General features: G+C 71.8%; 102 protein-coding genes, 1 tRNA gene and 2 pseudogenes (1 of these 105 only partly in view). 60 read left to right on the plus strand and 45 right to left on the minus strand.

The features are described from left to right. A partial coding sequence (locus tag ABZ484_RS07145) for a hypothetical protein (RefSeq protein WP_358864872.1) occupies window positions 1-296 on the minus strand: 296 nt, incomplete at its 3' end. A 1378-nt stretch (window positions 297-1674) separates the two neighbouring features. Here ABZ484_RS07145 and ABZ484_RS07150 point away from each other — a divergent pair. Continuing rightward, a complete protein-coding gene (locus ABZ484_RS07150) occupies window positions 1675-4869 on the plus strand; it encodes a HAMP domain-containing protein (RefSeq protein ID WP_358864981.1) in 3195 nt (1064 codons plus the stop codon). 63 nt (window positions 4870-4932) lie between these two features. After that, window positions 4933-7350 carry a SpoIIE family protein phosphatase gene (locus ABZ484_RS07155; protein ID WP_358864873.1) on the plus strand — a complete coding sequence of 806 codons (2418 nt, stop codon included), beginning with the start codon at window positions 4933-4935 and terminating at the stop codon, window positions 7348-7350. A 224-nt stretch (window positions 7351-7574) separates the two neighbouring features. Here ABZ484_RS07155 and ABZ484_RS07160 read toward each other — a convergent pair whose 3' ends face one another. Next, window positions 7575-7901: a hypothetical protein gene (locus ABZ484_RS07160; RefSeq protein ID WP_358864874.1), complete on the minus strand. Its 327-nt coding sequence runs from the start codon at window positions 7899-7901 to the stop codon at window positions 7575-7577. A 711-nt stretch (window positions 7902-8612) separates the two neighbouring features. On the opposite strand from ABZ484_RS07160, the gene ABZ484_RS07165 reads away from it, so the two are divergent. Genes ABZ484_RS07165 through ABZ484_RS07175 form a run of 3 tightly spaced genes read left to right on the plus strand, consistent with a single transcriptional unit; the run spans window position 8613 to window position 9952 of the window. Beyond that, window positions 8613-8894, plus strand: coding sequence for a transposase (locus ABZ484_RS07165; RefSeq protein ID WP_358864875.1), 282 nt, complete (start codon window positions 8613-8615; stop codon window positions 8892-8894). A 56-nt stretch (window positions 8895-8950) separates the two neighbouring features. Next, a complete protein-coding gene (locus ABZ484_RS07170; RefSeq protein WP_358864876.1) occupies window positions 8951-9670 on the plus strand; it encodes an IS3 family transposase in 720 nt (239 codons plus the stop codon). Window positions 9671-9718: 48 nt separating this feature from the next. Next, complete coding sequence (locus ABZ484_RS07175) at window positions 9719-9952, plus strand: hypothetical protein (RefSeq protein WP_358864877.1); 234 nt, start codon at window positions 9719-9721, stop codon at window positions 9950-9952. Between the two features lie 39 nt (window positions 9953-9991). Here ABZ484_RS07175 and ABZ484_RS07180 read toward each other — a convergent pair whose 3' ends face one another. From ABZ484_RS07180 to ABZ484_RS07195, 4 genes are all read right to left on the minus strand, one after another. Next, on the minus strand, window positions 9992-10342 hold the full coding sequence (locus tag ABZ484_RS07180) for a helix-turn-helix domain-containing protein (protein WP_358864878.1): 351 nt from the start codon (window positions 10340-10342) through the stop codon (window positions 9992-9994). Between the two features lie 185 nt (window positions 10343-10527). Then, on the minus strand, window positions 10528-11664 hold the full coding sequence (locus ABZ484_RS07185) for a BN159_2729 family protein (RefSeq protein ID WP_358864879.1): 1137 nt from the start codon (window positions 11662-11664) through the stop codon (window positions 10528-10530). Beyond that, window positions 11661-12257 (minus strand): sigma-70 family RNA polymerase sigma factor, encoded by a 597-nt coding sequence (locus ABZ484_RS07190; protein WP_358864880.1) that lies wholly within the window; start codon window positions 12255-12257, stop codon window positions 11661-11663. Before ABZ484_RS07190 ends, ABZ484_RS07185 begins: the two co-directional genes overlap by 4 nt. A 205-nt stretch (window positions 12258-12462) precedes the next feature. After that, window positions 12463-12702: a helix-turn-helix transcriptional regulator gene (locus tag ABZ484_RS07195; protein ID WP_358864881.1), complete on the minus strand. Its 240-nt coding sequence runs from the start codon at window positions 12700-12702 to the stop codon at window positions 12463-12465. A 235-nt stretch (window positions 12703-12937) separates the two neighbouring features. On the opposite strand from ABZ484_RS07195, the gene ABZ484_RS07200 reads away from it, so the two are divergent. The 5 genes from ABZ484_RS07200 to ABZ484_RS07220 all read left to right on the plus strand — a co-directional run bounded on the left by ABZ484_RS07200 (window position 12938) and on the right by ABZ484_RS07220 (window position 17749). Continuing rightward, window positions 12938-13432: a transcriptional regulator gene (locus ABZ484_RS07200; RefSeq protein ID WP_358864882.1), complete on the plus strand. Its 495-nt coding sequence runs from the start codon at window positions 12938-12940 to the stop codon at window positions 13430-13432. Between the two features lie 444 nt (window positions 13433-13876). Beyond that, window positions 13877-14116, plus strand: coding sequence for a hypothetical protein (locus ABZ484_RS07205; protein ID WP_358864883.1), 240 nt, complete (start codon window positions 13877-13879; stop codon window positions 14114-14116). 560 nt (window positions 14117-14676) lie between these two features. Further along, complete coding sequence (locus tag ABZ484_RS07210; protein ID WP_358864884.1) at window positions 14677-14889, plus strand: hypothetical protein; 213 nt, start codon at window positions 14677-14679, stop codon at window positions 14887-14889. A 160-nt stretch (window positions 14890-15049) separates the two neighbouring features. Next, window positions 15050-17017, plus strand: a complete 1968-nt coding sequence (locus ABZ484_RS07215; RefSeq protein WP_358864885.1) for a hypothetical protein — start codon at window positions 15050-15052, stop codon at window positions 17015-17017. Window positions 17018-17053: 36 nt separating this feature from the next. Then, the gene (locus ABZ484_RS07220) at window positions 17054-17749 is read left to right on the plus strand and encodes a hypothetical protein (protein ID WP_358864886.1); all 696 of its coding nucleotides are present in this window, start codon (window positions 17054-17056) and stop codon (window positions 17747-17749) included. A 141-nt stretch (window positions 17750-17890) separates the two neighbouring features. Here the strand turns inward: ABZ484_RS07220 and ABZ484_RS07225 are convergent, their stop codons facing one another. Together ABZ484_RS07225 and ABZ484_RS07230 are read right to left on the minus strand one after the other, a co-directional pair. Then, window positions 17891-18811, minus strand: a complete 921-nt coding sequence (locus ABZ484_RS07225) for an aminoglycoside phosphotransferase family protein (RefSeq protein WP_358864887.1) — start codon at window positions 18809-18811, stop codon at window positions 17891-17893. A gap of 214 nt (window positions 18812-19025) precedes the next feature. Next, window positions 19026-19718, minus strand: coding sequence for a DUF899 family protein (locus ABZ484_RS07230; RefSeq protein WP_358864888.1), 693 nt, complete (start codon window positions 19716-19718; stop codon window positions 19026-19028). A 186-nt stretch (window positions 19719-19904) separates the two neighbouring features. Here ABZ484_RS07230 and ABZ484_RS07235 point away from each other — a divergent pair, with 186 nt between their 5' ends. From ABZ484_RS07235 to ABZ484_RS07245, 3 genes are all read left to right on the plus strand, one after another. Next, on the plus strand, window positions 19905-20492 hold the full coding sequence (locus ABZ484_RS07235) for a TetR/AcrR family transcriptional regulator (protein ID WP_358864889.1): 588 nt from the start codon (window positions 19905-19907) through the stop codon (window positions 20490-20492). A 14-nt stretch (window positions 20493-20506) separates the two neighbouring features. After that, on the plus strand, window positions 20507-20872 hold the full coding sequence (locus tag ABZ484_RS07240; protein WP_358864890.1) for a DoxX family protein: 366 nt from the start codon (window positions 20507-20509) through the stop codon (window positions 20870-20872). A 263-nt stretch (window positions 20873-21135) separates the two neighbouring features. Beyond that, window positions 21136-21729: a VOC family protein gene (locus ABZ484_RS07245; RefSeq protein ID WP_358864891.1), complete on the plus strand. Its 594-nt coding sequence runs from the start codon at window positions 21136-21138 to the stop codon at window positions 21727-21729. Between the two features lie 125 nt (window positions 21730-21854). Here ABZ484_RS07245 and ABZ484_RS07250 read toward each other — a convergent pair whose 3' ends face one another. Continuing rightward, window positions 21855-22277: a VOC family protein gene (locus ABZ484_RS07250; protein WP_358864892.1), complete on the minus strand. Its 423-nt coding sequence runs from the start codon at window positions 22275-22277 to the stop codon at window positions 21855-21857. A gap of 167 nt (window positions 22278-22444) precedes the next feature. Here ABZ484_RS07250 and ABZ484_RS07255 point away from each other — a divergent pair, with 167 nt between their 5' ends. Beyond that, on the plus strand, window positions 22445-23125 hold the full coding sequence (locus tag ABZ484_RS07255; protein WP_358864893.1) for a helix-turn-helix domain-containing protein: 681 nt from the start codon (window positions 22445-22447) through the stop codon (window positions 23123-23125). Window positions 23126-23156: 31 nt separating this feature from the next. Further along, window positions 23157-23657 (plus strand): DUF3291 domain-containing protein, encoded by a 501-nt coding sequence (locus ABZ484_RS07260; protein WP_358864894.1) that lies wholly within the window; start codon window positions 23157-23159, stop codon window positions 23655-23657. A gap of 75 nt (window positions 23658-23732) precedes the next feature. Here ABZ484_RS07260 and ABZ484_RS07265 read toward each other — a convergent pair whose 3' ends face one another. Then, on the minus strand, window positions 23733-24098 hold the full coding sequence (locus tag ABZ484_RS07265; protein WP_358864895.1) for a DUF4440 domain-containing protein: 366 nt from the start codon (window positions 24096-24098) through the stop codon (window positions 23733-23735). Between the two features lie 180 nt (window positions 24099-24278). Here ABZ484_RS07265 and ABZ484_RS07270 point away from each other — a divergent pair, with 180 nt between their 5' ends. From ABZ484_RS07270 to ABZ484_RS07280, 3 genes are all read left to right on the plus strand, one after another. After that, window positions 24279-24653: a VOC family protein gene (locus ABZ484_RS07270; RefSeq protein ID WP_358864896.1), complete on the plus strand. Its 375-nt coding sequence runs from the start codon at window positions 24279-24281 to the stop codon at window positions 24651-24653. Between the two features lie 197 nt (window positions 24654-24850). Further along, the gene (locus ABZ484_RS07275) at window positions 24851-25432 is read left to right on the plus strand and encodes a hypothetical protein (RefSeq protein WP_358864897.1); all 582 of its coding nucleotides are present in this window, start codon (window positions 24851-24853) and stop codon (window positions 25430-25432) included. 97 nt (window positions 25433-25529) lie between these two features. Further along, window positions 25530-26075, plus strand: coding sequence for an SRPBCC family protein (locus tag ABZ484_RS07280; RefSeq protein ID WP_358864898.1), 546 nt, complete (start codon window positions 25530-25532; stop codon window positions 26073-26075). A 113-nt stretch (window positions 26076-26188) separates the two neighbouring features. On the opposite strand, the gene ABZ484_RS07285 is transcribed toward ABZ484_RS07280, so the two are convergent. Then, window positions 26189-26779 carry a TetR/AcrR family transcriptional regulator gene (locus ABZ484_RS07285; RefSeq protein WP_358864899.1) on the minus strand — a complete coding sequence of 197 codons (591 nt, stop codon included), beginning with the start codon at window positions 26777-26779 and terminating at the stop codon, window positions 26189-26191. A gap of 311 nt (window positions 26780-27090) precedes the next feature. Here ABZ484_RS07285 and ABZ484_RS07290 point away from each other — a divergent pair, with 311 nt between their 5' ends. Continuing rightward, window positions 27091-28032, plus strand: a complete 942-nt coding sequence (locus ABZ484_RS07290; RefSeq protein WP_358864900.1) for a chlorophyllase — start codon at window positions 27091-27093, stop codon at window positions 28030-28032. Between the two features lie 150 nt (window positions 28033-28182). Here the strand turns inward: ABZ484_RS07290 and ABZ484_RS07295 are convergent, their stop codons facing one another. After that, entirely contained in the window at window positions 28183-28635 is a 453-nt protein-coding gene (locus ABZ484_RS07295) for a nuclear transport factor 2 family protein (RefSeq protein ID WP_358864901.1), read from the minus strand. Window positions 28636-28682: 47 nt separating this feature from the next. Further along, entirely contained in the window at window positions 28683-29603 is a 921-nt protein-coding gene (locus tag ABZ484_RS07300) for a zinc-binding dehydrogenase (protein ID WP_358864902.1), read from the minus strand. A gap of 138 nt (window positions 29604-29741) precedes the next feature. On the opposite strand from ABZ484_RS07300, the gene ABZ484_RS07305 reads away from it, so the two are divergent. Then, window positions 29742-30752, plus strand: coding sequence for a LysR family transcriptional regulator (locus ABZ484_RS07305; RefSeq protein WP_358864903.1), 1011 nt, complete (start codon window positions 29742-29744; stop codon window positions 30750-30752). 114 nt (window positions 30753-30866) lie between these two features. Here the strand turns inward: ABZ484_RS07305 and ABZ484_RS07310 are convergent, their stop codons facing one another. Then, window positions 30867-31346, minus strand: a complete 480-nt coding sequence (locus tag ABZ484_RS07310) for a carboxymuconolactone decarboxylase family protein (protein WP_358864904.1) — start codon at window positions 31344-31346, stop codon at window positions 30867-30869. Between the two features lie 197 nt (window positions 31347-31543). Between ABZ484_RS07310 and ABZ484_RS07315 the strand changes: the two genes are divergently transcribed. Next, window positions 31544-32479 carry an RNA polymerase sigma-70 factor gene (locus ABZ484_RS07315; protein ID WP_358864905.1) on the plus strand — a complete coding sequence of 312 codons (936 nt, stop codon included), beginning with the start codon at window positions 31544-31546 and terminating at the stop codon, window positions 32477-32479. 138 nt (window positions 32480-32617) lie between these two features. On the opposite strand, the gene ABZ484_RS07320 is transcribed toward ABZ484_RS07315, so the two are convergent. Further along, entirely contained in the window at window positions 32618-33829 is a 1212-nt protein-coding gene (locus tag ABZ484_RS07320) for an erythromycin esterase family protein (protein WP_358864906.1), read from the minus strand. Between the two features lie 58 nt (window positions 33830-33887). Between ABZ484_RS07320 and ABZ484_RS07325 the strand changes: the two genes are divergently transcribed. Next, window positions 33888-34673 (plus strand): TioE family transcriptional regulator, encoded by a 786-nt coding sequence (locus ABZ484_RS07325; RefSeq protein ID WP_358864907.1) that lies wholly within the window; start codon window positions 33888-33890, stop codon window positions 34671-34673. Window positions 34674-34822: 149 nt separating this feature from the next. Here ABZ484_RS07325 and ABZ484_RS07330 read toward each other — a convergent pair whose 3' ends face one another. The 3 genes from ABZ484_RS07330 to ABZ484_RS07340 form a co-directional block, all read right to left on the minus strand. After that, on the minus strand, window positions 34823-35023 hold the full coding sequence (locus tag ABZ484_RS07330; protein ID WP_358864908.1) for a cold-shock protein: 201 nt from the start codon (window positions 35021-35023) through the stop codon (window positions 34823-34825). A 393-nt stretch (window positions 35024-35416) separates the two neighbouring features. Further along, window positions 35417-36664 (minus strand): phosphodiester glycosidase family protein, encoded by a 1248-nt coding sequence (locus ABZ484_RS07335; RefSeq protein ID WP_358864909.1) that lies wholly within the window; start codon window positions 36662-36664, stop codon window positions 35417-35419. 299 nt (window positions 36665-36963) lie between these two features. After that, the gene (locus ABZ484_RS07340; RefSeq protein ID WP_358864910.1) at window positions 36964-37776 is read right to left on the minus strand and encodes a TetR/AcrR family transcriptional regulator; all 813 of its coding nucleotides are present in this window, start codon (window positions 37774-37776) and stop codon (window positions 36964-36966) included. A 322-nt stretch (window positions 37777-38098) separates the two neighbouring features. On the opposite strand from ABZ484_RS07340, the gene ABZ484_RS07345 reads away from it, so the two are divergent. From ABZ484_RS07345 to ABZ484_RS07360, 4 genes are all read left to right on the plus strand, one after another. Further along, window positions 38099-39811, plus strand: coding sequence for an MFS transporter (locus tag ABZ484_RS07345; protein WP_358864911.1), 1713 nt, complete (start codon window positions 38099-38101; stop codon window positions 39809-39811). Between the two features lie 370 nt (window positions 39812-40181). Beyond that, entirely contained in the window at window positions 40182-41120 is a 939-nt protein-coding gene (locus ABZ484_RS07350) for an ADP-ribosylglycohydrolase family protein (RefSeq protein WP_358864912.1), read from the plus strand. Between the two features lie 171 nt (window positions 41121-41291). Then, complete coding sequence (gene sigJ / locus ABZ484_RS07355; protein WP_358864913.1) at window positions 41292-42185, plus strand: RNA polymerase sigma factor SigJ; 894 nt, start codon at window positions 41292-41294, stop codon at window positions 42183-42185. Window positions 42186-42202: 17 nt separating this feature from the next. Continuing rightward, window positions 42203-42673 (plus strand): carboxymuconolactone decarboxylase family protein, encoded by a 471-nt coding sequence (locus tag ABZ484_RS07360; protein ID WP_358864914.1) that lies wholly within the window; start codon window positions 42203-42205, stop codon window positions 42671-42673. Between the two features lie 79 nt (window positions 42674-42752). Here the strand turns inward: ABZ484_RS07360 and ABZ484_RS07365 are convergent, their stop codons facing one another. Further along, a complete protein-coding gene (locus ABZ484_RS07365) occupies window positions 42753-43526 on the minus strand; it encodes a class I SAM-dependent methyltransferase (RefSeq protein WP_358864915.1) in 774 nt (257 codons plus the stop codon). Window positions 43527-43784: 258 nt separating this feature from the next. Between ABZ484_RS07365 and ABZ484_RS07370 the strand changes: the two genes are divergently transcribed. Together ABZ484_RS07370 and ABZ484_RS07375 are read left to right on the plus strand one after the other, a co-directional pair. Continuing rightward, entirely contained in the window at window positions 43785-44603 is an 819-nt protein-coding gene (locus tag ABZ484_RS07370) for an ABC transporter ATP-binding protein (RefSeq protein ID WP_358864916.1), read from the plus strand. Then, on the plus strand, window positions 44600-47086 hold the full coding sequence (locus ABZ484_RS07375; RefSeq protein WP_358864917.1) for an FtsX-like permease family protein: 2487 nt from the start codon (window positions 44600-44602) through the stop codon (window positions 47084-47086). The genes ABZ484_RS07370 and ABZ484_RS07375 overlap by 4 nt, the downstream gene beginning before the upstream one ends. Window positions 47087-47121: 35 nt before the next feature. Here the strand turns inward: ABZ484_RS07375 and ABZ484_RS07380 are convergent, their stop codons facing one another. Together ABZ484_RS07380 and ABZ484_RS07385 are read right to left on the minus strand one after the other, a co-directional pair. Next, the gene (locus ABZ484_RS07380; RefSeq protein WP_358864918.1) at window positions 47122-47649 is read right to left on the minus strand and encodes a hypothetical protein; all 528 of its coding nucleotides are present in this window, start codon (window positions 47647-47649) and stop codon (window positions 47122-47124) included. Between the two features lie 99 nt (window positions 47650-47748). After that, window positions 47749-49269, minus strand: coding sequence for a glycoside hydrolase family 71 protein (locus ABZ484_RS07385; RefSeq protein ID WP_358864919.1), 1521 nt, complete (start codon window positions 49267-49269; stop codon window positions 47749-47751). 342 nt (window positions 49270-49611) lie between these two features. On the opposite strand from ABZ484_RS07385, the gene ABZ484_RS07390 reads away from it, so the two are divergent. Further along, window positions 49612-52335, plus strand: a complete 2724-nt coding sequence (locus ABZ484_RS07390; protein ID WP_358864920.1) for a LamG-like jellyroll fold domain-containing protein — start codon at window positions 49612-49614, stop codon at window positions 52333-52335. Between the two features lie 327 nt (window positions 52336-52662). Continuing rightward, the gene (locus ABZ484_RS07395) at window positions 52663-55920 is read left to right on the plus strand and encodes a GH92 family glycosyl hydrolase (protein ID WP_358864982.1); all 3258 of its coding nucleotides are present in this window, start codon (window positions 52663-52665) and stop codon (window positions 55918-55920) included. Window positions 55921-55968: 48 nt separating this feature from the next. Here the strand turns inward: ABZ484_RS07395 and ABZ484_RS07400 are convergent, their stop codons facing one another. After that, on the minus strand, window positions 55969-56511 hold the full coding sequence (locus ABZ484_RS07400; RefSeq protein ID WP_358864921.1) for a GNAT family protein: 543 nt from the start codon (window positions 56509-56511) through the stop codon (window positions 55969-55971). Window positions 56512-56763: 252 nt separating this feature from the next. Between ABZ484_RS07400 and ABZ484_RS07405 the strand changes: the two genes are divergently transcribed. After that, window positions 56764-57519: a hypothetical protein gene (locus ABZ484_RS07405; RefSeq protein ID WP_358864922.1), complete on the plus strand. Its 756-nt coding sequence runs from the start codon at window positions 56764-56766 to the stop codon at window positions 57517-57519. A gap of 74 nt (window positions 57520-57593) precedes the next feature. Here ABZ484_RS07405 and ABZ484_RS07410 read toward each other — a convergent pair whose 3' ends face one another. After that, the gene (locus ABZ484_RS07410) at window positions 57594-58388 is read right to left on the minus strand and encodes an SGNH/GDSL hydrolase family protein (protein WP_358864923.1); all 795 of its coding nucleotides are present in this window, start codon (window positions 58386-58388) and stop codon (window positions 57594-57596) included. 631 nt (window positions 58389-59019) lie between these two features. Beyond that, window positions 59020-59727, minus strand: coding sequence for a TetR/AcrR family transcriptional regulator (locus tag ABZ484_RS07415; RefSeq protein WP_358864924.1), 708 nt, complete (start codon window positions 59725-59727; stop codon window positions 59020-59022). A gap of 154 nt (window positions 59728-59881) precedes the next feature. Here ABZ484_RS07415 and ABZ484_RS07420 point away from each other — a divergent pair, with 154 nt between their 5' ends. After that, entirely contained in the window at window positions 59882-61105 is a 1224-nt protein-coding gene (locus ABZ484_RS07420) for a saccharopine dehydrogenase C-terminal domain-containing protein (RefSeq protein ID WP_358864925.1), read from the plus strand. Between the two features lie 154 nt (window positions 61106-61259). Here the strand turns inward: ABZ484_RS07420 and ABZ484_RS07425 are convergent, their stop codons facing one another. Then, window positions 61260-62663, minus strand: a complete 1404-nt coding sequence (locus tag ABZ484_RS07425; RefSeq protein ID WP_358864926.1) for an MFS transporter — start codon at window positions 62661-62663, stop codon at window positions 61260-61262. Between the two features lie 421 nt (window positions 62664-63084). Here ABZ484_RS07425 and ABZ484_RS07430 point away from each other — a divergent pair, with 421 nt between their 5' ends. Genes ABZ484_RS07430 through ABZ484_RS07480 form a run of 11 tightly spaced genes read left to right on the plus strand, consistent with a single transcriptional unit; the run spans window position 63085 to window position 73166 of the window. Beyond that, a complete protein-coding gene (locus ABZ484_RS07430) occupies window positions 63085-64572 on the plus strand; it encodes an aldehyde dehydrogenase family protein (protein WP_358864927.1) in 1488 nt (495 codons plus the stop codon). Between the two features lie 23 nt (window positions 64573-64595). Continuing rightward, a complete protein-coding gene (locus ABZ484_RS07435) occupies window positions 64596-65549 on the plus strand; it encodes a VOC family protein (RefSeq protein ID WP_358864928.1) in 954 nt (317 codons plus the stop codon). After that, window positions 65546-66349: an aspartate dehydrogenase domain-containing protein gene (locus tag ABZ484_RS07440; RefSeq protein ID WP_358864929.1), complete on the plus strand. Its 804-nt coding sequence runs from the start codon at window positions 65546-65548 to the stop codon at window positions 66347-66349. Before ABZ484_RS07435 ends, ABZ484_RS07440 begins: the two co-directional genes overlap by 4 nt. Further along, the gene (locus ABZ484_RS07445; protein WP_358864930.1) at window positions 66346-67155 is read left to right on the plus strand and encodes an alpha/beta fold hydrolase; all 810 of its coding nucleotides are present in this window, start codon (window positions 66346-66348) and stop codon (window positions 67153-67155) included. Before ABZ484_RS07440 ends, ABZ484_RS07445 begins: the two co-directional genes overlap by 4 nt. A 5-nt stretch (window positions 67156-67160) precedes the next feature. After that, window positions 67161-67682 (plus strand): cupin domain-containing protein, encoded by a 522-nt coding sequence (locus ABZ484_RS07450; protein ID WP_358864931.1) that lies wholly within the window; start codon window positions 67161-67163, stop codon window positions 67680-67682. 1 nt (window position 67683) lies between these two features. Continuing rightward, the gene (locus ABZ484_RS07455) at window positions 67684-68442 is read left to right on the plus strand and encodes an SDR family oxidoreductase (RefSeq protein WP_358864983.1); all 759 of its coding nucleotides are present in this window, start codon (window positions 67684-67686) and stop codon (window positions 68440-68442) included. Between the two features lie 38 nt (window positions 68443-68480). Beyond that, window positions 68481-69272 carry an SDR family oxidoreductase gene (locus ABZ484_RS07460; protein ID WP_358864932.1) on the plus strand — a complete coding sequence of 264 codons (792 nt, stop codon included), beginning with the start codon at window positions 68481-68483 and terminating at the stop codon, window positions 69270-69272. A gap of 11 nt (window positions 69273-69283) precedes the next feature. Next, entirely contained in the window at window positions 69284-70918 is a 1635-nt protein-coding gene (locus ABZ484_RS07465; protein ID WP_358864933.1) for a thiamine pyrophosphate-binding protein, read from the plus strand. Window positions 70919-70931: 13 nt separating this feature from the next. Beyond that, entirely contained in the window at window positions 70932-71882 is a 951-nt protein-coding gene (locus tag ABZ484_RS07470; protein ID WP_358864934.1) for a PDR/VanB family oxidoreductase, read from the plus strand. Between the two features lie 23 nt (window positions 71883-71905). Next, window positions 71906-72133: a recombinase-like helix-turn-helix domain-containing protein gene (locus ABZ484_RS07475; RefSeq protein ID WP_358864935.1), complete on the plus strand. Its 228-nt coding sequence runs from the start codon at window positions 71906-71908 to the stop codon at window positions 72131-72133. 1 nt (window position 72134) lies between these two features. Next, complete coding sequence (locus ABZ484_RS07480; RefSeq protein WP_358864936.1) at window positions 72135-73166, plus strand: aromatic ring-hydroxylating dioxygenase subunit alpha; 1032 nt, start codon at window positions 72135-72137, stop codon at window positions 73164-73166. 186 nt (window positions 73167-73352) lie between these two features. Here ABZ484_RS07480 and ABZ484_RS07485 read toward each other — a convergent pair whose 3' ends face one another. The 3 genes from ABZ484_RS07485 to ABZ484_RS07495 all read right to left on the minus strand — a co-directional run bounded on the left by ABZ484_RS07485 (window position 73353) and on the right by ABZ484_RS07495 (window position 75883). Beyond that, a complete protein-coding gene (locus ABZ484_RS07485) occupies window positions 73353-73904 on the minus strand; it encodes a MarR family transcriptional regulator (RefSeq protein ID WP_358864937.1) in 552 nt (183 codons plus the stop codon). Window positions 73905-74171: 267 nt separating this feature from the next. Then, window positions 74172-75146, minus strand: coding sequence for an L-threonylcarbamoyladenylate synthase (locus ABZ484_RS07490; protein ID WP_358864938.1), 975 nt, complete (start codon window positions 75144-75146; stop codon window positions 74172-74174). Between the two features lie 92 nt (window positions 75147-75238). Beyond that, window positions 75239-75883 carry a carbonic anhydrase gene (locus ABZ484_RS07495; RefSeq protein ID WP_358864939.1) on the minus strand — a complete coding sequence of 215 codons (645 nt, stop codon included), beginning with the start codon at window positions 75881-75883 and terminating at the stop codon, window positions 75239-75241. A gap of 73 nt (window positions 75884-75956) precedes the next feature. Between ABZ484_RS07495 and ABZ484_RS07500 the strand changes: the two genes are divergently transcribed. Further along, window positions 75957-76679 carry an SMI1/KNR4 family protein gene (locus tag ABZ484_RS07500; protein WP_358864940.1) on the plus strand — a complete coding sequence of 241 codons (723 nt, stop codon included), beginning with the start codon at window positions 75957-75959 and terminating at the stop codon, window positions 76677-76679. An 82-nt stretch (window positions 76680-76761) separates the two neighbouring features. On the opposite strand, the gene ABZ484_RS07505 is transcribed toward ABZ484_RS07500, so the two are convergent. Next, window positions 76762-77610 carry an alpha/beta fold hydrolase gene (locus ABZ484_RS07505; RefSeq protein ID WP_358864941.1) on the minus strand — a complete coding sequence of 283 codons (849 nt, stop codon included), beginning with the start codon at window positions 77608-77610 and terminating at the stop codon, window positions 76762-76764. Window positions 77611-77665: 55 nt separating this feature from the next. On the opposite strand from ABZ484_RS07505, the gene ABZ484_RS07510 reads away from it, so the two are divergent. Continuing rightward, on the plus strand, window positions 77666-78181 hold the full coding sequence (locus tag ABZ484_RS07510; RefSeq protein WP_358864942.1) for a GNAT family N-acetyltransferase: 516 nt from the start codon (window positions 77666-77668) through the stop codon (window positions 78179-78181). A 57-nt stretch (window positions 78182-78238) separates the two neighbouring features. Here ABZ484_RS07510 and ABZ484_RS07515 read toward each other — a convergent pair whose 3' ends face one another. From ABZ484_RS07515 to ABZ484_RS07530, 4 genes are all read right to left on the minus strand, one after another. After that, window positions 78239-79114 (minus strand): PhzF family phenazine biosynthesis isomerase, encoded by an 876-nt coding sequence (locus ABZ484_RS07515; protein ID WP_358864943.1) that lies wholly within the window; start codon window positions 79112-79114, stop codon window positions 78239-78241. Window positions 79115-79189: 75 nt separating this feature from the next. Next, entirely contained in the window at window positions 79190-79987 is a 798-nt protein-coding gene (locus tag ABZ484_RS07520) for a hypothetical protein (RefSeq protein ID WP_358864944.1), read from the minus strand. Then, window positions 79974-80633, minus strand: coding sequence for an ABC transporter ATP-binding protein (locus ABZ484_RS07525; protein ID WP_358864945.1), 660 nt, complete (start codon window positions 80631-80633; stop codon window positions 79974-79976). The genes ABZ484_RS07520 and ABZ484_RS07525 overlap by 14 nt, the downstream gene beginning before the upstream one ends. Window positions 80634-80644: 11 nt before the next feature. Then, complete coding sequence (locus ABZ484_RS07530) at window positions 80645-81289, minus strand: helix-turn-helix domain-containing protein (RefSeq protein ID WP_358864946.1); 645 nt, start codon at window positions 81287-81289, stop codon at window positions 80645-80647. Between the two features lie 469 nt (window positions 81290-81758). On the opposite strand from ABZ484_RS07530, the gene ABZ484_RS07535 reads away from it, so the two are divergent. From ABZ484_RS07535 to ABZ484_RS07545, 3 genes and pseudogenes are all read left to right on the plus strand, one after another. After that, complete coding sequence (locus ABZ484_RS07535) at window positions 81759-82796, plus strand: PP2C family protein-serine/threonine phosphatase (RefSeq protein ID WP_358864984.1); 1038 nt, start codon at window positions 81759-81761, stop codon at window positions 82794-82796. A gap of 203 nt (window positions 82797-82999) precedes the next feature. Then, window positions 83000-83689 (plus strand): hypothetical protein, encoded by a 690-nt coding sequence (locus ABZ484_RS07540; RefSeq protein WP_358864947.1) that lies wholly within the window; start codon window positions 83000-83002, stop codon window positions 83687-83689. 96 nt (window positions 83690-83785) lie between these two features. Continuing rightward, window positions 83786-84024, plus strand: a pseudogene (locus ABZ484_RS07545) (hypothetical protein); the annotation flags it as partial. Between the two features lie 260 nt (window positions 84025-84284). On the opposite strand, the gene ABZ484_RS07550 reads toward ABZ484_RS07545, so the two are convergent. The 3 genes from ABZ484_RS07550 to ABZ484_RS07560 all read right to left on the minus strand — a co-directional run bounded on the left by ABZ484_RS07550 (window position 84285) and on the right by ABZ484_RS07560 (window position 87292). After that, window positions 84285-85049: a DUF2182 domain-containing protein gene (locus tag ABZ484_RS07550; protein ID WP_358864948.1), complete on the minus strand. Its 765-nt coding sequence runs from the start codon at window positions 85047-85049 to the stop codon at window positions 84285-84287. After that, window positions 85046-85660 (minus strand): DUF1326 domain-containing protein, encoded by a 615-nt coding sequence (locus ABZ484_RS07555; protein WP_358864949.1) that lies wholly within the window; start codon window positions 85658-85660, stop codon window positions 85046-85048. Before ABZ484_RS07555 ends, ABZ484_RS07550 begins: the two co-directional genes overlap by 4 nt. Before the next feature lie 264 nt (window positions 85661-85924). Next, a complete protein-coding gene (locus ABZ484_RS07560) occupies window positions 85925-87292 on the minus strand; it encodes an alkaline phosphatase PhoX (protein WP_358864950.1) in 1368 nt (455 codons plus the stop codon). Between the two features lie 260 nt (window positions 87293-87552). On the opposite strand from ABZ484_RS07560, the gene ABZ484_RS07565 reads away from it, so the two are divergent. Continuing rightward, window positions 87553-88428: a fructosamine kinase family protein gene (locus ABZ484_RS07565; protein WP_358864951.1), complete on the plus strand. Its 876-nt coding sequence runs from the start codon at window positions 87553-87555 to the stop codon at window positions 88426-88428. 124 nt (window positions 88429-88552) lie between these two features. Here the strand turns inward: ABZ484_RS07565 and ABZ484_RS07570 are convergent, their stop codons facing one another. Next, on the minus strand, window positions 88553-90946 hold the full coding sequence (locus ABZ484_RS07570) for a SpoIIE family protein phosphatase (RefSeq protein WP_358864952.1): 2394 nt from the start codon (window positions 90944-90946) through the stop codon (window positions 88553-88555). 163 nt (window positions 90947-91109) lie between these two features. On the opposite strand from ABZ484_RS07570, the gene ABZ484_RS07575 reads away from it, so the two are divergent. Continuing rightward, window positions 91110-91691 carry a sugar O-acetyltransferase gene (locus tag ABZ484_RS07575; protein WP_358864953.1) on the plus strand — a complete coding sequence of 194 codons (582 nt, stop codon included), beginning with the start codon at window positions 91110-91112 and terminating at the stop codon, window positions 91689-91691. An 11-nt stretch (window positions 91692-91702) separates the two neighbouring features. After that, window positions 91703-91888, plus strand: a pseudogene (locus tag ABZ484_RS07580) (hypothetical protein); the annotation flags it as partial. Between the two features lie 87 nt (window positions 91889-91975). Here ABZ484_RS07580 and ABZ484_RS07585 read toward each other — a convergent pair. Further along, window positions 91976-92626 (minus strand): class I SAM-dependent methyltransferase, encoded by a 651-nt coding sequence (locus ABZ484_RS07585; RefSeq protein ID WP_358864954.1) that lies wholly within the window; start codon window positions 92624-92626, stop codon window positions 91976-91978. 189 nt (window positions 92627-92815) lie between these two features. On the opposite strand from ABZ484_RS07585, the gene ABZ484_RS07590 reads away from it, so the two are divergent. Further along, on the plus strand, window positions 92816-93796 hold the full coding sequence (locus tag ABZ484_RS07590) for a zinc-binding dehydrogenase (RefSeq protein ID WP_358864955.1): 981 nt from the start codon (window positions 92816-92818) through the stop codon (window positions 93794-93796). 63 nt (window positions 93797-93859) lie between these two features. Next, window positions 93860-93933 (plus strand) — tRNA-Met (locus ABZ484_RS07595). Between the two features lie 109 nt (window positions 93934-94042). Here ABZ484_RS07595 and ABZ484_RS07600 read toward each other — a convergent pair. The 3 genes from ABZ484_RS07600 to ABZ484_RS07610 form a co-directional block, all read right to left on the minus strand. Continuing rightward, the gene (locus ABZ484_RS07600; RefSeq protein WP_358864956.1) at window positions 94043-95287 is read right to left on the minus strand and encodes a VWA-like domain-containing protein; all 1245 of its coding nucleotides are present in this window, start codon (window positions 95285-95287) and stop codon (window positions 94043-94045) included. A 317-nt stretch (window positions 95288-95604) separates the two neighbouring features. After that, window positions 95605-96852 carry an AAA family ATPase gene (locus tag ABZ484_RS07605; protein WP_358864957.1) on the minus strand — a complete coding sequence of 416 codons (1248 nt, stop codon included), beginning with the start codon at window positions 96850-96852 and terminating at the stop codon, window positions 95605-95607. A gap of 173 nt (window positions 96853-97025) precedes the next feature. Then, window positions 97026-98495: a hypothetical protein gene (locus ABZ484_RS07610; RefSeq protein ID WP_358864958.1), complete on the minus strand. Its 1470-nt coding sequence runs from the start codon at window positions 98493-98495 to the stop codon at window positions 97026-97028. 309 nt (window positions 98496-98804) lie between these two features. Between ABZ484_RS07610 and ABZ484_RS07615 the strand changes: the two genes are divergently transcribed. Then, window positions 98805-99932: a PP2C family protein-serine/threonine phosphatase gene (locus tag ABZ484_RS07615; protein WP_358864959.1), complete on the plus strand. Its 1128-nt coding sequence runs from the start codon at window positions 98805-98807 to the stop codon at window positions 99930-99932. Between the two features lie 44 nt (window positions 99933-99976). Here ABZ484_RS07615 and ABZ484_RS07620 read toward each other — a convergent pair whose 3' ends face one another. The 4 genes from ABZ484_RS07620 to ABZ484_RS07635 all read right to left on the minus strand — a co-directional run bounded on the left by ABZ484_RS07620 (window position 99977) and on the right by ABZ484_RS07635 (window position 104643). Beyond that, a complete protein-coding gene (locus ABZ484_RS07620) occupies window positions 99977-101056 on the minus strand; it encodes a hypothetical protein (protein WP_358864985.1) in 1080 nt (359 codons plus the stop codon). A 50-nt stretch (window positions 101057-101106) separates the two neighbouring features. Then, the gene (locus tag ABZ484_RS07625; RefSeq protein ID WP_358864960.1) at window positions 101107-101721 is read right to left on the minus strand and encodes an ankyrin repeat domain-containing protein; all 615 of its coding nucleotides are present in this window, start codon (window positions 101719-101721) and stop codon (window positions 101107-101109) included. A 161-nt stretch (window positions 101722-101882) separates the two neighbouring features. After that, entirely contained in the window at window positions 101883-102464 is a 582-nt protein-coding gene (locus tag ABZ484_RS07630; RefSeq protein ID WP_358864961.1) for a heme-binding protein, read from the minus strand. Window positions 102465-102819: 355 nt separating this feature from the next. Next, window positions 102820-104643: a PP2C family protein-serine/threonine phosphatase gene (locus ABZ484_RS07635; RefSeq protein ID WP_358864962.1), complete on the minus strand. Its 1824-nt coding sequence runs from the start codon at window positions 104641-104643 to the stop codon at window positions 102820-102822. A 292-nt stretch (window positions 104644-104935) separates the two neighbouring features. Between ABZ484_RS07635 and ABZ484_RS07640 the strand changes: the two genes are divergently transcribed. The 6 genes from ABZ484_RS07640 to ABZ484_RS07665 all read left to right on the plus strand — a co-directional run. After that, window positions 104936-109105 (plus strand): HAMP domain-containing protein, encoded by a 4170-nt coding sequence (locus tag ABZ484_RS07640; protein WP_358864963.1) that lies wholly within the window; start codon window positions 104936-104938, stop codon window positions 109103-109105. Next, window positions 109102-109689 carry a response regulator gene (locus tag ABZ484_RS07645; RefSeq protein ID WP_358864964.1) on the plus strand — a complete coding sequence of 196 codons (588 nt, stop codon included), beginning with the start codon at window positions 109102-109104 and terminating at the stop codon, window positions 109687-109689. The genes ABZ484_RS07640 and ABZ484_RS07645 overlap by 4 nt, the downstream gene beginning before the upstream one ends. 680 nt (window positions 109690-110369) lie before the next feature. Next, window positions 110370-111146, plus strand: coding sequence for an IclR family transcriptional regulator (locus ABZ484_RS07650; protein ID WP_358864965.1), 777 nt, complete (start codon window positions 110370-110372; stop codon window positions 111144-111146). A 475-nt stretch (window positions 111147-111621) separates the two neighbouring features. Continuing rightward, the gene (locus ABZ484_RS07655; protein WP_358864966.1) at window positions 111622-112683 is read left to right on the plus strand and encodes an aromatic ring-hydroxylating dioxygenase subunit alpha; all 1062 of its coding nucleotides are present in this window, start codon (window positions 111622-111624) and stop codon (window positions 112681-112683) included. After that, window positions 112680-112916 (plus strand): hypothetical protein, encoded by a 237-nt coding sequence (locus ABZ484_RS07660; RefSeq protein WP_358864967.1) that lies wholly within the window; start codon window positions 112680-112682, stop codon window positions 112914-112916. The genes ABZ484_RS07655 and ABZ484_RS07660 overlap by 4 nt, the downstream gene beginning before the upstream one ends. A gap of 29 nt (window positions 112917-112945) precedes the next feature. After that, window positions 112946-113229: the start of a PDR/VanB family oxidoreductase gene (locus ABZ484_RS07665; protein ID WP_358864968.1), read on the plus strand. The gene runs 685 nt beyond the window's last position; the window shows 284 of its 969 coding nt (coding positions 1-284); its start codon is at window positions 112946-112948; its stop codon lies off the right edge, out of view.

Genomic DNA, 113229 nt, shown 5'->3' on the forward strand with positions numbered 1-113229 from the left:
ATCGCGGTCGGCAGCGCCTGCTGCACCGACTGCTCCACCGCGTGGCGGATGCCGGTGTGCAGCGTGTGGTGCAGCGCGAGGGCGAGGTACGGGTGCGCCTGGTGGGCCATGCCCTGCTGGTGCAGCTGCTGCTGGACCTGCTGGATCTGCTGCAGCGTCTGCTGCATGCGCTGTGCCACCTGCTGGCTCGCCTGCTGGCAGGCGTGCTGGATCGACTGCTGGACCACCTGCGCGATCTGCTGCTGCGGGCCGCCGATCTGCTGGCCGAACTGCTGCAGGGGCTGGCTACCGGTCATGACCGACATGAATGCTCCGTTCAATGCCTGGGATGGCCGACATAAGACCTATGTCGGCTTTGTCGGAGAACTCCGACGCCCTGAAGCTAAGTTGGCCGCGCCCGCCCCGCAATCGGATGGCCGCCCCCGCGGGCGACGGACGCGCCCCCGACCTGCCAGGAGACGGGGTCCGCCCTCCCCGGACACGCCGCCGGTCGGGTGAATCCGGGCCGGCCGCGCGGCGTGGCTGCGGCCGCGTGGCGTGGGGCGGGGTTGCGCCGCTTCGCATCCGTCGCCGACCGCTCTCCGGGACGGAGAGGGTCGCCAAGGTGGCGAGCGAGGAGAGCGGTGCCGCCCGGCGGCGGTTCGACGTGGCGGATGTCGCGCCACCGGTGCCGGACGCGCGGGCGGGGGTGGTCGGCCGGGACCGGAATGCGGAGCGGCTGCCCGGGGGACGCGGCCGCCGAGGTGCTGGGGCGGAGCCCGGCGGACCTGATCGATGGTCCGCCGTTCGAGGCCGGGGCGGGCCCACTCTGGCCGAGAGGGCGTCCTCGCGCTCCGCACCGAGGGCCCGACCGGCCCGGTCACGAGCCGCCCCGGCGACGTCGAGGCACGCCTGGGCGCCGCCGTGGCACGGATGGGGGAGTCCGCCGTGGCACGGGTGGCGGAGTCCGCCATGGCACGAGTGGGGGGGGGGGAGTCCCTCGACGACTGGTGCCGGGCCGTGGTCGACGCACCGACGTCGCCGCGGCCCGCACCCGCTGCGACGTCGGTTCTGCTCATGGCCAGGACCAGGTGGCTGGACACCGGGCGGGTCGCCTGCTGGGACCTGGCGACCGTCAGCGAACGGGTCAGCGACGCCGTCCGGCACGCCACCGGACCCGCACGGTTGCGCCTGAGCGTCGACAACGTAGTGATCTGCGAGGTCTTCGACGCCGGTGGCACCGCTTCGCACCCGCGCCGTTCGAAGACCAGCGACGAGGGCGGTCGCGGCCTGTTCCTGATCGCTCGGTTCCCCCGGTGGTGGGGCGCCCGCCGCACCCGCGACGGCAAGGTCATCCGGGCCGAACAGTTCCTCACGGGGCCCGCCGGGTCCCTCACCGAGCCTGTTGAGACTTGCCGGCGAGTGCGCGGTCAGGGTCGGCACAGGCCTGCCGCCAGGCGCCCGGCGGCGGCCGGCCGGCCACGGACGCCCACGCGCGCTGTCCTGCTCCGTCCCGTCGGCGGCACACTGGAGACACGGTGCGGCCGACGCGCAGCCTCCGGGCGGGCCGAGGGCCGCCACCTGCAAGCAGCCTCCCGGCCGGCCGGCCGGTGGCGGATCAGTACGGCGGGAGCGGAGATGGCTGAGGCTTCCCGAGCGGCCGCGCGGGACGGATCCACGAGCGTGGTCTGCCAGATGGACGAGGCCGGGCTGCGCCGCCTGCTGGCCGGTCTCACCGCGGTCCGGGACGGCGACTTCCGCACCCGGATCCCCGAGGACGGCGACGGGCTGCTCGGCGAGATCGCCATCGTCTTCAACGGCATGCTGGAGCAGCTGTCACGGTTCACCACCGAGGTGACGAGGGTGGCCCGCGAGGTCGGCAGCGAGGGCCGCCTCGGCGGACAGGCCCAGGTGACGGACGTGCCGGGCTCGTGGAAGGACCTCACCGAGTCGGTGAACGCCATGGCGGGCAACCTCACCACTCAGGTGCGGAACATCGCCCAGGTGGCGACCGCCGTGGCACGGGGCGACCTCTCCCAGAAGATCACCGTGGACGCCCGCGGGGAGATCCTCGAGCTCAAGGAGACCATCAACACGATGGTCGACCAGCTGTCGGTGGTCGCCGACGAGGTCACCCGGGTGGCCCGCGAAGTGGGCACCGAGGGCGACCTCGGCGGTCAGGCCACCGTCCGCGGGGTCTCGGGCACCTGGAAGGACCTCACCGACAACGTCAACGTCATGGCGTACAACCTCACCGGCCAGGTGCGTTCCATCGCGCAGGTGGCCACCGCCGTCGCCCGGGGCGACCTCTCCCAGCGGATCGTCGTCGAGGCCCAGGGGGAGGTCGCCGCCCTCGCCGGGGTCATCAACACCATGGTCGACACCCTGTCCGCGTTCGCCGACGAGGTGACCAGAGTGGCCTGCGAGGTGGGCACCGAGGGCATCCTCGGCGGCCAGGCCCGGGTGCCGCACGTGGCGGGCACCTGGAAGGACCTCACCGACAGCGTCAATTCCATGGCGAACAACCTGACCGGCCAGGTCCGCAACATCGCCCAGGTCACCACCGCCGTCGCCGAGGGCGACCTCACCCGCAAGATCGACGTGGACGCCCGCGGCGAGATCCTGGAGCTCAAGACCACCATCAACACCATGGTCGACCAGCTGTCCTCGTTCGCCGCGGAGGTGACCCGGGTGGCCCGCGAGGTCGGCAGCGAGGGCCGCCTCGGCGGGCAGGCCGAGGTGGAGGGCGTCTCCGGCACCTGGAAACGGCTCACCGAGAACGTCAACGAGCTGGCCGGCAACCTCACCCGCCAGGTCCGCGCCATCGCCGAGGTCACCAGTGCCGTGGCCGAGGGCGACCTGACCCGCTCCATCACCGTGGACGCCTCCGGCGAAGTCGCGGAACTCAAGGACAACATCAACGCCATGGTGAAGTCGCTGCGGCAGACCACCCGGGCCAACCAGGAGCAGGACTGGCTCAAGACCAACCTGGCCCGGATCTCCCGCCAGGTACAGGGCCGCCGCGACCTCGACGACGTCGCCAGGCTCGTCATGGACGAACTGGTGCCGCTGGTCGCCGCGCAGTACGGCGCGTTCTTCCTCTCCGAAGGCACCCACGACGGGGTGCGGCTGTGCCTCATCGACTCCTACGGGCGCCCCGAGAACTCTCCTCGCCCCACGCGGTTCCGGCTCGGTGAGTCACTGGTCGGCCAGGCCGCCCGCAGCCGGCGCACCATAGCGGTGGACGACGTCCCGGCCGACTACGTCACCGTCTCGTCCGGTCTCGGCAGCGCCGCCCCCGCCAGCCTCATCGTGCTGCCCGTCACGGCGGAGGACCAGGTGCTCGGCGTCATCGAGCTGGCCTCCACCGGCCGTTTCACCCCGCTGCACCGGGACTTCCTGGACCAGCTGATGGAGATCATCGGGGTTCACGTCAACACCATCATCGCCAACGCCCGCACCGACGAGCTCCTGGGCGAGTCCCGGCGTCTCGCGGGCGAACTCCAGGCCCGTTCGGAGGAGCTCCAGGTCCGCCAGGAGGAACTCCAGCGCTCCAACGCCGAGCTGGAGGACAAGGCGGCGCTGCTGGCCAGCCAGAACCGCGACATCGAGACGAAGAACCTGGAGATCGAGCAGGCCCGGCAGGAGCTCGAGGACCGGGCCCGCGAGCTCGCCCGCGCCTCCAAGTACAAGTCGGAGTTCCTGGCCAACATGAGCCACGAGCTGCGGACCCCGCTCAACAGCCTGCTGATCCTCGCCCAGTTGCTGGCCCAGAACCCCGGCCACAACCTCACTCCGAAGCAGGTGGAGTACGCGGAGGTCATCCACTCCGCCGGATCCGATCTGCTTCAGCTGATCAACGACATCCTCGACCTGTCCAAGGTCGAGGCGGGGAAGATGGACATCAGCCCCGAGCGCTTCCGCCTGCGTCAGCTGCTGGACTACCTGGAGACGACCTTCCGCCCCCTGGCCTCCCAGAAGGGACTGGAGTTCCAGGTCGTCACGGCCACCGAAGTCACCGCCGAGCTGGTCACCGACGAGTCCAGGCTGCGCCAGGTGCTCCGCAATCTGCTCTCCAACGCGGTGAAGTTCACCGAGGCGGGCCGGGTCGAGCTGCGGATCGAACCCGCCGACACCACCGACGCCGATCTCCCCGACTCCGTCCGCCACAGCGGGCCGGCCCTGGCCTTCCGGGTCAGCGACACCGGCATCGGCATCCCGGACCAGCACCTGGACAGCATCTTCGGCGCCTTCCAGCAGGCCGACGGCACCTCCAGCCGCAAGTACGGGGGAACCGGACTGGGCCTGTACATCTGCCGCGAGATCGCCTACCTGCTGGGCGGCTTCATCCATGCCCGGAGCACCCAGGGCGAGGGCAGCTGCTTCACCCTGTACCTGCCGACCGTGCATCCCGCGGTCCAGGGCGCGCTCCACCTCACCGCGGAGCCCCCCGCCGAGGGCACGCTGGTCCCCGCACCGGACACCGGTCCGGAGCCCGCCGCAGAAGAGGCCGATCCGCTGGCTGGCCGCACCGTACTGGTCATCGACGACGACGCCCGGAACGTCTTCGCCGTCACCGGCATCCTGGAACTGCACGGCATGCGGGTCCTGCACGCCGAGAACGGCCGCGAAGGCGTGGAGACGGTGGCCGACGAGGACGTCGACCTGGTCCTGATGGACGTGATGATGCCGGAGATGGACGGCTACGCCGCCACCGCGGCGATCCGGGCCCTGCCCGGGCCCCACCGGGTGCCGATCATCGCGGTCACCGCCAAGGCCATGTCCGGTGACCGGGAGAAGTGCCTGGCCGCCGGAGCCGACGACTACGTGCCCAAGCCCGTCGACGCCCAGCAACTGGTCCACTGCATGCGCCGCTGGCTCGACCTGTGATGTGCTGGTGGTGGGTGCGCGGCGAGCGGTCGCCCGCGGTGTGCCCGGCCGAGGAGCAGTCCCATGGCGGAGCAGCAGCACGAGCCCGAGCGGCAGCGGTCCCCCTCCGGACCCGCCACGCCTCCCGCGGGGCGCGGTGAGACGGGGGTGGCCCGGCTGGCGGCCACCGTCGACCGGCTGAGCGCCGAGAACCGCGCCCTGCGGCAGGAGAGCGAGGCCCGGGTTCTCGTGGAACTGGCCCAGGGCGTCCTTGTGGAGCGGCTGAACTGCGCTCCGGCCGAAGCCGCGCGGCAGCTGCGACGGCTCGCCTCCGACGCCCGGACGGCCCTGCCCGAGCTGGCCGCCGACATCGTCGGCGAGGCCGCCTCGGACACCATCGCCTGCGCCACCGCGGAAGTCCACGCCGAGCAGACCCCGACCGGCGCCGGCCGGACGGCGGAGGAAGCCGCGGAGCCTCGGAGCCGGGGGACCGCCCTGCGGCTGCGTACGACGGAGGCCGCGGCCATCCTGGCCGGGGACGACACCGAGGCCCTCGCCCGGGCCCTCCTCGACCGCGCCCTGAGGCCACTCGGCGCCACCGCCGCCGCCGTCTGGTCGGCCGCTCCCGACGGCTCGCTCACCCTCGCGGGAGAGGCTGGGTTCGGCCCCGCCGAGGCCGCCCGCTGGCGCTATGTCCCGCCCGGGGTCGGCACCCTGGCCCAGCGGGCCGTCACCGAGGACCGAACCCTGTGGACCGCCGAGTCCGGCGGCTCGCTGCCACCGACCCTCGGCGGTGGCACCGCCGGGACACGAACCGTCGTGCCCGCACGGGACGGCGGTCGGCGCGTGGGCGTCCTGGAGATCCACTGGCCCGGCCCCACCGGTCCCGGCACCCACCCCGCACTGGCTCGGCAGCTGGACGCCCTGGCGCAACTGTGCGCCCTGTCGCTGTCCGGCCACGAAGTGGAGCCGGGCAGCCCGGCCGACGGGACGGCCGGCTGCCTCGTGGCCCTGCTCGACGGTGTGCTGGACTCCGCCGCCCTGCTGCGACCCCTGCGGGACCGCGACGGCCGGATCACCGACTTCGTCATCGAGCACACCAACGCGTGCTTCACCGACCCCGCCGGCCGTGCCCCCGGCTCGCTGACCGGGCTGCCGCTGCTGGAGGCATATCCACTGTTCGCCGCGGACGGCGGGCTGTTCGAGCGCATCAAGCGCGTGCACGACACCGGGATCCCCCACCGCGACCGGAGCACGGTGCTCACCTTCCCCGGCAGCCCCGCGCCACCGCCCATGGTCGCCGCCGTGGGCCTGGCCCGCTTCGGCGACGTGGTGCTGCTCAGCTGGCGGCTCCCGGACGGTGACGCCCGGCGGGCCGACCTGCTCCAGCACGCCCAGCGGGTCAGCGGGATCGGCGCCTTCGAGGAGAACCTGACCACCGGTGAGATCACCTGGACCGAGCAGCTGTCCACCCTGTACGGGCTGCCGCCGGGCACCGCCCCGGTGGCGCTGCACCAGCTCCCGGGACACGCGCACCCGGACGACGCCGCCGCCGTGAGGCGCTTTCTGCGCACCGTGCTGCACCAGCGGGAGGAGAGCGCGGTCACCTTCCGGCTCCGGCGCGCCGACGGTGTGGTCCGCCACCTGCGCGTCGTCGCCGAACCCGTCTGCGACGCCTCCGGGCTCCTGGTCGCGGTACGCGGCGCCTACCAGGACATCTCCCGCCTTTCCTGGACCGAGGTCGCGCTGGCCGCCACCCAGGACAGACTGGCCAGCGCCGAGGAGCAGTCCGCCGAGCGCCGCCGCCTGGCCCGGCAGCTCCAGCGGGCGATCATGCCCCCGGCGGTCCAGCCGGTCTCCAGGGCAGGCCTGCGGGTCGCCGTGCGCTACCGCCCGGCGGAGGAGGACCAGCGGGTGGGCGGAGACTGGTACGACGCCGTCGTGCTGCCCGACGACCGGGTGCTGCTCACGGTCGGTGACATCGCCGGCCACGGCATCGCCGGCGCGACGGGCATGGTCGTCCTGCGCAACGCCCTGCGCGGACTGGCCATCACCGGTGCGGGGCCGGGCCGGCTGCTCTCCTGGCTGAACACCGTCGCCTGCTGCCTCACCGAGCAGGTCACCGCGACCGTCGTCTGCGGCCTGTTCGATCCCGCCGCCCGCACCCTGTGCTGGGCCAATGCGGGACACATGCCCCCGGTCCTGGTCGGCCGGGGGAGGGCCGAAGCCCTCACACCGCCCGACGGGCTGCTGCTCGGCGCCCTCGACGAGGCCTCGTACGAGGAGACCCAGCACGAGCTGCGGCCGCAGGACATCCTGCTCATGTACACCGACGGCCTGATCGAGCGCCGCGACGGGAACATCGACCGGGGTCTCCGCACGCTGCTCACCGCCGCCCGCCGCCCGGCCGACGGCCTCGAGGACTACCTGGACCATCTGCTGGCCTGCGACATCGCCGACACCGACGACGACATCTGTCTCGTCGCCGTCCAGCCGACCTGATCGCGACGATCACCGGTTCGCGGCGGCGGGCATCATGCCGCCATGGATCCGAACCGCCGGATCATCGTCGCCCTCGACTGCGACAGCCGTTGTCACCCAGGGCAAGGAGGTCTTCCTCGACCTCAAGCTCTTGTGTGGTACGGGCATCTCCTGCGTGGCGGCACGCATGACGGGGCCGCCCGCGGTCAGGGCTCTGACGGCGGGCGGCCTCGTCTGTCATGGGGTCAGCGGCGCCAGTACAGGTCGCAGTCCCGGTGGTGGTGGCGGTTGCCGTACCGGTCCCAGTCCCAGCTGTAGTAGCGGCAGTTGTCGCGGTAGCCGTGACGCCAGTAGTCGTTGCGGTTGTTGTAGCAGTGCCTCCGCAGTTCACCGGAGCGGTGGTAGGTGTAGGCCCGATGGTTGGAGGCGTGGGCGTGCATGCCCAGGTGGACGGCGGGAGCCACCGCCTTCACCGTCGGCAGCGGGGCGGCGGCTGCCTCCATCGAGAGGGGGGCCATGACAGCGCCGGCCGCCAGGAGCGCGCCTACTGCTGCCTTAGCAATGGTCTTCACCTGATCTCCTTTCGAACATCAGGGCCGTTTTTGCCCTGGTGCGGAACGTGACGCTACATCAAATCGATCCGAATTCCGGGGCCGAGCTGAGTCACCGTCAATGCGTGAGAAGTCGGCGTAGGACATGGAAAGTTGCAGCTCAGTGGGCATTGCCGGAGGGATTTCGCGGGAATGCGCACCGGTCCTTGAGTTCTGCATCCGACCAGGTGAATTCCCGGCCTGCCAGGGGTGCTTGTAAGTGCTCGGAAAAACAGGTCCGACGGTGTTAATGCATTCTTTGAAAATGCCCCGTGTTGTGCGGAGTCGTGCCGTGAGAAAGTGCGCCGTGGCCTTGCGGGCCGGGGTGAGGGGGTGTGTCGGTGCCGCCCTGTTCGGTGTGGAGCGTCGTTCTCGGCGGATGGGGCGTGCCCGGCCGGCCGCGGTGGCGGCGGTGTCGAACCGGTCGCGTGTCGCCCTGTGCCGGGTGCGCGGACGTGCCATGGGCGGGTGGTTCCCCGTGTCTGCCCGGCGATGGGAACGGGTGCGCGCTTCTGAACGAATGTCGGAAATGGAAGGTTTGCGGTGACGCTTCCTTTTCGGCTACTGTCCAGGATCTCTGGACGATCCGTCCGGAGACTCTGAACGGCGGGGTCGGCGCAGCGTCTTCCGTCCGTTTCCCGGGACACGCGTGGACGGATGCGACCGCGCGTGTCCCCGTCCGTCCTTTCGGCAGTGTTCGTGAACGAGTGGGATCCGGTGAGCAGTTCGTATCCGGCGGCACTGCGTGTGCGTGCTGAGCAATTGGTCGGTGACGGGCATTCGGTCCAGGAGGTGGCGCGGCAGCTGGGTGTTTCCGTGCAGACGGTGTACCGGTGGCGGCGCGTGCGTGTGTCCGGATCGGAGCTGGCGCGGGCCCGTGCCCGTATCGGTGAGTTGGAGGAGGAGGTTGATCTGCTGCGGGAGGCGATCGCCGTGATGAAGCAGGTGGTGCCCCCAAAAGGCGGTACGAGGTGATTGCCGGTGTGGTGGCGCGGGGCTTTCCGGCGCGCAGGGCCGTAACGCTGCTGGATGTGTCGGAGTCCGGGTATTACGCCTGGCGGGCACGCACTCCCTCCGCGCGGGAACTGCGCCGGGCCTGGCTGACCGACGTGATCGTCGACATCCACCGGGAATCCGGGGGCGCGTTCGGGTACCGCCGGATCGGGCGGCGACTTCTGTGCCGTTACGGCATCAACGTCAGCCACGCGACCGTGGAGACGCTGATGAGGCGAGCCGGGATCTGCGGGAGGACAGGACGGCTGTACGCGCCGGACCGGCAGCCGGCGGCGCCTGCTCCGGGAGGCCACTGGATCGTCGACGTGCCGGCCTTCACCCCGCTCCAGGGTTCCTTGTACTCGGCGGTGGTCCTGGACGCCACGTCGCGCAGCCTGATCGGCTGGAGCACCGCGGAGTCAGCGGACCGGGCACTCGTCCACCGGGCTGTCATGGCGGCGATCACCCGGGTCGCCGGCACGGAAAGGGCCGAGGGGAGTGACGAGGCCGACGGGAGTGCTGGGGGCGGCCGGAACGCCCAACGCACCCCTGTGGCCTGCTCCTTCACCGATCGTGCCCGTGCGCTGGGATGCGCGCCCGCGTGCGGGGCAGCGGGAACCTGGTACGACCACGCCGTCGTCAACGCGTTCTGGGACAGCGTCCACCGCGCACTTGACGGCCCGAGGCCCTGGCCGGACGCACAAGCCCTCGAGGACCGGCTGAGCAACGTCTTCGAACGCTTCGCCCGGCCCGCGTGAGCCGCCGGCCGGCGTTTCGCAGCTCCACCCACGTCATAGGGGGATCAATTGGATACGACATCATCTCTGCCCGCCGATGGAGCCGGCCTCCACAGCGGGCAGCACGCCTCCACCACCCAGGCCCATCGGGTGCGCCTCTACGGTGTGCTGGACTCGGTGTGCCGGCCGTTGGACGCCGCTGATGTGCAGGCCGTCTTCCAGCTGGCCGAACTCGACTGTGTCACCGTGCAGGCGGTCATCGACTGGATCAACGCGGCACGGACGCTTCCGCGTCCGCTGTGACCACCTGACGGCATCCGCCGCCCGGAACGCCGCGCGCCTCTACCCGGTCTGGTCGGCGCGCAGCAGCGACTCGACGAGGACGGCCACGTGCCGACGGTCGGTCGGACTGAGTTTGTGGACGCTGGCGATGAGGATGGCCACTTCGGGGTCGGCGGCCTCGGGCGCGTCGTGCAGGTAGAGATTGACGCCGGCGGCTTCGGCGGCGGCCCGCTGCACCGGCGGGAGGGGGATGCCCAGGCCCTTGGCCAGGCCTTCCAGGGTGGTCTGCTGGGGCATCTGAGCCAGTCGCGCGGAGGTGGCCAGGTGGTGGACCGTTGAACGGGAGATGCCGCCGCGACGCGCCACATCGCTGTAGGACCAGCCGTTCTGGTCCAGCTTGTGTTTGATCATTTCCTGCAGTGTGTTGGGCACGCCGGTTCTTCCTGTGCAGAAGCAGTCACCGCCTGTCGTTGAGTCTAACGGCGCCGCCGCCGGGACGTTCTGCACCTTTTTCCCGTCCGGGACCGTGCGCTACCCTGCCGTCCGGCTGTGCCCGGTGTGGGGGCGTGGGGGGTGTCTCGTGGCGTGCTCGGTGTTCAGTGGCCGTTCGCGAGATCCTGGTCCGAGGGGGACGGGCTGGGGATAAGGGGCCCGTTGGCGGTGAGCACGGACGTCAGCGGGTAGGGCGGGCTGCCGGTGCCGTGCAGGGTGAGCAGGGGGGTGTCGTCCTCCTGGCGTTGGCCGTGGTAATGCCATGTCTGGCCGTGGCGGTCGGTGTGGGGCAGCGCGAGGTCGTAGACGCGGCCTGCCAGACAATAGGGTTCGGTGGCTTTCCGGGCCGCTTCGTCCAACAGGCGGGGCACGGCGTCCGCGGTGAGGTGGATCTCCACGCCGTCCAGGTGCCCGGTGGCGGTCTGGGCCCCTTCGGCGCGGTGGGTGGGTGCGTTCAGGGGTGCGCCGATCGCGGCCAGCCAGTACTCCCAGTCGGTCAGTGACAGGGCCTGGATGTGGACGGTGACGCGTTCGAGCTCCGCGGTGATCCGGGTGACATCGAGGCGGCCGGCGTGTTCGGCCCGCAGCCTGGCTGCCGTTCGGACGGCCGCCGACCGAGTCTGCTCGTCGTGGCCCGCCTGCTGCTCCTGTTCCGCGTGGCCCGCCTGCTGCTCCTGTTCCTCGTGGCCGGCTCGCTGCGCCTGATCCTCGTGGTTGCCTCGCTGCACCTGGTCCTCATGGCGTGCCTGCTGCCCGTGGTCGTCCTGGCCGCTCGGGGCCATGTCGCTCGGGCCCGTGCTGTGCGCTTCCTCTGTGTCGGCGGCGGTGCCGTACGCGGCTGCCTGGGCGCCGGCCGGGGCATCGGCCGGGGCGTCGCCGCGGTCGGGCATGTGCGGGCTGTTGTGGGGGGCGTAGAGGAGATGCAGCGGGTGGGACGCGTCCAGGGTGCTGGGTGGGATCTGGCTGGTGGGGGGCGTGGTGATCGCGTCCCACAGGGCGGCGGGTGTCCGCGCGGCCAGGTGCGTCGCGGTTTCGGTGGCCTGCGCTCCACCGGTGGGGGTTCGCGGCAGGGTGTGCTGATGGTCGTGCTGTTCCCGCAGGTGCCTGAGGGCTTCGGCGCCGCCGATCTCGACCAGGCGGCCCTGTGCGTTCAGGTCGGCGATGAAGGCGCGGGCGAGTTCGCCGAGCCGTGCCATCAGTTCCTGCTCGACGTCCATGTTTCTGCCGAACGCGGGGCTCATGCGGCGGCTCCCGCGTAGGCCTTGCGGAGGGAGCCGAGGGCGCGCCATTGCAGTGTCTTGACGGCGGCGTCGGTGGTGCCCAGGGTGCGGGCGGTCTCGCTCACGGACATCCCGCCGAGGAACCGCAGCCGGATGACGGCCTGTTGGCGGGGCGTGATCTCGGACAGGGCGTTGTGCAGGTCGTCGACGGCGAGCGAGGACAGGACGGTGTCCTCGGGGTTGCTCACCAAGGGCGCCCAGGCGTCTGTCAGCAGGGTGATGTGGTCGACGAAGGTGAGGTGGCGTGCCGCGGCGGTCTTGAAGTGGTCGGCGACCACATTGCGCGCGATCGTGCACAGCCACGCACGGATCGACTTACCGGTCCAGGTGAAAGTGGCGATCTTGGCCCATGCCTTCATGAAGACGTCCGCGGTGAGGTCTTCGGCCAGGGCCGAGTTGGATCTGACACGCTGGCCGATGAGCGTGGCGATCAGTCCGTAGTGCCTGCGGTACAGCTCGGCGAACGCCTCGCGATCGCCTTGCTGGGCCCGGATGATGAGTGCTTCTTCCCCCGTGGTGCCGCCGTCCGGGGCGGGGTGAACCTGAGTGGTCAACGGTGCTCCTGATCGTGGGTGTATGGGATTTCTCGGGCGGGCCGCGCCCGTGCGACGCCGCGTCCGCGAGCCGCCGGTGGTCTGGGGCGGAACGGAGCCGGTTGCCGGCACGGCCGGGTCGCCGCTACGGCCGGGGAGCCGGGGCCGGTTCGCATCCGGCCGCCGGCCGGCCGAATCGCCGATGCCGCGGGCGGTGCCCGCCCGGTCAGGGCGCGTGGTGTTGTTGTGAAAGGCTGCTGCGCCGGAGGGTCTTTATGTCGTCGTAGACGAGCGCGTCGAGCCGCACGCGGTAGGCGTCGCGCAGGGTCCACAGCGTCGTCAGGCTGGGCTGTTTCGTGCCGGCCGCCAGCCGGTGGAGTGTCGATCTGCTGATCCCGGTGCGCTGCGCCATGTCGGCGACACTCTGGTCACCGAGTTCCCCGGCCTTTGCCAGGAGCGTGGCCATGTGGAGGCGGAGCATGGTCAAAAGACCCCCTCAGCAACGTGCAGCCGTGTGGCTAACCCACACGCGTGCAACATATGCAAGTTGCCGGGCATAAGTGACGCAAGGGTATTTTGATTCGCACACAGATACGAGATTCGCAATGTGGCCTGCACAAATGCCGATCTAGGTTGTGACCTGCAAAGGTGCACGCGTGCAACTGGCGTGTGCCATCATGCCTTCGCGCTACTCTCCGGGCATGCGGAGTGTGGAAGATTCCCCCCACGAAAGCCGGAGCGACCGGCAGGCCCAGGCGCGGCGGGTCGGCGCGTATCTCACCGGCGCGGCGACAGCGGCCGGATATGACGTTCGCCGACGGCAGGGCGGACGCGCGCAACTGGCGGCCGCCACCGGTCTGAGCCTGACCACCATCAGCCGGACACTGGACGGCAAAACCCTGCCGTTGTCCTCGCAATTGACGACCTGGGCAACGGTCCTCAACCTCGATCACCGGAGGATTCTGGTGGAGAGCGGCCTCATTCCGGAACAGCGAGGGCCTCAACAGCCACGACGTGAGACCAAGGAGGCCGGCTCACGGGCGCTGTCTCCGGAGGAGGCCATGACCGCATGGGGTATCACCGACCCCATCATCCGCAGGACATTGAACGGGAGCATCGTTCACGCGATCGAACTCCAGGAGGAAATCGACGCGGCCGAGGGCCCAGGGCCTCGGCCGGCGAGCAAGCACACCTGACGCGCGGACTCGGCTGACCCCGTCTTTCGCTCAGGTCCTCTTTTCGCGGATCTCCGGATTCCGGCCGGTCGTTCCCGGCACGAAGTCACCGTCCCGGCAAGGGGCGTCCTCGCCCGGCTGACCTGGCAGGGCGAGCTGTCCGGCCCGTGCGGACCGTGCCGTACGGGCCGTAACGGGCCGGCGGCCGTCAGGCATCCGTGACCTCACCGGCCCGTGGATTCGAGCATATGCGCGCCCGCCAGGTGCACCCACTCGACTGTGCCTCTCCCGCTAAGCTCGGCGGAATCTTCTCGAAATCCGGTGGCCGCGGCGCGGTTCACGGTCGAGGGGAGAGCCGGAACAGCCGGAAGAGCCAGATAATCCTCCTGCCGTGCCAGATCCAGTGCCTTGGAAAGGCCGTGCTGGCGAGAGGGGTAGCAGGTGCTTGTCGTCCAAGGGGCCCCCGTGACCGCTGTCGTGCGCAGCAGCACCGGCGAGGCGGTGGTTCTGCTTTCCTCGGACGCGCTCCGGCGGGTGCCGGAGGCGACATTGGCCGATATGTTCAAGGCTGCCGCCGCCGTACTCAGTGCCGCGGAACTTCAGGCCGTCCACAAGGTCGTTCCCGAACTTGGGACAGGTCTGCCCGATTTCCGTGTCCGTGTCGAGGGACGCCTGCTGACGGCCTACAGGCTTGCAGTCGGCTGACGATCCGGCTTGAGCTGACGGAACGGGATCTCTCTCCCCTTTGCGCCGACTGACACTGCCGCCGTGCCGTCGGCCGGGGGAGAAAGCCGAGAAAGCCGTAGGAGAACCGGCGCGGGCGGCCTGAGAACTCGGCCTCCGTGGGGCCCCGCCGGGACGGTCGGTGCTGGTGGGAGCGGGGGACTGAACAGCAGTACGACTCTGAACGAATGTCGGAATTGCATTGTTTGCGTTTTTCCTTCCCTTTCGGCTACTGTCCGGGGCCTCCGGACAAACTGTCCGGAGACTTTGGACGGCGGACGGTTCTCCCCCCATACCGCCGTTCCCGACTCCGCGGCCGGGTTTCCGCATGACCCGGCCGCGGAGGAAGGGGATTTCGGTTGCCGTCCGCTTCCTGACGGCGTGCCGGTGGCAGACGGATCGCTGCTCACTCACTGTCAGCCGGGTTCGCCGGCAGCCGCGAAACGAGGCCCTGAGAGCGGCTCGGCGGACGCGTTCGGACCGTAACTCACCGGTTCTCGTTTTGCTCACCCACCCAATGAATGGAATGGAAGGAGATTTTCATGAACATGGATCAGCTCGAGGCCGAGACCGCGGAACTGCTGCCGGGCCGTGAGGCGCTGGGCAAGTTCTCGTTCAACTTCGCCAAGTGGTCCACCGTCACGAGGAAGGTCGCGCACGTGGACGCGCACAACGAATCGGCCGCGCTGAACCAGTGCTCGCCGTACGCGGTCGCGCAGTCCGAGGCCTCGCAGACCATCAGCGTGCAGCAGTAACGGCCCGGCCGGGCAGGGCCGGGTCCGTACAGAGGACCCCGGCCCCGCCCGGCCCACCGGTCACAGACCCACTGATCCACGCCTGCTTCTCGCCGGCGGCCCGTCCCGCAGGGCATCCGCACATGTGCCGGAACGTCAGATGCGCCCAGAAGGAAAACCGATGACGGCGTTGGAAGACAACAGCAGCCTCACTTCGCTGCCTGCCCGCGTCCCACCCCCGGGGTCGTGCCCGGAGCCGGCTGCCGCCACCAAGGCGCCGGACCCGCCCGCCGACGCCGGGCGCACCGCCGCCCCGGCAGCACCCGCCACGACCGCCGCCTGTGCCTCCCCGAGCGCCACGCCCTTGCCCCGGCCGAGCCAGGGACTGCGGTTGCTCGGCGAATACCAGGGATCGGGATTCACCGAGCGCCGATACATCGTCCGCCGCGGTGACGGGCAGGTGATCCAGCTCTCCCGGCTGCTGTACCTGGTCGTCGCCGCGGTCGACGGGGTACGCGACGCCGAGGCGATCTCCCACCGCGTCAGCGGCCGCTACGGCGCCGAGGTCAGCACCGAGAACATCGTCCACCTGGTGGAGCACAAACTCACCCCGCTCGGGATCACCCTCCCCTTCGACGGTGACCCCCAGGAGGTCTCCGCGCCCCGCTCGGACCTGCTGCTGGCGCTGCGCGGCCACAAAGTGATCTTCCACGAGACGCAGGTGGCCCGGATCGCCGCCGCGCTGGCCTGGGTGCACCATCCCCTGGTGGTGGCACTGGTGCTGGCCGGTGCCGTCGCCATGGACGTATGGCTCTTCGCCGTCCACGGCGCCATCACCCCGGTGCTCCAGGTGCTCGAACAGCCGCTGTGGATGCTCATCCTCTTCGCCCTCACCGTGGCGAGCCTGCTCTTCCACGAGTTCGGGCACGCCTCGGCCTGCCGGTACAGCGGGGCGGTGCCCGGGAAGATCGGCTGCGGCATCTTCCTGATCTGGCCGTCCATGTACACCGACGTCACCGACGTGTACCGGATCGGGAGGACCGGCCGGCTGCGCACCGGGCTGGGCGGCGTCTACTTCAACGTCGTCTTCATGCTGGCCCTCACCGCCGGCTACCTCCTCACCGGCCAGCCGTTCTTCCTGGCCGCGATCTACCTCGCGCACTTCGAGGTCCTCGAGCAGCTCTTCCCGGTGGTGCGGCTGGACGGCTACTACATCCTGGGTGACATGGCCGGCGTGCCCGACCTGTACGGCAAGGTCAAGCCGATCCTGCTGAGCATGCTGCCCGGCCGCCCGGCCGCCGCGGAGGTGGCCTGCCTCAAACGCTCGGCCAGGACCGTCGTGACGCTGTGGGTCCTGACCATGGTCCCGCTGCTGCTCGCCGAGGCGGCCTACGTCCTGTGGAACCTTCCGCGCCTGCTGACCACCGCCGTTCGCGGCCTGTACGGCCAGTGCCTGGGAACGTACACGGCCTTCACCGACGGGCACATCGCGGCCGGACTGGTCGCGGTCATCGGCACGCTGATGCTGCTGTGCCCACTGGCGGGGGGCGCCTACCTGGCGGGAAGACTGACCGCCCGCCTGTGGCGCGCTGCCGCGAGGGCGAGCCGGGGACGTCCCGTGGTGCGCCTGTCCCTGGCCGGCGCGGTCGCCGCGGCCTGCGCCGTACTGGTCACCGCCTGGGTGCAGGGCCTGACCCCCCGACCCCTGCCCGAAGCGGCGCCCGTCACCCCCGCCCTGCAACCCGGCAGGCCCACCCCGCCGGCCCCGCACCCCTCCCCGGCAGACCCCGCCCCCGGCACCGTGCCCGGGCAGGGCCGGCTCGCGGAAGGCCATCACCCCGTCGCGACCGGCCGGCCCACGCCGACAACCCCACCGCCGACCGCCTCCCGGCCGGCCCAGGTGCCCGGCACCGGCACACCGTCTCCCGCAGCGGAACCGACCGGGCCGCCCCTAACGACCGAGGCGGGCCCCACGCCCACCAGCCCCCCATCCGACCCGTCCCCGAGTCAGAGCCGGAGCGCGTCCGCATCCCCCTCCACCAGTCCCTCCTCGACCCCCACCGACTCCTCCCCGCCCTCGCAGCCTCCCCCCACCTCGCCACCACCTCCGCCCTCCGCGACCGGGCCCTCGTTCCCCATCCAGTCCTGAGCCGCGTACCACCCCACCTCTTCGCAGGAGCAGACCATGCACCACCGCAAGCCCCGTACCCCCGGCGCCGCGAAGTCGGCCGTCCGTGTCGCCGTCACCGTCACCGCCGGTCTGGTCATGACGGCCGTCACCACCTCGGCACGCGCCGGCACACCCGGCCGTATCGGCACCTCCCATGGCGTCGCCATCGCTGTCGATGCCGCGCGCAGCCACGCGGACCGGGCTCATGTGAACCAGTTCGACGAGTCCTTCACGCTCCACACCTACGGCCCTTCCGTCGCGGTGACGGCCAACAACCGGGCCACCGCCGTCTCAGCGGGATGCTCCCTCGCGCGGCCGTGTCGTTCCGTCGCGCTCTCCTACCAGATCGTCACCACGGCCGGCCGGAACGCCCGCCTGATCAACGCCACCAACCTCAGCAGGTCCGTCAACGAGCACTGCCCGGCCTGCCAGACCTTCTCCGCCGCCTATCAGTTCGTCGTGGCCACACCCCGCCGATTCAGCCTCAGCCGGCAGTCGCGCAGCGAACTCGCCGACATCGAGCGCAAGGTGGAGGCACTCAGGGCATCCCGCCTGCCGGTCGTCGAGATCGCACGGCAGGCCGAAGAACTCGCGGCCCGCATCAAAGCCGTCCTCGACCGCGAGGCGGCCCGCGCCCCACGCACCAGCGGCACCGACGACCCGCTGGCCGACTTCGCCCCGAAGGTCACGATGCACCGCTACGTCCGCTGAGCGCCCCGGCATACGGCAGGTCTCACGCCGACCGGAACCCGAGCGGACCGGGGGCGTGGCCTGCCGGACCGCGGGTCGTGGACAAACCCGATCGTGCAGAAAGCCATCGGCCCCTGCCGGAGCCTGCCGTAGGGGATCGGGTCAGCGGTGGGTCGTCGTGGTCAGGCGTCGCAGGGCGGCGCGGGCAGGTGGGCCCCAGGTGGGCTTGCCGCCGGGCCGGCCATGAAGGCCGGCATGTCCGATGAGGAGGCCGCCGAGGGCCCGCAGCACCGCCCAGCCACGGGCGCGGCGCAGGGTCGCGGTGTCCGGGGTCGGCCGGTAGACGTCGTGGAAGCGGTCGGCGGCGCCGTCCGGCAACAGTATCCAAGGGGCAGCGAGATCACAGGCCGGATCGCCCGCGCAGAGGTCGCCGAAGTCGATCACACCGCAGAAAGTGCCGTCGCCGGTCAGGACGTTGGCCGGGTGCAGGTCGCCGTGGAGCCACAGCGCCGGGCCCGCCCACTCGGGGGCGGCAACGGCGTCGTCCCACACCGCGCGGACGGCGTCCGGGTCGGGGATCAGCCCCAGTTCGGTGGCCGAGGCGAGCTGCTCGGCGAACTGCCCGGCGAGGCCGGTCAGTGGCCCTCCCCGGCCGTAGCCGCCCGCGGGCGCCGAAGCGGGGGCGGGCCGGTGAAGGGCCGTCAGAAACGCGGCCAAGGCGTCGGCCGCCTGTGCGCCGCGCGTGACGGGGACGCGGTCGGCGGGCGCTCCCGGCACCCAGGTGGTGACCGTCCAGGGCCGCGGAAACCGCTCGGAGGGCTCGCCGAGGCGCTGCGGTACGGGGACCGGCAAGGGAAGGTGCGCGGCCAGCGACGGCACCCAGGCGTGCTCTTTGCGCAGCAGTTGGTCCGCGGACCGTGTCGCCCAGGGCAGTCGGACGGCGAGGTCGTCGCCGAGCCGCCACAGCTGGTTGTCCCAGCCCCGCGCGCCGAGCCGGATGGGGCGGTCGGCCAGGTCGGGGTGCTGGTCGTGCAGCAGATCCCGGATCAGCTCCGCCGTGATCTCGGTCCCGGTGTGCATCATGCCGCCACGGTAGCCGGACGGCCGCACCCTGGTCCGGGGATCCCGACGCCCGGGTACGGCATGGGCCGGTGACCTGCTCGTCCTGCCCGAGCGGACTTGACCCGGACCGGACCGACCCGCGCCGCCCGGCCCGGGACGCAGGCGCGATGCTCGCGGCGCCGCGCACCGGCGACGGCACCGAGTGCGCGGCCGACCCGTCGTGGTGCGGGGTCCCTCAGTCGCCGGAGCCCGGGCCGTACAGCGCGGCGATGTCCTTGGACGTGGCCCACCGGCTGTAGGTGGGCGACTGGGGCCAGCCCTCGGGCACGTCCTGCCATTCCTCCTGCCGCCCGTAGGGCAGGAGGTCGATCAGCGCGAAGCTGTGACTGAGCTGCTCGGTGCCCCGGCCGTTGGTGTGCCAGGTGCGATAGACGGTGTCGCCGTCGCGCAGGAACACGTTGACCGCGAATCCTCCGTCCGGCGGTGCGCCGACGTCGGCGCCGAAGGAGCTGTGGGCGGTCGAGTACCACGTCATCCGGTTGCCGACCCGGTGCTTGTAGGCGAGCGCCTCCTCGATCGGGCCCTGGGTGACGACGACGAAGCGCGCATCGTAGTTGTCCAGGAACTCCAGGCGCGTGTACTGCGAGGTGAACCCCGTGCAGCCCGGGCACTGCCATTCCTGGCCGGCGAACCACATGTGGTTGTAGACGATCAGTTGCCTCTTGCCTTCGAAGATGTCCACCAGCCGGACGGGGCCGTCCTCGCCCTCGAGGGTGTAGTCGGGCATCTCGACCATCGGCAGGCGACGGCGCTCGGCGGCGATGGCGTCGAGTTCCCGTGTCGCCGCCTTCTCCCGGGCGCGCAGCGCCTGAAGCCGGCTTTCCCACGTCGCGGCGTCGACGACGGGGGGCAGGGCGTGGCTGGTCATGGTTTCCCTCACAGAGCTCGTGCGCGGCTTGTGCTTGCACAGAGACAGACCCCGCCGGGCCCCGAAACTCATCGGCGCCGGCCGCTGACGCGCCTGGAGCTCGGCTGCGGCCCCGATTGACGCGGATCAGCCCGGCCCACTATGTTCTCTGAACATGTTCAGTGAACGCGTTCAGCAAGGGTCTGCATGACTTCGCGCAGAGAGCAGCGGGAAGCGACTCGCGAGCGGGTCCTCGGCGTGGCGGAACGCCTGTTCGCCACCCGGGGGTTCGAGTCCACCACCGTCCGGGAGATCGCCGCGGCCGCCGGCGTGAGCGTGGGCACCGTGATGGCGGTCGGCGACAAGGCGGCAATCCTGGTCGAACTGTTCGATCGACGTATCTCCGCCCTGCACCGGGCTCGAGAGGAATCGGGCGAACCGCGCCCGACGCCTCCTTCCCCCGGCCGTCTCGTCGAGGAGATCCTCGCCCTGTTCGGGCCGTTCGTCGATCTCTTCACCAGCGACCTCGAACTCGCCCGCCACTACGCGGCGACCCTCGTCACCGGCAGACACCGGGCGGGCGTCTTCGACGAGCTTGCCGCGGTGCTGCGGCAAGAGATCGGCGACGTTCTCGTCCGTGCCGGATTCGCACCCGAGGCCGCCGCGCGGGGCGCGAGCGCGATCCATCTCGCCTACCTCGGCACCCTCTTCGTCGGTGCCGGCACCGGCGGGGCCGATGTGAGCGGGCCCATGGAGGACTTCGTCCGCGTCGTGGAGTTCATCACCGAGAGGTAAGGAAGTGAGCAGCGATGACTGTGAACCCGGGCCCGTGGTGGCCGCAGGCCGTCCTCGCCGGCGTCCTCGCCGTGGACGCCGTGATGTCCATCCGCCCGCCGGCCTTCATCCGTGCCTGTCTGAACGGGGTCGAGTTCCCCGAGGACTGGTGGTGGACGCTCGTCGTGATCAAGTTCCTCGCCGCCGCGGGCCTGATCACCGGTATCTACGTGGCCGGCATCGGCGTGGCCGCCAACGCGGGCGTCGTCTGCTACTTCCTCGCGGCGGCCTTCGCGCACATCCGGGCACGCTTCCTCAAGTCCGAGTTCTGGCTCAACTGCCTCGGCTTCCTCGCACTCTCGGCGTTCGCCCTCACGGTGTCCTACGCCCCCGGACTGTGAGCGCCGGCATGGTGCCGCCCGGTGCGGGCGGTCGTCCACTCGTGTCCCGGCGATGAGCGGAGCATGCTTCTCCTCCACGGAGGTCCCCGAGGGCGACTTCCACGGCGCTGCCCCCCGCACCCGAGGTCGTCGCGTCCCGGACTCGGTGGTCTTGGTCGGCAAGGTGTCCGGGATGCGTGCTGCCGGCCTGGGCCCTCAGCGCCGACACCGAGGGCGGCGGCCACAATGAGCGGGCGACGGGTTCGACGGCTTGGGGGAACGGAATGCTGACTGGGGTCGTGATCGACGCGCTGGATGTCGCGCGCATGGACCGCTTCTGGTCGGACGCGACGCGGGGCCGGACGGGCGGCCTGCGCCTGCGGTTCGTGCCGACCACGCAGCCGAAGACGGCGCACAAGAACCGAGTCCACCTCGACCTGGCCGGAGGGCCGGACTGGGAGGCCGAGGTCGCGCGCCTGCTCACACTCGGTGCGACGCGGATCGACATCGGCCAGGGGGATGTCCCGTGGGACGTGCTGGCCGACCCGGAAGGCAACGAGTTCTGCGTACTGCGTCCCGGTCACCCCGGCGTGCTCGCCGACTCCGGCCTCGTCGCCGTCTGCCTCGACGTCTCCAACGAGGATCGCTACGCACAGTGGGCCTTCTGGCAGTCCGAGGCCGACTGGCACGAGGTCGAGTCCCACGACTGGGGTGTCCGGCTGCGCCGGAGGCCCTCCAGTACGGTCTCGCTGGTGATGGGGCCGCCCGCGGCGCCGAAGGAGGCGAGGAACAGGCTGCGGCTGGAGGTCACCCAACGCGACTGGGAACCCGGCGAGTTCCTCGACGCCGCCGGGAACGAGTTCCACGTGACAGGGTGATCCTGGTGAGGGCCGTGAGCGGGCCGGCGTGCGGGGGCGTGAGGCCGTGCCGCTCGATCGGCTCGGCGAACCGGTCGCATCTGGTGTCGGCCCAGTGGCTGCCGACCCGCTGACCGACCCCCTCCCTACTCGGTGCCGGGCCGCGACTCCCGGATGCGGACGAGGTTGCCCGCCGGATCGCGGAACGCGCAGTCGCGCACGCCGTACGGCTGGAGCGTCGGCTCCTGGACCACCTCGGCGTCGGAGGCCTGCACCTTGTCGAAGGTGGCGTCGAGGTCCTGGGTGGCGAGCAGGATCCACCCGTAGGTCCCCTTGGCCATCATCTCCAGGATGGTGGTGCGCTCCGCCTCGGTGATCCCCGGGTCGGCGGCCGCGGGCGCCAGGAGGATGGAGGTCTCCGGCTGAGAGGCGGGGCCGACCGTGATCCAGCGCGTCTTGCCGTGCCCGACGTCGCTGCGGACCTCGAAGCCGAGGATGTCGCGGTAGAAGGCCAGGGCGGCGTCCGGGTCGTCGTGCGGCAGGGCACTCGTATGAATCGTCAGGTCCATGGGCGCCACGGTAGCCGCAAACCCCTGGCGGGACGTCTCGATTCCAGACCCCTTCGACCGGGAGACGGGACGGTGGCCTCACGCGAGTTCCGGGCGGCGCCCCGACAGCACGGCACAGGGGAACCCGCCCTTCTATCTCCAACCTGTGTTGTTCCTAGAATGGCCGGGTGGAAGACATCGACGCGATCGCGGCGTTGCAGGATCCGGTGCGGCGCCGCCTGTACGAGTACGTGGCGGCACAGGGCCGCGAGGTCGGCCGCAACGAGGCCGCCGAGGCGGCCGGGGTGACACGCACGCTCGCCGCGCACCATCTGGACAGGCTGACCGAGGCCGGGCTGCTGGAGAGCGGCAGCCGCCGCCTGACGGGGCGCTCCGGGCCGGGGGCGGGCCGCCCCGCCAAGGTGTACACGCGGGCGCGGGCCGAGCGGGCGGTCTCGCTGCCCGCCCGCGACTACCGCACCGCCGCCGAACTGCTCGCCGAGGCAGCCGAGGAGGCCGGGCTGGACGCCGGGCTCTGCACGGCCGCACGCCGGCGGGGCGAGGCCCTGCGTGGCTCGGCGGCGGCCTGCGGCAGCCTCGAAGAGGCCATGGAGTTGCTGGCCGCCCGCGGCTACGAACCGCACCTGGAAGGCGTCGAGGGGACGACCGGGGCGGCGGCGCGCGTCGTCCGCATGCGCAACTGCCCCTTCCACGCCGTCGCAGAGCGCTTCCCGCCGCTCGTCTGCGGCATGAACCTCGCGCTGCTGGAGGGGCTGTTCGGCACGGACGGTCCGCTCCACGCCCGTATGGACGCCCGACCGGGGGAGTGCTGCGTGGTGGTCGAGGACTCTAAAAACAATATTGATTGACATAGAAACTCCGGCCTGCTGGGATGACGCCATGACCGCATCCACGGCTGTCGCCCACCTCGCCGAGCTCAACATCGCCACGCTCCGCCACCCCCTCGACGACCCGCGTATGGCGCCGTTCGTCGAGATGCTCGATCCGGTCAACGCCGCCGCCGACGACGCGCCCGGCTTCGTGTGGCGCCTCGTGGAGGACGGGGCGGCCGACGCCACCGGCCTTCGCCCGGCCGGGCAGGACGTCATCGTCAACCTGTCGGTCTGGGAGACCCAGGAGGCCCTGTGGGACTTCACCTACCGCAGCGGGCACCTGGAGGTGATGCGCCGGCGCCGCGAATGGTTCGAGCGGCACGTCGAGTCCCACCTGGTGCTCTGGTGGGTCCCCGCCGGTCATCTCCCGACCGTCGGCGAGGCCCTGGAGCGGCTGGCGGACCTGCGGGCGCACGGGCCGTCCCCGCGCGCGTTCACCTTCGCCTCCTCCTACACGGCCGCCGAGGCCGCCGAGCACCTTCAGGCCGATGCCGCCGGCGCGGCCTGACCGGGCAGCCGCAGCGCCCGGCCGGAGCCGGCCCGATACGACCTCGACTGGGCTCAACTGCTCGACGTGCCCTGCTCAGCTGGTCAACGTGCCCTGGTGGAAGTACATCCGCCAGCCCGTCTCCGTCAGACGCCACACAGAGCTCCGCCAAGCCCGACGACCCTGGTTGTCGGCCAAGTAGGTCAGGTGGACGATGCCCGGAGCGAGGACGACCCCCGACATCTCGCTGACCTCGACCGGAGATTCGGGGGACACCGAGCCGCCGCTGGTCACCGTGAGGATGGACTCCGCGTCCCAACGGCGCCCGGAGGCGCCGATCTCGGTGAACTCCGGATCCAGGAGTTCCCGCACACGGCCGGGGGAAGCACGCACCTCGGGGTCGAGAAGCCGCATCTCCCCGTCGATGGCCGCCCGAACGGCTCGCTCGCTCTCATCCGTCATGCGGAAACTCTACGGGCCCCCCTTTACGGACCCGTCCTCTGAGCAGGGAGCTTCCCCGTCCCCGCTCACCAACACCTCGCGGTGGTGCGGTGTGCCGCCGTGCATGCCCGCCGCGCAGGCGGGTACGACCGTCCGTACGGGCGTGTCGCGGACGCGGCCGGAGAGCGAGGAGTGTCGGAAGTGATTCGAAAGCTGCAAGCGGTCGCGCTGGACTGTGCCGATCCGCTACTGCTGGCGCAGTTCTACGCGGATCTGCTCGGCGGCCGAGTGGTCCAGGACCCGGAGGATCCCGACTGGATCGAGGTGCACGGGTTCGAGGGGACGCCGCTGGCCTGCCAGCGGGTGGACGGCTACCAGCCGCCCGAATGGCCCGGTCAGCAGCGTCCGCAGCAGCTCCACCTGGACTTCGACGTGGACGACCTCGACGGGGAGGAGAAGCGGGCCCTCGCGCTCGGCGCGACGGTGCTGGAGCGGACGGACCAGCTCCGTCCGGAGGCCAACTGGCGGGTCTACGCGGACCCGGCCGGCCATCCGTTCTGCCTCTGCTTCCACTGATTCCACCGAGTTCACCGAGCCCGCCGGCGCTGAGGTGCGATTCGGCTGCTGGGGTGGTGGCCTCGTCCGTCAGGGGCGGGTCTCGTCGCGCGTCGACGACGGAGCGATGACGATGAGCTGAAGGATCCCTCGTCCAGGAGGAAGACCTGATGCTGTCCCTTCGTCGTGTACGCCCCCGGCGCCTGCGACCTCTCGCTGTGGCCTCGACCCTGCTGACCTGCTCTTTCGCGGCCGGCGCGCTGACCGGGTGCGGCGGCGGTGGTGGCAACGGCTCGACGGGCAACGGAACTCCGAGCACGCCGAACACGACGTCGTTCACCGGGGCGCCGCCGTCGGCGCTGGCCTCCTCCGCCTCCTCCGCCATCTCCTCCGCCCGTGCTTCGGCCTCGGCGGCCGCCTCCTCGGCCTCGGCGCGGGCTTCCGAGTTCGAGGCGTCGGTGTCGGCCGAGAGCGCCCGTAGGGAGGCGACGGCCGAGAAGAAGCTCAAGGGCGTCAAGGGGCGGGGAAACGCGCTCTCCGAGGTAGGCATGTCCGGAATGCCCAAGGCCCAGACGGGGGGAGTGCTCGCCGTCCTGGTCAACATCACGAACAAGACGGACCGCAAGGCGTCCTACGCCGTGCAGATCGACTTCGAGGACAGCAAGCACCACGTCGTCGAGACCAGGTACACCGGCGCCGAGAACCTAGAACCGGGTCAGAAGCAACAGCCCATCGTCTTCAGCCGCCGGCCGTCCGAGCCGAAACTGACACCTCGTCTGGCCAAGGCCCAGCGGTACTGAGTGATCCACGCCGCGCCGCCGCACGAGGACCCGAACGGTTGACCCCCGCGGTCACGGAATTCACGGAACTCACGGAACTCACGGAACGCGGCCACCAGTGCACCAAGCACCCCTGGGCGTCGCCGCGCCCGGGCCGGCGATGGGAGGATCGCTGCGCCACCGCGCCGTACCGAGGGGGTCCTGGGTGCCGTCCGTCGAGCTGAAGCACATGTTCCAGATCGCCGCGCCGCCGCAAGAGGTCTTCACGCACCTGGCCGAACCGACGCACTACATCGGCCTGTCGCCGCTCCTCGTCGACGTCCGCGACGTGCGCCGCGGCGGCGGGACCGTGCACTACACGGCCGTGGAGCGCTTCCGGCTTCTGGGCGTCCTGCGGCACGACAACATCATCGACGTGACGCTCGTCCCCGTCCCGGACGGCCTCCCGCGCTGCGCCGAGATCTTCGGCGAGGTCCGCAGCCCGGGACGGGTCCGCATGAGCTACCGCTTTGTCATCGACCGCCACGAGGCCGGCAGCGTCGTCACCGACACCTTGCACCTGCGCACGCCCCCGGGTCTGCTGCGCTTCGCCGCCTCGAAGGCGGGAGCGGTCCAGCAGGCCCGCGCCCGTGTACTGGCCGCCCGCCTGGGACGGTCGGCCTGACCGCTTCACGGGTGAACCGGACGCTTGGGGCCATCAGTTGACGGCAGTTGACGGCCTCTCAGGACCGGCCCGAGCGCCCGGTGCACGCGGGGTGGTCGGCACGCGTCGGGTGGTCAGCGTGGTCGGCGTAGCCCTGCGACGAGGAGTGCGACCACTCGGCGCGCGTCGTAGCGGGGGTCGCTGTCGGCGCCGACGCAGAGGTTTCCGATGCCGCGCATGAGGTGGTAGGCGTCGATTCCGGAACGGATCTCGCCGGAGGCGGCAGCGGCGTCGAGGAGCTGGGCGCACACCGGCAGGAGGCGGTCGAGGAAGTAGGCGTGCAGCGTCTCGAAGCCGGTGTTGTCGGTCTGGAGTGCGGCCGCGAGGCCGTGCTTGGTGGTGAGGAAGTCGATGAAGAGGCCGACCCATCGTTCGAGGGCGGCGTGCGGGGTGGGGCTGGTCGCCAGCAAGGTCGGCCCGGCCTCGGCGCAGGCGTCGACCTGGTGGCGGTAGACGGCGATGACGAGGTCGGCCCGGGTGGGGAAGTGGCGGTAGATCGTGCCCATGCCGACCCCGGCCTTGGCCGCGATGTCACGTACCGGCGCCTCCACTCCCGAGGTGGCGAAGACCGCGGCGGCCGCGTCCAGCAGGGTCTGCTGGTTGCGCCGGGCGTCCTTGCGCCTGGGTACGGACGCGCTCTTCGGGCTCTGGGCGCTGTCGTCCACGGCGACGTTCCTTCCGTGCGGCTTGCGAAGCGGAACAGCGTTCCGTATTGTTTGCGGAGCGAGGTTCCGTTTAGTTCATGATGGCAGACCGAAGAGCCGGCGACCAAGCCGTCCACCGCCGTCATGTTCCACCGGGAAGCCCCGCGGAAGCCCGCAAGCCGCGCGGTCGCCGGCCCTCGACGTCGCTGGGGCCGCGACGCGTCCGCGTACGAGCGACGTTCCTCGCTCACCTCTCGGCCCGGCCGTCGACGCCACCGACCACCGGACCCTGCGAACCACGAGTGCGACGAAACCCAACGGAAGGCACGTCCATGCCCGACTCGAACACCGCGCAGACCCCGAAGAACCCTGGCACCCCCGCCATGGTGATCTCCGCCAAGCCGGTCGTCCTGCCCGCCCCGGGCCGCGGCGAGGACCTCCAGGTCCGGGTGTCCGCCCCCGCGATCGGCGACGATCTGCCCGTCATCGTCTTCTCGCACGGCTTCGGCTGGTCGATGAACGGCTACGCGCCGCTGGCGGACTTCTGGGCGGCCCACGGCTTCGTGGTCCTGCAACCCACCCACCTCGACTCCAGGACGCTCGGCCTGCCCGCCGACGACCCCCGTACGCCGAGGATCTGGCGCATCCGTGTCGAGGACCTCGAGCGCGTGCTGGACGGACTCGACGTTCTGGAAGCCGCCGTGCCGGGCCTTCGCGGGCGGCTCGACCGCGACCGCACAGCGGTGGCCGGCCACTCCTGGGGTGCCCAGACGGCGAGCATGCTGCTGGGCGCGCGTGTCCTCGGCCCCGACGGCCTTCCCGGAAAGGACATGTCCGACCCCCGTGCGAAGGCGGGCGTGCTCCTCGCCCTGACCGGCCTGGGCGACGACCTGACCCCGTTCGCCGCGCAGAACTTCCCCTTCATGAAGCCGTCGTTCTCCGCCATGACCACACCGGCCCTGATCGTCGCCGGGGACAACGACCAGTCCCCTCTGTCCACGCGTGGGCCGGACTGGTTCACCGACCCCTACACCTACAGCCCGGGGAGCAAGAGCCTGCTCACGCTGTTCGGGGCGGAGCACTCCCTCGGAGGCATTCCCGGGTACGAGGTCGCCGAGACGACGGACGAGAGTCCCGCGCGCGTCGCTCTGATCCAGCAGCTCACCACGGCCTTTCTGCGCAGCGCCCTCCACCCCGAGGACACCGGCTGGAAGGCGGCGGTCACCGCACTGGAGGAAGACCCCCACCCACTGGGAGAGGTGCAGAGCAAGTGAGCGGGCTCCGGTCGCATGCCGCACGGCCGGAGGACGCGGGGCCGGGTGGCCGGAGGGCAGCCGGGTGGCCGGTCACGATTTCGTGCCCGGCCGCGATGCCGGCGTCGCCGGGGACGTGACCGGCCGTCGCGTCCTGGACGCCGGTGCGGCTCACTCGGCACCGGCGGGCCGGCGGGTGTCCAGGTCCGGGAAGAGGGTCGCGGCCACGTGCCGGGTGTCGGCGTATTCGACGACGGAGGTGATCCGGCCACCACGGACGGTGTAGATGCCGACGCAGCGGTTGTCGTACCGGCCGCCGTGGACGGTCGTGGCCCGGGCGGTCCATTCGGCGACCACACGGTCGCCTTCGGCGATCGTGCCGACCAGCTCGATCTTCAAGGTGCCGGGGACGAAGGCCGGTCCCATGCCGCCGAGGAAGTCGTCCACGATCGCGTCACGGCCGCGCCACACCCCGGAGACGGGGAGGTCGCCCGGGTAGTGCCAGGTCGCGTCCGCGGCGAAGCTGTCGCGGATGACGTCGGCGTCGCCGTCGCGGACGGCCTCGACGTAGCGGATGACGACGGTCCTGGGGTCGGTGCTGGTCATGGGGTCGGTGCCGGTCATGGTCGTGCTCCTTCGGTGGTTGTCGGTCGCCGGTCGTTCGGATGCGGTCAGGGCAGGGTGAGGACGGCCTTGCCGCGGATACGGCGCTCGCGCAGGTCGGTGAGGGTGGTCGCCGTGTCGGCCCAGCCCGCGACCCGGCCGATCTCGGGGTGCAGGCGGCCTTCGGCGGTCAGCCGGACGAGCGCCGCCAGATCCTGGTCGAGGCGGGTGTCGGCGTCGAGGTAGTGGAAGTGGCGGATGACGGCCGACTCCGGGCCGCTGAAGAAGTCGAAGAAGTCCAGCGTCGCGGGCCTGCGGCCGGCCTGCCCGAACCAGATGAGCGTGCCGCGCTTGGCGAGTCGTGCCAGAGCGAGGGGGAGGGCCGGGCCACCCGTCGACTCCAGCACGATGTCGTACGGGCCGCGGGCGTCGGCGACGTCGTGGACGATGTCGGCGGCGCCGAGCTCGGCGAGCCGGGCGCCGCGTTCAGGGTTCCGGGTCACGGCGGTGACCGCGGCCCCGGCGGCGGCCGCGAGCTCGGTGACGTAGTGGCCCACACCGCCGGACGCACCGGTCAGCAGCACACGCCGCCCCAGCACCGGCCCCGCGGTCCGCAGCAGCCGCAACGCGGTGAGCCCCGCCAGCGGCAGCGCCGCGCCCGCGAGCGGGCAGACGGAGTCCGGCAGCACCGTGAGCGCGTCGGTCGGCACCGCCACGTACTCCGCCCAGCCGCCCGCCATGGGGTGGCCGACGACCCGTGTGATCCCGGCCGGTCCGCTGCCGTCGGCGGCCGGCTGCACCACCAGCCCCGCGACGTCCTTGCCGGGGCGCTCGCCGGGGACGGGCTTCTCCAGCCTGAAGGTCTCACCCCGGTTGACCGAGAACGCCTCGACCCTCACCAGCGCCTCGTCGGGGCGCGGTGCCGGCTCGGGTACGTCGGCGAACACGACCGGCTCGGCGGGATCCCCGGTCGGTATGAGGGCCTTCATCGTTGTCATCTCCTCGGTGGGCCGCGTGGGTCACGCCCGGTGGGGCGCCCGGGACCATCCGACCGGGCGGAGTGCCGGCTCGGCCAACAACGAAGCCGCCCGGCCGACAACGCGCGGTTGTCGCATAGGGTCAGGGGCATGGATCTCGACCTCGCCCTGGTCCGCGCGTTCGTCACGACCGCCGGGACACTGCATTTCGGGCGGGCCGCCGAGGAGCTGAACACCAGCCAGCAGGCACTGTCCAAGCGCATCGCGCGACTGGAGGAGCTGCTGGCCGTCCGCCTGTTCGAGCGCGAGGGCGGCACCCGGCTGACCGAAGCGGGCGAGCGGTTCCTGCCGGCCGCGCGCGAGGCGATCACGGCGGGCGAGCGCGCGATCGCGGCGGCCACCGGCGCCGTACCGGTCGTACGCATCGACACATGGGGACACCTGTACGCGCCGATGCGCACCGTCGCCCAGGCGGTGCGGTCGTTCGGCCCGGTGCGGCTGGAGCCCGGCCCCGGACGCGACTGGCCCTCGGTCGCGCAGGCACTGCTGCGCGGCGACACCGACCTGGGCTTCGGCCGGGTGCATCCACTGCCGGGCGGACACGACGCGGAACTCACCCAGCGGCTCGTGCGGCTCGAACCCGTTGACGCGGTGGTCGGCCCGTCCCACCCGCTGGCCGACGCCCCCGCACTGCGCCCCGCCGACCTGCGCGACAGCATCCTGTGGTGCCCGGCCGAACTGGCCCGCCTGGACTTCCTCCGCCGCTTCGCCGACACCTTCCGGATCACGCGGCGACAGGACGGCCCCAACCTCGGCCTGGACCACCTCGTCCAGCACATCCGCGCCGACGCCGCGTGCTTCACCCTCTTCCCCGCCGACGCGCCGCTGCCCGACCACGCCGGCCTGCGTTCCATCCCGCTCGTCGAGCCGACCCCGCTGTACGCGTGGTCGCTGGCCTGGCGCGAGTCCCACCGCCACCCGCTGCTCGACACCCTGCTGCGCGGCTTCACCGAAGCAGGCCGCACGCGACGCTGGCTGGACTACACACCGCGGCGCGACTGGCTTCCGGACACGGACCACGCGAGACTGGCGGATCGCTCCGGGACGGGACTCGGCGTGGTGGACAACGACCGGCCGGACGACTCGAGTTCCCGGCCCTGACATGGCCGGAGCCGGGCGCACACCCTCACAGCGCGCCCGCACGACGACCGCCTCGGGCCGGCAGGCCCGGCCCGGGACCGGACGATCCCGTGCCGGGCGGGCATCGTCCGGCGGTCAGCTCGACAGGCCGTCGAACATGCCGGGCTCGTACGAACCCCCCGGCTGGTGCACGATCACGTTCATCCGGGTGGCCGCGTTGATCAGGGAGACCAGGCAGACCAGCGCACCGACCTGGTCGACGTCGTAGTGCTTGCGCACCTCGGCCCAGGTCTCGTCGGACACGCCGTGCTCGCCGAGCCGGGTGCCCTCCTCGGTGAGCGCCAGCGCGGCCCGCTCGGCCTCGGTGAACACGGTGCTGTGGCGCCAGGTGGCGACCAGGTTGAGCCGCAGCGCGGATTCACCGGCGGCCGACGCCTCCTTGGTGTGGATGTCGACGCAGAAACCGCAGCCGTTGATCTGGCCCACCCGCAGTTGAACCAGCTCCCGCAGGGTCTTCGGCAGCGTCGACTGCTCAAGGACCGACGAGACGTTGTAGAACCGCTTGGCGATCTTCGCGGCGGTCGGGCTGTCGAACAGGTTGAAACGAGGTTCCATGACTGCTTCCTCACTCGGGCACGGTGCGCGCCGCGCGGATCGTCCGCACGGCGTCATGACGGGCATTCAGATGCCGCCGCCCCGATCCCTGTGACACCGGGACCATGTGACGAGCGCCACGCGCACGGGTGTCACAAAGCCCCGGGTCCCGGCGTCTTGTGTACGTCAAGGGCGACGGCGAACAGGAGGAGCCGGCGATGGCCGAGCGCGGCGAACGAACCAGCGGCACGACCGAGCCGCTCCCTTCAGGTGCCCGCATCGACGGAGCCACCGAGGCGTTCGTCGCCCACCGCGGCCTGCTGTTCACCGTCGCCTACGAGATGCTCGGCTCGGCCGCCGACGCGGAGGACGTGCTGCAGGAGACCTGGATGCGATGGGCGGGCGTCGCCCTCGACACCGTGCAGGACCAGCGCGCCTACCTGGTCCGGATCACCACCCGCCAGGCGCTGAGCAGGCTGCGTACGCTGCGCCGGCGCAAGGAGTCCTACGTCGGCCCCTGGTTGCCCGAGCCGCTGCTCACCACGCCCGACGTGGCCGAGGACATCGAACTGGCCGACAGCGTCTCGATGGCGATGCTGCTGGTGCTGGAGACGCTCACTCCGACCGAGCGGGCGGTGTTCGTCCTGCGCGAGGTGTTCGATCTGGAGTACGACGAGATCGCGGAAGCCGTCGACAAGAGCCAGGCCGCGGTCCGCCAGATCGCGCACCGCGCCCGAGCACACGTGGCGGCGCGCAGGCCGCGCGAGGTCGTCTCCCCGGCCGCGACCCGAGAAGCGCTCGAGGCGTTCCAGCAGGCGGTCGAGACAGGCGATCTTCAGAGCCTGCTCGACATCCTCGCGCCGAACGTCGTCCTCCTGGGCGACGGCGGCGGAGTCGTACAGGCCGTGCCCGCCCCCGTCGTGGGGGCGCGCCGCGTGGCCGAACTCGCCGCCGGGCTGGGCCGGTTCGGCGCCACGGCGTCGCTGCGGTCGGCGCAGGTCAATGGACACCCGGCGCTGATTCTCCGGCTCGACGGCGAGATCGACACCGTCGTGGCGGTGCGCGTCGACGACGGCCTCATCACCGGGCTCTACGCCGTGCGCAATCCCGTGAAGCTGTCACGCGTCGAACAGGCGACCACCCTGTGCCGCTAGGGGGTGTCTCGTCGGTGTTCCTGAGCGCGTTGTGCATCTGGTCGTAGCCCGTGTCGGCCCCCAGGGACGCGAACGCTCGCGGCCTCGTCGTCGAGTTCGTCGGCGAGAGCATCGCCGTGGCTTTCCGAGGAGCCGAAGTCAGGGGCGCTGGATCCGCGGGACGTCCTTGACGAAGACGATCCCGTCGGTGTCCGCCAGGCGTGCCGGGTCCAGCGGGGCGTAGCCGAACCAGGGGGATACGCGGGGTGCGGGTGGTGCGTCGCCGAGGGCGGTGGCCAGGCGGCGGGTGTCGATGACGCAGCGGTCCTCCGGGAGCGCGTACAGGAGTCCTTCGAGGGTGCCCGGGGGCGGCGTGTCCACTCCTTGATGCCGGATCGTGCCGAGGGCCGTCGCCACGAAGGCGTACTCCTCGCCCAGCTGGGCGCTCACCAGCGCACCGGCGCTCCACCACTCCACCGGCCCCTCCCACATCCGCATCGTGCTCTTCTCCCGCTGGAGATGGGAGTTGTGCGCGTGGACGAGCACCGGGCCCCGAGCGGCGAGATCGAGGAGGTTGTGGGCCATCATCACGTCCCGCAGCGCGCACAGCCGGGTCATGCGGGCCGGTGAGGTGTCGGCCATCCAGAAGTGGTAGCGCAGCAGGCCGGTCGCGGTGCGCCCGTACAGGCGCGCCCGGTCCCACTCCTCCCGGGAGGACACCGCGAGCAGGTGCGGCGTCTGCGCCTCGAGCAGAGCCACGAGATCGTCGGCAAGCAGCCGCAACTCCCTGGCCTCGGCCGACTGCCCCACGGAACGGGCCGGGTCCGTCATGGCGGCGGGATCGGTCCACCGGCCGTCACCGCCGAGCAGGCCATCGAGCGTTTCCCACGTGCAGGGGAGCAGGCCGGCCTCCACCCGGGCCGCGAGGTAGCCGTGGAGCGCGGTGAGGCTCTGCCGGGGGCTCGCTGCACCGGTGATCTCCAGCGGGCCGTCGAAACCGGCGAAGCGCAGCCGCTCGGACCCGGGCCGGCCCTCGTTGTGGGCGCGCATCCAGCGCACGAGATCACGGTTGGCCGCACAGATCCCCCAGCCGTGACTGAACCCCCGCTCCATGACCTCGTCGAGATCTCCCCGGCCCGAGGTGACGTAGTCGTCCACGACCAGGCCCATCATGCAGTCGCTCTCGATCGCGATGGTCCGGTACCCCTCCTGTTCGACAAGTCGCCGGAACAGTTCGTTGCGTACTTCGAGCAGCGTGTCCTCGCCGTGGGTGGGCTCGCCCAGGGCGAGCAGCCGGGGCCGGGCCGGAAGCAGCCTCATGACGGCGGCAGCCTCGACGGCATGGGCGGTGTCCTTGATGTCGGTCGCCATGCCTTCAACGGTATTGTTGAAGCCTCGGTTGAAACTTTCCCGCGCTATCGTCGGGAACGTGGGACGAAACCTTCAAAGCGATGAGCGGCTCAGGCCGGTTGACCTGGCGCGCGGGCACGGCCTTTCCACGCAGGCGGTCAGGAACTACGAGGAGGCCGGCATCCTTCCGGCCGCCCGTCGTACCGCCCACGGCTACCGCACCTATACGCGGCTGCACGCGCGGGCACTGCGCGCGTTTCTCGCCCTGGTGCCCGGCCACGGTCACCCGACGGCGAGCTCGATCATGCGGGCGGTGAACCAAGGCGCGGACGATGAGGCGTTCCGTCTCATCGACGAGAGCCACGCACAGCTCCTGGACGACCGCCGGACCCTTGCGGCCGTGGAGTGCGCCCTACGCGGTCTGGAGCGCACGGCGGCGTCACAGCCGGAGACCGCGTCCCACTCCGGTACCGCGTCCCACTCCGGCATCGCGTCCCGCTCCGGCACCGCGTCCCGGCCCGACGGCACGTTCATCGGGCCGCTGTCGGAGCGGCTCGGCATCCGGCCCGCGACGCTGCGTACATGGGAGCGCGCCGGGCTGGTGCGTCCGCGCCGCGACCCGCGCACCGGGTACCGCGTCTACGACGAGGCCGACGTACGGGACGTTCGGCTGGCTCATCAGCTCAGGCGCGGCGGCTACCTGCTGGAGCAGATCGCGCCGCTGATCGCCCAGGTACGGGCGGCCGGCGGACTGGAACCCCTGGAGGCCGCACTGGGCGACTGGCGCGGCCGGCTGTCCGCCCGGGGGCGGGCGATGCTGACCGGGGCCGCCGAGCTGGACGCGTACCTCCGCGAGCGCGGATGAGATACCGGCCGTCGGCCGAGAAACGTGCCGAGGGCGGGCCGGTGGGGAACATGCCGAGGGCCCGGGGGGAACATGCCGAGGGCCGGCGCCTCACGGCACCGGCCCTCGGGTTCAGCAGCAGGGGTGCGGCAGGTCTCGCCCGCCGGACCTCAGATGGCGCGAACGCGCGCGGCCTGCGGGCCCTTGGGACCCTGCACGACATCGAACTCCACGTGCTGGTTCTCCTCCAGGCTACGGAAGCCGTGGCCTTCGATCTCGGAGTAGTGCACGAAGACGTCCGGTCCGTCGGCCTGGGCGATGAAGCCGAAGCCCTTCTCGGCGTTGAACCACTTGACGGTTCCCTGAGTCATTTCTTGCTCCTTGCAGGGGCTGCTTACGGGACCCGCACCGTGCGGCGTCCCGGGCCGGCCTGGACGCGACTTCTCCAGTTCCCTGAAGGAAGGCGGCGCCCGCGACGTCGTTCTTCGCGAGCGTGCGGTGAAACACAGACACAAAAACTACGACCGCTCTGTACAACGGACCTCTCGCCGGAATCATTCCCGCCGCCGAAGAGCCTGGTCAGCGAACTGACCGCGCCCCCGCAACGCTCCGCGGCTCCCGGACTACTCGCTGTCGACGGCCGTCGGCATGCTGAGCCTCGCAGCGGGCGAGCTGGAGGGGCGTGGAACGTGCGGATGAGCATCAGCGTGCCCGTATGCCCCCGCCGACTCGTAGGAACCCCCTGCGGACTCGTACCCGGTGCGTCAGTCGCGGGAGAAGAGGCCGATGCCCTCGGGGATCGGGCGTTCGGCACCGCCCGTCGGGTGGTTGCGGACCACGGGGGCGCCGGAGACCGGGTCGCGGGTCACCAGGGTGGAGGAGCCGCCGCCGTCCAGGTTGACACCGTCGTCGGCGCCCACGTCGTGCAGCACCCCGGCGAGCTCGGCCACGGTCAGGCCGGCACCGCTCTCCGCGCTGCCGTCGAGCACCAGCAGGTACAGCGTCCGCCCGTGGTCACCGATGGCCGCCCCGGTCCTGGTGGCCACGGCCTTGGTGTCCAGGCCGGGCAGCGGCTCACCGTCACGCAGCACCGGGTAGCCGCCCACCGCGAATCTCAGTCGCTTGCCGCTGGTGGTCCGCAGCCTGTCGAAGACCCGGACCCGCTCTCCCACCCGGAGCGAACGCAGCTGCGCCGCCCCGGCCTCCCGGCCGACCAGGACCACCGAGCCGGGGTCGACGGCACCGGCTCCGACGGTGTCGGACTCGGACACCACCCGGCCGTTCTTCACCGTCACCTCGTAGGCGTCGGTGGTGCAGGCGGCGGCGCGCACGGTGTCGGTGCCGCACACGGCGCGCCGGCGCGAGACGTCACCCCAGAGGGAGTTGAACGCTCCGATGCCGCCTTCGGGGATGGCGTACTGGTTGAGCCCGGCGAGCTCGAACCGCTCGCCGTGCCGGCCCCGGACCGTGCCGTCGAGGCTCAGCTCGTCCAGCCGGGCCTTGCGGTCGTAGCCGACGCCGATGACATCGCGGGTGGAGGTGCCGGGCGGCAGGGCGGGCCCGAAGCGCTGTCCGTTCGGCACGGCCGCCTTGAGCGGCACACCGTCCGCGATGGCCGGGCCCACCGCGGAACCGGTCGCCTGCACTCCTGGGTGCTGCGTCTCGTCGATGTTGAAGAAGTCGGCGTTGATGCCGGCCACCGCCCCCTGGTCCGCGGCCAGTTGGGAGAGTCTGGCGCGTGCCGCGACCTTGCCGGGGGTGAGCAGACCGGCCGATACCCGCCGGTCGCTCAGATCGGCGGTGACCACGTGGCCGGTCACCGTGCCGTGCGAGGCCGTCAGGGAAAAGGCCCGGTAGGTGATTCCCGGCGCGATCTGCACGTCGTCCGCCAGCCGGACCCGCTCCACCGCGTTCGCCGTGCCGGTCCCCGCGCCCAGAACCGTCGCGCTCATCGCGAGCGCCGTCACCGCCGCGGCGGTCGCCGCACGCGACCGCAGTGCCATGGATGTCATGTGAGCTCCCGTCAAATGGGCCCCCGTCCGGGGCACCCAAGAAGACTGTCCACGCCATGACAATCGGAACCGGGGAACAACGTGAGGCGCCGCGCCGACGGTGCGGCGAATGTCCGGGAGTCGGTGAGTGATGTTCACAGGGGGTCGCTGACGGCCAGTCAAGTTCCCGGCTCGCCCCGCACCCCCACCCGTCCCGCTCCTCCGCCCGGCCCGCACCTCCGCCCGTCCCGCACCTCCGCCCGTCCCGGCCTGGCAGCGTTCGCGCCGGCGAGGCGCGAGCGTGCCGGACGTGTCGGGGATCAGGTGGTGTCCGCTGCTCGGCCGCCGTCCGAAGGCTCACCCTTCTCGGCATCGGGCAGGTAGCTCGCCAGACCGCGCAGGATGATCTCCAGGCCGATGTCGAACCTCTCGTCGGCGGAGTCCGTCACCATCATTCCGGCCAGGGCGCGCAGGTGGGGGAAGTCCTGCGCGGGCAGGGACGCGAAGTAGTCCTGCATCTCCTCTGCCATCTCCCGCCAGTCGGGGCGGGCCAGGGAGGAGTCCGCACCACCCTGCTCGGCGGCCCGGTCCTGCCACATGCCCTCCTCCAGGACGAACCCGTCGATGTAGGTGGAGATGAGGTCACCGGCCTCCGCCGCGATCCGGTCGGGCAGCCCGGCGGTACGGAAGATGGCGAGCAACGACTCGACGTGCGGCAGCAGTTCGGCGGTGAACGGGACGTGGGCCATCGAGATCCTGGCCATGTCCCGGTGGGACAGCAGGCGCCGGCGTCCTGCGCGGGCGAAGTCGCGTACCTGCTCCTGCCAACGGTCCGGGTCGGGTCGGGGCAGTTCCACGCCGTCGAAGAGCCGGGTGTACATCAGCTCCAGGAGGTCGTCCTTGGAGCTGACATGGGCGTAGAGGGCGGAGACCGTGACCCCCAGTTCGGCCGCCACCTGGCGCATCGACAGGCCGTCGAGCCCTTGCCGGTCCAGCACGGTGAAGGCGGCCTCGACGATCCGCTCACGCGACAGCGGTGTTCGCGCGACGGCGGCGCGGGTGCGAGCGGGGCGCTCACGCTCCCAGGGGGAAGGCGGGGGAGGTGCGGGGGTGCTGTCGGCCGGGTCGGTCATGACCACAGTCTAGGCATGGGCAGAACAGTGTTCTCCTTCGGCGAGCGTCGTTCATACCGGCCGTAAGCAGGCGGGAATCGCGATCGACGCGATATATCTTGTCTCGGTCGCGAAGTTGCGCTATATCTTGGTTAACGCCGTTCTCTCAGTGAGCGCTGTTCTGCTACGGTGAACAGTGTTCGTGAACGGTGTTCGCCCGTCCGCGATGCTCGGCCCGGCCCCCGTCTCTCCGGGCCGGATCAGCGGCCCGGACCGTCACACCCATCCGTCCCACCGCGCTTCCGGATCACCATCGGACGCGGTCCTTTGACAAGGAGTTCCGATGTCCACCACCGGCGTCGCGCCAGACGAGGCGCTCACCGATTCGCCGGCGCCCTACCGGTGGCGCTGGGCCGCCCTCTTCGTGATCCTCGCGGCCGAGGTGATGGACCTCCTCGACGCCGTCGTCACGAACATCGCCGGCCCCTCCATGCGGGCCGACCTCGGTGGCGGTGCCTCCACCCTCCAGTGGCTGGCCGCCGCGTACACCCTGTCGATGGCCGTCGGGCTCGTCACCGGAGGGCGGCTCGGCGACATCCACGGCCGCCGCCGGATGTTCCTGGTGGGGGCGGCCGGCTTCACCCTGGGTTCGCTGCTGTGCGCGGTGTCCGTGGCGCCCGAGATGCTGATCGCCGCACGCGTCGTGCAGGGACTGTTCGGCGCGGTGATGCTGCCGCAGGGCCTGGGCATGATCAAGGAGATGTTCCCGCCGAAGGAGTCGCAGAAGGCCTTCGGCATGTTCGGCCCGGTCATGGGACTGTCCGCCGTGTGCGGGCCGATCCTGGCGGGCTGGCTCGTGGACGCCGACTACTTCGGCACCGGCTGGCGGATGATCTTCCTGATCAACCTGCCGCTGGGCGCCGCGGCGTTCCTCGGCGCCGTGCGCTACCTGCCCAGGGGGCGCGCGAGCGACAAGCCGCGCCTGGACATCCCCGGCATGCTCCTTGTCTCGCTGGCCGCGCTGCTCATCATCTTCCCCCTGGTCCAGGGACGTGAGTACGACTGGCCCGCGTGGACGTTCGCGATGATGGCCGCCTCGGTGGTCGTCTTCGCCGCCTTCGCCAGGTACGAATCGCGCCGCAGCAGGACCGGACGGGACCCGCTGGTCGTCCCCAGCCTCTTCCGCAAGCGCGGGTTCAGCGGCGGTATGACCCTCGGGCTGGTCTTCTTCTCGACCATGCAGGGCTTCATGCTGGTCTTCAACCTCTACACCCAGATCGGGCTGGGCTACTCGCCGCTCAAGGCGGGACTGGTGATGGTGCCGTGGTCGGGCGGCATGATCGTCGGCTTCGGGATCGCCCAGGGTGTCGCCCGGTTCGGACGTACCGTCCTCCAGGTGGGCGCGCTGGTCATGGCGCTCGGCGTGTTCGGCGTGTGGCTCACCCTCGACATGGTGGGCAGCGGCGTCGGCCCCTGGCAGCTCCTGCCGTCCCTGCTGGTCACCGGCATCGGGATGGGCCTGCTCATGGCGCCGTTCTTCGACATCGTGCTCGCCAGCGTCGAGCAGCACGAGACCGGTTCGGCATCCGGCACGATGACCGCGATGCAGCAGCTCGGCGGCGCCTTCGGCGTGGCCGTCCTCGGCACCGTGTTCTTCGGCCTGCTGGGCGGAGGGATCGCCACCGCCGTCGACCACCGCTCGGACGACCTGCGGCAGCAACTGGCCGCCGCGCACGTCGCGCCCGCCGCGCAGGACCGCGTCGTGGCGGACCTGCGTGCGTGCGCCTCGGACCGGGCCGTCGCCAAGGACCCCGCCGCGACCCCCGCCTCCTGCGCGCAGCTGGAGAAGGACACCCGGTCCGCCGTGACCTCCCCTGAGGCCGGGGCGCGCGTGCCCGCCGCACTGGAGGCCACCTCGCAGTCGGCCTTCCGCAGCGGCTTCGGCTCGGTCATGAAGACGGTGCTGTGGATCGTCGACGGCATGCTCGCCCTGACGTTCCTGCTCGCGTTCCTCCTGCCGCGCCACGCACGGCCCGAGGGATCAGCCGGGCACTGAACCCCGGCGGCGCCGCCAACGCCGAACGGGACGGCGTCACAAGGACGCTCGCGCGGATCACGGGAAGTGCCGTGATCCGCGCAAGCAGACCTGCCACCTCCCACGCCCGGACACCGGCGGGTACGAGGCAGGGACGCCACACCTGCCGCCGGGTTCGACCCGCGGCGATCGGCGCCGGAACGAGCGCCTGGCCGCACCAGTCTGCCGCCGTCGACGTCCACGCCACCGAAGGCGGCTATCGGCGTCTCTCGCACTCCGGCGGCGGCGCACGGACCACGCTTTTTCCCGCGCCCTGCACCATGCCGGCCACTGCTGCCAGCGAGGCCGCGGAGGATCAGCAGATGACCTTCGACGAGGACGGACTGGGCGGATGATGCGTAGGGAGCGAGCCGTCGCGACGGTTGTCGGCTCAGCGGTGGGCGACGCGCTGGGAGCCCCGTTCGAGTTCGGGCCTCCCGGTGCGTTCTCTGCCCGGTTCCCGGAACCAGGTGGCGGCGGCGAGATGTGCGGGGGCGGCGGCTGGGAACCGGGGGAAGCCACGGACGACACCCAGATGGCCGTTCTGGTCGCGGAGTCGCTGTTGGAACGGGGCGGGCTGGACCTGCCGGACGTCTTCGCCCGCTTCCAACGGTGGGCGGGGGCCGAACCCAAGGACATCGGCCTGCAGACCGAGGACGTGCTGACCAACGGCATGCCATGGGATCTGGCCGCCGGCCTTCACTTCCAGGTCAACCTGCGAGCAGCGGGCAACGGTTCGCTGATGAGGGCGTCGACGTCCGCGGTCCACTTCGCACGCGCCGGCCAGTCCGCCACGATGGATGCCGCCCGGCGCATCGCTGCCCTCACCCACGGGGACCGCGCCGCCTGGGAAGGCACCGCCGTCCTCCACGAGCTCGTTCGCGTCACGCTGGAAGGTGCCGATCCCCTCGGTGCCCTCCCCGCCGTCCTGCATCTCGTCCATCCCGACCACCGTCAGCGGTACGCCACGGTCCTTGCCGCCGACTGGCACCCCGACCAGGCGACCGAGTTCAACGGCGCGGTCTGGCCCTGCCTGGGATCGGCGGTCTGGGCGCTGCGCAGCACAACCAGCTTCGAGGACGCCGTTCGCGCGGCGATCGACCTCGGCGGTGATACCGACACCGTCGCCGCGGTCGCCGGAGCTCTCGCGGGGGCGTATCACGGACTGGACGCGATACCCGCCCGGTGGACCGAGCCCTTGCACGTCCCCCTGCCAGGCTTCGGCGGACGGGTGCTGCGCCTGGACGACCTGATCGATCTCGCCCACCGCCTCGAAGCCGCCGCCGACTGACCGGTCATCGGTCGAGCCGCGGGGCCATCCCTCCGTGGTTCAGGGTGGTGCGGACGTGGCCGTGCGACAGTTGATCGAACTCCCGCGCCACGGCGGCGTGTCGATCGGGAGACGTACGTCACAAATCGGGTGGTGCTGTCACACTCCAGGAGCGTGTCTCGTCCTCCCAGCATGAACGAACCGAACGCTGCCGACGAGGTGGCGGCCATCTTCGAGGAGCTGCGGCCCCGCCTGGTCGGGGTGGCCTACAGCATCCTCGGAACCCTCTCCGAGGCCGAGGACGCGGTGCAGGAAGCCTGGATCCGCCTCCACGGTTCGCGAGTGGCCGCCATCGAGGACCTCACCGGCTGGCTGATCACCACCACCTCCCGGATCGCCCTGGACGGTCTGCGCTCGGCCCGGGCCCGCCGCGAAGCCTACGTGGGGCCGTGGCTGCCCGAGCCGGTCGAGACCGCACCGGACCCGGCCGACTCCGTCAGCCTCGCCGACTCCTTGTCCTGGGCGCTGATGGTGGTGCTGGAGACCCTCTCCCCGGCCGAACGGGCGGCGTTCGTCCTCCACGATGTCTTCGGGCTGTCCTTCACCGAGGTCGGCGCCGCCCTGGGCCGCAGCCCGGCCGGGTGCCGCAAGCTCGCCAGCCGCGCCCGCGCCCACGTCGAGCAGCGCAAACCACGCTTCGACGTCGACCCGCAGGCACACCAGGAGATCGTCGGGGCCTTCGCGGAGGCCGCCCGCACCGGAGACATGGCCGGCCTGACGCGGCTCCTCGATCCGGAAGCGGTGCTCACCACCGATGGCGGCGGGGTGGTCCGGGCCGTACTCGAACCACTGCGCGGAGCCGACGACATCGCCCGGTTCTTCGCCCGCGGCGCCCGCTTCGCACCCGACCGCGAATTCCGCGTCACCCGTGTGAACGGCGGCGCGGCGCTGCTGATGATCGACGACGGCCGCCTCAGCGCCGTCGTCGCGCTCAGCATCAGCGAGGGCCGCGTCACCAGGATCGACGCGGTCCGCAACCCCCACAAGTTCCACGGCCTGCGCCCGCTGGGCGAGACCGGGACATGAAAGGAAACACGCGACACATGGAACCCCGCTTCAACTTCAGCGACACCGAGTTCGGCCGGACGTTCTACCGCAAGTTCGGCGCCGCCGCGCTGGCGGTGAACGAGTCGCCCCTGGCCAAGAACATCCAGGAACTGGTGAAGATCCGCGCGAGCCAGATCAACGGCTGCGCGGCCTGCACCGACATGCACACCAAGGACGCCCTGGCAGCGGGTGAGACCCAGACGCGACTCAACCTGATCGCGGTCTGGCGGGAGGCGACCGTCTTCACCGAGGCCGAGCGTGCCGCGCTGGCCCTCACCGAGCAGGGAACGCGCCTGGCCGACACGCACGGCGTGGACGACGCGACCTGGGAGGCGGCGCGGAAACACTTCGACGACGAGGAACTGGCGGCGGTCATCGCCCTGATAGCGGTGATCAACGTGTTCAACCGCTTCAACGTCATCGTCCGCACGCCGGGCGGCGGCTACCAGCCCGGCCAGTACGCGTAGGAGATCCGGTGGGGCCCGACCACGGCCGGTCCCCGGGCCCCACCAGGAGCCGCCCGCGCACGCGACGGCGAGACACCTCCTAGTGGTCCGAGCCGGTAGCCGACGGTACTGCCTCGGCGACGAAGAACAGGAAGACGGGCCTGGTCGAAAGGTCGTGGAAGCCGTCGGGGAACAGCTCACGGGCGGCCGGGTCGGGCTGTGGCTCGCTGAGGGCGGAAAGCCGGAAGCCGGCGGTCGTGAAGGCCTCGGTCATCGCGTGCAACGGCTTGCGCCAGAACCTCATCGGGGCGGACTGCCCGTCGAGCATCCAGTCGAAGGTGTAGCTGGTGGTCGCGAAGTAGTCGGGCCGAGGATCCTGGAACGTGTACGCCACGAAGGGGTGGTCCACCGACGCGATCAGCCGGCCGCCGACTGTGAGCACCCGCCGCAACTCGGCCAGCGTCGGCCCCCAGTCCTCCAGGTAGTGCAGGACCAGCGACGCGACCACGTCGTCGAACGCGCCGTCCCCGAAGGGCAGATGGTCACGCAGGTCGACCATGTGCAGGGCCGCGTCGTCACCGAGCCGCCGCCTGGCCAGCGCCAGCATTCCGGCGCTGGCGTCGACGCCGGTGACGACGGCACCGCGGTCGCGCAGTGCAGCCGACAGGGGGCCCGAGCCGCAGCCTGCGTCCAGGATCCGACGGCCGGTCACGTCCCCGGCGAGGGCGAGCATCGCGGGCCGTTCGTAGTAGGCGTTCACGAGACTGTTCTCGTTCTCCGCCGCGTACGCTTCGGCGAAACTGTCGTAGTCGTTCACCCGGTTCGGGCCTGCGGACCGGGCGAAGTTCTCGGGCACGTCGATTGCGTGATCCATCGTCGTAGCCTAATAGTCACAAGATCAGCTCGTGTGTGGGGTGCGGACGATGCCTGCCGGGAGTGGGCTGCGGGCACCCTCCTGCCGCGGGGTAGCGGCGCCACCGCTGGTGAGTGGCTTGGACCGGCCCCCGGGCCGGTCTCCGGTGGCGCCTCGGGTTATCCCCACCCAGGATCCGCCGGTGGCCACCATGGTCCGCGATGACCGTGATCCGTAGCTTCGAGTCGTCGGCTCGAGAGGATCGCGAGAGGGTGGGCCATGAGGCTGCGCAAGGGCAAGGAGCGGAAGACGGACGACCGGCCGGAGGCCGGGGGCGGCACATCCGGTCTCGCCGTCGAACTGCGCGGCGTCCGGCGGCAGTACGGCCGCGGCTCGCGCGCCGTACACGCCCTCGCGGGCATCGACCTCGCCCTGCCGCGCGGCACGTTCACCGCCGTCATGGGCCCCTCCGGCTCCGGCAAGTCCACCTTCCTCCAGTGCGCCGCCGGCCTCGACCGGCCGTCGGCCGGCTCCGTGCGCCTCGGCGGCACGGAGATCACGGGCATGCGCGAGAACCAGCTCACCGAGTTGCGCCGCAGCCGCCTCGGCTTCGTCTTCCAGGCCTTCAACCTCCTGCCCTCCCTCACCGTCGAGCAGAACGTGCTGCTCCCGATGCGCCTCGCCGGGCAGCGTCAGGACCGCCGCCGGGCGGCCGAGGTGCTCGCGCGGGTCGGGCTCGCCCACAAGGCGCGGTCCCGTCCCGGCGAGCTCTCCGGTGGCCAGCAGCAGCGCGTCGCCATCGCCCGCGCCCTGGTCACCAGCCCGGACGTGATCTTCGCGGACGAGCCCACCGGGGCTCTCGACACCGGCACCGCCGTCGAGGTCCTCGGCCTGCTCCGGCAGGCGGTGGACGCTCTCGGGGCCACCGTCGTCATGGTCACCCACGACCCGGCCGCGGCGGCCTGGGCCGACCGCGTGCTGTTCCTCGCGGACGGCGTCTTCGCCGGCGGCCTCGACCGCGGCTCGGCGGAGCGGATCGCGGACCGGATGGCCGCCCTCACCTCCCGTGCGGGCGCGATGGCGGGGGCCGCCGCGTGAGGAGCCTCGCCCCCAACGGCCTCGCCCGCGCGGCCGTGCGCTTCAAGCCCGCCGCGTTCGCGGGCACGTTCGTCGCGCTGATGATGGCGGCGCTGATCGTCTCCGCCTGCGGCATCCTCCTGGAGACGGGCGCCCGCGCCTCGGTGCCGCCCGAGCGGTACGCGAAGGCGGCGGTCGTCGCGGCGGCGGACCAGTACGCCCGCCTCGTCACGGGCAGCGGTGACAGCCGGTCCGAGTCGGCGGACCCGCTGCCGGACACGGCGCGCGTGGACGCCGCGCTGGCCGAAAAGGCGGCCCGCGCGCCCGGCGCCGAGGCGGCGGTGCCGGACTTCACGTTCCCGGTGCGCCAAGGCAATGGCGCCCTGACCGGCCATGGCTGGGGATCGCACGCCTTCACCGGCGCCACGCTCACCTCCGGGGCCGCGCCCCGTCCCGGCGAGGTCGTGCTCGACGCCGCCGCCGCGCGGACCGCGGAGGCCGGCGTCGGTGACACCGTCGTGCTCGAAACCGCCACCGGGCGCGCCGGATTCCGCGTCTCCGGGCTGGCCAGGGACGGATCCGGCGACGTGGCCGAAGGCGCCACGGCCTGGTTCGCCGACGCCCGGTCTCCCGCGCTCGCCGGGCATCCCGGCAAGGCCGACGCCATCGCCGTACTGGCCGAGGACGGGGCGGACGCCGACGCGCTCGCCGCCGGTGTGAGGAAGGCGCTCGCCGGCTCCGGCGCCATGGTGCACACCGGCGACGACCGCGGTGCCGTCGAGGACCGCGGGCTCGGGTACGCCAAGGAGACCCTCACCGGGCTCGGCGGCTCCTTCGGCGGGATCGCGGCCGTGGTCGCCGTCTTCACCGCGTCCGGTACGGTCGCGCTGTCCGTCGCCCAGCGTGCCCGGGAGTTCGCGCTGCTGCGCGCCGTCGGCGCCACCCCGCGGCAGATCCGCCGTGCGGTCGCCGCCGAGGCGCTGCTCGTCGCGCCCCCCGCCGGGCTGGTCGGCTGCCTGCCCGGGATCGGGCTCGCGCACTGGTGGTTCGGGCAGTTGAAGGACCGCGGGGCCGTTCCGGACGCCGTGGATCTGCACGTCTCCTGGATCCCCCTCGTCGTCGCCGTCGGCGCGGGGCTGCTGACCGCGCTCGCCGCCGGCTGGGCGGCCGGGCGCCGGCCCTCGAAGACCAAGCCGGGGCAGGCCCTCACCGAGGCGTCGGTGGAGCGGCTGCGGCCAGGGGTGATCCGTACGGTGCTGGGCCTGGGCGCCCTGGTCGGCGGCGGGTTCCTCACCGTGCTCGCCGCCCGTTCGGCAGGGGAGGACGCCGCCAACGCGGCCCTGGGCGTCGTCATGCTCTTCATGCTCGCCGTCGCATTGCTCGGTCCGCTGGTGGCACGGTCGTGCGCGGTGCTGTTCGGGCTCGCGCTGAGCGGCGGCGGTGCCGAGGCCTGGCTGGCGGCCGCCAACTCCCGTACGAACGCCCGTCGGCTGGCCTCCGCGATCACCCCGATCGTGCTGGCCATGGCCTTCGCCTCGACGCTCGTCTTCATGCACACGAGCGAGAGCCATGTCGCGGCGCAGCAGGTGCGCGCCGGCGTCACCGCGGACCACGTGGTCACGGACCCGGCCGGGCTGCCCGCTGACGCCGCCGGCCGGGCCGCCCGCGCGCCCGGCGTCGATGCCGCCGTGGGCCTGCTCGACACGCAGGTGCTGGTGCCCGTCGGCTCCGGCGGCGACCGGTGGCTGGAGGGCTCCGCGACGCAGGGCATCTCCGGCTCCGGCGAGCAGCTCGCGAAGGTGGAGGACCTCGACGTGCGCAGCGGCAGCCTGGACCGGGTCGGCAAGGGGCGGATCGCCATCGACAAGACGCTCGCGACCTCGGCGCAGGTCGAGGTGGGCGACAAGCTGCCGATGTACCTTCCGGACGGCACCAGGACCAGCCCCGAGGTCGTCGCCGTGTACGGCCGCGGGCTCGGCCTCGCGGCCGTGACCATGGACCGCGCCTCACTCGCGCCCCACGTCACCTCGGGCTTCGACAGCATGCTGCTGGTACGCGGAGGGGACACGAAGGCCCTCACTCCGCTCGGCAGGGTCACCGACGCCTCCGGCTACGCCGTCGAGCAGGACAGCGACCGCGAGCTCAACGCCTGGGCCAACTACACGATGGCCGGCGTCCTCGGCGGCTTCGCCGCCGTCGCGGCTGTCAACACGCTCGTGATGACCGTCCTCGACCGGCGCCGCGAGCTCGGCATGCTCCGTCTCGTCGGCTCCACCCGGCGTCAGGTGATGCGGATGCTGCGCTGGGAAGGCCTGCTGGTGGCGGTCGCCGGCATCGTCCTCGGCACGGCCATCGCCGCCGCGACGCTGATCCCGATGATGCGCGGCCTCACCGACGAGGCCCCCTACGTACCCCCGCTGGTGTACGCGGCCTTCGCCGGGGGTGCGGTCGGACTGGGCCTCCTGGCGGTGACCCTCCCGGCCAGGGCGGCGCTGAGGCGCTGAGACACTGAGCCACCGAGAGGCTTTGACGGCGGTCCCTAGGTGTGCGCTCCACCGGCTAGCGCGATGCGGGCTATTTCGTCCAGGGGAGCGGAAGCGCCCATCGAGCAGAGCGCGCCACCGTCGACGTGTTCGAGTCTGACCCGGTTGACGGTCAAGGTGGCGCCGCCTTGGCCGATGGGCGTGGACTGCGTGTGTTCGACGAGGCGGATGTCCGTCCAGGGGCAGGCGGCGATCTCGGGCGGCCGGGTGAGGACGATGCCTCGGTCGAAGAGGTACAACCGCGGGATGCGATCGTCACGGCGGCTTTCGTGGCGCAGCGTCAGGGGCACCAGCGCGACGGCGACGGCGAGGAAGGCCGCCCCGAGCGCGGTGACCGCCGCACCGTACGGGCCGGCGACCAGGCCGATGCCGGGGGGCAACAGTACGATCGCAAGCCCCAGGCCCAGGCAGCCGACGTCCCCGCCGCCGAGTGTATGGGTACCCCGCGGGGCGCCGAAGTCGCACCGCTCCGCGAGCCGCGTGACGTCGCGAGGCGGGGGCTGTCCCTGACCGGCTTCTCCCATCGATCCACCGTCCTCTCCCGTTCATGTGTTCCTACCCGCGTCAGGGCCGCGAGGCACCCGGGCCGCTCGGCGGTTGAGGGCCGCGGACCGGATACGGCGTCAGGGATGCTGCCGGCGGCTGGAGACCGCGTAGTACTGGAGGTCCTGCGCGGTGACCGTGCGCCGTACCGGAAAGCGGGTCGTGACGGCGGTGACGGTGTCACCCGCGCGGCGGACCACGGCCTCGGTGCGGCCAGAGTCCAGGGGCACGTCCTGGACGTGCACGCCGACGGGAGCCCGGTACGTGTGAGGGGTGGTTCCCACGCGCGCGGAGACGGTGGCGGGCGCGGTCAGGAAGGTGAGCAGCTCCACCTGGTCGCGTGGGGGCGCGGTGCCCGGGCGCGGACGCATCAACCGCGGCTGGAGCGGGGCGGCACCGGTGTCCGTGAACTGGACACGGGAGGTCACGTACACGGTGTCGCGGACGATCCGCGGCCAGACCCCGGTCTTGAACCGAGTGAGGTAGTAGGAGGAGATGTCCAGGTAGGTGTGGCCGTTGTGCAGCGAGGGGGCGAACTGGCTGCCCTCCGAGTAGTCGTTCCAGGTGGTCAGCTGCACCCAGTCGGCGCCGTCGGAGATCGCGTGGTTCCAGGTGGACCGCAGCGTGGCGGTGTTGCCGGCCTCGTCGTAGACGCCCTGGTTGGGCCGGGCGTCCTGCACGGACACGGCCTGCATCCACTTCTTGCCCAGCGAGTGGGCGAGTCGGATGTCGCCGGGAACGTTGTCCTGGCGGGCGTAGCTGCGGTTGCCCCAGGAGGAGAAGGCGTGGCTGATCGGGGCGAACCGCTCCGCGTTGGCGCGGAAGTCCAGGAAGACCGGGACGAGGGCGGTGGCGATGCCGTGGTCGCTCAGCCGCGCCATGACCTGGCTCCACCAGGTGGGGTCCTGTGCCTCGGCCTTGAACGGGGAGACCACGAGGCGCCCGTCGGCCAGCCGGTACGCGGACGGCGAGGCGGCGAGCAGGGCCAGCTGGTCGGCGAGGGTGTCCGGGTCGGTGTGCAGGGAGGTCATGTCCGGCATCAGCACGACCCGGAAGCCCGGGTCGACGCGGTGCGCCGCGCGCAGCAGCAGGTCGACGCGCTCACGGTTGACTCCGGTCAGGGAGAGGATGTCGACGGTGAATCCGTCCAGCCCGGCGTCCCGGGCGGTCCTCACCTCGCGTTCCAGATTGGCCAGTCGCCAGTCGCCGCCGGCCGGTGGCACGGGGAGCGGCCGGTCGCGCAGCAGCCCGCCGTAGGAGGCGTGCCTGCCCTGCTCGCCCTGCGGTGTCAGGTAGTTGCGGGCGTAGTAGTCGTGCTCCGCGGGCCGGTTGTCGAGGGAGAGCGGATACGGAGGGAAGTAGTGCGCGAAGACCAGATGCGGGCTGTCGCGCAGCACGTGGCGGCTCGGCAGGTCGAAAGGAAGCGCGGTGGTACTCGTACGCGGGGTGCCGGGTGCGGTGTCGGTGCGGTCGAGGGCCAGTCCGGTGCCCGCGATCAGTGCGATCAGCACCAGCCCGGCCAGGGTGCCGAGTGCGGTGCGCCGGCGGCCGGCCGGCGGCCTTCGGTGGTGGTGCGTCGGACGAGCGGCGTGGTCCGTCATGGGTGTCCTCCGCGGGCGCCGGTGGCTTCCGGAGCGAACTCTAGTGCGCCGACTGGCCCGTTGTGCGGCGAACCGCACCGTACGAACCGCTTCGGTCGTGATCGCCGTCCCGTCGGAGCGTGGTGACGCCGAGCCGGTGGGCGGTACGCCCGAGACGCATGCGGTGACGCCCAACACACCGAAATTCCCTCCCAGATGAGTCAAGTGCGCTGCATGGCGTGTCATGTACTCGTATGGTTCGCGGAACAACAAAACATGAGTGCGAGCCCGTTCGGATCCGGGGAAGACCCGCGGGCTCGTCGAGGCAGGGGTCCTTGACCGGGCCCCGGAGCCGGGGGGTACATGAGAAGATCCAGGCGGCTGAGCGCCGCCCTCGTCCTGTCCACCGCGGCCGGCCTGGGCCTGGTGGCCCTGCCGCAGCCGGCCGCCGCACTGACCCCGCCCGTCGCCTTCACCGCCGACGACCTGCCCACCTGGCAGACCAACGGCATCGTGTGGGCCCTGGCGGAGGCACACGGCACCGTCTTCGCGGGCGGCACCTTCTCGCAGGTGCGCCCGCCGGAGGGAGGAAGCGGCGCCGCTCAGAACGCGGTGAACTTCGTCGCACTGGACGCGGCGACCGGCGAGCCCACGTCCTGCAAGCTGTCCTTCACCATCGGCAGCGGCACCGCGACCGTGCGGGCGCTCGCCGTCTCGCCGGACAAGAAGACGCTGTACGCGGGCGGTTACTTCGGAGCCGTCAACGGCACGCAGGTCAGCAGCCTCGCCGCCATCGACATCGCCACCTGCACACCCAAGGCCGCCTTCCACCCGAGCGTCTCCGCCACCGTGCGGGCGCTCGCCGTCACCGACGACACGGTGTACCTCGGTGGCGACTTCTCCTCCGTCGGCGGCAGCGCGCACGCGCGGTACGCGGCGGTCGACGCCACCAGCGGGGCGGTCAAGCCGTTCCAGGCCGACGTCGACGAGCCCGGCCGTGCCCTCGCGGTCACCCCGGACGGCAAGAACGTCGTCCTGGGCGGCGACTTCTTCACCGTGAACGGCGCGAACTCGCACGCCCTGGCCGTCGTCGACGCGACCACCGGCGCCAACGTCCGCACCTATCCCGGATTCATCGAGAACAACTCCGTGGTCAAGACGATCGACACCGACGCCACGGGCTTCTACACCGGCAACGAGGGCACCGGCGGCGGCGTCTTCGACGGCCGCATCGCCCTCGACCTGTCCACGCTCGACCAGCGGTGGCGGGACACCTGTCTCGGAGCCACCCAGGCGGTCAAGTCCTTCCAGGGCGTGCTCTACAGCGCCTCGCACGCCCACGACTGCTCCAGCGTCGGGGAGTTCCCCGACGGACGCCGCCACCACCTGCTCGCGGAACCGACGACCGGCACCGGCAAGCTGGGCTGGTTCCCGGACACCAACGACGGCCTGGGCGAGGGCATCGGCCCGCGCGCCATGGTGGTCTCAGAGACCTCCGACAACAAGTACATGTGGGTCGGCGGCGAGTTCACGACCGTCAACGGCTCACCGGCCCAGGGCCTCACCCACTTCGCCGCCTCCCCGGACACCGGCGCCCCGTCGGTGCCCTCCGTCAGCGCCGAGTCCGTGAAGCCGACCGAGGCGCACGTCCGCTGGCGGGCCAGTCTCGACACCGACGACACCAAGCTGACGTACAAGGTCTACCGCAACGGCGGTGCCACGCCCGTGTACACCGTGGACGGCGACTCCGTGGAGTGGTCGCGCCCGCAGCTGTCGTTCACCGACACGAACGTCAGCGCCGGCTCCACCTACACCTACCGGGTGACGGCCACCGACGGCGCGGGCAACACCTCCGCGCTGTCCGCCGCCGCCACGGTGACGGTGCCGACCTCCGCCCAGAAGTACGCGGCCCGGGTGCTCGACGACGGCGCGACCCTTTACTGGCGCTACGACGAGTCCACCACTCCGTTCGTCGGCGACACCTCGCCCGGCGACCAGAGCGGCATCCACCTCAACGGGCCCTCGCTGCGCCAGACCCCGGCGGCCGTGACCGGTCCGTCCACCGCCATCGGCTTCGACGGCACCGACCAGCAGGTCTACAGCGACAAGCGCACCACGGTGCCGAGCCGGTACTCGATCGAGACCTGGTTCAAGACCACCACCGACCGGGGCGGCAAGCTCGTCGGCTTCGGCAACAACACCACGCGGGCCAGCAGCAACTACGACAAGCACATCTACATGCGCAACGACGGCCGGCTGGTCTTCGGCGTGTACACGGGCGGCACCCGCACCGTCACCTCCCCGGGCAGCTACAACGACGGCTCCTGGCACCACGTCGTCGCCACCCAGGGCCCCTCCGGGATGGCGCTGTACGTGGACGGCAGCCAGGTCGGCACGCTCGGCGAGACGAACAACCAGAGCTACACCGGCTACTGGCACGTCGGCGGCGACAACCTCAACGGTTGGCCGAACCAGCCGTCCAGCAGCTACTTCGCCGGGCAGATCGACGAGACGGCGATCTACCCGTCGGTGCTGAGCGCGGACCAGGTGCAGAGCCACTACACCCTGGCCTCGGCCCCGGCCGACAGCGTGCAGAGCGTCCGAGCCTCGGACGACACCTACGTCAACGCCGGTGCCACCGGGACCAATTACGGCACCTCCACCTCGCTGGCGGTCCGCGGCAGCTCGGCGTACGAGACGTATCTGCGTTTCGACCTGCCGGCCGCCCCGGCCGGTACGGTGCTCAAGAGCGCGCGGCTGGCGGTGAAGACGACCACGCTGAGCAGCGCGGGCAGCACGGACGACATCTCCGTGCTGCCGGTCGGCGGAAGCTGGACGGAAGCGGGAACCACCTACGCCTCCAAGCCCGCCGTGTCCTCGACCGTCGTCGGCACCCTGAGCGGGGCCACCGACCTCTCGACGGTCTACTCGGCGACGCTCGACACCGCGGCGCTCTCCCCGGCCCTGGGAGGCGCCTACGACCTGGCGCTCACCAGCACCGGGACGGACGCGCTGTGGCTGTGGTCCAGTGAGGCACCGGCCGCGGAGAACACCCCGCAGCTGGTGCTGACCTTCGGGGCGCCGTAACCCTCACCGCGTCCCCGTGAGCGGGGCACCGGACCGCCAACCGGTGCCCCGCACACCCCATCCCGCCACGCTGGGATCACCGACACCCTTGACACCACCCGACTACAGAGGGAGCATCCTCCCGATTCACTGACAACGTTGTCGGCAGTCCGGGCGGAAAGCGGACGCGCCTGTCTCCGGCGCGCCTTGACACACCGTCAGGCAGAAAGGGCAGGAGCCGTGCCAGGCTCATCGATACGTCAGACTCATGTGGGGAACCCGCGCCGTCCGAGACGGCGAGCTCTCGGCGCCGTCGCGACGGCCGCCCTGGTGGCCGCAGCGACGGCCATGACCGTCACGCCCGCCTCGGCGGCAGCGGGCCGGGACGCGGTCAAGGACCCGGTCTCCTACGTGGACCCGCTGATCGGCTCGTCCAACGCGGGCAACACCTATCCCGGCGCCGTCCGGCCGTTCGGCATGCTGGCGTGGAGTCCGCAGAACTCCCGCGGCAACCAGGTCTCGACGCCCGCTCCGGGCGGTTACCAGTACAACGCGACGAAGATCCGGGGCTTCAGCCTCACGCACCTCAACGGCGTCGGATGCTCCGGCGCCAACGGCGACATCCCGATCATGCCGTACGTCGGCGACGTCGACTCCTCGCCCACGGCCGACACCACCGACTCCAAGTACGCCAGCACCTTCTCCCACGCCAACGAGACGGCCTCGGCCGGCTATTACAAGGTGGGCCTGGACAGCGGCGCCTCGGCCGAGTTGACGGCCACCCTCCGTACCGGCTCGGGACGGTTCGGCTTCCCCGCGGACAAGCCCGCCAGCATGCTGTTCCGGACGTCGAACTCCGAGAGCGGCAGCACGGCCGCCGACGTTCAGGTGAACGCCGCCGACAGGACCGTGACCGGTTCGGTCAGCGCCGGCAACTTCTGCGGACCGCAGAGCGCGAACAACCGCAAGGACCTGTACACGCTCTACTTCACCGCGCACTTCGACACCCCGTTCGCCAAGACCGGCACCTGGACGGACGGAGACCTGCGGCCGGGCTCCACCTCCGCCAAGGGCGGCACGGGCTTCACCTCGTCCGGCAACCCGGTGGCCGGCAAGGGCTCAGGGGCGTACGTCACCTTCCCGGCGGGCACCACCAAGGTCCAGGCGAAGGTGGCCGTCTCCTACGTCAGCCCGCAGAACGCGGAGGCCAACCTCCGCGCGGAGAACCCGCCGGCCAAGACCTTCGGCGCCGTCGAGTCCCAGGCGAAGGCGGCCTGGAAGAAGGAACTGAGCAAGATCGAGGTGAGCGGCGGCAGCGACGCCCAGCGCACCACCTTCTACACCGCGCTCTACCACTCGATGCTGGAGCCGACCCTGACCAGCGACGTCGACGGCCGCTACCTGGGCGCCGACCGCAAGCCGCACAGGCTGGCCAAGGGGCAGAAGGCGCAGTACGGCACCTTCTCCGGCTGGGACCAGTACCGTGCCCAGGTGCAGTTGATGACCCTGCTGAACCCGACGGCCGGCAGCGACTACGCGCAGTCCCTGTTCAACTACGCGCAGCAGCGGGGCGGGGAGTGGGACCGCTGGCTGCTGGAGAACGGCAAGACCAGCGTCATGTCCGGCGACCCCTCCGACCCGGCGCTCGCCGGCATCTACGCCTTCGGCGGTCATGACTTCGACGTGAAGGGCGCCCTGAAGTCGCTGGTGACCGCCGCGACCGTGCCCACGGCGAACGACTCCGACAGCGCCGGGTGCAACGTGGAGTGTGTGGGGCAACGCCCCGCGCTCGACAAGTACCTGACCCTCGGTTACGTACCGTCCGACGGCTGCCACTGCTGGGGCGGCGCCGCCGAGACACTGGAGGACGCGGCGGCCGACTTCGCCCTCTCCTCGCTCGCCCGGCAGATCGGCGACCACGCCACCGAGAAGAAGTTCCTCGACCGCTCCGGCAACTGGACCAACGTCTTCGACCCCAACGCCACACCGCAGGGCGGCTACATCCGTGACCGCAAGGCCGACGGCACCTGGGCGGGGACGTTCACTCCGGGCACCGGCAGCGGATTCGTCGAGGGAACCAGCGCCCGCTACACCTGGATGGTCTACTCCGACGTGGCGGGACTCGCCAGTGCCATGGGCGGCCACGACGCGGCCGTCGCCCGCCTCGACTCCTTCTTCCGCACCCCGGACGGTGCCTTCGACTTCTCCGCCAAGGACGGCACGCGCTACGACCCGACCAACGAGCCCGACATCAACGCGCCTTATCTGTACGACTACCTGGGAACGCCGTACAAGACGCAGGAGACGGTCCGCGCGGAGATGGACCAGCTGTGGAACGACACCCCCGGCGGAATCCCCGGCAACGACGACGCCGGGACGATGTCGTCCTGGTACGTCTTCTCGGCGCTGGGCATGTACCCGCAGGTGCCCAGCCGTGCCGACATGGTGCTCTCGGCACCGCTGTTCCCGCACGCCGTGATCCACACCGGCAACCACAGGACCATCACGGTCAACGCGCCCGCGGCGTCCGCGGACGACATCTACATCCAGAGCCTGAGGACCAACGGCAAGAAGTCCGACAAGCCCTGGGTCCCCGCCTCGTTCGTCACCCACGGCGGCACCCTGGACTACACCCTCGGATCCAAGCCCAACACCTCCTGGGGCAGCGCCAAGGCCGATGCCCCGCCGTCCTTCCCGGGCGGCGGAGTGAAGTTCTTCACCGGCCTCGCCCCCTCCAAGCTCAAGGCCGAGCCCGGTGGTGACGCCGCCACCGCGACGGTCAAGGTGCAGGCGCTCCAGGAGCAGGACACCGAGGTCCACTGGACCGCCACACCCCCGGCGGGCATCACGGTGACACCCTCCCAGGGCGAGTTCACGGTGCCGGGCGGCGGCTCAGCCGGCGCGAAGGTCTCCGTCTCGGCCGCTGCCGGGACCAAGGAGGGCTTCTACACCGTCCCGGTGACGTTCACGTCGTCGTCGGGTACGGCGCTGCCGAAGACGTCCGCGTCGGTGACCGTCGCCGCCAGGAACAGCATGCTGTGGAACGTCAACAGCAACGGGATCTCGGCCGACGACACCAACCCGCAGGCCAACTTCGACGGCGAGGGCTGGAGTTACTCGGCCACCGCCCTCGCCGCCGCCGGCGTGCGACCGGGCGGCACCGTCTCCTCCGGCGGTTTCACCTTCACCTGGCCCGGGGCCGCCGCCGGTGACCCCGACAACATCGAGGTCGTCGGGGGCGGTCAGACGCTCGCCGTACCGGCCGCCGCCGGCGCCACGAAGCTGAGTTTCCTGGGCAGCGCGGCGGAAGGGGCGGCGAGCGGCACGGTGACGCTCACGTACACCGACGGCACGACCCAGCAGGCCCAGATCGGCTTCAGCGACTGGACGCTCGGCGGCGGTTCGCAGAAGCCCTCCTTCGGCAACACGGTCGCCGTGACCACCGCCTACCGTGACGTGCAAGGCGGCGGCAAGGACCCGGTGGCCACCGACGTCTTCGCCACCGCGCCCATCGCACTGGAGGCGGGCAAGCAGCTCGCGAGTGTGACGCTGCCCGCCACGACGAACGGCGGCGTGATCCACATCTTCGCGGCGGCGACCGCCTGACAACGATTCCGGCCGGTCGCGGTCGGTCGCGGCCGGTCACAGGCCTGCTCAGCCCTGCGAAGGGTTGAGCAGGCCTTCGTCACGTACCAGTTCGGTGGCCAGGAGGTCCATCAGGAGGCCGTCGTGCCAGGTGCCGTCCGGGCCGCGCTCGTACTGCCGCATGATGCCGACCGGCCGGAAGCCGACCTTGGTGTAGCAGCGGATCGCCGCGGTGTTGTCGGCTGCCGGGTCGATGATCAGGCGGTGATAGCCGTGGACATCGATGAGATGGCAGGCCAGAGTCCGCACGGCCTCGGTGCCCAGGCCCCGGCCGTGCGCCGTGGGATCGAGGAAGAGATCGATGCCGGCATGCCGGTAGTCCGGCTCGTCCTCGGCGTACCACTGGATCATGCCGATGATCCGTTGCCGGTGGTCGATGGTCAGGTGCCGGGTACCGGAGTCCTCCAGATCGGCTGCGATCTCCGCCTCGAGATCGTCTCCGCCTCTCCAGCGTGCACGCACTTCGGGTGTGGCCCGGATGGCGGCCAAGGCACGGACGTCCTCACGGACGGTGGGGCGGAGGACGAGCGAGGCCCCGCGCAGCACGGTCATGAGCGGAACGTTACGCCACCGGCCGGCCTCGGAGCGGCTCGCAGGGGAAGGAACTCGGAGCCCGGGCGAGCGGTGCCCGGCGGGAGATGTCCGGGCGGGTGATGTCCGGGCGTCACCGCGGTGTCATCGGTCACCGGGTCTGAGCACCTTGCCGGTTCCGCAGTCCTGCCGATGAGTACGCGTACTCATGCCTGGGCGCTTCCCGTGGCCCACCGTGGAAGCACCGAACCGACCGACCCGAGGGAACGCCCGATGTCGACTGCCGCTCGCCCACGCCGTCTTCCGCGCCTGCGCCGACTCCTCGGCCTTGCCACGGACAACTGGCTCGCCCGCATCTATCTGGCTGTCCTCGCCGTCTCCGTTCTGGTCATGTTCCTTTTCCCGGAGAACGCCGTCGCCGCGAGCCCTCTGCTGCTCACGGCGCCCCTCTCCCTCGTGGGCGTGGTCCTCCCCTTCGGGCCCGGCACCGAGGGCGGCGGGGTGGTCGAGGTGCTGGCCGGCGGCTGCTGGGTCGCATGGCTCCTGTTGTGCGCACTCGTGAACGCCGCCGCGCTCGGTTCCCTGGCCGCGAGGTCCGCGACCGCCGAAGCGCCCGGCGCCCGTGAGTCCCTCCCACCTGTTCCGGAGCCCTCCGAACCAGCGGCAAGGGGCATGGCGGGTTCCGCACCGGCCCGCCTTCGAGGAGTCCGGGCCCTGCTGATGCCCGCGGTGGACAACTGGCTCGCGCGCGGGTACCTCGCCGTGGCCGCGGCGTCGCTGGGGTCCTTCCTGTACGCCGTGTACGGGTCGCAGGACCCGGGGTTCGCCGCGATCTGGCCGCTCCTGGCGACCGCGCCGCTCAGCATCCTCGCCTTGCTGGTGGCAACCCCGGTGGAGTACTCCTCGCTCTCCTGGCTGAGCCCGCTGATCTTCTGCGCCGGAGTCGCCGTGTCCGCGCTGTGCAACGCCGTACTGCTCGGCCTGCTCGCACGCGGGCTGCGGACGCGGCGACCCCGCTCGGCCGACTGAGCGGGGCAGGGCCCCTGTCCGCGAGTGCTTGTGCGGGCGGGGCCCTGCCAGGTGCCGGTGTGTCAAGAGACCGGTCAGCTCTTGGCGTTGAGGACCGGGTAGTAGCCGGAGGAGTGGCCGGTGGCGGTGGGGTGGTAGGACTCCCAGCTCGGGGAGATCACCAGGGAGTGCAGCCAGTCGTCTCCGGAGCACAGCTCGTGGCCGTTGAAGGTGGAGCGGACGTCACCGAAGACGAATCCGTGGGCCGCCGCCCGGCCGGAGATGACGTTGTCGAGGACGTCCGCGGCCTCGTCGATCTTGCGGTGCTTCGTGTCGCTGAGCCCGACGCAGAACACACCGAGCGTGTACACGTGCGGGTACCCCAGAACGACCACCTTGGCGTTGGGCGCCTTGGCACGGATCGCGTTGTAGGTCGCGTCGAGGCGGGCGGGAAGCGTGGTCTTGGCGTAGTTCTCGGCCTGGTTGACCCGGTTGACGCAGTCGGTGTCGGAACCGGTGACGCAGGTGGTCATGACGTCGGAGAAGCCCGCGTCGTTGCCGCCGATGGTGAGGGAGACCAGGGTGGTGGCGGAGCTCAGGGGGCCGAGCTGGGAGTTGGTCACGTCCGTGGTCACCGCCCCCGAGCAGGAGGTGTCGGCGAACGCCGAGGGGGCGTGGGCGTTCTTCCACAGGTAGGGGTAGGCGTTGAAGCTGCGGTGGCAGCTACCGCTGGCACTGTCGTAGTTCCCGGCGCCGTTGCCGGCCGAGTAGGAGTCCCCCAGCGCGACGTAGACCGGTCCGGCGGCCTGTGCGGGAACGGCCAGGGTCAGGCTGAGCAGTGCGGCGAAGCACAGTGTGGCGAGGGCTGTCAGGGATTTGACGGGTCTCACGAAACCTCCCGGAGCAAGAGCCGGCTGCCAGGGGTGGGGCAGCAAGCGGTGACTGGGACGTCGTGCTCATGACAGGAACGTGCGGGACTTGCACGTCCTGGCCATGCCTGGGGTGCGGGTGAGTTGAACGTGAAGGGCCGCCGTGCTGAGGGGCGTTGGGGGCGCGACGGACCGCGGGGGGTCCGGGTGTGCGTGGAGCCCGGGTGTGATCAGCTGCGCGTCAGTGCCTCAATCGCCGGGTCCGGCGCGCACATTGGTCTGGAGGGGGCCGCGGACGGTCTGGCTACTCGCGTGCTCGACGGTGGCGCCGGGCGGTCCTTGCGGTGTTGCACGTCCTGATCCGCACGCGTTCCTCCTGGGGGTGGGGAGGTCGGTCAGCAGGTACGACAACGGCACGGGAGTTCGCCGGGCCGACTAGCTAGGCATGCTCCTGACAAGTTCAATACGAGAGTATTCCGGGGCGCGCGGCGGACGGCAAGGAGTCGGCGGCGAGAATTTACGCGCGTAGCCCCCGGGGTCCGCCGGACCGGTGACATCGACCCCCGCTGTGCGGCGCGCCTCGGACGTCACCCCCCGCCGCGCCGCGAGCCGATGAGCGGGCGTCAGGTCGTGCCGGCCGGAGCCGCCGGCGTCACGCCCCGACGCGGGACAGCTGGACGTCTATGTGCTCCAGCAGCATCTCCAGGGCGGCCGGGAAGGCGCTGTGCGGCATGCGCCGGGCGAGGAGATGGGCGGTGGCGGCGATGTTGGGATGAGACTCGGCGGGCAGGCGCGCATACGTGGACCGCCACATCTCCTCGTCCCTGGTCCGAACCTCGTCCGCCAGGGCGAGGGAGCCGGCGTCGAGCGCGGCGAAGGCGAGACTCTGGTCGATGAACACGTGGTACACGCCGACCGCCACCGGGTCGGGCAGTCCGGCGCCGCGCAGGATGCCGAGGATCGTCTCGTCCACCGCGATCTCGCGCGGTCTGCCGGTGACCCGGCTGGCGGTGAGGACGGCGGCCTGTGGGTGGGCCAGGTAGGAGGCGTGGATGGCCCGGCCCAGAGCACGCAGGTCCGCGCGCCAGTCACCGGTGGACGTCCAGCTGTCCAGGGCTCGTCCCATCAGCTCGTCCCCGATGGCCCGGGCCAGGTCGTCCATACCGGCGAAGTAGCGGTACAGGGTGCTCGGATCGGCGCCGAGTGCCGCCCCCAGACGGCGTGCCGTGAGTCCGGTGCTGCCGTGCTCGCGCAGCACGCGCAGGGCGGTGCGCACGATGATCTCCTCGGACAGCACGGTGCCGCCGCGCGTACGCCGGCGCCGCTGACGCGCGGCCTCCGGCACGACTTGCTTGGCCATCTCCGCCGCATCCTCCTCCGGCGGCCCGCACGCCGCCCGCACACCGGCCCGCCTCCCGGTCCTTATGCCAACGCGGTTGACCTTACAGTCCCGCGTCCCGTTGCATCGACCCCGTCCGGAGGCGCTCGCCTCCCGGAACCGAAAGGTGTGTGACATGCGCGTACTTCTCGTGGGCGCGGGTGGCGTGGGGACGGCCGTCACCCGGATCGCGGCTCGCCGCGAGTTCCTCACCCACATGATCGTCGCCGACTACGACCTCTCCCGCGCCGAAGCGGCGGTCGCGGCGCTGGGGGAGCGCGGTGCCCGGTTCGGCGCACGGCGGGTGGACGCCTCGGACCGCGACGCGGTCCGCCGGATCCTCCTCGAGGAACGGTGCGACGTACTCCTCAACGCCACCGACCCCCGGTACGTGATGCCGCTCTTCACCGCGGCACTGGAGGCCGGGGCGCACTACCTGGACATGGCGATGTCGCTGTCCGCCCCGAACGTCTCGCGGCCGTACGAGGAGTGCGGTGTCAAGCTCGGCGACGAACAGTTCGCCCTGGCCCGGCGCTGGGAGGAGGCGGGACGGCTGGCGCTGGTCGGCATGGGTGTCGAGCCCGGACTGTCCGACGTCTTCGCCCGGTACGCGGCCGACGAACTCTTCGACGACATCGAGGAGATCGGTGTCCGCGACGGCGCGAACCTGACGGTCGAGGGCTACGGCTTCGCGCCGTCCTTCAGCATCTGGACGACCATCGAGGAGTGCCTCAACCCTCCGGTGGTCTACGAAAGGGACCGCGGCTGGTTCACCACCGCCCCGTTCAGCGAGCCCGAGGTCTTCGACTTCCCCGAGGGCATCGGTCCGGTGGAGTGCGTCAACGTCGAGCACGAAGAGGTTCTGCTGATCCCCCGCTGGGTGGACGCGCGCCGTGTCACGTTCAAGTACGGCCTCGGCGACGACTTCATCGCCAAGCTGAAGACGCTCCACGAGTTGGGACTGGACGCGACGGCCAGTGTGACGGTGCCCGGGGAGGACGGGCCCGTGCGGGTCTCCCCGCGCGACGTCGTCGCCGCCTGCCTGCCCGACCCGGCCGGACTGGGGGAGCGGATGACGGGCAAGACCTGTGCCGGCACATGGGTCAAGGGCACCAAGGACGGGGCGCCGCGTGAGGTGTACCTGTACCACGTGGTCGACAACCAGTGGTCGATGCGCGAGTACGGCTCGCAGGCCGTTGTCTGGCAGACGGCCGTCAACCCGGTCGTCGCCCTGGAACTGCTCTCCACGGGCGACTGGTCCGGCAAGGGTGTCCTCGGTCCGGAGGCTCTGCCCCCACGCCCCTTCCTGGATCTCCTCACCGCGTACGGCTCTCCTTGGGGCGTGCGGGAGGAGAACTGATCGCCGGGGAGGAGTGTCAGGGGCCACGCTTTTCACGGCCGGCGGGACACGGGGAGGGCAGGGAGCGGGTGACCCGCGTCCCTGCCCTTGTTCTCCCGCCTGCTGTGTGGGCCGTCGTCATGCGCTGCGGACGGGCGGTCTCCCCACGGCTCGCCTACGGCGCCACGTCCTCCAGCCGCTGTCCGCTCGTCTCCTCCGCGCCCGCCGCCGCCGTGACCGATCCCGCGAGGGCCACCACCGCCAGGGTCACGAAGACGGTGCCGAGCGCGCCGTCCTCGTAGACCGCGCCGACCACGATCGGGCCGAGGATGACGCCGACGCGGTTCAGGGCGCCGCCGACGCTCGAACCCAGGGCCCGCATACGGGTGGGGAACAGCTCGGGGGTGTACAAATACAGGCAGATGTTCGCGCCGAAGAGGAAGACGCTGCCCAGCGAGGTCCAGACGAGTACACCCGTCGCGGAGCCGCCGGAGAGGAGGCCGAGGAGCAGCAGGGCGACGGCGGAGCCGCCGAGGCACCACATGAGCGTGCGGCGGCGGCCGGCGCGGTCGACGGTCAGGGCCACGACGAGGCAGCCGACCAGGCCCGCGCACGATGTCACGGTGGAGTAGCCGAGCGCGGTGGACAGGTCCAGGCCGAAGTGGGTGCGGTAGATCGTGGGCAGCCAGGACGTGATGCCGTAGTTGACGAAGTAGCCGGCGAACCACAGGGCGCCGACGACCAGGGTGCGCCTGCGGTAGCGGCCGGAGAGGAGCTCGCGCAGGCCGCCCCTGCCCGCGGTCCGGCGTGCGACAGGGGCCGACGGCGCGGGTTCGGGGAGGGGCCCGCCGGTGATCCTCTCCACCTTCTTCTCGATCGCGGCCATGGTGTCGAGCGCCTGTTCGTGGCGTCCGTGGTCGGCGAGCCAGCGGGGCGACTCCGGCACGTACCGGGCGACGACGAGGCACAGCACGCCGGGGATCGCGGCGAGCCCGAACATCCAGCGCCAGCCGAGCAGCGGCACCAGCCACGAGGCGAGCAGCGCGCACGCCGTCAGACCGGCCGGGAACACCAGCTCGTACAGCAGGACGAAGCGGCCCCGCTGGTGGGTGCGGGTGATCTCGGCGATGAAGGTGGCCGCGACCGGCACCTCGCCGCCGATGGCCAGCCCCTGGACGAACCGGGCGGCCATGAACGGCGCCGGTGAGGTGCACAGGGTGAGCGCGAGGTTGCACACGCTGGACACGGCGATGCAGACCGCGATGACCTTCACCCGGCCGACGCGGTCGGCGAGGCGGCCGGACAGCAGCGCGCCGGCGAGCATGCCCACGGAGCCGACGGTCATCAGGGCGGTGGTCTGGCCGGTGCCGAGGTGCCACGCCGCGCGCAGCTGGGGCAGGGCGTAGGCGATGAGCAGCTGGTCGAAGGCCTCGAAGAAGGTCACCGCGCCGATGACCAGGCGGACGGTGACGTGCCAGCGGCACAGGGGCAGGCGTTCGAAGCGGGCGCCGATGGCGGCGGCGAGCGCCGCGGTGTCCGGGTGGCGGCCCGCTGCTGTATGAGGGGCGTCGATCGTCATGGAGGGGTCCTCCGGCTCCCGCGCGGCGCGTCGGGGGACGAGCCAGGGCGCACGCGGGAGGGTTCGGGCCGTGCGGGCGGGGCCGGGCGGCCCTGCGCACGCTTGGCAGTGCGGGACGGGAGGGGGACGGCGGGTCGGTTCGGGTGCCCGGGGCGCGCCGGCGGATCTCGCCGCCGGCCCGATGGACATCGCCCGTTTGGATAAGGGCTGAATCTCTTAGTGCTTAGGTTCTACCGTCTGCCTGTCGGGGGTCGTCAAGGGTTCGTCGTCGGCCGGGAGCAAAAAGTTGTCCAGCCTGCCCCCTTGCGGCGGAGATATTTAAGCCCTTAGATTTCCAGCACTTCGCCAATGCGGCTCCCGGCCCGTGCGCCGGCCGCCTGCGGAGGTTTCCCCGTGCCACCCCATGTCCGGAGGTTTCGCCATGCCGCGCATCCCAGCCGACGAGATCCTCATCGCGGGCGAGTTCAGGCGCGGCGCGGGCGGGCCGATCCGGACCGTGAACCCGGCCGACGGCACCCTGATCACCACCGTCCACGCCGCCTCGCCCGCCGACGTCGACGAGGCGGCCCGCGCCGCCGCCGACGCCGCCGCCGCGCCCGCCTGGCGCGACCTGCTGCCCCACCGGCGCGCCCGCCTCCTGCACCGGATCGGCGACCTGATCGAGGAGCACGCCGCCGAGCTGTCCGCCCTCCAGACCGCCGACACCGGCAAGACCCTCACCGAGACCCGCGCGCTCGCCCTCAGCGCCGCCGGCACCTTCCGCTACACGGCCGCCGCACTCGAGACCGCCGAGGACTCCCTCACCCCCTCTCGCGGCCCCTACATCACGATGAGCGTGTACGAACCGATCGGCGTGGTCGGCGCGATCAATCCGTGGAACTCACCGATCGCCTCCGACGCGCAGAAGGTCGCCCCGGCCCTCGCCGGCGGCAACGCGGTCCTGCTCAAACCCGCCGAGTGGACGCCACTGGTCTCCCTCGCCTTCGGCCGCCTGGTGCACCAGGCCCTCGCCGAGGCCGGCCTGCCGACCGCACTGCTGTCCGTCCTGCCGGGCAAGGGCAGCGTCGTCGGGGACGCCATCGTCACCCATCCGCTCGTACGGCGCATCGGGTTCACGGGCGGCACCACCACCGGCCGGTCCATCGCGCACGCCGCCGCCGGCAAACTCGTCCCGGCCTCCCTGGAACTCGGCGGCAAGTCCCCGACGATCGTCCGCGAGGACGCCGACGTCGAGCAGGCCCTCGCCGGCGTCATGTTCGGCATCTTCTCCTCCAGCGGCCAGTCCTGCATCGCCGGCTCGCGGCTCTTCGTGCACCGGTCGCTGTACGACTCCTTCCTCGGCGAACTCGTCGAGCGGGTGAGCAAACTGCGGGTCGGACCGGGCACCGACCCCGGCACCCAGGTCGCCCCGCTCGTCCACCACCGCCACCGCGACGCGGTCGCCGCGTACGTGGACCTGGCCCGTGCCGAGGGCGGACGCGTCCTGTGCGGCGGCACGGTCCCTCAGGGCCCGGAGTACGAAGACGGCGCCTACTACCTGCCCACCGTCATCGACCACCTGCCCAACTCCGCCCGCGTATGCCAGGAGGAGATCTTCGGCCCGGTCCTCGTCGCCCTGCCCTACGACGACGAGGACGACCTCGTCGAGCAGGCGAACGCCAGCGTGTACGGGCTGGCCTGCGGCATCTGGACCCGCGACGCCCGCGCCGCCTGGCGGCTGGCACGCCGCATCGACGCCGGCACCGTCTGGATCAACACCTACAAGCAGTTCTCCATCTCCACCCCGTTCGGCGGGATGAAGGACAGCGGCCTCGGCACCGAGAAGGGCCGCGACCTCATCCGCGCCTACCAGCGGCAGAAGTCCCTGTACTGGGGCACCGACGCCACCCCCCTGCCCTGGGCCGACTGACGCACCCCCGGAGAGACCTCACCATGACACACCCCTCTCGTCCGCCGATCGCCCGCCTGCGCGCCCTGCGCTCCGTCGAGCTGCTCACCCCGCACTTCGCCGAGGCCACCGACTTCTACGAAGAGGCATGGGGACTGGAGGTCGTCGAGGCCGAGCACAGCGCGAGCTGGCTGCGCGGCACCGGCGAGGAGCACCACGCCCTTCAGCTCACTCGCGCCGACCGCATCGGCCTCGGCCGGCTCGCCTTCGCCGTCGCCACCCCCGCCGAGATCGACGAGGCGGCACGCCGCCTCGAAGCACGCGGCATCACCCCGGTCACCGGCCCCGGACCGCTCGACCAGGTGGGCGGCGGCTACGGACTGCGGTTCCACGACATCGACGGCAGGCTGATCGAACTGTCCGCGGACACCTGGGCGGTCGCCCCGCGCGGACGCGACGGCGCCGTGCCCGTGGGCGTCACCCACGCCGTCCTCAACACCCCCGACATCGACGCCTCGGTGGCCTTCTACCAGGACGTCCTCGGCATGCGCGTCTCGGACTGGTCCGAGCACCAGATGGCGTTCCTGCGCTGCAACACGGACCACCACAGCATCGCCTTCAACCAGGCGCCGTGGGTGTCCCTCAACCACGTGGCCTACGAGATGAGCTCGATCGACCACTTCATGCGCGGACTCGGACGCCTGCGCCACCACGGCATCACCCCCGAATGGGGGCCGGGCAGGCACGGCCCCGGCAACAACACCTTCTCCTACTTCACCGACCCCACCGGCCTCGTCTGCGAGTACACCTCGGAGGTCGCCCAGGTCGTCGAGGACAGCTGGATCTGCAAGGTGTGGCGGCGCACCCCCGAACTGTCCGACCTGTGGGGCACCGCCGGACCGCCCTCCAAGCTGATCCGCGCCCACATGGCGGGCACTGCCGACGGCAGCCCCGTCGTCCCGCCCCTCGACGCCGACACCGAAGGAGTCCCCGTATGAGCACCCCCACACCGCGTCGCGTCGGCCTGATCGGCTGGGGCGCCATCGGCCGCGTCGTCGGCGGCGCGCTCGCCACGGGCGAGATCCCGGGCGCCGAGCTGGTGTGCGTGGTCGACAACCGGCCCCTCGGGGACTCCGTGCCCGCCCCGCAGTACACCGTCGAACAGGCCATGGACCACTGCGACCTGATCGTCGAGGCCGCCGGGCAGGGCGTCGTGCGCGCCTGGGGCGAGACGATCCTCGCCTCCGGCGCCGACCTGCTCGTCGCCTCCACCGGCGCCCTCACCGACGACGAACTCGCCAAGCGGCTGCTGCACACCGGGCCGGGCCGGGTCTACTTCACCGGCGGCGCGGTCGGCGGCCTCGACCTCCTCCAGGCCGTACGCGCCATGGGCCCCCTCGACGAGGTCCGCCTGACCACCACCAAGCTGCCCTCCACCCTCGAACAGCCCTGGATGGACGCGGAGTTGCTCAGCCGCATGCGGTCGGCCACGGAACCGGTGGAGGTGATGGCGGGCACCGCCCGGGACGTCCCGGTGAAGTTCCCCAAGTCGACCAACGTCGCCGCCTCCGTCGCCCTCGCCGTCGGCGACCCGGACGCGGTCAGCGTCAGCGTCGTCGCCGACCCGGCGGCCCGGCACACCTCCCACGTCATCGAGGCGAGCGGCGCGCACGGCGTCTACCGCTTCGAGGTGCGTCACCTGCCCGACGCCGCCAACCCGGCCACCAGTCAGGTCGTGCCCTACGCGGTGCTGCGCTCGCTCGCCGCGCTCGCCGGACGGACGGGTCAGATCCTGTGACCGCCTACGACATCTCGGGCCTCCACCTGGAGGAGGCCGGCGACAGCGGCCCGCTGCTGCTGTGCCTGCACGGCATCGGATCCTCCTCGGCCGCCCTCGCCCCCCAGCTCGCGGCGCTGGGCGCCACGTTCCGGGTGGTCGCCTGGGACGCACCCGGATACGCCAAGTCGGCCGACCCCGACGGGCCGTTGACGATGGACGACTACGCCGACACCGCGGCCGAGGTGATCCGCGCGCGCGGCGGCAGCGCCCACGTCCTCGGCGTCTCCTGGGGCGGCGTGATCGCCCTGCGGCTCGCCGTGCGCCACCCGGACCTCGTCGAGTCGCTGATGGTCCTCGACTCCACACCCGGCTCGGGCAGTGATCCCGAGAAGGCGGCCGGGATGCGCGCCCGCGCCGACGAGCTGGCCCGGCTCGGCCCAGAGGCCTTCGCCGCCGCCCGCGCACCGCGTCTGGTGTCGGCCGGCGCGCCCCCGCAGCTCGTCGAGCGCGTCACCGCCACCATGGCCGGCTCCGTCCGGCTGCCCGGCTACGGACACGCCGCCGAGGCCATGGCCGCCACCGACCTGCGCGGCGAACTGCACCGCATCACCGCGCCCACCCTCGTCCTGTGCGGCGACGAGGACCACGTCACCGGTCCCGACAGCTCACAGGTCCTGGCCGGCGGTCTGCACAAGACCGCGTACGTGATCGTCAAGGACGCCGGTCACCTGGCCAACCAGGAGCAGCCCGAGCGTGTCAACGCCTGGCTCCTGTCCCATCTGCACATCGCCACCGACCACCGCACCACCCACGAGAAGGGCTGAACCCCATGCCTGTGACCACCACCGAGTACGACAACGGCGGCGACCTCGCCAAGTACACCGAGTCCCTGATCGCCACCAAGGACTCCCGCGAGCCCGACTGGAACACCCTCTCCTTCCAGGAGAAGGCCGGCCCGCAGTACCGGCGGGCGCAGATCCGCTACGTCGGCTCCGGCGCCACCGGAAACCACGAGAGCGACAACCGGATCATCCCCTCCGGCGGCTTCACCTTCTCCAACATGCTGCTGCCGCCCGGGGCCGAGGGCCCGGCCCACACCCACCACGACGTCGAGGAGGCCTTCTTCGTCCTGGAGGGCGAGGTCCGCGTCGGCATCCACCGCGGCCCCGACGAGGTCGAGTACCGCACCCTCGGCTACCGCGACATGATCGTGGTGCCGGCCGGTGTGACCCGCTCGCTGAAGAACGAGGGCGACACCGACGCGCTGTTCTGCGTGATCATCGGTACGCAGAAGCCGCAGGTGCCGACCTACCCCGAGTACTCGCCGCTGTACGGCGTCACCCGTGACTGAGGTGTCCGACACGTCCGGGCCGTCCGTCCGGCGAACCGTCGTCGTGACGGGGGCGGGCCGTGGCCTGGGGGAGGCCATGGCCCGCCGGGCGGCGGCGGACGGCTTCCGGGTCGTCGTCGCCGAGCTGAACACCGCGTGGGGGGAGCGGACCGCCGAGGCGATCCGCGCGGCGGGCGGCGAGGCGGAGTTCGTCCCGCTGGACGTGGCCGACCCCGCCTCGGTCGCGGCGCTCGCGGACCGGCTCGCCGCCTGCGGCCCCGTCCACGGCCTGGTCAACAACGCGGCGCTCGCCAACGGTGTGGGCGGCAAGGAGTTCCAGGACATCGACGTCGAGGTCTGGGACCGGCTCATGGCGGTCAACGCGCGCGGCCCCTGGCTCATGGCCAAGCACCTGCTGCCGCTGATGAGCCGCCCCGGCCGCATCGTCAACATCGCCTCGGACGCCGCCCTGTACGGCTCGCCCCGCCTGGCCCACTACATCGCCTCCAAGGGCGCGGTCATCGCCCTCACCCGGGGCATGTCCCGTGAGCTGGGAGAGCGGGGCATCACCGTCAACGCGGTCGCCCCCGGACTCACCGAGGTCGAGGCCACCGAGACCGTACCGGCCGAGCGCCACGCCCTGTACGCCGCCAACCGGGCGATCTCCCGGCCGCAGCAGCCGGAGGACCTCCTCGGCCTGGTGTCCTTCCTGCTCGGCGACGAGTCCCGCTACCTCACCGGACAGGTGATCGCCGTCAACGGCGGCTTCACCATGCACTGAAGCCCCTCACCCCTCGATCTGTCTGCAAGGAGTACGTCATGGATCTCGGCCTCGCCGACCGCACGGTACTGGTCACCGGAGGCAGTTCCGGCGTCGGCCTGGCCACGGTCCGCGCCCTGCTCGACGAAGGCGCCCGCGTCGCCACCTGCGGACGCGACGGCGACCGCCTGGCCAAGGCCGCCGCCCGGCTCGGCGCCGGCACGGAGCGGCTGTTCACCGGCGTCTGCGACGTCCGCGACGCCGACGCCGTACGCCGCTTCACCGACGCCGCCGCCTCCCACTTCGGTGGCGGGCTCGACGGCCTGGTCAACAACGCGGGCCAGTCCCGCATGAAGCGCCTGGACGACACCACGGCCGAGGACTGGCGCGACGAGCTGGAGCTGAAGTTCGCCGGCGTCCTCAACCCCCTTGCCGCCGCCCGGAGTCACCTTCGCGCCTCGGATGCCGCCTCGGTCGTCAACATCAACGCGGTGCTCGCCAAGCAGCCCGAGACCCGTCTGATCACCACCAGTGCGGCCCGCGCCGGCATCCTCAACCTCTCCAAGTCCCTCGCCCGGGAACTCGCCGCCGACGGCATCCGGGTCAACTCCGTCTGCCTCGGCCTGATCGACACCGGCCAGTGGACCCGCCGGCACGCCGCCGCGGGCAGCGGCCTGACCTACGAGGAGTGGCAGGCCGAGCTGGCCGCCGACCGAGGCATCGCCCTCGGGCGGCTCGGCCGCGCCGAGGAGGTGGCGTACGCCGTCGTCGCGCTGCTCGCCCCGCGCGCTTCGTACATCACCGGAACCAGCATCGACGTCTGCGGCGGAGTCGGCCGCGGCATCCTGTGAGGAGCCTCCCCATGCACCACGGGCAGTACGACAACGGAGGCGACCTCCTCGTCGCCCATCTGAAGTCCCTCGGTATCGACACCGTCTTCGGCATCGTCTCGGTGCACAACCTTCCGCTGGTGGAGGCGGTCGACCGCGAGCTGCGGTTCGTGCCGGTGCGCCACGAGGCCACCGCCGTGAGCGCCGCCGACGGCTACGGCCGCGCCCGCGGCTCCATCGGATGCGCGCTCACCTCCACCGGCACCGGAGCGGGCAACGCGGCCGGCTCCCTGATCGAGGCCGAGTCGTCCGGCACGGCCGTCCTGCACGTCACGGGCCAGATCGAGTCGTCGTACCTGGGCAACGGGCGCGGATTCATCCACGAGACCAAGGACCAGCTCGGCATGCTGAAGGCAGTGTCGGCGTACGCGGCCACCGTCACCTCCCCGCACGACGCCGGACGGCTGCTGCGCGAGGCGTCGGCCGCCGCGCTCAGCGCACCCGGCGGCCCCGCGAGCGTCGAGTGGCCCATCGACCTCCAGTACGCCGCCCAGCACGACGAGGGCGATCCGGCCCCGGCCACCACGGCGCCGGCGCCCGACCCCGCCGCCCTCGCCGCCGCACGCGAGTTGCTGGCCTCCGTCCGGCGCCCGCTGATCTGGGCAGGCGGCGGAGCCACCGCCGCGCGCGAGGAACTGCTCGCCCTGCTGGAGGCCACCGGCGCCGGCCTGCTCACCTCCAACTCCGGCCGCGGCAGCGTTCCCGAGGACCACCCGCTGGTCATCGGCAACTTCGCCACCACCCCGGCCTGCCGCGCCCTGCTCGCCGACGCCGACGTGCTCCTCACCATCGGCACCCACTTCCGCTCCAACGAAACCGCCGACTACACGCTGAAGCTGCCCGACGCGCACATCCAGATCGACGTCGACGAGGCCGCGCTCGGCCGGGTGTACCCGGCACGGCACGCCCTGCACGGCGACGCGGCCACCGTCCTGCCCGCGCTGACCGGGTCGGCCGTACGCGCCGACGCCGACTGGCCGGCCCGCGTCACCGCCGTACGCGAGGACGTACGGGCCACCCTGCACGACAACATCGGCCCCCAGGCCGCCGTCTGCGACGCGCTCGCCGCCGCCCTGCCGCGCGGCGCGGTCGTCGCCCGCGACGTCACCATCCCCTCCTCGTCCTGGGGCAACCGGCTCCTGCCGATCCACGACCCGCGCGCCAACGTCTTCCCGCGCGGCGGAGGCATCGGCCAGGGCCTCGGCATGGGCATCGGCGCCGCGCTCGCCCGGCCGGAGCAGCCGACCGTCGTCATCGCGGGCGACGGCGGCCTCGCCGTACACCTCGGCGAACTCCTCACCGTCGCCCAGGAACGCCCCCGCCTGACCGTGATCGTCTTCAACGACGGCGGCTACGGGGTGCTGCGCAACATGCAGGACAAGTACAGCGAACGCCGCTCCGGCGTCGACCTGTTCACCCCGGACTTCGCGCCGCTCGCCGCCGCCTGCGCCCTGCCCTACGCACGCATCGCGTCGGAGGCGGACGCCGCACCGGTCCTCCAGGCCGCCCTCGACTCCGACGGCCCGACCCTCGTCGAGGTCGACCTGGACGCGCTCGGTCCGATGAAGAACCCGTTCACCCCGCCCGTCACCATCCCCACCGCGTAGGGAGGCCACCGCCATGACCGCCGACCGCGAGCACGAACTCGACCTTCTCGTCCGCCGCATGACCTGGGAGGCGGACGGCGTCCTCTCCGTCGACCTGGTCCACCCCGACGGCAAGCCGCTGCCCGCCTGGACCCCGGGCGCCCACCTCGACCTGCACGTGGGCGGGCACGTCCGCCAGTACAGCCTGTGCGGCGACCCCGCCGACCTCATGACCTACCGCCTGGGCATCCTCGACGAGCCGTCCTCGCGTGGCGGTTCGCGGCACGTGCACGGCAAGCTGCGCCCGGGCCAGAGCGTCCGCGTGGCAGGCCCGCGCAACCACTTCGCCCTGGAACCCGCCGCTTTCTACGTCTTCCTCGCGGGCGGCATCGGCATCACCCCGATCCTGGCGATGGCCCGCCAGGCAGACCGGGACGGGGTGCCCTACCGGCTCGTCCACGGCGGCAGGTCCCGCGCCACCATGGCGTTCGGCACCGAGCTGACCGCGCTCACCGGCGGCGAGGTGACCCTCGTACCGCAGGACGAGCAGGGCCACATCGACCTGGCGGCCGCCCTGCGCGACCTGCCGGACGACGCCCTGGTGTACTGCTGCGGACCCGAACCGCTGCTGAAGGCGGCCGAGGAGGCCTGCCCCGCCGGACGGCTGCGCATCGAACGGTTCGCCGCACCCGCCACCGTGGCACGCGACGGTGACGACACCGCCTTCGAGGTCGAGTGCCGCGCCTCGGGTGTGACCCTGACCGTCGACGCCTCCACCTCCATCCTCGAAGCCGCCGAGAACGCGGGGCTCACCGTCGACTCCTCCTGCCGCGACGGCATCTGCGGCTCCTGCGAGACCCGCGTCCTCGTCGGCACCCCCGACCACCGAGACCACCTGCTCAGCGAGGCCGAGCACGCCGCCGGCGAGACGATGATGATCTGCGTCTCCCGCTGTGCCTCCGACCGCCTCGTCCTGGACCTGTGACCCGTACGGAGAGCGAGACATCCATGACCACCGACACCTGGCCGTACCTCGACCCGCACCAGAGCCGGGACCACGAACCCACCCCGTACGAGCTGAAGCTCGCCCGCACCCTCGAGGAGATCTTCACGCACGACGGCCACGAACTGGCCGACGTCGTGGCCGGGCTCAACGCCCGCCAGGTCCACACCCCGGGTGGCGAGCCGTGGACCGAGGACACCTTCCGCGCCGAGATGCACCGCCTGGGAGCCTGACATGACCCTCTCCACCCGCGACACCGCGGCCCACATCCTCGCCCACGGCCTGCGCAACCAGTGGCACCCCGTGGTGCCCTCCGACTTCGTCAAGCCCGGCGGCCTGCGCAAGGTCACCGCGCTCGGCGAGAACTGGCTGCTGTTCCGCAGGGCCGACGGCACCCTGTCCATGCTCGCCGACCGCTGCCCGCACCGCGGCGCCCCGCTCTCCCTCGGCAAGCACCTCGGCGACCGCGTCGCCTGCTGGTACCACGGCGTCGAGGTCGACGGCTCCGGCACGGTCACCTCCGTGCCCGGCCTGCCCGGCTGCAACCTGGAGGGCAAGACACTCGTCACCTCCCTGCCGGTGCGCGAGGTCGGCGGCGCGATCCTCGCCTACTTCGGCGACGAGGAGCACCCCGAGCCGGCCGACCTGACCCTGCCCGAGCCGCTCACGAACCCCGACACCTCCGCGATCCTCTGCTACGCCGAGTGGAACGTGCCGTGGCGCTTCGCCATGGAGAACCTGCTCGACCCGATGCACGGCGCGTTCCTGCACCACGAGTCGCACACCATGTACGACGGCGACACCACGGCCAAGTTCCGCATCCGCGAGACCGAGCGGGGCTACTTCTTCGAGAAGACCGACCAGCGCGGCGTCAACTTCGACTGGGTCGAACTGTGCCGCACCGGCGTCGACTGGGTGGACCTGTCCATCCCGTACCCGCCGTCGGCCGGGCCGGGCGGCCCGTTCGGCATCGTCGGCATGGCCTGCCCGGTGGACGCCGAGCGCACCGGTGTCTTCTTCTGGCGCTACCGCGGCGTCTCCGGCTGGCAGCGCGACACCTGGCGCTTCCTGTACAAGACCCTCATCGAGGAACGCCACTGGGAGGTCCTGGAGCAGGACCGGGTCATGCTGGAGGCCATGCCCGCCGACGCCGACCAGCAGGAGAACCTCTACCAGCACGACCTCGGCGTGGTCCGGCTGCGCCGCCTCTACCAGGCCCAGGCCAGGCAGCAGTCCAAGGCGGGCGCGGCGGACCCGGCCGCATGACGGCGACAGCCGCCGCGTGGCGGCGACCGGGTTGATCCTGGCCAACGGCTTCCGGGGACGACAGGGATCGGCGCTGCCGACCCTCGGCGGCGGCAGCGGCTTCGGCGCGGGATTCGGCCTGCCGGCCGGGACGCAGCCGGTCACTCCGGTGTGCGGGACCCGGCCGCTGCTCCGGCCGGCCGGCGCTCAGCCCGCCTCCGCCTCCTCCTCGGGTTCGGCCTCGTCGGACTCGACGATGGAGCGCTCCAGCTTGGTGAGCAGCCGGGCCAGCTGACGGCGCTCGGCGGGTGAGACCCCGCCGAGCATCCGCCGCTCGTTCTCCAGGTGCTCGGCGAACACCTCGTCGACCTTGCGCAGTCCGGCGTCGGTCAGGCGCGAGTAGACGACGCGGCGGTCGTCGGCGTCGCGCTCCCGTACGAGCAGCCCGTCCTTCTCCAGCCGGTCCAGGCGCAGCGTGACGCCCGCCGAGGAGATGAGACCGGAGGCCGCCAGCTGTCCCGCGGTCAGCCGGTACGGAGCCCCGGACCGGCGCAGCGCCGTCAGCACGTCGAAGCCGGCCACGGACAGGCCGTGCCGTTCGATCTGCGAGGTCAGCCGCGAGTGGTACTGGAGATAGGCGCGGTGCAGCCGGGCCAGCACCTCCAGCGGCGCGGTGTCGAGATGGGGCCGCTCACGCGCCCAGTCCTCGACGATCCCCGCCACGGCGTCCGGTCGCCGCACCGCCCTGCGCTGAGTCATGTCATCCCCTCGCGGCTCGTTCCCTCGCGAGGCGCGGGCTCCCGTGCCCGCGCACCCGTTGAAATCTTAGCCCTGAGAGAAGAGGGGGCGGCCGCCTCATCGCGGTCACACGGACCCGGCCGTGGAGAGGGCCGGCTGCGGAGCCGGGGCAGGAGCTCAACTCCCCATGCAATGACGGCCGTTACTCCTCACCGAACTCCTCACCGAGCCGGCCTCGCACAAGCGGGGTCGGTACGGTGTGCCGGCGCCGGTGCCGGTGCCGGTCACTCAAGAGGGCCTGGGACCCGCGGCGCGGCGGAGCCGGTTGGCGATCGCCAGTCCCAGCCCGTTTTCCACGGGCAGGGACGCGATGATGAGGTCGCACCCCTGCTGGTCGAGCTCGCGCAGGAGTCCGTACAGGCCGCGGGCGTAGGCGGCCGGCGAGTCGGGGAGGGCCACCACGGCGTGCGCCTTCACCGGGGCGTCGGCGAGGGCCGGCGGAAGGAAGACGCCGACCTGGTGTCCCAGCTCCTGTGCGCGCTCCGCCTCGGCGACGACCTTCTCGGGCTCGACGAGGACGACCCGTGCCCGGGGTGCGTAGTGCGACGGGTGCTGGCCCGGCACCCGGATCGGGCTTGCCGACGGGACCGCGAGCCGGTGCCCGAGCACCGCTTCGAGATCCTCGCGCGTGACCCCGCCGGGTCGAAGGATGCTCGGGATCTCACCCGTCGCGTCGACGATGGTCGACTCGACGCCGACCTGGCAGGGTCCGCCGTCCAGGACGAAGTCGACCCGGTCGCCGAGCTCCGCACGGACGTGGTCGGCCGTGGTGGGGCTGACCTGGCCGAAGCGGTTGGCGGACGGGGCGGTGACGCCGCCGCCGAAGGCCCCGAGCAGTGCGAGAGCGACGGGGTGGTCGGGCACGCGTACGGCCACCGTCTCCAGCCCGCCGGTCGCTTCCAGGGGCACCCGCCGGCCGCGCCGCAACACCAGCGTCAGTGGCCCCGGCCAGAAGCGTTCGGCCAGCAGGCGCGCGGTCGCGGGCACGTCCTCGACCCAGTCGTCCAGCTGCTGGGCACCGCCGATGTGGACGATCAGCGGATGCGAGGGCGGGCGCCCCTTGACCTGGAAGATCCGCGCGACCGCGGCGGGATCCTCGGCGTTGGCGCCCAGGCCGTAGACGGTTTCCGTCGGGAAGGCCACCAAGCCCCCCGCGCGCAGCACACCGGCCGCCTTCTCGATGTCACTGTTCGTTGCCGACACCCTCGCATCCTCTCACCGATCCGCTCCGGCCCGTTCAGTGGCCCCATCGACGCATAACGACGAACGGAGCCCGACGGCACCGCCCACGGCCGTCAGGGCGTGGTGGGGACCGGCGCGTCGAGGCCGCGGGCGGCGACGAGTTCCGCGCTGCCGTCCGCGAGGCGGTAGCACAGGCCGACGACGGCGGCCCGGCCGGCGGCGACGCGCTCGGTGAGGATGCGGGAGCGGTCCAGCAGCAGGTCGACGGTGGACCTCACGTGTTCGGCGAGGACCTGGTCGGCCTCGACGTGTCCGGCGGCCCGGGCGGCGAGCACGCTGGGGGTGACGCGCTCGACGACGTCCCGGATGAATCCGGCGGGCGCCTTGCCGTCCTCCAGCGCGGCGCACGCGGCGCCCACCGCACCGCAGGAGTCGTGCCCGAGGACGACCACCAGCGGGCAGTCCAGCACGTCCACTCCGTATTCGATGCTGCCCAGCACCTCGGCGCCGACGATGTGACCGGCGGTGCGGACCACGAACAGGTCGCCCAGCCCGCGGTCGAAGATGATCTCGGCGGCCAGCCGGGAGTCCGAGCATCCGAAGAGCACCGCGAAGGGATGCTGGACCGGCGCCGTCTCGGCGCGGCGGGCGGCGTCCTGGTTCGGGTGCTCGGGGGTGCCCGCGACGAATCGCCGGTTACCGGACAGCAGGAGATCGAAGGCTTCCGCGGGCGTCAGGGAGGGTGTCTGGGTGGTCATGGCGGCAGCATACGAGCAGGCACCCTCACCCGCCCGCTCGGCCTGCCCGGCGGAGGCGCGGTAGCGTCCCGGTATGTTGAAAGGTCCCGACGTGTCGGTGGCACTGGGAGACGGTCCGGCCGACCGCTCGCAGGCCTGGGACTTCGTGCGGTGGTTCGCCGGTCGGTGGACAGGGCGCCCGCTGCGACCCGAAGACGGTTGCGCCGCGGAAGAGCTGCTCGCCGCGGAAGGCGATCTCGGCTTCGAACTCCCCGCCGCTGTGCGAGAGGGATACGCGCTTCTGGGTCACCGGGACGACCTGACCCGACAGCAGGACCCCCTCGTCCCGCCGGCCGGGCTCCATGTCCACGACGCCCTGGGTGGCGTCCTGGTCTTCCGTCGCGAGAACCAGGACTGCGCGTCATGGGGGATTCCGCTCGACCGGATCGAGCAGGACGATCCTCCAGTGGTGGTGGAATCCCACCAGGGCTGGATTCCCTTCCTCGATCGGATGTCCCTGGCATGGGTCGAGCTGGTGCTGAGCGAGTCGCTCTTCGGCGCCGACAGCCTCTACGACGCCTGCGAGCTGCCGGACGCCCTGGCGCCGGACCTCCAGCGGTCCTACTCCCGTGTCGCCCTGCCCGACCATCCGATGTGGGCGAGCGAGGAGGACTCACCCGTGCGCTGGTACGCGGCTCCCGGCCGGTTGCTGCGCCGGGACGGCTCGCAGGATCACTGCTGGATCCATGCACGCGGCCACACCGTGGCCGATCTCGAGGTCATCCGCGCGGACCTCCCTGGAGCATGGGTCGGCTGACCCGCTGCCCGGGGCGTATCGATGACCACCGGAATCGGGCCCGCCGGGCCTGCCGCGGTGCCGGACCAGCTGTTCGTGTTCCTCATGCCGATGCGGCGGTGTGTTCGAGGATCGCGGGGACGATCACCGCCCAGTCCGTTCGGTCGACCCCGTGACCGGCGTCCTCCAGGGCCAGGAGCCGTCCCCCGGGGATCTGCTCGGCGAGTGCCTCGCCGTGCCGGAGTGGGAACAACGGGTCGGCGGTCCCGTGGATCACCAGCGTGGGCACGGCGATCGAGGACAGCGACGCCCTCGGGAGCTCGCCGTCCGGAAGCGAGTCGTGGTTGCCGGCGGCGGCGAAATCGTGCGCGCGCTCGAGGTCGCGACGGACCAGATCGCGGGCGGCGGTTTCGTCGAACGGGCGCCGGCCCCCCGCGAGGACGCGCGCGTAGGCGACCTGGTGATCGATCGCCGAGTCGGCGTCCGACCGGTCGACGTGCGCGGTCGAGACGAACCGCGTGAACTCCTCGGCCGGTGGAGGAAGCGTGCGGTCGCCGGGTACGGCGGACGACGTGCTGATCAGGACGAGTGAGAGGACGCGGTCCGCGTGATGGAGCGCGAGCAACTGCGCGAGCGCCCCTCCGGCCGAGACGCCCACGACGTGCGCGGCCGGGATCCTGTAGGCGTCGAGCACGCGGGCGGCGTCACCGACCAGGTCCGCGCCGGTGTACTCGGCCCGGCCCGGCTCGTAGGTGACGGATCGGCCGGTGTCGCGGTGGTCGTAACGGATCACGTGACGGCCGCCCCCGGCGAGCATCCGGCAGAAGTCCTCCTCCCACCACAGCATGGAAGCCCCCGTGCCCATGACGAGCAGGACGGGCGGATGCGACGGGTCGCCGAAGGACTCGGTGCACAGCTCGATACCATCCGCACGGATGAAGCGCTCGGCCATCGCCGTGTCTCCTCTCCTGTCCCATACTCGTCGGACGCCCCGAGCGGAGGGCAGCGTGAGCGTCCTGGAGCCCACAACCGTCCACACCGGCCGGCTGACTCTTCTGCCCTTGGCGATCGAGCACGCCGAAGAGATGGCCTCGGTGCTGTCCGACCCGGACCTGCACACCTTCATCGGAGGCGCTCCGGCCACCGCGCAGGCACTGCGCAGCCGCTACGAACGCCTGGTCGCCGGCTCGCCCGACCCCACTGTCTCCTGGTGCAACTGGGTCATACAACTGCGTGACGCGGCCTGCCTGGCCGGCACGGTCCAGGCGACGGTCACCGCCGACGCTCACGGAGGTGTGGCGGAGATCGCCTGGGTGGTGGGTACTCCTTGGCAGCGGCGCGGCATCGCCACCGAGGCGGCCCGAGGACTGCTCGCCTGGCTCCGGGAACAAGGCGTGCACACGGTCATCGCCCACATCCACCCCGACCACGAGGCGTCCGCCGCCGTCGCCACCGCCAGCGGCCTGACCCCCACCGACCAATGGCACGACGGAGAAGTCAGGTGGCAGCTGACGGCGGGCTGACCGTACGTCATGGTGCCCTCGACGGCGGCGGGCAGCGCCGCCGCCGGGGCCGGCGTCTCAGCTGATGCGGGTTCCTGTGCCGCTGACGCGGACGCGCGCCTCACCGGGGCGCAGCGTCACCGTGAGCTCACCGGGGCGGCCCAGGTCCTCGCCCTGGCGCAGGGTGAGGACGGCGTCGTCGGGGACCAGGCCGAGTTCACGGGCGTACGCACCGAAAGCGGCGGCCGCGGCGCCGGTCGCCGGGTCCTCGACGACACCGCCGACGGGGAACGGGTCACGCACGTGGAAGACGGTGGCCGACTCCCGCCACACCAACTGGACCGTGGTCAGGTCCAAGCGGCGCATCAGCGCTTCGAGGCGCGCGAAGTCGTATGCGAGGTCCGCGAGGCGAGCACGCGTGGCCGCCGCGAGAACGAGATGGCGGGCGCCGGCGAAGGCGACACGGGGAGGGAAGGCCGGGTCGAGATCGGCGGCCGGCCAGCCGAGCGCCGTGAGCGCCTCGGCGAGGTCGGCGGCGTCGATCTCCTCGATGTGCGGCTCGACGCTGGTGAGCGTGGCCCTCATGGCCCCGCCCTCCTCGACGACCTCCACCGGCACGCTCCCGGCGGGCGTCGCGAACACCAAGTGCCCGGGGCCTGTCCGCTCGGCGAGCGCGATGGCGGTCGCCACGGTGGCGTGCCCGCAGAACGGCACCTCGGCCTTGGGGCTGAAGTACCGGATGCTGTACGCCCGCTCCTCCTGGCCACCGGAGCCCTCCGGGGGCGCCGTCAGGAACGCGGACTCCGAGTACCCGAGGCCGGCGGCGATGGCCAGCATGTCGCCGTCGTCCAGTCCGGAGGCGTCCAGGACGACACCGGCGGGGTTTCCGCCGTCGGGGGAGCTGGAGAAGGCGGTGTAGCGCAGCACCTCGGGCCGCGGCGCATTCGTCGTCATGGTCGTGGCAACCGGCCGGGTTCCACGGCTATTCCTGCACGTGGGTCGATGCGCGACGCGATGCGCGCGCCGTGGTCACCCGGTGTACGTCCGGTTCCGCGTCCTGAACCGGAAGACGGCCAGCCCCACGGCGCCGAACGCCGCGGCCCAGACCGGACCGAGGGCGAGGTGGCCCCACAGAGCGGTGTGACCGAGGGAGCCGCCGACGGCGAACTGCATGGGGCCGAAGGACGGGAACCACTGAAGGACGGGCTTGTTGGCGAGGGGATTGCCGAGCGGGTTCTGCAGGAAGGTGTCCATCAGCCCGCCCATGATGATCAGGAAGAAACCCTCCAGGTCCCGCTTCACCAGGACGCCGAGAAGCAGCCCGAGGGCGCCGTAGGTGAGGGCGATGGCCGCGAATCCGGCGAGCACGGCGAACCAGCCGCCGGCCGTCGGCCGCCAGAAGAACAGGACGGCCAGCGCGGTGTACAGGGCGATCGCGCCGGTGACCGCCGCGATGGCGAGGGTCTTGGCGCCGATGAGGGTGGACTGCCGGAACCCGGCGAAGACGAGGCGCCGGTCGAAGGCGAGGGCCTTGCGCACGGCGTCGAAGACGACGAACCCGGCGATCATCGTGACGGAGTTGAGGCCCGCGGAGATCAGGGTGAGGCGAGCGCCGTCGACGTGCAGGACCTTCCCGGTGGCGTACAGCTTGAAGTCCAGCACCTGGCCCAAGGCCATGGCGTCCATCACCAGATACCAGACCGGCACGAAGACGACCAGCAGCAGACCGGCGAGCCGGTTGCGGGTCTGGTCGCGCAGCGAGAAGCGCAGCGCGGTCGGGAACTGACCGTACAGCGGCCGGAGATGTGCGGTGTCAGGCGTCGGCATGGCGGTCCTCCCGGGAAGCGGTGCGCGGGGCGAGGCGGCCGTCGGTGAGATCGGCCAGCAGGTCGAAGCGGTCCTGTTCGAAGACGAGATGGGTGATGATCACGACGGCTTTGCCGCGGGCGCGCAGGTTCTCGACCAGGTCCCAGAACCGCAGGTAGGTGTCCCAGTCGAACCCCTGGTACGGCTCGTCGAGGAGGAGGACGTCCGGGTCGTGGAGGAGGGCCAGGGTGAGGTTGAGCTTCTGGCGGGTGCCGCCGGACAGTTCCCCGGCGGCCGACCGCTCGTACCGCTCGAAGCCGAGGAGGCGGACGAGTTCGCGGCCGCGGTCCATGTCGGGCAGGCGCCGGGCGGCGGCGAAGTAGCGGAGGTGCTGCTCGACGGTGAGCGCCCCGTTCAGGACCGGGTCCTGCGGGCAGTAGCCGAGGGCCCCGGCCAGCGAGACTTCACCGCGGTCCGCGGGCTGGGTGCCGGCCAGGATCTTCAGCAGGGTCGACTTGCCGGCGCCGTTCTCGCCGACGACGGCGACGAGTTGCCCGGGGGCCACGGTCAGCTCGGCCCCGCGCAGCACGGTGTGTTTGCCGTAGGACTTGTGGATTCCGGTCGCCCGAAGGACAGGTGGGTGTGCGGGTGTCGAGCCGGTCGCCATGCGCGGCCTCCCTATGAAGCGTCTCCTCGTGGATGTGGTGGTGCCGCGTTCAGCCCGCCCGCGTAGATGCTGAGCATCTCCGGCGCCCAGCGCGCCATGCCCTCGGCCGACAGCGGGTCCCTGCCGAGGACTTCGGCCAGGCGGTCGCGCAGCAGGAACAGGGCAAGGTCGTTGGCCAGGAGGAGCGCGGCGCGCACCGCCGGGTCCGCCCCGGGGGCGGCCAGCCCGGCCGCGGCCAGGCCGTCCAGCGTGGCCCTGCTCAGGTCGTACAGCCGCCGGAACAGCAACCGCCCGGCGTCTGTGTCCGACAGCAGGAGCCGGCGCAGGTAACCCGGCAGGGGCGAGTCGTCCGGAAGGTGACGGGCGAACGCCTCGCTCAGCGAACTCGCCCCGGCGCCGGGATCGAGCAGTTCCGCTGCGCCGTCACCGGTCAGCTCGCCGAGCATCGCCTCGAAGACGGCCAGCACGTACTGGTCGACCTCCTGGCGCAGCCCCTCCTTCGATCCGAAGTGGTGCACGACCAGGCCGGGCGACACGCCCGCGGCGGACGCAATCTGACGCACGGTGACCGCCTCCGGCCCGTGGGCGGCGAACAGGCGCAGCGCCTCGTCACGGATGACGGCCCGCGTGGTGCGGTCGTCGGGGATTGAACGCATGTACAGCATGCTAAACGATTGTTCAATCGGCGTCCAGGTGGACCCGGCGCGACCTGACCCGGGCCTGCGCCCGGTGCGCAGGGGAGGAACCGTGAAGCCGTACCTCGCCGTGCCCCTCGTCCTGTTGGCGCTGCCATCGCGGCCTCCGGCGTCGCGGCGGTCGGCCTTCGAGCTGTGCTGGCAGCTGGCCTCATCGTCATGATGGTGGGTCAGCTCACCGGTGGTGACCGGAAGGGCGGCGGCACACGGTGAGGCCCGGGATACCGGACATGTCGACTCTCGGCCTCTATTGGATAAAGACGCGAGGCGGGAGCCGCTTCGCGGGGAGAGCCTTTGCATAGCCTGAAGGCGGGGAGGGCCTCTGCGGTGTTCGTGATCCGGCGGCTCTCGAACACTGCTGGGCCGCTGGAAGGACGTCGTGACCGTGAGCAAACCGAGATCCGGTTCCGTGCTGCTGTCCTGGCTGCCGATGGCTGCGATGGCCGTGGTGGCCGTGGCGGACGTCGTCGTCGGGCCGGGAGTGGGGTTCCTGCCGCTGGTCTCGCTCGGACCGGCCTTCTCGGGGCTTCTCGGCGGGTGGCGGCGTACGGCGTCGATCGGCGCGGTGGCTCTGCTGGTGTGCGTGGGGCTCGGCCTGTACGACGGGCTGTTCGAGGAGCGCCGGGGGTTCACGGCGATGGCGTCGGTCGCGGGGGTCACCGGTGCGGGCATCGCGGCCGCCGTGATGCGCTCGCGCAGGGAGGCGGAGCTGGCGAGTGTGAGGTCGATCGCGGAGGTGGCCCAGCGGGTGCTGCTGCGACCGGTGCCGCGCTCCGCGGGCCCGCTCCAGGCGGCGGTGTCCTACACCTCGGCGGTCGCGGAGGCGCGTATCGGCGGCGACCTGTACGAGGTGGTCGCCTCGCCGCACGGCATCCGCGTGATCGTCGGCGATGTGCAGGGCAAGGGGCTGGCGGCGGTGGAGACGGCCGCCGTCGTGCTCGGGGCCTTCCGGGAGGCGGCCCACGACGAACCCGACCTGGTCGGGCTGGGCGAGCGACTGGAGCGCAGCGTGGCCCGGGAACTGGAGGGGGAGAGGTTCGTGACCGCCGTGCTCGCCGAATTCGGGTCGGAGCGCGAGGTGGTCTTCCTCAACCACGGCCATCCGGCACCCATGGTCGTCCGTGAGGACGGCGGCGTCGACTTCCCTCAGCCGCCCTCCTACGCCCTGCCACTGGGACTCGGCGCCCACGGGACCGAGGGCCCGAAACCCTATCGGGTGGACTTCGCGCCCGGTGATCAACTGCTGCTGTACACGGACGGCGTCACCGAGGCCCGGGACCCGGACGGCTCCTTCTACCCCCTCGGGGACCGGGCGGACCTGCTGAAGGAGCCCGACGCGCAGCGCGCCCTGGAGGCCCTGCGTGCGGACCTGGTCCGGCATGCCGCCGGGCCGCTCCATGACGACGCCGCGATGCTCCTGCTCCGCTACCACGGCCATGCCACGGGAAAGCCCGACCCCTTCGAGTGAAGCGCGTCGACCTCGGCACGGTGGAAGGGGGAAGGAACGCGGGTCCGAGCGCGCGGCCCCGCGACGTGTGACCGCCTGCCGCCCGGTCGCTCACGCCGGCCCCGGGCGGCGCTTCCCTGTATCCACCAGGTTTTGCATAATGCAAGGGAATGGTGAAACGGGCCCGCCGACGGGCGTGGAAGGGACGCGGAAGTGTGACACGCATGCGCCGAAGGCGTCGGCCCTCGACCCGTGCCGAGCCGCACCTCATGGCGCACCTGCGGACCACGGTGTGGGGCCCTGCCGAATTCGTCGGGCTGCCGCCCGGCCGGCTTCTCGGAGAGGGGATCCTCGCGGGAAGCCTCGGCGCCGCGGCGATCGTCGGCACGGCCGTCCTGGGCGCCTGGACGGGCAGGCCCTCACTGGCCGACGGCGAGGCGGGACTGGTGTGCGCGGCGGCCCTCGCCCTGTACCTGTCCTGTGTGGGAGCCGGCCGTGCGCTGATCGGTGTCACCGCCCTGCTCGGAGTGTGCCTCGCGGTCCAGGCGCCGCAGGCCGCCGCCGGCCTGGTGCTGGCGGAACGGGGGCGGGTGGAGTCCGCGGTGGTGACGTCGGTCGAGGACGGCAGGGTGACGGACGGCCGGCACGGCCGCTATCTCTGCTCGGTGACGGACCGCGACGGCGTTCCGCTCACGGTCCGCATCTGGCGCGGCTGCGGGCAGGAGACGCGGCCCGGTGACGCGCTCGCCGTCGTCTACGACCCCGAGGGGCGGGTGCCGCCGCGCGGTGTGACGGCGGAGGGGCACGGACCGCTGCGCGACCTGGCACCGTGGGGCGCGGCCCTCGTCGCCGCGACCGTGACCGCCGTGGTGCGCTCGTACCGGCTGCCCACCTTCCTGCACGGACCCCGATAGCGAGAGCGTCTGCCGCGCACGGCGTCAGTGCCTCTTCGAGTCGGCTACAGGTGGGGCGCCCTCGCCCGGATCGTCCGCGAGACCCGCCCCTGGTGGCTGCACCGGGAACGGCGACGGGCGGGTGCCCGCCGGTTCAGGACGTGCCGGGTCTGCGCCCACCTGCGGGACGCGACCCTGCGGCGAATACGCCCCTGGTGAGGCGCCCGTGCGGGTGGTCGGCGTAGGCCTCGCCGACCGGCCGCCCCACCGCGGCTTCGCGGTGCCGGGCTACTCCGATCGCCGCTGCCCGGAGATCGACGTCGACTGGGAGGCCCGCGCGCGCCGCCCACCACCGCCCGGCGAAGCCATGAAGGGGGCACGGCCGCGCACGGGCGTCGGTCTCAGAGCCGGCTGTACTCGTCGATGTCTTCGGCGAACTCCTCGATCGCCCGTGCGGAGAGCGTCGGCCGGTGTCGGCGATGGCGGTCCTGTAGTCCTCAGTGGTCGACGGCCGGCCCTGGCGATGTGCGATCTCTCGCTCGAACGCCGCCTGTGCTCCCCTGCGGGCAGCGCATTCGAGGTCGGCCGGGGTGAACACCGCCGCGCGAGAAATGTCTCACATGCCGCTGGTGTCCCCGCCGGTGAGGCCCGGAGCCAGCGCCGGGACCCAGAAGACGGCGACGGCCAGGGCGATCGAGGCGATCCCCACGACACGGGCCACCAGGTGACCGGCCGGAGCGAGCTTCTCGGCGGTGATCACGGCGGCCAGCACCACCATGGCCCACAGGTTCATCACGCCGAACGCGGCCAGCAGCATCATGAGCGACCAGCAACAGCCCAGGCAGAAGGCCCCGTGGCGGGCTCCGGCACGCAGATCGCGCGAACGCGGCGGATACGAGGCGCAGCGCAGCACCAGCCCGACCGGTGAACGGCACTTCGCCAGGCAGCGGTCCTTGAGGGGCGTGAGCTGGTAGACGCCACTGACCGCGAACACGGCCGCGGCCACCGCGGTCCCCGCCGCGGCGGGCAGGCTGGCCACCCGGCCCAGGCCGGCGGCCAGCGCGTACGCCGGAAGCCCGGCCGCCGCCCACACCAGCAGGTAGGCGACGGTGAAAAGGGCCATGCGCGGTGTCCGGCGCGCGACGATGGTGCGGGCGTACAGCGCGGCGACGGACGCCGTGGCCGGCAGCATCATCGCGGCCATCATCAGCGTCCACACGGCCAGGAAGGCGGGCAGGCCCAGGCCCATGGTGCCGGGCATCGCCCGCATGCCCGCCCCACCCCAGAGCGTCACCACCCAGACCCAGGCGACGGCCGCCGCGATCAGCAGAAGTCCCGCGGGCCCCGCGGCGCGGCGGACCGTGACCGGCCCACCGGTCATGCGGACCATGTGAAGGGCGCCGAGTGTCCGTTGCCGCCGGTGAAGTCCCAGGACCGGCCGTACACCCCGTCGCCCGTTGCCCGGGTGGACCGGGCGATCGTCAGCGTGCTGTTCACCGGGTGGAACATGCCGGTCAGGCCCATCACCGGACCGTCCTCGCCGAACTGTGGGGCGATCTGGTCCTCGATCTCGACGTCGATGGCGTCGCCCACCCGCGCGGCGTGACGGCGGCCCTCGTCGCGATGGTGGATGGGGACGCGCTCCACGCCGAGGACCTCACCGACGAGCGGGGCGAGCGCCGCCATCGGCCCTCCGGCCCGGCCGGAGAAGACCCTTGTCAGTGCCTCCGCCTGCTCGTCGTCGGCCGAGGCATCGACGTACAACGCCACCTGCCAGCCGCCCTCGGACATCACCCGGGGCGCATCGACGAAGACGGCGACGCTGCGGTCGGAGACGTCCACACCGTCCACGACCCCGTCGTCCACGTGGAAGGCGAAGGTCACCTGGCAACGCTCGTGATCGGCCGGTGCGGCCAGGCCCGAGGTGGTGCAGGGGCAGACCACGTCACAGTTGCAGCTCTCCAGATACGTGCCGTTCAGATTCCAGGGCATGGCTCTTCCTGCCTGTGTCGCGTCCCCCCTCGGCGAAGTAAGAGTGCATCGGGAGGATCTTTCCCGCCCTGGTGCTGCTCCCTTCCAGGCTATTGGCGGCGGCGACGCGGCGCAGACCGGATCAGCTCCCAGCGGGCGACGCGAAGAACCTCGTGGTCCGCCGCTCGCCGGGGCCGCCGACGAAGAGCAGCGCGGAATCGTTCCACCGGCCGGGGCGGGCGGTGTCCCGCCCCGGCGTGATCGCGACCGGCGCCCCTTGATCTGCTATCCGCGCCAGGGCCCGGTCACCGCGAAGGTGGTGCCCGGCGTGTAGCAGTTGACGTACATCGTGTCGCCGTCGGGGGAGAACGTGACACCGGCGAACTCGCCCCATTCGGGCGCCTCCGGGGTGCCGATGTTCTGTCGGCCGCGAGCCATCGCGTACACCTCGCCGCCGCGGGTGACACCGAAGACGTGCTGGGCACCGTTTCCGTCCTCGCACACCATCAGGCCGCCGCTGGGGGAGAGGCAGATGTTGTCGGGGGACTCGCCGGGCAACCGCACATCGGTGTCCGGACCGAAGACGATCACCAGGGTCAGGCGGCGCCGTCGTGGTTCGTAGCGCCAGATCTGGCCGTAGTGGTCGGCCGCCGAGCCGTCCGTGCTGCGGGCGAAGGAGGACACGAAGTACACGCAACTGCCGCCCCAGTAGCAGCCCTCCAGTTTCTGCGCGTGGGTGATCCCCTTCGGGCCGTAGTCCTGGAGGCGGGTGGGGGTGGAGGCGGCCAGGGGGTCGGGTACGTCCACCCACTCGACGCCGTCGAAGACCGCGCCGGTGTCCTGGATCGTCGACAGGTCCGGTGTGCCGGGCACCCGCATCGCCTGCAACCGGCCGCCGGCCCGCAGGGAACCCGTGCCGCCCAGCGGCTTGGCGGGCAGGAAGCGGTAGAAGAGACCGAACGGCTGGAGGAAGGCGTCCTCGGTCTCGTAGACGACGCCGTTGCGCGGGTCGACGGCGATCGCCTCGTGCTGGAAGCGGCCCATCGCGGTCAGCGGGACGGCGCCGGTGCGGTGCGGGTCCGTGGGGTCGACCTCGAAGATGAAGCCGTGGTCCTTGGTGTAGCCGTTGGTGCCCGCCTTGTCCTCGGTCTCCTCGCAGGTCAGCCAGGTGCCCCAAGGAGTGTGTCCGCCCGCGCAGTTGACGGCCGTGCCGGCGATGGCGACCCGCTCCGACAGGACGCGGTTGCGGGAGTCCAGTGTGAGGGCGGTACAACCGCCCTTGCCCTCCGGGTCGTAGGTGAGGCCCTCGACGGCCGGGACCGGGATCTTCGCGGTGGCACGGTTCTCGTGGTTGCGGACGAGGTGCGTACGGCGGCCTCTGCCGGCGAAGGCGGCCATGCCGTCGTGGTTGGAGGGCACAAGCCCCTCACCCGACCGCAACTGGTCGCCCTCCCGGGAGAGCACGGTGTAGCGGAAACCTTCCGGCAGGTCGAGCAGGCCGTTCGGGTCCGGGACGAGGGCGCCGTAGCCGGTGTGACCCAGGTTCTGCGCGGCAGCGGTACCGGCGAAGAGTTCGGACAGCGTTCCGGTGAAGGCGATGCCCGCTCCCAGGGCGCTCGCTCGGGCCAGGATCTGACGTCGTGTTGCGGACATGCGGCAGCAACCTTCCTGCTGGCGGACAGGAACTGTGACCCCGCTGTGTCTATCATCTGGCGCGGGCCCCGTGAACCACGCCTGTTGCACGTGTCACTTCACGGCGCCGACGGGAGGGACGAGATCATCGACGGCAACGAGAGCCGCCTCAGACGCCCGATCACCGGCCAGGCCACCCCAGTTGAAGCACGCCGCCAGTTCACCGATCGTCACAACGCGCGCCGAGCCCCATTACGCGAAGCTGAGGTAGCCTGCGGCTCGTGCAGACAGCCTCACTTCTGCTCGACCGCCTCCGTGCCGCCGGATTGAGCGATGTCACGGCGGTCGAGCCGGTCGAGGGCGGGATGGCGGCGCTCGCCGGTCTCGCCACCCGGCGCAACGGGCCCCCGCTGTTCGTCAAGTCGTTCGTCGACGTGCCGGCGGACGGCCTCTTCGCGGCCGAAGCGGAAGGACTCGACGCGCTGCGGGAACGCGGTGCGCCGGCCACGCCCCAGGTCGTACTGGCCACGCGGGACGTGCTGGTGTTGTCCGTCCTGCGGGCACGTCCGGCGCAGGAAGCCTTCTGGGAGCAACTCGCCCACGCGCTCGCACGACTGCACACCTCGACCGTGCACGACAGGTTCGGCTGGGAGCGGGACAACTGGCTCGGCCGCTACCGGCAGGAGAACGCGTGGACCGCCGACGGATACGAGTTCTTCGCCCGGCGTCGTCTGCTGCGCTGGCTGCCCGAGCGTCGTGTCCGAGCGGCGCTGGACCAGCGGGACAGGCGAGCCCTGGAACACCTGTGTGAGCGGCTGCCCGACCTGCTGCCACCCCGGCCCGCCTGCCTGACCCATGGTGACCTGTGGGCGCACAACGTCCTCGCCACCGAGGACGGCCGGCCCGCGTTGATCGACCCTGCGATCTCCTACACATGGGCCGAGGTCGATCTGGCCCACCTGTGGTGCTCCCCGCACCCGCCGGAGGCGAAGCGGTTCTTCGACGTCTACGCTGAGCTGACCGGCCTGGACGAGGGCTGGCGAGCCCGAATGCCGCTGCTCCAGTTGCGTCAGCACCTGGCCGTCATCGCCCAGTTCGACCACGACTGGGGCGCGGCGCAGCAGGTCCGCGCCATCCTCAAGCCGTTTCGCCGCTGACGCTCACAAGGCCGGGTCCTCCGTCGTGCGGGCCCTCAGCGGGCGGCGATCAGGCACCCGGTGAGGGACGGGCCGGTCACCGCTCGGGCCGGTCACCGCGCGGGCCGGGTGCCGACCGGTCCGCTCACACCTCACCGATGGGTTGTTCGGCCCAGATCGTCTTGCCTGCGCGCGTGTAGCGGGTGCCCCAGCGCCGGGTGAGCTGGGCGACCATGAACAGGCCGCGGCCGCCCTCGTCGCTCGGCCTGGCCCGGCGCAGATGAGGGGCGATACTGCTGCCGTCGGACACTTCGCAGATCAGCGCACGCTCCTTGATCAGCTGAAGCCTGATCGGGCCGGTGGCGTACCGGATGGCGTTGGTGACCAGTTCGCTGACCACCAGTTCCGTGACGAAGGCTTCCTCCTCCAGTCCCCAGGTGCCGAGCTGGTCGCAGACCCGTTTGCGCGCCTCGGCCACGCCGGCGGGATCACCGGTCAGGTCCCAGCAGGCGACGTGGTCACGGTCGAGGACCCGCGTGCGGGCGAGAAGCAGGGCGATGTCGTCGTCGCGTGGGCCGGGACACAGCGTGTCCAGCACGGTATCGGCCAGCTCCTCGAGCGAGGAGGCGGGCTGGGAGAGAGCGCTGCGCAGCGCGGCCACGCCGTCGTCGATGTCGCGGCCGCCGGCCGTGACGAGACCGTCGGTGAACAGGGCGAGCAGGCTTCCCGCGGGCAGGGTGAGCTCCGTCGCCTCGAAGGGCAGGCTGCCCAGGCCGAGCGGAGGGCCGACGGGCACGTCGACGACACCTCCGGAGTCGTCCGGGCGGAAGAGCAGTGGAGCCGGGTGACCGGCACGGGCCAGAGAACAGGCGCCGGACACCGGGTCGTAGACGGCGTACACGCACGTGGCGCCGATGTCGCCGGGGATCTCACCGAGGGCGTCCGTGTCCTGCTCGCCCTCCGCGTGGGTCACGATGTCGTCGAGATGAGTGAGGAGTTCGTCGGGCGGCAGGTCGAGGTCGGCGAGGGTGCGCACCGCCGTACGGAGCCGGCCCATGGTGGCGGACGCGTGCACGCCGTGGCCGACGACGTCGCCGATGACCAGCCCGACCCGGGCCCCGGGCAGCGGGATCACGTCGAACCAGTCTCCGCCGGCCTGCACCTCGCCGCCCGCGGGAAGGTAGCGGACGGCTGTCTCCGCGGCCGGGTAAACGGTCGGTCCCCTCGGCAGCAGGCTCCGCTGGAGCGCCAGCGCGATGCCACGGTCCCGGGTGAACTGGCGGGCGTTGTCCAGGCAGATGGCCACCCGGTCGACCAGGTCTTCGGTGACGGCCAGACATTCGGGGCCGAAGGGCTCGAGGGAGGTCGCACGTCGTCCGAACACGACCGCCCCGAGAGTGCGGCCGTGGGCCCGGACCGGCACGGCGATCAGCGAGTGCACCCCGCCGGCACGGATCTGCTCCGCGTGTACGGGATCCTCGGCGAGCCAGCGGACGATCTCCTGATCGGTGACGGCGTGCCGCACCGATCGGCCGTCGACCAGGCACTGCGCGATGGGCGAAGACCGCGGATAGCGGTGGAGCGGGTCCGGGCCGTGGAGGTGAGCGTCCCGGGCGAACGCCGTCCGGTGTGCCGCCCGGCGCAGCAGAACGGGGCCGGAAGGGACAGGCCCGGGCACACCGCCCCGGAAGACCTGTTCCAGCAGGTCGACACTGACCACGTCCGCGAAACGCGGCACGACGACCTCGGCCAGCTCCCGGGCGATGCCCTCCACGTCCAGGCTGGCGCCGATACGGGTCCTGGCCTCGCTCAGCAGCGCCAGCCGCTCCCGGAAGTCGTACTGCTGCGAGAAGTCGGACGCCGACACGGCCACCCCGCGGACCCGGCCGGCCGCGTTCCTGAGCGGGAAGATGTCCATGAACCAGGCGTGCGCCTTCGGCTCGCCCGGCGTCCTGACGAACGGCTCCGTGTATTCCGGCTGCCCCGTCTTGAGCACCCGGCGGATCCTCCGCTCGATCTCCTCGTACACCGATCCCGGGACGATCTCGGCGAGGAAGCGCCCGCGCATCTCGTCCTCCCCGTACCCCATGATCCGGGACATGGCGGTGTTCAGCCGCTGGATGCGGGCCTCGCTGTCGTAGATCACGAAGGCGGTGGGATGCTGGTCGAACGCCCACGTCACCAGGGCGCCGTTCCCGGCCTCTTCGCCGTTCCAGGTTTCCTCCCCGTTCTCCGGTGTGCCCCCGGCCACCAGGACGAACCCGGCGGGCTGCTCGACCGGCCCCAGGGGGAACAGCCGCACCCGTGTGTCCAGAGCCCTGCCGTCGCGGTGCCTCACGGCTGTTCCGTCGGCGGTGACCAGGTCGGCCAGCGGTCTGCCGAGGGCGTCCTCGGGGGCGTAGCCCCACAGCGCGGGCGCGCCGGTGCTCCAGTGCGTCACCCGCCCGGTCGGGTCCGCGACCACGATCGCTTCGGGTGCGCCGAAGCGGACGTCTGCCGACGCCGGAGCGGGTCGGCTGGGTCCCGTGTTGCGCTTCATCGTCGTGCACGCCTTGTTCTGCGCCGATCACCGGCTATCACCACGATGCTCCGGCAGCGGGCGGTCGGCAAGGCGTGCGGCCTCGCCGCCGCCGGGGATCACCCCTGCGGCAGTGTACGTTCGTACGCTCTCCTTCCTACGCTCTCTCTGTACGGTCGTACGCATGACGACGGACCACTTCGCGGGCGACCCGCGGACGAACCTGGAACGCATGCTGGCGGGCGACCTCTACATCGCCGACGACCCCGAGATCATCCGCCGCCAGCAGCGGGCCGTGCGCCTGGCCGCCCGCTACCAGGCCGCCTACGCGGAGGACGTCGACGCCGCCCGGCCGCTGCTCGCCGAACTGCTCGGCGTCCTGGGCGACGAGGCGCACGTGCGGCCGCCGCTGTACGTCGACTACGGCAGCAACATCACCATCGGCGCGCGCACCTTCGTGAACTACAACCTCACCGCGCTCGACGTCGCGGCCGTCACCGTGGGCGAGGACTGCCAGATCGGTCCCAGCGTCCAGCTGCTCACCCCCACCCACCCCCTGGAGCCGCGGCCGCGCCGGGACAAGCTGGAGGCCGCCCGGCCGATCACCATCGGCGACAACGTCTGGATCGGCGGCGGTGCCATCGTCCTGCCCGGCGTCACCATCGGGGACAACTCCGTCATCGGTGCCGGAGCCGTCGTGACCAAGGACGTCCCCGCGAACGTCGTCGCCGTCGGCAACCCGGCCCGGCCCGTGCGGACCCTGTGACGCCGCCTGCCATGGCCACGGGACATACCGCCCCGCAGCGCCGCGAGCGCATCGTCGCGCTGTTCGACGCCCATCTGGCACCCCCGACCGACCGCGCCCAGGCCAGGACCGCGGTGGCCGACCTCATCCACGCGCTGTCCGGGGGAAGCCGACGCGACCTCGTCCTCACCCAGGAGCTCTACGCCCTGGCCGTACGCCGCCGTCACGCGCATCACCTCAGGGCCGGCGGGACCTGTCCAGGATGCGCGGCCATGATGCGCGCGGATCTGGGGGTGACGGGGCCCTCACACGGGTGAGCGCGGTTCGCGGCGGCAGTGGAGGAAGAGGTGGGGCTCGGGTACGGCGTCCGGGTGGGACGGGGTGAACAGGAGGCTCTCCTGGGACACGACGGACAGGCCCGCCCCGGTGACCATCGCGGTGAAGTCGTCGGCGGCGAAGCTCGTCACCCTTACCTTCCGGCCCATGAAGACACCCTCGACGTCCTCTACGTCCAGGGGCACCGTGGCGACGGCCAGGCTGCCGCCGGGCTTCAGCGCCCGCACGAGCCGCCTCAGGAGCCGGGACTGGTCGTCGCGCGACATCTGCAGGAGCGAGAAGTACACGCAGACCGCGTCGAACGAGGCGTCGGGCAGGGGGACTTCGCGGATGTCGGCACACTGGAAGGAAGCCCCGGGCACCTGCCGGCCGGCGAGTTCCACCATGACCGGTGAGACGTCGACGCCGAGCACCTCGTGCCCTGCCGCGACGAGGGTCTCCGCCGTGGGCCGGCCCGTTCCGCTGCCGACGTCCAGCACCCGACTGCCGGGCGCGAGCCGGCCGAGAACCCACTCGAGCGAGGACCGGTGCGCGGCCGACCCGGCGAACGCCTTCTCGTAGTCGGCTCCCAGCGCGTCGAACACCGCCGCGGCCCCAGAACCGTGCTCCTCGTCCACCAAGAGGCCTGCCCCCTGTCGCCGATCGACGTCTCGAAGGCATCGTCCCACCCGTGAGGTGGCCCCACAACGCCCTCGCTGTGCCGGCACGCCGGGATCGTGCAGATCGGCCGAACGCCGCTGCCTGGTGGTGACACACCCAGGATGAGCACACACTGCCCGTCGCGCCGCCGTACCCGCAGGATCGGTGCCATGAACAGCAGCACGCAGATGAAGGCAGTGACCATCCCCGAGTTCGGCGGGGCCGACGTGCTCCGTGTCGCCGGCCGGCCGGTCCCCGAGCCGGGGCCGGGCCAGGTCGCCATCGACGTGGCGTACGCGGGCGCCAACTTCGCCGAGATCCTCTACCGGCGCGGCGTGGTCGACGTGCCGCTCCCCTTCGTGCCCGGCATCGAGGTGGCGGGACGGATCCGGGCCGTCGGCGAGGGCGTCGAGCACCTGGCCGTCGGGCAGCCGGTGGCCGCGCTCACGATCGTCGACAGCGGGGGCTACGCCGAGGTGGCGGTCACCTCGGCGGACCTGGTCGCGCCGCTGGACGGCCTCGACCTGTCGACGGACGTCGCCGCGGCAGTACCGTCCAACAGCACCACCGCCTTCCTCGTCCTCGACCGGGTGGCTCGGATCGAGCCCGGACAGAGCGTCCTGGTCCTCGCGGCGGCCGGCGGCGTGGGCAGCCAGCTCGGCCAGGTCGCCCGCCTTCTGGGCGCCGGCCGCGTGGTCGGCGCCGTCGGCAGCGCTGCCAAGATCGACGCCGCCAGGAGCTTCGGCTATGACGAGGTGATCCTCCGGGACCGGGTCGCCGACGCCGGCCGGTTCGACGTCGTGATCGACATGGTCGGCGGCCCGGCCCGCCGCGCCGGCCTGGACCGGCTGGCCCCGATGGGCCGCCTGGTCGTGATGGGCAACGCCTCGGGCGCCGAGGACGTCGCGGTTCCCGCCAACGAACTGTGGTTCACCAACAAGACCGTCTCCGGCTTCAACCTGGCGGCCTTCTCCGCCGCCTTCCCCGACGAGACGGGCCGGGCGCTGCGCCGCGCGGTGGCGGCCGCCGCGACGGGCGCGCTGCGGGTCCAGGTCGAGACCCTGCCGCTGGAGCGGGCCGCCGAGGCCCACCGACGCATCGAGTCCGGCACCACCACGGGCAAGCTGGTGCTGACGGTCGCGGCGCAGTGACCACCCGAGACGAGCCCCGCGGTGCCGCACCGCCTTCGGACACGTGTAGGGTGGTGTCCACGACGCGGGGTGGAGCAGCTCGGTAGCTCGCTGGGCTCATAACCCAGAGGTCGCAGGTTCAAATCCTGTCCCCGCTACGAGAAGGAGAAGGGCCCGGAGACGATCCGGGCCCTTCTTCATGCCCCCGCTCCCGCGCCACCGGGTCGGCACACGGCCGCCCACCAGGACACGACGAGGCCGGTCGGCTCAGCCGATGGTGACCACCCGCGCCCACGGCGGCGGGGCGTCCGGGACGTAGTCCGGGTCGTGCTCGTTCACGGCACGGGCGGGGCGGGGGAAGAGACCGACGACCGCGCGGCAGGGCGGCTGCTCGGACGGCCACGGCGTCTGCCCGTCCGTCAGGGCGACGATCACGTCCGGACGCGGCCGGGAGCGGAGCGCCCGAGCGAAGCCGGAGCGCAGATCCGTGCCTCCGCCGCCGACCAGGGCCATGTTCTCGGCCCGGCAGAGCGGGACGGCGACCCCGGCCGCCGCGTCGCAGGAGATCACCGAGACCAGGTCGCGCCGCCCGCCCACCGCCCGCGCGATCGCCGCCACCTCCAGCAGCGCGCTGCCCAGCTCGGCGTCGCTCACCGAGGCGGAGGTGTCGATCACCACGCACACCCGGGGCGGCGTGCGGCGCAGGCTGGGCAGCAGCACTCCGGGGACACTGGCCGAGCGCCGGGACGGACGCCGGTAGCTGTGGTTCTCGCCCACCCCCGGCGCGCCCGCCGCCGAGCGGACCGCCGCCCCCAGCAGCTGCCGCCATGGCTGCGGCGGATGGAACGCCTCGTCCGCCCACCGGCGCCAGCCGTCCGGCGCGTTGCCCGGCCGGCCCTTGATCCCCTCCGCGACCCGGAAGCGGACGGCGTCCCGCTGCTGCCTGGTCAGCCCGTGCGCCCCGTCGGGTCCCAGCTCCCACGGCCGGTGCTGCCCGTCGGCCCCACTGCCGCAGTCCAGCCAGGCCAGGTCCGCGGCGAGCCCGGACATCGACGCCGTCCGCAGGTACTCCTCCATCAGCAGCCCGTCGGGCAGCCGCAGCAGTGACGGCAGCGCCGCACCGGCCGGCACGGGCAGCCCGTCACCGTAGATGTCGTCGTTGATCTCGAAGTCGGCGGCGATGTTCCGCCGCAGCCTGCTCCGGTCTTCGGCCGGAGAGACCCCCGTCCCGCTTCGCCCGGCGGGCCCGTGCTCCTCATGTTGGCGTGCATACCGCTCGCCCCGCTCGTGGTGGTCCCGCAGCAGATGGGAGACCTCGTGCACCCAGACGCCCGCCAGCTCCTCCAGCGGGGTGCGCGCCACGAAGCCGGGGGAGACGTAGCAGCGCCAGTACGTGTCCACCCCCATCGTCGGCACCGACCGGTCCTCCACGACATGCAGCGCGAAGAGGGCGTCGGCCAGGTAGGGACGTACCTTCACCGCGTGCAGCCGGGCGGCCAGCAACTTCTCCATGTCCAGCGGAAGTTCGGTACGAGCGTCCGTCCGGCCGTGACCGCCCGGCGGCCCGGGCACGGCGACCCGCACGGGGCGCGGCGGCGCGGGCCGCGCCATCGGCCGCGGAAGCGGGCGTGGGGGCGGTGGAGGTGACGGGGACGAGGGCGGGGGCGGTGGCGCAGACCGGGGCATCGCCTGCGGCGGCACCGCCCGAGAGGATGCCTCCGGGGACACCGCCCCAGAGAGTGCCTGCGGGGGCGTCGGCCGAGAGAGTGCCTGCGGCGGCATCGGCCGGTACGCCGGCTGCGGTGGTCCCGGCCGCTTCGCGGGCGCCGTCATCGGCGAGACCCCGCCGCGCGCCCCGCGCCGGCCGTCGCCGTGACCTGCCGCACCGACCGGTCCGCACGCTGGGCGAGGCCCACCACTCCGGCCAGCCGGTCCATCGTCTCCGGTACCTCCCAGTCGTCCCGCCGCAGGGCGGCCAGCGCCGTCGCCGGGGCGACCAGCAGATCCGGGGCGCCGGTCTCCAGCGCCCGCACCAGCACCGCCCAGCCCGCTGCCCACCGCGCGCGCTCCGGCCGTGCCCCGACGGCGGCCACCACCGCCTCGAGCGCCGCCTGGCGCAGATCACCGCGCTGCGGCAATGCGGCGGCGGCCGGATCGGCCAGCAGCGACTCAGGGTCCGGCAGGTCCATCCGGTCCAGATGCGCGAGAAGTTCGAGCCCCGGCCCGTCGCCCACCGCACCCCGTACCAGCAGCGCCAGCACATCCCGCGAGACGCCGGCCGCCGTGGCGAAGGCCAGCAAAGTCAACGCCGCCTCCCAGCTCCGCGGCGAGGGCCAGGCGCCGCCACGCCGCGTCTCGGTGCTCGGCAGCCGGTGGATGAGCGTCGGCCGTACCTCCAGGAAGCCGCAGACCGCCCGCCGGGCGAAAGCCACCGCCTCCACCAGCCGCTCCGGCACCACCCGGGGCAGCTGTGCCCGGGGCCAGACGCCGCCCAGCCCGCGCACCACCACCTCCCGGTCGTGCACCCAGTACAGGTGCACGAAGCGGTTGGCCAGCGGCGGACTCAGCTCCCACCCGTCCGCGGCCGAGGCGCGCGGATTGGCGGCGGCCACGATCCGCACCCCCGGCGGCAGTTGGAGCGCGCCGACCCGCCGTTCGAGCACGACCCGGAGCAGGGCGGCCTGGACGGCCGGGGTGGCGGTCGACAACTCGTCGAGGAAGAGCAGGCCCCGTCCGGCCCGCACCAGCTCGACGGCCCACTGCGGGGGCGCCATCGGCACACCCCGCACCGCCGGGTCGTCGCCCACGATGGGCAGCCCGGAGAAGTCGGACGGCTCGTGGACGCTGGCGATCACGGTGGTCAGAGGCAGGTCGAGGGAGGCGGCGAGCTGGGTGAGGGCCGCGGTCTTGCCGATGCCCGGCTCGCCCCACAGCAGCACGGGCAGGTCGGCCGCGACGGCCAGGGTGAGTGCTTCCAGCTGCTCGTCGGGCCGCGGCTCTGTGGTGGTCGTCCGCAGGAGGGACAGGAGGTCGTCGGCGACGGCGAGTCGAGTGCCGGTATCGGTACGGGCGGTCATAGGGCATCACCTGGGGTGGGAGAAGGGAACGGGACAACCTGTCCCGGATGACGTGAACGAGATGAGGGCGTGCGGCGCCCAACGCATCGCAAAGAAAGGGGGATTGCTCGAAGAAGGCCGCCGGGTCGACCGGTGGGCCGGTCAGCTGGTCGGCCGGTCAGTTGGTCAGCCGGTCATGCGGCCAGGCCGGTGCGCGGCCGGGCCCGGCTGCCGCGCTTACGGCGCATCTCGGCCGGTGTGCGGCGGTCGAGCCGCGGACGGTGGTCCGCCTCGCGACGCCCCGCGCCCGAGCCGTCGCCGCTTCCTGGCGTACCGGCGGCGGGATGCTCGGCCACCAGCCCGGAGCGGAACAGCCCGTGATCGACGCGCCGGGCCGCAGCGGACTCCAGTTCCTCCCGCAGCGGACCGTCGCGCAGCAGCGCGCCGGGACCGAGCAGCCCCTCGACCACGGCCAGCGCCCCGGCGACATCACCGTGACGGAGCCGCTCCCGTACGGCGGGCAGCGCCTCCGGCTCACGGTGCACCGTGTCGATCGCCCGCAGACAGGGCAGCGGCGGCCCGCCGAGCGCCACCAGCAGTTCCTCCCTGCGCAGTTGGGCCGGGTCGTGATCGATCGCGGTCAGCACCCCGTCCCGCAGCGCGATCCGGTGGACCTCACCCCGGCACGCCACCCGGTGCGGGTCGCTCGGTTCGGGGGCGGTGGCGGCCACCGGCTCCCGGCCGTAGGACGCCAGGGCCGGCGCGACGAGTGGATGCAGCCGGCCGGCCGTGATGAGCCCGGCCCGCAGCAGCTCCAGGTCCGGCAGAAGCCGGGCCGCCGCCTCCGGCAGCACCGGGAGCGCCGCGATCCTCTGCGGCGGGAGCGGCTCCCGCAGTGGCCGGAACGTCGGGGCATGGCTGTCGTCGGGGGCGACGAGTTCGAGCACCGCCCGGCTCCGCGCACCCAGGCGCACGGTGAACGCCCCGCCAGGACGCCCCTCGGCCCGCAACAGCAACTCCGCCTCGGCGGCCCAGCGTTGCACCGCCCAGGGGGAGTCGTGACGGGGAGACCGACCGGGCCGGGCGCGGATCGCGCCGCCCGCGCCGCACCGCCACGCCAGCTCGCCGCTCCGGCCGGAGTCCCACAGGTGCCGGTGCAGATCGAGACGGAAACGCCGCTCGGGGTGCGGGTGCGGGTGCGGACGTGGGGGTGAGGGCGGACGGCGCCCGCTGGAGCCGTCACCGGGTCCCTCCCACAGCGTCAGCGACATCCGCTGTCCGGCGTCCGCCCAGGCCGGTGGTGTCCGCACCACCAACTGCAACGGCGTGGCGCCGGGCCGTGGGTAACGGGCCAGACAGAGGGTGAGGCCGGGCCGGAGCCGCCCGTCCGGGGCGATCCGGGGCATGTGCCAGCGGAGGAGATCCGGCGCCAGACGGCGCAGGTCCGCGCGGAGATGATGAACGACATCGGTGCCGTGACGGTCACGCACGGCGCGCAGATCGAGATCGACGTCGATCCGGGCGGCGGCACAGGCACCGGCCCAGTCGCCGACCGCACGGCGTACGGCCGTGGTCTCGATCATGGACGGTGGCACGGCGTACTCGCGTACGCGCTGCCACATCAACAGGCGGGTCGGAATCGCGTTCGCGAGGTGATGTGCCATCAGCACTCACCTTGCGCGGACGATTCCCCCAATCCGTACGAGGAGGAGTTCTTCATCGCCGACATCGTAACCACACGGCCGACGATCTGTCAGTCCGGATTGATCGACCACCCACACACGCGCCCCGCCCCGCGGACGCCCGCCGACCCGACCCGATCACACCAGGCACCAAGATCCGCCGGCGGCCCCTGACGGTCGTCGAGTGCTGCCGACGCGTGGCACCCGGATGACGTCGCGCCCGGCTGGCGGGCTCCGGCCGGGATCGGGGAGTGTGGAGGGGGATGCCCACAGCGACGGAGGGAGCGGCATGTGACGAGGCCAGGCGAGGACCGCGCCCGGCCGGGAGTTCTGCCACGCGGTGTCTGCCTGCTGCCCTTTCTCCTGCTCGCCGTCGGCATCGTCCTGGATGTGGGCACGCCCCGGGATATCAGTGCCGCGGCGTGCTTCTCGGCCGCCCCGATCGTCGCCGCGGCGCTGCTGTCGCTGCGCGGGACCGTGCTGGTGGGGCTGGCCGCGTGCGCCGCCGACCTGGCCGTGCTCGCGCACCACGGTCTGCTCACGGACCGGGGCGCCTACAGCGACTGGGTCTCGGTCGCCACGATGGCGGCCCTCGCCGTCGTCCTGAACCGTGTGCTGCACCGCCGGGACATGCGGCTGCGGTCGGTGAGCGGCATCGCCGCCGCCGTGCAGCACGCCGTGCTGCCGCAGCCGCCCCCGCGCATCGGGGCGCTCCGCATCGCCGCCCGATACGAGGCCGCCCAGACCGACGCGCAACTCGGCGGCGACCTGTACGCGGTGCAGGACACGCCGTACGGGGTGCGCTGCCTGATCGGCGATGTACGAGGCAAGGGGATGGGCGCGGTCGAGGCGGTCACCGTCGTCCTGGGCGCCTTCCGCGACGGGGCCCATCGGGAGCCCACGCTGACCGGGCTCGCGCAGTGGATCGAGCAGACCCTGCTGCGGGAGCTCGCGCAGCGCGAGGGGCTGGACCAGGTCGAGGACTTCACCACCGCCGTGCTGGCCGAGATCCCCCGGCCGGGTGATCGGGTACGGCTGGTCAACCGCGGACACCCGGCACCACTGCTCCTCCTGGAAGGCGCGGTGCGCCCGCTCGAACCCTCCCGGCCCGCGCTGCCCCTGGGCCTGGCTCCGCTGGGCACCGACAGCACTCCCGTCGACACCGTGGCATTCCCCCAGGGAGCCGGCCTGCTGCTGTACACCGACGGGGTCACCGAGGCCCGGGACATGAGCGGCACGTTCTACGACCCTGTCGGCCGGCTCACCGGCCAGCGCCTCCGCGGCCCGGACGAGCTCCTCGCCGTCGTCGTCGCCGACGTCCACCGGCACACCCGCGGTCGGATCGGCGACGACATGGCCCTGCTCGCCCTCACCCACACCGGCCCGACGCGGACCACGCGGACCACCCGGCCGAGCTGAACCCGCCCGGACTCCGCCACGACTCCACCGGTCCACGACGGGGCCTACAACACCGCCATGCCCAAGGGCCGTGTCCCGACCGCGAGCCGTGTCACCCGACCGGTGGGCACGTCGACGATGCTCAGGCCGTCCCAGTAGCCGTCGCGGGTGAATCCGCCCGAGACATAGGCGGTGCGGCCGTCGGCCGACAGGGTGACGGCCTCGTGCGGGCCGTCCAGGGGAACGACGCGCTCATGGCCGTCGGGGGCGCGCACCGTCAGGGACGGGCCGTCGTCGTGCGAAGGGTCGATCGGTCCGGTGCCGACCACGTACAGCGTGCCGTCGGCGGCGGCCGTGACCCCGTGCTGGTGGGTGTTCGCGGTCATGCGCTCGAGCCGGACGCGGCCGGTGCCCGGATCGATCACGGCCAGCCGCTCGCCCTCGAAGGGCAGCAGGAGCGCACCGTCGGACGGGCGCACGGCGGTGTAGTGCGGCTTGAGCCAGGAGCCGAGGCCGCCCTCGGTGCCGTAGGGGGCCACCGCGACGCGGCGAGCGGTCCAGTCGCCGGTGTCGACGACGGTGACGTCGAAGGAGTCGTGGCCGGTGGCGTAGACCCGGCGGCCGTCGGCGGAGACGTCGACGTCGAAGGGACGGCGTCCGACCGGGACGGTCCGCACCACCTCGTGCCTGCGTGTGTCGATCACCTCGAGCGTGCCGTCGGCGCCGGGTACGTTCACGCCGACGTACGCGTGCCTGCCGTCGGGGGAGAGCGCGATGCCCATGCCGCCGCCGCGGTACTCGCCGGTGGTCACCGGGCTGGTGTCCGTCGAGTAGGGAATCAGCGCGGTGCGCCGCCGGGCCGCTGTGTCGATCGCCGCCACGCCTTCCGCCGTGGCCACCCAGGCCGTCCCGTCGCCACCGAGCGCGATCCCGTACGGGGCCGTGCCCACCTTCACCGAGCCGAGGCCGGCCGCCTCGCCACGCCGTGACGGGTCGACGAAGGTCACGGTGTCGGCGCCGAAGTCGGTGACCACCAAGGTCTCCCCGGCGCCGGTGGGCCCCTCGGACATGCCGGGGCGTGTCGCGGACGGTGAGGCGGAGGACGCGGCTGGGGCATCGGAACCCGACCCACACCCGACCAGCAGCGTGGCGGCGGCAAGCGCGCCGAGAGCACCCGCCAGGAGACTGCGCGCGCTCACCCTTCGGCCTCCCGCAGCACGGCCGCGATCCGGTGGAAGCCGCGGCGTTCGGCGTGCGTGCGGGCCGTGACGCCGTCGGCGTCCGGGAGCAGCGGGTCGGCGCCCGCCGCCAGCAGCGCCTCCACCACCTCCTGGTGGGTGCGGCCGCCGTCGCCGAGGATCACCGCCTCCAGCAGTGCCGTCCAGCCCAGCCGGTTGACGTGGTCGACGTCGACGGCCGTCTCCGCCAACACGGCCCGGACGTACGCCACATGGCCGCGCTCACTCGCCGGGATCACCGACACCCCGCCGAACCGGTTGGTCAGCGTCACGTCCGGTCCGCCGGGCAGCAGCGCGCGCATCATGGCCACGCTGCCGGTGACCCCGGTGACCAGCCACGGGCTGTCCTCGCGGGCGTCCCGCGCGTTCACGTCCGCGCCCGCCGCCACCAGCACCTCGGCCACCGCCACCTGGTCGGCGAGGGCGGCGCGCAGCAGCGGCGTACGGCCGTGGGTGTCGCGTGTCTCCAGGTCCGCGCCGTCGGCCAGGGCCGCCCGTACCGCCTCGGCGTCGCCGCGGTGTGCGGCGTCCAGCAGGGCGAGGCCGGCCGCGGAAGGTGCCTTCTTGGTCACGATGCAACTCCTCCACAGGGTCAGGACGGGCGACAGTGCCGTACGGCGGGGCGGTTGCCCGCACCGAGCCGAGTGACGGCATGCGGCCGGGGGAGGGCCGTACACCGGCGGAGTGGCCTGCCCGGTCAGGGTGACGCTCACTCGCGGGGCCTCTCGTCGGGTCAGCGGCGGTTGCCGATGGCGGCGACGCCGGCCTGGGCGAACTTCTCGTCCAGGTCGCCGGAGGGGGCTCCGGCGACGCCGACGCCGGCGATGGGGGTGTCGTCGTGGGTGACGGGGGCGCCGCCGGCGAGGAACAGGGTGCCGGGGATGTCCTTGAGGGTGGGTGCGGACTTCAGGCGCTCGGTGAGGCGGGAGGTGGGCGTGTTCCAGGCGACGGCGGTGTAGGCCTTCTTGACCGCGGACTCGTACGCCTGCGGGCCGGCGCCGTCGCCGCGCAGGGTGACGAGGGTGTTGCCGTTGCGGTCCACCACGGCGACGCTCACCCGCTGACCCTCCTTCTGGGCGGCCTTGAGCGCGGCCTGGGCGGCGTCGGTGGCGGCCTGGACGGTGAGGTGGTCGGTGGTGGTCACGGCCTTGTCCTTGACCGCCGTCACGGCGGCCGGTGCGGCGGCGGTGGTGGTGTCGGTGGTGTCGGCGGAGGCGGAGACGGCGCCGGTGACTCCGGCCGCGACCGCGGCGAGGGCGGCGGTGGTGGTGACGGCCTTGGCGCGGGTGGAGAACTTCCTGGCCTTGTGCTGCATCGCGGGCGACTCCCTGTCGTGTCACGTCGAGGCGCGCTCGTCGCGCCGTGTCTCCAGCCTCGGGCCGGTGACGCCGCCCGCCCGTCGGCGTTCCGGCTCGTCCCCGGGAGCGGGACGGCTGACGGCCGGGTCATCCGATCGGACGACCCCCCTGCGGGCGCACTCTGGTACAGGAACCGTGGCATCCTTCTTCAGCCGGCCCGACCGACGCGGTCGCTGTGGCGGCGCAAGCCCCGACCGAATGCGCGAGGAGCGGCCTCAGGCCGCCCGACGCTCCACGCAGGGGCACCGGCTGCTTCGCCCCCTCCGGCGTCGACGGAGCGTCAGTGACCTTGGGCTTACTGGAACCTTGGGCTTACTGGCCGGACCGCACATGTCCCGGCCCGTCGACCGGAACCGCCTGGAGGACCAGCACGGCCAGATCGTCGTCGATCGGTTCGGCACTGAAGTCGTGGGCGGCACGCCGGACGCGCTCCGCCACGGCCTTCGCGCCCAGTCCGAGGCATCCCCGCAGCACTTTCGCCAGACCGTCGTCGTCATCCAACTGACGTGCTCCTCGGCGGCGTTCGGTCACCCCGTCGGTCACGCAGAGCAGCGTCTCACCGGGTGCGAACGTGAAGGTGTGGGCGTGGAACTCCTGCTGCTCGTCGATTCCGAGCAGCATCTGCGGTTCCGTGGCCTTCGTCACCGAGCCGTCCGTCGACAGCCTCAACGGCGGCGGATGTCCGGCGCTGGCCATCGTGCATCGCGCGCCGCCGACGATCATGTCCGGCTGCAGTTCCCCGTACAGCAGGCTCAGGAAGCGAGAACCCTCGTGCTCGCCGCGAACCGCGAGGGCCTCGGCGGCCTCCTCCGCCATGGCGACGTTCAGCCGGTTGAGCAGGGACTGGACGCCGTGGCCCTCCCGCGCCAGCAACCGTACGAGGTGCCGGGCCAGGCCGGTGGCGGACATCGCCTCCAGATCGTGTCCGCACACGTCACCGAGCAGGAAGCACCAGCGCCGGCTTCCCATCGGAAACAGGTCGTAGAAGTCGCCGCCGACGGTCTGGCCCTCGCCGCAGGGCTCGTAGACGATCGCGGTGTCGACGCCCGGAATGACGGCGAGGGACGTGGGGAGCTGCCTGCGCTGGAGCGAGCTGCTGATGCTCGCCTGCTTGGTGTAGCGGCGGGCAGTGGCCACGGCCTGGGCCACCCGCCGGGCCACGTCCTCGGAAAGCCGTACGACGGCGTCGGTCATGTGAGGCAGCCCTGCATGGCCGATCAGGAGCGCGCCCTGGCACTGGCCGCCCGCGGTCAGCGCGAACGCCAGCGCGGAGCCGGTCTGCTCGGCACCTGGGAACTCGGGCCAGGGCCACGGGGTGCCGGTCGTGCTCAACCCGGCGGGCAGACGTTCCTTCTCCAGGGCCGGCCGGAGTGTGTGGATCCGCCGCTCGTCCCGGTGCCAGACATGGCACAGCCGCATGCCGGAGTCCGTCGTCAGCCACACGCCGCACCAGTCGGCGAGCCTGGGGACCAGGAGCTGTCCGGCGAGCGCCGCCACCATGTCCTCGTCCAGCTGTCCGGCGAGGAGCTCGCCGGCCTCGGCGAGGAAGGTCTGCCCTTCGCGCTCCGCCCACCCGGTGCGACGGCTCCGGCAGCCGTGCGGCGGCGCTGCTGTGACGGGCTCGGGCGCCGGCAGCGGGCGGTGAACGGCTTCGGCGAGGGAACGGGTGAGGTCCTGCCGCCCGGTCTCCACCGTGGTCTTCGCCTCGTGTTCCAGACGGAACCAGGCCGCGTTCTCGGTGTGCCGGTAGGTCACTCCCCAGGACTGGGCCAGTGCCCGCATCAGCCGGGGCCGGTAGCCGCGCATGTCGCTGTGCATGCCCTTGGTGCCACGCAGGGTGGCCGACGGGGTGGGGTCCAGCACTTCGACGACGATGCCCACCTGCCCGGTCGACCCTTCGGGGGAGTCGTGCGGTGCGGTGCGGCCGGTGTCGAGGCGGCAGAGGACCTCCACCTCGATGGCGGCCTGGGCGGCGACGTCGGTGACCAGCTCACTGACCAGGAGCGCGGCGTCGTCGAGGAGCCGCTCGCTGATGGCCGGCGCCGTGGGGGAGCGCAGGGCTGATCGCTCGGTGAGCACGGCACGCACGAACTTGCGCGCCGCCGAGGCCGCCAGTTCGTTGGCGGGTACGCGCATCCGCGAGACGGATTCACGCAGATCAAGGGATGACCCCACTGGTGACTCCCGACCGGCTCGCTGTTGAGTCATATTGGGATAAATATAGTCTAAACAGAAGTAACCGAGTTTCTTTGCCGGGAAATGGCTTGCCATGGATCCTGCTGCCCAGTCCGACCTCGCTTCCCGTGAGCCAGAGCTCCGGGAAGGGCGTCGCCCCGCTGAAATCGGTCCCGATTCCGCAGGCCTTCCCGGCGCCGCGCCGGTCGGCGAGTGGATACGTGAGGCCGAATTGCGGCCGCTCATTGCGGCCATGAATTCCCTGTGTGACGGAGATTTCACCGTACGCACCGGGACCCCGCCGGACGGTGTCCTCGGAGAGATGGCCGGGGTGCTCAACCAGATCATCGTGCGGAACGCTCATCTCGCCTCGGAGCTCGACCGGGTCCGACGGGAAGTGGTGCGCCAGGGACGGCTCGACGAGCGGCTCGCGGCCAGCCCCGGACAGGGGGCGTGGACCACGAGCGTGGAAGCGGCCAACACCCTGCTGGAGGCGCTGGCCGTCCCGGTCGTGAACGCCACCCGCGTCCTGACCGCCGTGGCGGACGGTGATCTGACGCAGCGCGTCGAGCTGCACGACGGCAAGCGTCAGCTGCGGGGAGACATGCGGCGCCTGGGGCGTGGGGTGAACCGGATGGTGGAGCAGCTGTCGTTGTTCACCGGCGAGCTGACCCGCGTCACCCGTGAGGTCGGTACCGAGGGCCGTCTTGGCGGGCGGGCCATGGTGCAGGGCCTGGCCGGCGACTGGCGCGACGTGACCGAGGCCGTCAACAGGATGGCGGCGCGGCTGACCGCGCAGGTCCGCGACATCGCTGTGGTGACCACGGCGGTCGCACGTGGTGATCTGACACGCCAGGTCACGGTCGAGGCGACCGGCGAGCTGCTGGAGTTGAAGCTCACGGTGAACACGATGGTGGACCAGCTGCGTGCGTTCGCGGACGAGGTCACCCGGGTGTCCCGGGAGGTCGGTACGGAGGGACAGCTCGGTGGGCGGGCACAGGTACCGGGTGTCTCGGGGGTGTGGAAGGACCTCACGGACAACGTCAACTTCATGGCGTCGAACCTGACCTCGCAGGTCCGCAACATCGCCCAGGTGACCACAGCGGTCGCCAACGGCGATCTGAGCCAGAAGATCACCGTGGACGCGCGCGGCGAGATCCTTCAGCTGAAGGACACCGTGAACACGATGGTCGACCAGCTGTCGGCGTTCGCGGACGAGGTCACGCGTGTCGCCCGCGAGGTGGGCACCGAGGGACGGCTGGGCGGCCGGGCGCAGGTGCGCGGCGTGTCGGGGATGTGGAAGGACCTCACGGACAACGTCAACTTCATGGCGGACAACCTGACCTCGCAGGTCCGCAACATCGCCCAGGTCGCCACCGCCGTCGCCCAGGGCGACCTCGGCAAGACGATCACCGTGGAGGCCAAGGGCGAGATCCTGGAGCTGAAGTCGACCATCAACACGATGGTCGACCAGCTGTCGGCGTTCGCGGACGAGGTCACGCGTGTCGCCCGCGAGGTCGGTACCGAGGGCAACCTGGGCGGACAGGCACAGGTCCGAGGGGTCTCGGGCGTGTGGAAAGAGCTGACCGACAACGTGAACTTCATGGCGTCGAACCTGACCTCGCAGGTCCGCAACATCGCCCAGGTGACCACGTCCGTGGCCAACGGCGACCTGTCGAAGAAGATCACCGTGGACGCGCGCGGCGAGATCCTCCAGCTGAAGGACACCGTGAACACGATGGTCGAGCAGCTGCGCGCCTTCGCGGACGAGGTCACGCGTGTCGCCCGTGAGGTGGGCACCGAGGGACGGCTGGGCGGCCGGGCGCAGGTGCGCGGCGTGTCGGGGGTGTGGAAGGACCTCACGGACAACGTCAACTTCATGGCGGACAACCTGACCTCGCAGGTCCGCAACATCGCCCAGGTCGCCACGGCCGTCGCCCAGGGCGATCTGTCGAAGAAGATCGACGTGGACGCGCGCGGGGAGATCCTGGAGCTGAAGACGACCATCAACACGATGGTCGACACGCTCTCCTCGTTCTCCTCCGAGGTCACCCGCGTCGCCCGGGAGGTCGGCAGTGAGGGGCAGCTGGGCGGTCAGGCCCGGGTCGAGGGCGTCTACGGAACGTGGAAGCGGCTCACCACCAACGTCAACGAACTCGCCCTGAACCTCACCACCCAGGTCCGGGCGATCGCGGAAGTGGCCAGTGCGGTCACCCAGGGCGACATGTCCCGCGCCATCACGGTGGAGGCGCAGGGCGAGGTCGCCGAACTGAAGAACAACATCAACCTCATGGTCTCCAACCTCCGCGAGACCACCCGCGCCAAGGACTGGCTCGAGTCCAACCTCACCAGGATGGCTGCGCTCATGCAGGGCCACCGAGACCTGGTGGAGGTAGCGGACCTGATCCTGCGCGAGCTGACTCCCCTGGTGAACGCGCAGTTCGGTGCGTTCTTCCTGGCCGAGGCCGGTGCAGCGCCCGGTGAGGGCCTGCAGTTCATCGCCGGGTACGGCCACGACCAGGGCGACGGCAGCAGTCCCCTGCCCGGCACCGGTACTCCGGGCCGTGGGCTGATCGCACAGGTCGCGCTGGAGAAACAGCGCATCCTCATCACCGACGTCCCGCCGGACTACATCACCATCAACTCCGGACTGGGTATGGCCTATCCGGCCAGCATCGTGATCCTGCCGATCCTCTTCGAGGACCAGGTGCTCGGCGTGATCGAGCTGGCCTCGCTGAGCAGGTTCAGCGATGTGCACCTGGCCTTCATCGACCAGTTCGCCAACACGATCGGCGTCTCGATCAACACGATCATCGCCAACTCCCGTACGGAGTCCCTGCTGTCGCAGTCCCAGCGACTCACCGCCGAGCTGCGCGAGAGGTCGGACGAACTACAGCGGTCCAACGCCGAGTTGGAGGAGAAGGCCGCCCTGCTCGCCACCGCCTCGCAGTACAAGTCGGAGTTCCTGGCGAACATGTCCCACGAACTGCGCACTCCGCTCAACTCGCTGCTGATCCTGGCCCGGCTGCTCGCCGACAACCCCGACGGGCACCTGTCCGAGCAGGAGGTGCAGTTCGCGACCACCATCCACCGCTCGGGTTCGGACCTGCTCCAGCTGATCAGCGACATCCTCGACCTGTCGAAGATCGAGGCCGGCCGCATGGACGTGCGCCCGAAGACACTCCCGCTGATCAAGCTGCTCGACTACGTCCACGCCACCTTCCGGCCGCTCACCATCGACCACGGCCTGGGCTTCGACATCGCCGTCGGCGAGGACGTGCCCGCCGAACTGTACTCCGACGAGCAGCGCCTCCAGCAGGTGCTGCGCAACCTGCTGTCCAACGCCGTGAAGTTCACCCACTCCGGCAAGGTGGAACTGCGCGTCGACCGGGTACTGGGCGAGCCGTTCGAGGAAGAGACGCTGAAGAACGCCGAAGCCGTCATCGCGTTCTGCGTCACGGACACCGGCATCGGGATCGCCCCCGAGAAGCTTCCGATGATCTTCGAGGCCTTCCAGCAGTCCGAGGGCACCACCAACCGCAAGTACGGCGGCACCGGCCTCGGGCTGTCCATCAGCCGGGAGATCGCCGGGATGCTCGGCGGCAAGATCGTCGCCGAGAGCGAGCCCGGTGCGGGCTCCCGCTTCACCCTCTACATTCCCTCTCTCTACCCCGGCGCCACGGGACAGGGCCCGGCCGAGATGCGCGCCGGCGGTGTCCCACCGGCGCTCCCGGCAGAGGCACGGGCACTGGCGGCCGCCGCCGAGGACGCGGCATCCGGGCGCGCCTTCGACCACCCGGACCGTCTGGGCGCCGACATCCTGGATCCGGACCGCGTGGGCCCGGACGATCTCATGACGAGGGAAACCGCGGGATCCACCGACGGCCGGGAGGACGCCTGGCCGGAGACGACGCGCCTCAAGGAATGGCTCAGCGGGCGCCCCGGCCGCGTACTGGCAGGCCGTCGCATTCTGATCGTCGACGACGACATCCGGAACGTCTTCGCCCTCACCCACGCGCTGGGGCGTGTCGGCATCACCGTCAAGTACGCGGAGGACGGCCGGGAGGGGCTCGAAGTCCTGGAACGGTCCCCTGACGTGTCGCTGGTTCTGATGGACATCATGATGCCGGAGATGGACGGATACGAGACCATCCGCGCCATCCGCCGCACCCCACGTCTCGCTCAGCTGCCGATCATCGCGCTCACCGCGAAGGCCATGCCAGGAGACCGCGACAAGGCCATCAGCTCCGGCGCCTCCGACTACGTGCCCAAGCCGGTGAACATCGACCGCCTGCTGTCCGCCATCTGCGATCTGCTCGACCCTCAGAGCGGCCGCCCGGAGCCGTCGCCGGACGGGGCGACCGCCGATGAACCCTCCCACGCGGGAGACGGCCCCGACGACCGACGCCAGGACACGCCATGAGTACCAGCCCGGTCGAACCGTGCAGCATCCTGATCGTCGACGACATGGAGGAGAACCTCATCGCGTTCGAGGCCGTACTCGGCCCGCTCCACCAGCACCTGGTGCGCGCCCGCTCGGGAGAGCAGGCACTGAAAGCGATGCTGCGCCAGGAGTTCGCGGTCGTCCTCCTGGACGTCCGGATGCCCGGCATGGACGGCTTCGAGACCGCCGCCAACATCAAGCGCCTCGAGCAGACCAAGCATGTTCCCATCATTCTGGTCACCGGAACCGAGGCGAGTGCCGACTACGCCTACAGGGGATACTCGATCGGCGCCGCCGACTTCATCACCAAGCCCATCGACCCGTGGGTGCTGCGCACCAAGATCAACGTCTTTCTCGACCTCTACCGCAAGAACCGGCAGTTGGCGTCGCGCGCACAGCATCCGGACGCGGACCGGCTTGCCGAGATCTCCCGGAACCTCACCCGGATCGAACTGCTGCTCCGCGACAGCCCGGAGACCGGGACCGCCGCTCTCGCCGACCGCGTCGCGGAGCTGGAACGAGCGATGGGCGCCCTTCTGCCGGGCCGTGCCGTCCACCCGTAAGCGTACGAGCCAGGCCGTGCCGGGCACCCGTAGGCGAACGAGCCCGGCCGGGACGGCCGCTCGCGTCGTGTGATCGTCAGGTGCGCCGGCGCGGACACCGGCACAGGGAAAGCGGACTCTCTCTCCCCGCGCGCGGTCTCTCCGTCGGCGGCCGGCAGGGCGCCGAGCGCGAACCGGTCGCCGGCGCCGGCCCCGCGGTTCACCGGCGCCCGGGCCGCCACGGCGACCGTCGGCTCCCACTGGTTCGGCAGCGCGATCGCGTAGCCGCCGAGCCGGACACGTCCCGGCTCGGCGGCACCGGCGGTGGGCACACCGGCCTCGCGCAGCACGGCCGGATCGTGCGGCACCGCCCTGAGAGCGGGCGACGTGCCGGCTGACACCGGAAAGCGCACCGCCCGGCGATCGCCGGCTTCTCGACGTCGCTGTGGACTTGTTGCAGACTGACTGCCACGGCCTCGGAGGGAACCGCCCCGGGACGCCGCCGCCATCCTGCCGTGGGCCGACCGCATGACCGCAGACCGGGACATCCGGTCATCGCAAGCAGCGAGGGCGCCTTGGAGGATTCGCTGGTCAGTGAGCAGCAGCATGCCGAGAGGGGCCGGAAGCGGAGGAAGGCCGCGGGAGCCGGGCCGGACGATCCGGAGGCCGGGACGGCCGACGCCCCTGCCCATGCCCTTCCAGTGCCCGGCAGCCGCGGCTCGGAGACAGGCAACGGCACGGGGCCGGTGCTGGGCCGTGCGCTGCGGATCCTCGGTGCGTTCAGCGCGAGTTGCCCGGAGATGACGTTGAGCGCACTGGCCCGGCGGTCCGGGCTGCCGGTGTCGACCGTGCACCGCATGCTCGGCGACCTCATCGCCTGGGGCGCCCTGGAGCGCGGCGACGACGGTTGCTATCGGGTCGGCCTGCGGCTGTGGGAGGTCGCCTCCCTCGCGCCGCGCGGTCAGGGCCTGCGCGAACGAGCCCTGCCGTTCCTGGAGGACCTCTCCCAGATCACCCGCGAGAACGTCCAACTCGCCGTGCGGGAAGGCACCGAGGTGGTCTACGTGGAGCGCATCGCGGGGTCCGGCGCGGTACCCGTGCTCAGCCGCGCCGGCGGACGCTTCGCTCTCACGGCCACCGGCGTCGGACTGGTCCTGCTCGCGCACGCGCCCGTCGACGTGCAGGAGACGGTGCTCGGCGGCCCGTTCGAGCGCTACACCGAGCGGACGCTCACCGATCCACGTGAGGTGCGGTCCGTACTCGCCGCGGTCCGGGCCAACGGCTATGCGGTCAGCGACCGTCAGGTCACCATGGACGCCCTGTCGGTCGCCGCCCCGGTGTACGGCGGTAGCGGCCAGGTGGCCGCCGCCGTCTCCTTGGTCGTGCGGCACGGCAGCGCCTCCCCGCACGCGCTGGCTCGGCTGGTCCTCACCAGCGCCCGTGCGATCTCCCGCGCCGTCGCCGCTCCGCGGGGCTGAAGCGGGCGGGAGGAGCCTCGTCCGGTGTCCGCCGCGCGGAAGTTTCCCGGCATCCGGAAAGCCTGCTGGTCACCGGCCCGGCCCGTCCCGAGGATGGTCGGCACCGGTCGACGCCCGGCCCACGGTGCTACGGGGCCGCATTGCTCGGGTACGTGCAGGGTGTCGACGCCGACCGCGCAGTCGACAACGGAGTGCTGCCATGGTTGTGTCACGCCTTCCGCCTCGCCCGGAAGCCGTCCCGTGAACCGCTCGCCGCGCGCCGGCCTCGACGAGGGGCCGATGAGTCGCTCCCGCCGCGAGCGCATGGCCGTGGGCGCACGGCGCGTCGCCGCCCGGGCGGACCGGATCGGCCGCCGCTCGATCACCCTCAGCCGCCTCGCACCGGCCGGCAGCAACGTCAGCGCCGGCGCGTACGCCTGTCCGTACCTCACTTCCGCCGCCGGGCGCCTGAAAACAACACCCCGAGGAGACATCCATGACAGCTTTCGTGCGCAATCAGTGGTACGTCGCCGCCTACGGCCGTGAGGTCGGGCGCCACTTGCTCGGACGCACCGTGCTGGGCGAGCCGATCCTGCTGTACCGCACCGAGGACGGCCGAGCCGTGGCGATGTCCGACCGGTGCGTGCACCGCCGCTTCCCGCTGTCGCAGGCGCCGAGCCGGCTCGACGGTGACCGCGTGGTGTGCGGCTACCACGGTTTCACCTATGGCACCGACGGCGGCTGCGTGTCCGTGCCCGGCCAGCAGCGCATCCCGCGCACCGCACGCCTCGCCACCTATCCGGTGATCGAGCAGGACTCCTTCGTATGGGTCTGGATCGGTGAACGGGAGCCGGGCCACACACTGCCGCCGCGCGCCCCATGGCTGGACTCGCCCGACCACACCGTGGTGTCCGGCATGGAACCGATCGACGGCGACTACGGCCTGCTGGTGGACAACCTGATGGACCTGTCCCACGAGACGTATCTGCACGGCGGCTACATCGGCACTCCCGAGGTGGCCGAGACTCCCATCACCACGGAGGTCGACGACGCTGCCGGGATCGTCCACGTCAGCCGGCGCATGGACGACGCCGAGTGCCCGCCGTTCTACGCGAAGTCCACCGGTATCGAGGGCCGGATCACCCGCTGGCAGGACATCGAGTACCACGCTCCGGGCCTGTACCTCCTCCACTCGCGTATCGCTCCGGTCGGCGCCCCCGCCCCGGGTGCCGACGGCAGTGATCCGCACGCGTTCCACGTCGAGGTCGTCTACGGCATCACCCCGTCGACGGAGCGGGCCACCTACGACTTCTGGGCGGTGGCCCGGGACTTCGCGCTGGAGGACCAGGAGGTCACCGACTTCCTGAGGGAGAGCAACCACACGGTGGTCATGCAGGACGTCGTCGCCCTCAACGTGCTGCAGAAGTCCCTGGACACCGAGAAGGCCGGCTACCAGGAGCTGAGCATCAACATCGACACGGGCGGCCTCGCGGCCCGCCGGATCCTCGCCCGGCTGGCGCGGGCCGACGCCGGGCAGCAGGCGGAGACCGTTCGGTGAACGGGTTCCACCCGCCCGCGCTCATGGGCGACAGCGTCCACCGCATCCACTGGGTGCCCGGCACCGACCGGCTGCTGGCCGTCTGCCACTGCGGCGCCGAGCGCGAGTTCGAGGATCCCGTGCCCCTGTGGGACTGGCTGCTGGGCCACCCCGATGACCACCGTCCCGGCCCGGCTTCGAAGCCCGCGCCCACCCCCACAACTCCTCAGCCCCTGAACGAGCCCTTCGCCTGAGGACATCCCGGTCCGGAAAGAGAAACACCATGACCATCGCGACGCCTCCGCGCACCGAGGTCGAACTCGACCTGACACTGGCGCGCAAGGAGACCGTCGCCGACGGCGTCGTCCGGCTCACCCTGGCCCACCCCGAGGGCGGGCAGCTGCCCGCCTGGGGCGCCGGGGCCCACATCGACCTGGTACTCGGTGGCGGTTGGGTCCGGCAGTACTCCCTGTGCGGTGATCCGGGTGACACCTCCGCCTTCCAGGTGGCCGTCCTGCGGGAGGCGACCGGCCGCGGCGGTTCCCGCCACGTGCACGACTCGCTGGC

Source organism: Streptomyces sp. NPDC006393, assembly GCF_040628575.1.
In the GTDB taxonomy this organism is placed as follows: domain Bacteria; phylum Actinomycetota; class Actinomycetes; order Streptomycetales; family Streptomycetaceae; genus Streptomyces.

Bases quoted from the DNA above. Each gene is read 5' to 3' on its own strand.
- ABZ484_RS07150 (WP_358864981.1), top strand. From the start codon at position 1,675: ATGGACGAGGCCGGGCTGCGCCGCCTGCTGGCCGGTCTCACCGCGGTC.
- ABZ484_RS07155 (WP_358864873.1), top strand. From the start codon at position 4,933: ATGGCGGAGCAGCAGCACGAGCCCGAGCGGCAGCGGTCCCCCTCCGGA.
- ABZ484_RS07180 (WP_358864878.1), bottom strand. From the start codon at position 10,342: ATGATCAAACACAAGCTGGACCAGAACGGCTGGTCCTACAGCGATGTG.
- ABZ484_RS07185 (WP_358864879.1), bottom strand. From the start codon at position 11,664: ATGAGCCCCGCGTTCGGCAGAAACATGGACGTCGAGCAGGAACTGATG.
- ABZ484_RS07195 (WP_358864881.1), bottom strand. From the start codon at position 12,702: ATGGCCACGCTCCTGGCAAAGGCCGGGGAACTCGGTGACCAGAGTGTC.
- ABZ484_RS07200 (WP_358864882.1), top strand. From the start codon at position 12,938: ATGCGGAGTGTGGAAGATTCCCCCCACGAAAGCCGGAGCGACCGGCAG.
- ABZ484_RS07210 (WP_358864884.1), top strand. From the start codon at position 14,677: ATGAACATGGATCAGCTCGAGGCCGAGACCGCGGAACTGCTGCCGGGC.
- ABZ484_RS07215 (WP_358864885.1), top strand. From the start codon at position 15,050: ATGACGGCGTTGGAAGACAACAGCAGCCTCACTTCGCTGCCTGCCCGC.
- ABZ484_RS07220 (WP_358864886.1), top strand. From the start codon at position 17,054: ATGCACCACCGCAAGCCCCGTACCCCCGGCGCCGCGAAGTCGGCCGTC.
- ABZ484_RS07225 (WP_358864887.1), bottom strand. From the start codon at position 18,811: ATGATGCACACCGGGACCGAGATCACGGCGGAGCTGATCCGGGATCTG.
- ABZ484_RS07230 (WP_358864888.1), bottom strand. From the start codon at position 19,718: ATGACCAGCCACGCCCTGCCCCCCGTCGTCGACGCCGCGACGTGGGAA.
- ABZ484_RS07235 (WP_358864889.1), top strand. From the start codon at position 19,905: ATGACTTCGCGCAGAGAGCAGCGGGAAGCGACTCGCGAGCGGGTCCTC.
- ABZ484_RS07240 (WP_358864890.1), top strand. From the start codon at position 20,507: ATGACTGTGAACCCGGGCCCGTGGTGGCCGCAGGCCGTCCTCGCCGGC.
- ABZ484_RS07245 (WP_358864891.1), top strand. From the start codon at position 21,136: ATGCTGACTGGGGTCGTGATCGACGCGCTGGATGTCGCGCGCATGGAC.
- ABZ484_RS07250 (WP_358864892.1), bottom strand. From the start codon at position 22,277: ATGGACCTGACGATTCATACGAGTGCCCTGCCGCACGACGACCCGGAC.
- ABZ484_RS07260 (WP_358864894.1), top strand. From the start codon at position 23,157: ATGACCGCATCCACGGCTGTCGCCCACCTCGCCGAGCTCAACATCGCC.
- ABZ484_RS07265 (WP_358864895.1), bottom strand. From the start codon at position 24,098: ATGACGGATGAGAGCGAGCGAGCCGTTCGGGCGGCCATCGACGGGGAG.
- ABZ484_RS07290 (WP_358864900.1), top strand. From the start codon at position 27,091: ATGCCCGACTCGAACACCGCGCAGACCCCGAAGAACCCTGGCACCCCC.
- ABZ484_RS07295 (WP_358864901.1), bottom strand. From the start codon at position 28,635: ATGACCGGCACCGACCCCATGACCAGCACCGACCCCAGGACCGTCGTC.
- ABZ484_RS07300 (WP_358864902.1), bottom strand. From the start codon at position 29,603: ATGAAGGCCCTCATACCGACCGGGGATCCCGCCGAGCCGGTCGTGTTC.
- ABZ484_RS07305 (WP_358864903.1), top strand. From the start codon at position 29,742: ATGGATCTCGACCTCGCCCTGGTCCGCGCGTTCGTCACGACCGCCGGG.
- ABZ484_RS07310 (WP_358864904.1), bottom strand. From the start codon at position 31,346: ATGGAACCTCGTTTCAACCTGTTCGACAGCCCGACCGCCGCGAAGATC.
- ABZ484_RS07315 (WP_358864905.1), top strand. From the start codon at position 31,544: ATGGCCGAGCGCGGCGAACGAACCAGCGGCACGACCGAGCCGCTCCCT.
- ABZ484_RS07320 (WP_358864906.1), bottom strand. From the start codon at position 33,829: ATGGCGACCGACATCAAGGACACCGCCCATGCCGTCGAGGCTGCCGCC.
- ABZ484_RS07330 (WP_358864908.1), bottom strand. From the start codon at position 35,023: ATGACTCAGGGAACCGTCAAGTGGTTCAACGCCGAGAAGGGCTTCGGC.
- ABZ484_RS07335 (WP_358864909.1), bottom strand. From the start codon at position 36,664: ATGACATCCATGGCACTGCGGTCGCGTGCGGCGACCGCCGCGGCGGTG.
- ABZ484_RS07340 (WP_358864910.1), bottom strand. From the start codon at position 37,776: ATGACCGACCCGGCCGACAGCACCCCCGCACCTCCCCCGCCTTCCCCC.
- ABZ484_RS07345 (WP_358864911.1), top strand. From the start codon at position 38,099: ATGTCCACCACCGGCGTCGCGCCAGACGAGGCGCTCACCGATTCGCCG.
- ABZ484_RS07350 (WP_358864912.1), top strand. From the start codon at position 40,182: ATGATGCGTAGGGAGCGAGCCGTCGCGACGGTTGTCGGCTCAGCGGTG.
- sigJ (WP_358864913.1), top strand. From the start codon at position 41,292: ATGAACGAACCGAACGCTGCCGACGAGGTGGCGGCCATCTTCGAGGAG.
- ABZ484_RS07360 (WP_358864914.1), top strand. From the start codon at position 42,203: ATGGAACCCCGCTTCAACTTCAGCGACACCGAGTTCGGCCGGACGTTC.
- ABZ484_RS07365 (WP_358864915.1), bottom strand. From the start codon at position 43,526: ATGGATCACGCAATCGACGTGCCCGAGAACTTCGCCCGGTCCGCAGGC.
- ABZ484_RS07370 (WP_358864916.1), top strand. From the start codon at position 43,785: ATGAGGCTGCGCAAGGGCAAGGAGCGGAAGACGGACGACCGGCCGGAG.
- ABZ484_RS07380 (WP_358864918.1), bottom strand. From the start codon at position 47,649: ATGGGAGAAGCCGGTCAGGGACAGCCCCCGCCTCGCGACGTCACGCGG.
- ABZ484_RS07385 (WP_358864919.1), bottom strand. From the start codon at position 49,269: ATGACGGACCACGCCGCTCGTCCGACGCACCACCACCGAAGGCCGCCG.
- ABZ484_RS07390 (WP_358864920.1), top strand. From the start codon at position 49,612: ATGAGAAGATCCAGGCGGCTGAGCGCCGCCCTCGTCCTGTCCACCGCG.
- ABZ484_RS07395 (WP_358864982.1), top strand. From the start codon at position 52,663: ATGACCGTCACGCCCGCCTCGGCGGCAGCGGGCCGGGACGCGGTCAAG.
- ABZ484_RS07400 (WP_358864921.1), bottom strand. From the start codon at position 56,511: ATGACCGTGCTGCGCGGGGCCTCGCTCGTCCTCCGCCCCACCGTCCGT.
- ABZ484_RS07405 (WP_358864922.1), top strand. From the start codon at position 56,764: ATGTCGACTGCCGCTCGCCCACGCCGTCTTCCGCGCCTGCGCCGACTC.
- ABZ484_RS07415 (WP_358864924.1), bottom strand. From the start codon at position 59,727: ATGGCCAAGCAAGTCGTGCCGGAGGCCGCGCGTCAGCGGCGCCGGCGT.
- ABZ484_RS07420 (WP_358864925.1), top strand. From the start codon at position 59,882: ATGCGCGTACTTCTCGTGGGCGCGGGTGGCGTGGGGACGGCCGTCACC.
- ABZ484_RS07425 (WP_358864926.1), bottom strand. From the start codon at position 62,663: ATGACGATCGACGCCCCTCATACAGCAGCGGGCCGCCACCCGGACACC.
- ABZ484_RS07430 (WP_358864927.1), top strand. From the start codon at position 63,085: ATGCCGCGCATCCCAGCCGACGAGATCCTCATCGCGGGCGAGTTCAGG.
- ABZ484_RS07435 (WP_358864928.1), top strand. From the start codon at position 64,596: ATGACACACCCCTCTCGTCCGCCGATCGCCCGCCTGCGCGCCCTGCGC.
- ABZ484_RS07440 (WP_358864929.1), top strand. From the start codon at position 65,546: ATGAGCACCCCCACACCGCGTCGCGTCGGCCTGATCGGCTGGGGCGCC.
- ABZ484_RS07450 (WP_358864931.1), top strand. From the start codon at position 67,161: ATGCCTGTGACCACCACCGAGTACGACAACGGCGGCGACCTCGCCAAG.
- ABZ484_RS07460 (WP_358864932.1), top strand. From the start codon at position 68,481: ATGGATCTCGGCCTCGCCGACCGCACGGTACTGGTCACCGGAGGCAGT.
- ABZ484_RS07465 (WP_358864933.1), top strand. From the start codon at position 69,284: ATGCACCACGGGCAGTACGACAACGGAGGCGACCTCCTCGTCGCCCAT.
- ABZ484_RS07470 (WP_358864934.1), top strand. From the start codon at position 70,932: ATGACCGCCGACCGCGAGCACGAACTCGACCTTCTCGTCCGCCGCATG.
- ABZ484_RS07475 (WP_358864935.1), top strand. From the start codon at position 71,906: ATGACCACCGACACCTGGCCGTACCTCGACCCGCACCAGAGCCGGGAC.
- ABZ484_RS07480 (WP_358864936.1), top strand. From the start codon at position 72,135: ATGACCCTCTCCACCCGCGACACCGCGGCCCACATCCTCGCCCACGGC.
- ABZ484_RS07485 (WP_358864937.1), bottom strand. From the start codon at position 73,904: ATGACTCAGCGCAGGGCGGTGCGGCGACCGGACGCCGTGGCGGGGATC.
- ABZ484_RS07495 (WP_358864939.1), bottom strand. From the start codon at position 75,883: ATGACCACCCAGACACCCTCCCTGACGCCCGCGGAAGCCTTCGATCTC.
- ABZ484_RS07500 (WP_358864940.1), top strand. From the start codon at position 75,957: ATGTTGAAAGGTCCCGACGTGTCGGTGGCACTGGGAGACGGTCCGGCC.
- ABZ484_RS07505 (WP_358864941.1), bottom strand. From the start codon at position 77,610: ATGGCCGAGCGCTTCATCCGTGCGGATGGTATCGAGCTGTGCACCGAG.
- ABZ484_RS07515 (WP_358864943.1), bottom strand. From the start codon at position 79,114: ATGACGACGAATGCGCCGCGGCCCGAGGTGCTGCGCTACACCGCCTTC.
- ABZ484_RS07520 (WP_358864944.1), bottom strand. From the start codon at position 79,987: ATGCCGACGCCTGACACCGCACATCTCCGGCCGCTGTACGGTCAGTTC.
- ABZ484_RS07525 (WP_358864945.1), bottom strand. From the start codon at position 80,633: ATGGCGACCGGCTCGACACCCGCACACCCACCTGTCCTTCGGGCGACC.
- ABZ484_RS07530 (WP_358864946.1), bottom strand. From the start codon at position 81,289: ATGCGTTCAATCCCCGACGACCGCACCACGCGGGCCGTCATCCGTGAC.
- ABZ484_RS07535 (WP_358864984.1), top strand. From the start codon at position 81,759: ATGGCTGCGATGGCCGTGGTGGCCGTGGCGGACGTCGTCGTCGGGCCG.
- ABZ484_RS07540 (WP_358864947.1), top strand. From the start codon at position 83,000: ATGCGCCGAAGGCGTCGGCCCTCGACCCGTGCCGAGCCGCACCTCATG.
- ABZ484_RS07550 (WP_358864948.1), bottom strand. From the start codon at position 85,049: ATGACCGGTGGGCCGGTCACGGTCCGCCGCGCCGCGGGGCCCGCGGGA.
- ABZ484_RS07555 (WP_358864949.1), bottom strand. From the start codon at position 85,660: ATGCCCTGGAATCTGAACGGCACGTATCTGGAGAGCTGCAACTGTGAC.
- ABZ484_RS07560 (WP_358864950.1), bottom strand. From the start codon at position 87,292: ATGTCCGCAACACGACGTCAGATCCTGGCCCGAGCGAGCGCCCTGGGA.
- ABZ484_RS07570 (WP_358864952.1), bottom strand. From the start codon at position 90,946: ATGAAGCGCAACACGGGACCCAGCCGACCCGCTCCGGCGTCGGCAGAC.
- ABZ484_RS07575 (WP_358864953.1), top strand. From the start codon at position 91,110: ATGACGACGGACCACTTCGCGGGCGACCCGCGGACGAACCTGGAACGC.
- ABZ484_RS07590 (WP_358864955.1), top strand. From the start codon at position 92,816: ATGAACAGCAGCACGCAGATGAAGGCAGTGACCATCCCCGAGTTCGGC.
- ABZ484_RS07600 (WP_358864956.1), bottom strand. From the start codon at position 95,287: ATGGAGAAGTTGCTGGCCGCCCGGCTGCACGCGGTGAAGGTACGTCCC.
- ABZ484_RS07605 (WP_358864957.1), bottom strand. From the start codon at position 96,852: ATGACCGCCCGTACCGATACCGGCACTCGACTCGCCGTCGCCGACGAC.
- ABZ484_RS07610 (WP_358864958.1), bottom strand. From the start codon at position 98,495: ATGGCACATCACCTCGCGAACGCGATTCCGACCCGCCTGTTGATGTGG.
- ABZ484_RS07630 (WP_358864961.1), bottom strand. From the start codon at position 102,464: ATGCAGCACAAGGCCAGGAAGTTCTCCACCCGCGCCAAGGCCGTCACC.
- ABZ484_RS07635 (WP_358864962.1), bottom strand. From the start codon at position 104,643: ATGCGCGTACCCGCCAACGAACTGGCGGCCTCGGCGGCGCGCAAGTTC.
- ABZ484_RS07640 (WP_358864963.1), top strand. From the start codon at position 104,936: ATGAATTCCCTGTGTGACGGAGATTTCACCGTACGCACCGGGACCCCG.
- ABZ484_RS07645 (WP_358864964.1), top strand. From the start codon at position 109,102: ATGAGTACCAGCCCGGTCGAACCGTGCAGCATCCTGATCGTCGACGAC.
- ABZ484_RS07655 (WP_358864966.1), top strand. From the start codon at position 111,622: ATGACAGCTTTCGTGCGCAATCAGTGGTACGTCGCCGCCTACGGCCGT.